Here is a 111,818-nt window from a genome sequence, read left to right as displayed (position 1 = left end):
TTCGCGCACCTGGAACAGTTCCGGCGACGTCTCGAGAATCTCGTCCACCGAGCCGGATACGAACTGGAACAGCTCGGAAATTTCGGAAAGGCGATCGCGTGCTTCTTCGTCGGCAACCGCGGTGATGCCCATGGCGACGTTGCCTTCGATCATGGCGTTCAGAACCCGCCCGAACAGACTGGCATCACGACCAAACATGTCCGCCGCCTGGACCGAATCCTGGTCACCGGAAAGCACCTTGTTCACCGAACCGAGGATACGCTCCGCCAGCAACGACTGACGCTGTGCTACCGATACCTGAGCCGCAGGCGCACCGCTCTCCAGCAGGATGTCGACGACTTCCTCGTATTCGACCTGAAGCTGGGGAATGGTTTCTGCCAGGGTGCTGGCAACCTGATGCAGCGAGAGAACGGTTTGTTCACTGGAGAGGATGGCGTCGGTGTCGCGACGCAGCGTGCTCCAGTCCTGCTCTACGGCATTGACTTCCGCGCGCAGCGACTCGGGCACGGCGGGCAGGCCAATGCTGTCGTTGCCCTGAGACAGATAGCCCCAGCGCTGGTTGAAGTCGTTACGAGCCTGCTTCAGGGAAGCGAACGCCTCCTGTGTTCCCGTTGCCGCTTCCACGGCGTCCTTGGCGATCTGCTGGGACAGTACGCGCAGCTCTCCAGCGTGAGCGATGTACTCGTTATCGTGATCCGCTTGCGTATTCACGTACGCGAAGTTCGCGAACAGCAATACGATCGAAACGATCAGCACGATAAACAAACCGGTGATCAGCGTATTGCTGCGCACCCCGCTCAACAAAGCATTAGCATTCATTTTGATCATTATCCGGCCCCCGCCTGGACCTCCGTGCGCTTCCATCCAAGAACCAAAAGGCCGACCTCGGTCGACCCCACCTACAACTCAATAAGCGACGTCTAGAAACGCCTGATGTGTTGCAAGAGCGTGCGGGCTGAAGACCAGCCAGGGCTGCTCGCGCTGGAACACACCATGAATGAACGGTTGAATCGATGCCTCGATCGGAGGCAGCTCCTCGGAAAAGGTCTCCACCGGGAAGTGCTGCATGCCGAAGACTTCGTCGACGGTCAATCCGGCAAACACTTCCTGATGATCAACGACCAGTACCCTGCGCTGCTTTCGCAATGGCGAGGGCTCAAGTCCGAAATACCCACAAAGGTCCATTACCGGCAGCAATCTGCCACGGACGTTCGCTACGCCCTTGACCCAGCTCTTGACGCCGGGCAGCAACGTATATCGAGGCTCATGCAGGATTTCACCGACCTCTCCCATCGGAGCGACGAACAGTCGCCCGCCCATCCGGAAACCGATCCCTCCCCAGGTTTGTACGGCTTCCTGCTGCGAAGGCAGACCGGCCGCATAGCTGCGGCATCGTTTATCTAGCTCCAGCAACTGCTGAAACGGCGTTTGCATGTCAGGCATGCTGGCCACGTCCCTTTGTCCGAGTGTTGGCTACCCCGGCATCAGCCTGCCAGAACGGCATTCAGGGTTTTCAGCAGTGTCGCTTCGTCCACCGGTTTGGTCAGGTAATCCTTGGCCCCCTGGCGCTTGCCCCAGACCTTATCGGTTTCCTGATCCTTGGTGGTAACGATGATCACTGGAATGTGACTGGTTTCAGAATCTTTGGTGAGCTGGCGCGTAGCCTGGAAGCCGTTCAAGCCGGGCATGACAATATCCATCAGCACGGCGTCCGGTTTTTCCTGGCGAGCCAACGCTACGCCGTCGGCTCCATTCTCGGCCTTGAGCACCACATGACCATGCTTCTCCAGCATGGCGGTGAGCTTGTACATTTCGGTCGGCGAATCATCAACAATCAGAACGCGAGCCATGATTTCTCCATTAGGAAGGCTTCAGCGGCAAACAATGCCGAACTTCAGGACGCTTGCTCCACCGGCGCGAAATCAGGGACATGAGCCTTGATTGCACCGAGCAGCTCTTCTTTGCTGAACGGTTTGGTGAGGTATTGATCGGAGCCGACAATGCGCCCCTTCGCCTTGTCGAACAGGCCGTCTTTGGAAGACAGCATGATCACTGGCGTCGACTTGAAGGAACTGTTGTTCTTGATCAACGCGCAGGTCTGATAACCGTCCAGCCTGGGCATCATAATATCGACAAAGATGATGCGGGGATGAGTATCCGCAATCTTGGCGAGGGCATCGAAACCGTCCACTGCGGTGATGACATCGCAACCTACTTTCTTCAGCAGGGTTTCAGCAGTGCGACGAATCGTTTTCGAATCGTCGATCACCATGACCTTCAAGCCCTCGGAGTGCTGTTCCATTTCGCCCTACCATCGCCTCGGTGAGTCGTAGTTTATCGTTATGTCAGTGCGCCGGAGGCCCTGCCACCGATGGGCTGCACCCAATCGCCGGACCTTTTTAGCACACTCCTCCTGGCCACGCTATCAACCGGAAAAGCATCCGGATTTTCCTTGACCCAGTGCACAACCACGGCCAATCTGCAGCGACCTTTTGCGCCACCGGCGGCACGTTGCCGCCCATAGCTGGAGAAACTCTCATGACCGTTCGCGTCGGGATCATCATGGACCCTATCGCGCAGATCGCCTTCAAGAAGGACAGCTCGCTTGCCATGCTGCTGGCCGCCCAGGCGCGAAGCTGGACACTCTTCTATATGGAGCAGCGAGACCTTTATCAGCTCGGCAACCAGGCCCGCGCACGCATGCGCTCGCTGCAGGTCTTCAACGACCCGCAGCACTGGTTCGAGACAGGCGAGGAGGTCGACATGGCCCTTGCCGACCTCGATGTGATCCTCATGCGCAAGGATCCGCCATTCAACAGCGAGTACGTCTACGCAACCTATCTGCTGGAACTGGCGGAAAAGGCGGGAACGCTGGTGGTCAACCGTCCGCAGAGCCTGCGCGACTGCAACGAGAAGTTCTTCGCCACTCAGTTCCCGCAGTGCACACCGCCGACCTTGGTCAGCCGACGCTCCGACATTCTCCGCGAGTTTGCCAACGAGCACCGTGACATCATTCTCAAACCCCTGGACGAAATGGGCGGCGCCTCGATCTTCCGTCATCGCGAGGGCGACCCCAATCTGTCCGTGATCCTCGAAGTGCTGACCGAACATGGAAGCCGGCAGATCATGGCGCAGCGCTACATTCCGGCGATCAAGGATGGCGACAAGCGCATCCTGATGATCGATGGCGAGCCGATCCCCTACTGCCTGGCGCGGATTCCCGCGGCTGGCGAGACACGCGGCAACCTGGCCGCCGGCGGCCGCGGCGTGGCGCAACCGCTATCCGATCGCGACCGCGAGATCGCGGCTATCGTTGGGCCGCAGCTGCGTGAACGTGGCCTGCTGTTCGTCGGCCTGGATGTCATCGGCGATTACCTCACCGAGATCAACATCACCAGCCCGACCTGCATCCGGGAAATCGACAATGCCTTCGATACCCGTATCGGCGAACGCCTCATGGACGCGATCGCGGCCAAGCTGCAAGCTTGAACCAGCTAACAGCTTTGAGTTCGGAGCTTGCGACGGCGAGCTCAAAGCCGGCAGACTGCGCGGCACTTCGAGCCGACCCGACACGCGATGAACGCCGCTATCCGCCATCCCGCGCCTGAAACGACCCGAGTCCGCCCCGCGGACCGGCTCGGCTTCACGCTTTTTCTGGCTGCCGCACTGCACCTGGCCCTGATCCTCGGCCTGGGCTTCACGCTGTCCGAACCGAAGCAGATCAGCAAGACGCTGGAAATCACCCTCTCGACGTTCAAGAGCGAGGAAAAGCCCAAGGACGCGGATTTCCTTGCTCAGGACAACCAGCAGGGCAGCGGCACGCTGGAGCACAAGGCATCGCCGAAGACCACCGAGCAGGCGCCCTTTCAGGACACCGAAGTCCGCAAAGTCACTCCGCCCGCCGCACCGCCGCCCAGCACCCGGCCTGAGCCGGCCAAGACGGTCGTCACCACGCGAAGCCCGCAGCAGCAGAAGGCAGAGGTCAAGCAGCAGACCCAACCACAGCCCGAGCCGCAGTCCGCCCCGGCATTCGACAGTTCGCAGCTGAGCGCCGAGATCGCCAGCCTGGAGGCCGAACTGGCGAAGGACGTCGAGCGCTACGCCAAACGACCGCGCGTCAGCCGACAGAACAGCGCGGCCACGATGCGTGACATCAGCGCCTGGTATCGCGACGAATGGCGCAAGAAAGTCGAGCGCATCGGCAACCTCAACTACCCCGACGAAGCCCGCCGCCAGCAGATCTACGGCAGCCTGCGCATGCTCGTCACCATCAACCGCGACGGCACCGTGCAGGAACTGCGCGTGATCGAGTCGTCCGGCCAGCCGGTACTCGATGATGCCGCGCTGCGCATCGTTCGCCTGGCCGCGCCGTTCGCCCCCTTCACCGGCGAACTGGCGCAGAAGTACGATCAGGTCGAGATCATCCGCACCTGGCGCTTCGAACGCGGCGACCGGCTGTCGAGCCGCTGAAACGCACGCGGGACCAACGGTCGCAGCTGTAGCCGGAATGCGGTGCAACGCTTAAGCTAACGCGCATGAAAAGCACCGCGCCCAGCTACCTCAAGCATCACTTTCTGATCGCCATGCCGCAGATGGCCGATCCGAACTTTGCCCAGACGCTGATCTACCTGATCGAGCACGGCCCGGAAGGCGCCATGGGGCTTATCGTCAACCGTCCAAGTGGCCTGAGCCTGGCCGATGTGCTCGAGCAGCTGCGCCCGGACGAACCGATTCCGGCATTTTGTCAGAGCCTGCCTATCTTCGCAGGCGGCCCGGTGCAGACCGACCGCGGCTTCGTCCTGCATTCGGCCGAGCAGCAGTTTCAGGCGACCTTGATGCTCGGCCCGCTCGGCATGAGCACGTCCCAGGATGTGCTGTTCGCCATTGCCGACGGTCAAGGCCCGCAGCGGCATTTCGTGGCGCTGGGCTACGCCGGCTGGGAAGCCGGCCAGCTGGAAGCGGAGCTGGCCGACAATACCTGGCTGAGCTGTCCGGCCGACCCACAGATCCTGTTTGACCTCCCCCACGATCAGCGCCTGCAGGCAGCCGCCGCCTCGCTGGGCGTCGACCTGCGCCTGCTCAGCACCCAGGTCGGCCACGCATGAGCACGCCGCGGCTGCTGCTCGGCTTCGACTATGGCACCAAGCAGATCGGCGTCGCCGTCGGCCAGGTCGTGACCGGCCAGGCCCGCGAGCTGTGCGTGCTCAAGGCGCAGAACGGCGTACCCGATTGGCAGCAGATCGAGGCGCTGTTGCGCGAATGGCAGCCCGACGCGCTGGTGGTCGGCCTGCCGCTGAACATGGACGGCAGTCCGAGCGAGATGAGCGCTCGCGCAGAGAAATTCGCCCGCCGCCTCAACGGCCGCTTCAACCTGCCGGTGCACACCCACGACGAACGCCTGACCACCTTCGAGGCCAAAGGCGAGCGGCTGCGCCAGGGCCAGCACGGAGGCTATCGCGAACGGCCGGTCGATGCCCTGGCCGCCGCCCTGTTACTGGAAGGCTGGCTGAACGATCACGCCGGCGCCTGATCCCGAAAGGAGACCCCATGATCCTGCCAAATCCCGAACAGCTGCTGCCCGAGATGACCGAGGCACTGGAGCGCTACCTGAACGAGCGCGACATCCGCGAGCCGCGCTTCATCGGCATTCGTACAGGCGGAGTCTGGGTCGCCCAGGCGCTGCTCGATGCACGCGGACAGAGCGAACCGCTCGGCGTGCTCGACGTGTCCTTCTATCGCGACGACTTCACCCAGAAGGGCTTGCATCCGCAGGTGCAGCCTTCGGAGCTGCCATTCGAGATCGAGGGCCAGCACCTGGTGCTGATCGACGACGTACTGATGACCGGCCGTACCATCCGCGCCGCGCTCAACGAGCTGTTCGACTACGGCCGGCCTGCCAGCGTGACCCTCGTCTGCCTGCTCGACCTCAACGCCCGCGAACTGCCGATCCGTCCTGACGTGGTCGGGGCGACGCTGTCGCTGGCGCCGGATCAGCGCATCAAGCTGCTTGGTCCGGCGCCGCTGGCGCTCGAGCCGCAGCGACTGGAAGCCAGCCAGTCCTGACGCCGGCACCCTCCATCTAACGCCCATCTCCCGCTGCCCACCGAGATCCTGCGATGACGCCCACTGACGCCAAGCGCCCGCTACAGCTGAACGACCAAGGCCAGCTGCGCCATTTTCTCTCCCTCGACGGCCTGCCCCGCGAGCTGCTCACCGAGATTCTGGACACCGCCGACTCCTTCCTCGAGGTTGGCGCGCGTGCGGTGAAGAAGGTTCCGCTGCTACGCGGCAAGACCGTCTGCAACGTCTTCTTCGAGAACTCCACCCGCACCCGTACCACCTTCGAACTGGCGGCCAAGCGCTTGTCGGCCGACGTCATCACGCTCAACGTCTCGACTTCCTCCACCAGCAAGGGCGAGACCCTCACCGACACCCTGCGCAACCTGGAAGCCATGGCGGCGGACATGTTCGTGGTGCGCCACGCGGATTCCGGAGCCGCGCATTTCATCGCCGAGCACGTCAGCCCCGACGTGGCAGTGATCAACGGTGGCGACGGTCGCCATGCGCACCCGACCCAGGGCATGCTCGACATGCTCACCATCCGCCGGCACAAGGGCAGCTTCGACAATCTTTCGGTGGCCATCGTCGGCGATATCCTGCACTCGCGGGTGGCGCGCTCGAACATGCTGGCCCTGCGTACCCTGGGCTGCCCTGACATCCGTGTGATTGCGCCGAAAACGCTGCTGCCGGAGGGCATCGAACAGTACGGCGTGCGCGTATTCACCGACATGAACGAAGGCCTGCGCGACGTCGACGTGGTGATCATGTTGCGCCTGCAGCGCGAACGCATGCAGGGCGGTCTGCTGCCCAGCGAAGGCGAGTTCTACAAGCTCTACGGCCTGACCACCCAGCGCCTGGCGCTGGCCAGGCCGGACGCCATCGTCATGCACCCGGGCCCGATCAACCGCGGCGTGGAGATCGAGTCCGCGGTGGCCGACGGCCCACAGTCGGTCATTCTCAACCAGGTCACCTACGGCATCGCCATCCGCATGGCCGTGCTGTCCATGGCGATGAGCGGCCAGACCGCGCAGCGCCAGATCGATTCCGAATCCGTATCCGAGGAGCAGCAGTGATGGTGGCAACAAGAATCCTCGGCGCGCGCGTTATCGACCCCAACAGCGGGCGCGACGAAGTCGCCGATATCTTCCTGCAGGATGGCAGGATCACGGCCATTGGCCAGGCTCCTGCCGGCTTCGAGGCTCAGCAGACAATCGATGCGCAAGGCCTGATCGCCGCACCCGGGCTCGTCGATCTCTCGGTCGCCCTGCGCGAGCCGGGCTACAGCCGCAAGGGCACGATCGCCAGTGAAACCCTGGCTGCGGCAGCCGGCGGCATCACCAGTCTGTGCTGCCCACCGCAGACGCGCCCGGTGCTGGACACCGCCGCGGTGGCCGAGCTGATCCTCGACCGCGCCCGCGAATCCGGCCATGCCAAGGTCTTCCCGATCGGTGCGCTGACCCGCAACCTGGCCGGAGAACAGCTGTCCGAGCTGGTCGCCTTGCGCGAGGCCGGCTGCGTCGCTTTCGGCAACGGGCTCACCGAGTTCGCCAGCAACCGCAACCTGCGCCGCGCCCTGGAATACGCCGCCACCTTCGACCTGACGGTGATCTTTCATTCCCAGGACAGCGACCTGGCCGAAGGCGGCCTCGCCCATGAGGGTGCCGCCGCCAGCTTCCTGGGCCTGTCAGGCATTCCGGATACCGCGGAAACTGTGGCCCTGGCGCGCAACCTCCTGCTGGTGGAGCGCTCCGGCGTGCGCGCGCACTTCGCTCAGCTGACCAGCGCCCGCGGTGTGGAGATGATCGCCCAGGCACAGGCGCGCGGCTTGCCGGTAACCGCCGACGTGGCCATGTATCAGCTGATCCTCACCGACGAGGCGCTGCACGGCTTCTCCAGCCTCTATCACGTGCAGCCGCCACTGCGCGGCACGGCCGATCGCGACGGCTTGCGCGAGGCGGTCAAGGCGGGCGTGATCTCGGCGATTTCGAGCCACCATCAACCGCACGAAGCCGACGCCAAGCTGGCGCCGTTCGGTGAAACCGAGCCGGGGATCAGCAGCGCGGAGATTCTTCTGCCACTGGCGATGACGCTGGTAGACGACGGCTTGCTCGACCTGCCGACCCTGCTGGCGCGCCTCACCAGCGGCCCGGCCGCCGCGCTGCAACTGTCCGCCGGCAGACTGCAGGCCGGCCAGCCCGCCGACCTAGTGCTGTTCGACCCGCACAGCTCGACCCTGGTTGGCGAAAGCTGGTACTCGAAAGGGCGCAACTGTCCGTTCATGGGCCATTGCCTGCCGGGTTCGGTGCGCTACACGCTCGTCGACGGCCACATCAGCTACCAGGCCTGAGCGCAGACGGCCGGGGCGGCTGCTCGCCCGCTCCGGCCCAAGGCTTCTCGGCCGAACTCAGACCCGCGCGCGATTGCGCTCGGATATCTGTGAGTTCAGTGTCCAGAAGTCGTAGAGCACGCCGATGAAGAACAGCCCGCCGGTGAACAGGTAGAGGATGCCGGTGATCCACTTGCCCTGATACATGCGGTGCACGCCGAAGACGCCGAGAAAGGTCAGCAGAATCCAGCCCACCGTGTAATCGATAGGCCCCGGCTGGAAGCGCAGGTCCGCTTCGCGATCCATCGAGGGGATCAGGAACAGGTCGATGATCCAGCCGATGAAGAACAGGCCGAGGGTGAAGAACCAGATGGTGCCGGTGATCGGCTTGCCGTAATAGAAGCGGTGGGAGCCGAGAAAGCCGAATATCCACAGGAGATAACCGATCAGCGTGCTGTGAGTGTTCTGCCGCATCCGAACCTCGATAGGCGGTTGAGTGAATGACGACCAGCTTATCCGATAATTCGCTCAGCCAGCGCCGCCAGACGGCCACCGAAGCCGTCGCCTGCCGTGATACTGTATATGCAAACAGTACTCATGGTTCCCGTCATGCAACTGATCGACAAACTCAGCGTGCTCGCCGACGCTGCCAAGTACGACGTTTCGTGTGCCAGCAGTGGCGCGCCGAAGCGCTCGTCCAAAGGCAAGAGCGGGCTCGGCGCCACCGATGGCATGGGCATCTGCCACAGCTTTACCCCGGATGGTCGCTGCGTGGCGCTGTTGAAGATCCTGCTCACCAATTTCTGCCTGTACGACTGCCAGTACTGCGTCAATCGGCGCTCCAGCGACGTACCCCGCGCGCGCTTCACGCCGGAGGAGGTAGTCGAGCTGACGCTGGACTTCTATCGCCGCAATTGCATCAGCGGGCTCTTCCTCAGTTCCGGCATCATCCGCTCGGCCGACTACACCATGGAGCAGCTGGTGCGGGTCGCCAGGCTGCTGCGCGAAGAGCATGAATTTCGCGGCTACATCCACCTCAAGACGATTCCCGATGCCGACCCGCTGCTGATCGCCGAAGCCGGGCGCCATGCCGACCGGCTCAGCGTGAACATCGAGCTGCCGACCGAGAGCAGCCTGATTCGCCTGGCCCCGGAAAAACAGGTGCTGACCATCAAGCAGGCCATGCACACCATCCACCAGGGCGAGGCCGAGGCCAGCGCGGAGAAGCGTGCACCGCGTTTCGCTCCTGCCGGGCAGAGCACGCAGATGATCGTTGGCGCCGATGACACCGACGACCGCACCATCCTGCATACCGCGCAGTCCCTTTACGGCGACTATCGCCTGCGGCGGGTCTACTACTCCGCGTTCAGCCCCATCCCGCACAGTCCGAAAAGCGTGCCGTTCGCCGCACCGCCACTGTTGCGCGAGCATCGGCTGTACCAGGCGGATTTTCTCATGCGCGGCTATGGTTTCTCGGCCGGCGAACTGCTCAGCGGCCCCGGTAACCTTGCCCTGGACGTAGACCCGAAACTGGCCTGGGCGCTGGCCAACCGGGAACATTTCCCGATCGACCTCAACCGTGCCGAACCGACCATGATTGCCCGCGTTCCCGGTATCGGCGTGCTCAGCGCCAAGCGACTGGTGGACCTGCGACGGCACAAGCGCATCCGCTTCGAGGACCTGACCCGCCTGCGCTGCTCGCTGGAAAAGGCCAAGCCGTTCATCGTCACCCATGACTACCGCCCCAGCCTCGCCGGGCAGGAATCGACGGTGTTGCGGCAGCACCTGCGCGACGGTTCGCCTACGCAGATGGCGCTCTGGTGATGTGCACGGTGCGCTTCGACGGAAGCTTCCAGGGCTGGCGAGACGCGGCGCGGGTGCTGCTGCAGGAGCAGATCGCACCGCATGAGGTGAACTGGGCAAGCGGCGGGGACGTCGGCTTGTTCGATGAGCCGATGCCCGCGCCAGCAGCCACCGACGGGCCGCGCATCCGCGTACCTCGGCAGCTCCTCGATGAGTTGGAGATGGCCGCACGCTTTCGCACCGAGCATCGCTGGAGCCTGCTGTATCGCGTGCTCTGGCGGGTCATACAGGGCGACGCCAGCGCCAGAATGGCGGGCGATGTCGATGGCAGCGAGCTGCATGCCCGAATCAAGGCGGTTCGCCGCGAGGCGCACCATCTGCATGCCTTCCTGCGCTTCAGCCCGCTGGAAGATGGCGACGGCCCGCGGCATGTAGCCTGGTTCGAACCGGCGCACGACGTGCTGCCATGGGCCGCACACCATTTCGCCGAGCGCATGGGCGAGAACAGCTGGCTGATCGCGACACCGGACGATGGTGTCTGCTGGAACGGTCAGACCCTTCATCACGTCCGCCCCTGCCCGCCACAATGGCAGCGCCTGGCGCAGAGCGCTGCCGACCCCGGCGGCGAACTATGGAAGGCCTATTACGAGAGCACCTTCAATCCGGCCCGATTGAACCGCAGCGTGCTGCAAAGCAACCTGCCGGTACGGTTCTGGAAGAACCTGCCCGAAGGCATGCTGATTCCGCAACTGATGAGTCGCGCACGCGCCGGTGCGCAGCGTGATGGCCAGGCCGAGCGCGTTGCCGCCCGGCAGGGCAAGCGCATCGGCCGGCAACCGGACGCGGACGCTTAACGGAAGCGCCGGCCCGGGTCCTCGTCGCTGACCTCCAGGCTCAGGCCCTGGGATACGCTGGTCAGGTGCTCACCGTCGGTTTCCGAACCCAGCTTGATCAGCAGTCGCAGGTCGTTGGCCGAGTCAGCATGCAGCAGGGCATCTTCGTAGGTGATCTCCCCCTGCACATAGAGGTTGTACAGCGCCTGGTCGAAGGTCTGCATACCCAGCTCGGTGGAGCGCTTCATCAGCGATTTCAGCTCGTGCACCTCGCCCTTGCGGATCAGGTCGGCCGCCAGCGGCGTATTGATCAGCACCTCGATCACCGCACGACGACCCTTGCCGTCCGGGGTCGGAACCAGCTGCTGGGCGACGATGGCCTTGAGGTTGAGCGACAGGTCCATCCAGACCTGGTTGTGCCGGTCCGGCGGGAAGAAGTTGATGATGCGGTCCAGCGCCTGGTTGGCGTTGTTGGCGTGCAGCGTGGCCAGGCACAGGTGGCCGGTTTCGGCGAAGGCGACCGCGTAATCCATGGTTTCGCGGGTACGGATCTCGCCGATGAGGATCACGTCAGGCGCCTGGCGCAGGGTGTTCTTCAGGGCCACCTCGAAGGAGCTGGTGTCGATGCCCACTTCGCGCTGGGTGACGATGCAATTCTGGTGCTGGTGGATGAATTCGATCGGGTCTTCAATGGAGATGATGTGCCCGCTGGAGTTCTTGTTGCGGTAGCCGATCATCGAGGCCAGCGATGTCGACTTGCCGGTACCGGTGGCACCGACGAACAGCACCAGACCACGTTTGGTCATCGACAGCTTCTTCAGGACGTCCGGCAGCTTGAGCTCTTCGATGGTCGGGATGTTGGTCTCGATGCGACGCAGCACCATGCCGGCCAGGTTTCGCTGATAGAACGCGCTGACACGGAAGCGGCCGATGCCGCGGGCGCTGATGGCGAAGTTGCATTCGTGGTTCTCGGTGAACTCGCGGCGCTGCTGCTCGTTCATCACGCCGTGCACGGTTTCCCGGGTCATCTCCGGCGACATGGGCGTCTTGCTCACCGGCATGATCTTGCCGTTGACCTTCATCGACGGCGGCACGCCAGCCGTGATGAACAGATCGGAGCCGCCTTTTTCGACCATCAGGCGCAGAAGTTTCTCGAATTCCATCGTCGTACTCGCAATCGTGGCAAGCGCCGCACCGGGCGGCGTCCGGGGTTGTCAGGCGTTTAGAAATTCTCGGGCTGCTTGGCCTTTTCCCGCGCGCTGTCGCGGCTGATCAGGCCCTTGGCCAGCAGCCCCTTGAGGCACATGTCCAGGGTCTGCATGCCGAGCGAACCGCCGGTCTGGATCGCCGAGTACATCTGCGCCACCTTGTCCTCGCGGATCAGGTTACGGATCGCCGGGGTGCCGATCATGATCTCGTGGGCCGCGACGCGGCCGCCGCCGATCTTCTTCAGCAGGGTCTGCGAGATCACCGCCTGCAGCGATTCGGAGAGCATCGAGCGGACCATGGACTTTTCTTCGGCCGGGAACACGTCGACCACGCGGTCGATGGTCTTGGCGGCGGAGGTGGTGTGCAGCGTGCCGAACACGAGGTGGCCGGTTTCCGCGGCGGTCAGTGCCAGGCGAATGGTTTCCAGGTCGCGCATCTCGCCCACCAGGATGATGTCCGGGTCTTCACGCAAGGCCGAGCGCAGCGCCTCGGAGAAGCCCAGGGTGTCGCGGTGCACCTCACGCTGGTTGACCAGGCACTTCTTCGACTCGTGGACGAATTCGATGGGGTCTTCGATGGTGAGGATGTGGTGGTATTTGGTGTTGTTCAGGTAATCGAGCATCGCCGCCAGGGTGGTCGACTTACCCGAGCCGGTCGGCCCGGTGACCAGCACCAGCCCGCGCGGCACGTCGGTGATCTTGCGGAAGACCTCACCCATGTTGAGGTCCTCCATGGTCAGCACCTTGGAGGGAATGGTCCGGAACACGGCGCCGGCGCCGCGGTTCTGGTTGAAGGCGTTGACGCGGAAGCGCGCCACTCCCGGCACCTCGAACGAGAAGTCGGTTTCGAGGAATTCCTCGTAATCCTTGCGCTGCTTGTCGTTCATGATGTCGTAGATCAGCGCATGCACCTGCTTGTGGTCCATGGCCGGCAGATTGATGCGCCGCACGTCACCATCGACGCGGATCATCGGCGGCAGGCCGGCGGAAAGGTGCAAATCCGACGCACCCTGCTTGGCGCTGAAGGCCAGCAGTTCAGTGATATCCATGGGACTCCCCAATTACAAGCGAGCAGGTAGAATGCCGCGCAGACCCCAAGGCGGCGGGCGCAAGTAATGTCCACGATAGAGAAGAATATTGCAAAGGTCGGAGCACGCATCCGTGAGGCGGCGCAAGCTGTGGGTCGTGAGCCCGCCACGGTGGGCCTGCTGGCCGTCAGCAAGACCCAGCCAGCCGCTGCCATTCGCGACGCATTCGCCGCCGGCCTGCGCGATTTCGGCGAGAACTATCTGCAGGAGGCGCTGGACAAGCAGGCCGAGCTGGACGACCTGCCGCTGACCTGGCATTTCATCGGCCCCATCCAGTCGAACAAGACCAAGGCCATCGCCGAACACTTCGACTGGGTGCACTCGGTGGACCGCCTGAAGATCGCCCAGCGCCTCTCCGATCAGCGCCCCGCGGCGCTGCCGCCGCTGAACATCTGCCTGCAGGTGAATGTCAGTGGCGAGGCCAGCAAGTCCGGCTGTGCACCGCAGGAGGTGCAGCAGCTGGCGCGGGCGATCACCGCGCTGCCACGACTGCGCCTGCGCGGTCTGATGTGCATCCCGGCCCCCAGCGAGGATCCGGCCGAGCAACGCGCCGCCTTCGCCCGTCTGCGGCAGCTGCGCGACGAGCTGGCACTTGATCTGGATACGCTGTCCATGGGCATGAGTCAGGATCTGGAAGCTGCCATTGCCGAAGGTGCGACCTGGGTTCGCATCGGCACTGCTCTCTTCGGCGCCCGTGACTACGGCCGCCCTCAATAAAGGAATCGCTATGACCTCTCCCCGCATCGCCTTCATCGGCGCCGGCAACATGGCCGCCAGCCTGATCGGCGGGCTGCGTGCCCAGGGCATCGCCGCTGATGCCATCCGCGCCAGCGACCCGGGTGCCGAACAGCGCGCGAAAATCAGCGCTGAACACGGCATCCAGACCTTCGCGCAGAATGCCGAAGCACTGGCTGACGCCGATGTGGTGGTGCTGTCGGTTAAGCCGCAGGTGATGCAGGCCGTCTGCCGCGACCTGGCCGCCCACCTCGAACATGGGCCGCTGATCGTGTCCATCGCCGCCGGCATCAGCTGCGACAGCCTGCAGCGCTGGCTCGGCCCGCGGCCGCAGGCGATCGTGCGCTGCATGCCCAACACACCGGCGCTGCTGCGCCAGGGCGTCAGCGGCTTGTTCGCCAACGCCCAGGTCAGTGCCGAGCAGAAGGCCCAGGCCGAACAGCTACTGTCAGCCGTCGGCATGGCGCTGTGGCTCGACGAGGAGCACCTGATCGATGCGGTGACTGCCGTTTCCGGCAGTGGTCCGGCCTATTTCTTCCTGCTCATCGAGGCGATGACCGCTGCCGGCCAGCAGCTCGGCCTGCCTCGCGAAACCGCCGCCCAGCTGACCCTGCAGACCGCGCTGGGCGCAGCCCGCATGGCCTGCGAGAGCGATGTCGAGGCGGCCGAACTGAGACGCCGCGTCACCTCGCCGAACGGAACCACCGAAGCGGCGATCAAAGCCTTCCAGGCTGGCGGCTTCGAGCAGCTGGTGCAGCAGGCATTGAACGCCGCTGCACAACGCTCGGCCGAACTGGCCGAACAACTGGGCCAATAAGGAGCATTCATGTCCCAACTCTCGCAAGCCCTGATCCTCGTCATCCAGACCCTGGGCAGCCTTTACCTGCTGATCGTGCTGCTGCGCTTCATCCTCCAGCTGGTACGTGCCGACTTCTACAACCCGCTCAGCCAGTTCATCGTCAAGGCCACCCACCCGCTGCTACGCCCGATGCGCCGCGTCATCCCGAGCATGGGCTCGCTGGACCTGTCCTCGCTGGTACTCGCGATCATCGTGCAGATGGTGCTGATGGCGCTGATCCTGCTGATCGCCTACGGCACCACCGGCAATCCGCTGCTGCTCCTTGTCTGGGCGCTGGTCGGCATCACCGGTCTGTTCCTCAACATCTTCTTCTGGGCGCTGATCATCAGCGTGATCCTCTCCTGGGTCGCGCCGGGCAGCCACAACCCGGGCGCTCAGCTGGTCAGCCAGATCTGCGAGCCGGTGCTGATGCCCTTCCGCCGCCTGCTGCCGAACCTCGGCGGGCTGGATATCTCGCCGATCTTCGCCTTCCTCGCGATCAAGCTGCTGGACATGCTGGTGGTGAACAACCTGGCCACCATGACCCACATGCCGAACATCCTGCGCATGCTCATCTGAGACGCCGTTCATGCTTTGCAGTCAAAGCGGCGGGCCGACGCGAAAAGCGCCTCGGCTTGCCGCCTGGCAGCACGTAGACTGCATTTTCTCGGCTGTTTCCATCCTGCCTCGCGGCATGACCGCGGGGATGTGAACGAGGACATCGCCTCGACCCGAGCCGGCGATGACCGTCCATGCCACCGGCAGGCCCGTTCGGTCGCGTCAGGCCTGGACTGAATTGACCGCGCATCGGCGGGTCCGATAATTCGCCGAATCACACCGGGAGCTGGATGAGCATGGAACGACTCGATCGACACGTGGACGCCTACGTCACCTGGAAGCGCGATCTGATTCGTGAGATCACCCGCTATCGCAGCTGGCTGGCGCACAACCGATTGAGCAGCGAGGCCGTCGACGCGCGCCTGGAACGTGCGCTACGGGTGCTGCGCACCGATCACATCACCCTGGCGTTCGTCGGCGAATACTCCCGCGGCAAGACCGAGCTGATCAACAGCCTGTTCTTCTCCAGCTATGGCCAGCGCATCCTGCCGTCCCGCGCCGGTCGCACCACCATGTGCCCCACCGAGCTGCTCTTCGACCCGCGTTCGGAACGATCCTATATTCGCCTGCTGCCCATCGAGTCGCGCCTGGAAGACACCAGCATCGCCCAGCTCAAGCGCACCTCGCGACTGTGGCTGAACCTGCCGCTGGACCCACGTGACCCGCAGAGCATGGCCGAGGCCTTCGCCCAGGTGGCGCAAACCAAGACCGTGCCGGTGGAACAGGCGATCGCCCTCGGCTTCGATCCCGCCACGCTGGAGAGCGTGGGCGGCGGCGCCGATGTACTGGTGCCCGCCTGGCGTCACGCCATGGTCAACTTCGACCATCCGCTGCTGCGGCAGGGTCTGCGCATCCTCGACACGCCCGGTCTGAACGCGCTGGGCAGCGAACCTGAACTGACCCTGTCGATGCTGCCCAACGCCCAGGCCATCGTCTTCCTGCTGTCCGCCGACACCGGCGTCACCGCCAGCGACATGCAGATCTGGCAGCAACACATCCGCCAGCTCGACGAAGACACCCAGAACAGCCTGTTCGCCGTGCTGAACAAGATCGACGTGCTCTGGGACGATGTCGCCGGCGAGGCCTTCGTGCACAACGCCATCGAGCAGATCCGCGAGACCACCGCGCAACAGCTGGGCATCGATGCGGCCGACGTCCTGCCGCTTTCGGCCAAACAGGCGCTGATGGCGAAGATCCGTGGCGACCAGGCGCTGCTTGAACGCAGTCAGCTGGCCGAGCTGGAGCAGCTGCTCAGCCAGCGCATCCTGGCGCAGAAGGAGCGCCTGCTCGAAGATCAGGTGGTGCTCCAGGTAATGGCGCTGATCCAGAACAGCCAGCACGCCCTGCGGTTGCGCCTGGAAAAGGTCATCGAGCAACGCGACCTGCTCGCCAGTCATCAGCAGGGCAGCGGCCAGATGCTGCTCGAGCTCACTGCGCGCACACGCCACGAGCACAACCGCCACCACAAGCGTCTGCTCGACCTGAAGACCAACCAGCGCCTGCTGCAGCGCCAAGGCGAGCTGCTGCGCGCGGCGATCCGCGCGGAGCGGCTGGAAGAACACCTGACCCGCCTGCGCCGCAGCCTGACCGGCAGCCTGACCACGCTGGGAATCAACCTGGCGATCCTGCATTTCTTCCGCTCGGTGGAGCAGGACCTGGGCATCCTCGAACAGGAAGCCGAACGGGCCAACAAGATGGTGTCGGCGATCTATCGCCGGCATAGCGAAGAGAACCCGCTGCACGGCATCGACCCGCCACTGTTCCAGCTGCAGCCCTACCAGCGCGAACTGCGTGCCCTGCAGGGCAAGGCCGACCAGTTCCGCCTGCAGCTCAAGACGCTGCTGACCGAGCAGCGCACGCTGACCCGGCGCTTCTTCGCCACCCTGGTGCAGGAGGTCATCGGCCTGCATCAGCGCCTGCGCCAGGAAGCCGAGCGCTGGTCCGGCGATGCCCTGACGCCGCTGCTGCAGTTTTCGCTGGAGCACAAGCAGCAGCTGGAAACCCACATGCTGCGCCTGAAGAGCCTGGCCAAGGAAAGCCAGCAGAACAGCCAGCGCGGCCAGCTGCTGACCCGCTACAGCGGCGAACTGGAACAGCAACTGACGCAGGCCGCGGAGATGCTGCGCGCGCTGCGCCGCCCTGCACCGCTTCGCCGCCAGAGCAAGGTGGTCAGCCTGAGCAGCGTCCAGATCAGCTAGCTTCGCTGCCATTTGCCGCCATCGTGGATGGCGAAATGGCAACGCGCCCGCCGCCGCTGTATTTCAGGATGAATTGCAGCGCGCTTACCTTTAGACTTTGCCGCCTTCTCCAAGCAAGAGCCAGGGTCGATGCCCACTGCAATTCCCGCCGATTCCGTTGGCCTGGTGAGTCCGCAGGTCGCGCATTTTGCCGAACCACTGACACTCGCCTGCGGCCGCACGCTGGCCGATTACCAGCTGATCTACGAAACCTACGGCGAACTCAACGCCGCGCGCAGCAATGCCGTGCTGATCTGCCATGCCCTGTCCGGCCATCACCACGCTGCCGGCTACCACAGCGAGGACGATCGCAAGCCCGGCTGGTGGGATTCCTGCATCGGCCCGGGCAAGGCCATCGATACCGATCGTTTCTTTGTCGTCAGCCTGAACAACCTCGGCGGCTGCAACGGCTCCACCGGCCCCAGCAGCACCAACCCGGCCACCGGCAAACCCTACGGCGCGGACTTCCCGGTCGTCACCGTGGAGGACTGGGTGCACAGCCAGGCACGCCTGGCCGATCGGCTCGGCATCAACCAGTGGGCCGCAGTGGTCGGCGGCAGCCTGGGCGGCATGCAGGCCCTGCAGTGGACCATCAGCTATCCCGAGCGGGTGCGTCACTGCCTGGCGATTGCCTCGGCGCCCAAGCTGTCGGCGCAGAACATCGCCTTCAACGAAGTGGCACGCCAGGCGATCCTCTCCGATCCCGAGTTTCACGGCGGGCATTTCCAGGAGATGGGGGTCATCCCCAAGCGCGGCCTGATGCTGGCACGCATGGTCGGCCACATCACCTACCTGTCCGATGATGCCATGGGCACCAAGTTCGGCCGCGGGTTGAAGAGCGAAAAGCTCAACTACGACTTCAACAGCGTCGAGTTCCAGGTCGAGAGCTACCTGCGCTACCAGGGCGAGGAATTCTCCGGGCGCTTCGACGCCAACACCTATCTGCTGATGACCAAGGCGCTGGATTACTTCGACCCGGCCGCGGCCAACGATGACGACCTGGCCCGGACCTTCGAGGTCGCTCAGGCGGACTTCTGCGTGATGTCCTTCACCACCGACTGGCGCTTCTCGCCGGAACGCTCGCGGGAAATCGTCGACGCCCTGCTCGCGGCACGCAAGAACGTCTGCTACCTGGAGATCGACGCGCCGCAGGGTCACGACGCCTTCCTGATTCCCAACCCCCGCTACCTGCAAGCCTTCCGCGGTTACATGAACCGCATAGCCGTATAAGGAACGAAGATGCGCGCCGATCTGGACATCATCCAAGACTGGATCCCGGCCGGCAGCCGAGTCCTCGACCTCGGCTGCGGCAATGGCGAGCTGCTCGCCTGGCTGCGCGACCACAAGCAGGTCAGCGGCTACGGCCTGGAGATCGACCCGGACAACATCGCCGCCTGCATCGACAAGGGCGTCAACGTCATCGAACAGAACCTCGACCTCGGCCTTGGCAACTTCGCCAGCGACAGCTTCGACATGGTGGTGATGACCCAGGCGCTGCAGGCGGTGCACTACCCCGACAAGCTGCTCAAGGAAATGCTGCGAGTCGGCCGCGAGTGCATCATCACCTTCCCCAACTTCGGCCACTGGCGCTGCCGCTGGTACCTGGCGAGCAAGGGCCGCATGCCGGTATCGGAGTTCCTCCCCTACACTTGGTACAACACGCCGAACATCCACTTCTGTACCTTCGAGGATTTCGAGCGACTGTGCCAGGAAAGCGGTGCCAGGGTGCGCGAGCGTCTGGCCGTGGACCGCGACCACAAGCACGGCTGGGCGAGCCGTCTCTGGCCCAATCTGCTGGGCGAAATCGGCATCTATCGTGTCACCGGGCCGTCCCGCTGACCCACCAACGCAGGAGGTAGACCCATGAAACGCATGCTGATCGGCCTGCTGGCCGCACTGCTCACCTTGCCGGCACTGGCCGAGCGCAAGCACAGCGTCGGCGAGTACGACATCCATTACATCGCCTTCAATTCCGGCTTCCTGCAGCCGGACATCGCCGCAGCCGCCGGCCTGGTGCGCAGCAAGACCCAGGGCGTGGTCAACGTGTCGGTGGTCAAGGATGGCAAGCCGGTCGCCGCCCAGGTCAGCGGCCAGGTGAAGAACCTGCTCGGCCAGGATCGCCAGCTCACCTTCAAGCAGCTCAAGGAAGGCGACGAGGCGATCTACTACCTGGCGCAGTTCCCCTTCGACTCCCAGGAAACCCTGCGCTTCCGCCTCACCGTGCAGCCGACCGGCGCGCAGCCGTTCAGTTTCGAGTTCAACCAGGAATTCTTCCCCGACCGATGATGCCTTTTTCCGAACTGGTGCTGGCCAGTCACAACGCCGGCAAACTCAAGGAACTCCAGGCCATGCTCGGCGACGCCGTGCGCGTCCGCTCGGTGGCCGAGTTCAGCACCGTGGAGCCGGAAGAAACCGGCCTGTCCTTCATCGAGAACGCCATTCTCAAGGCGCGCAATGCGGCACGGATCTCCGGCCTGCCGGCCTTGGCCGATGACTCGGGCCTGGCGGTCGACGCCCTGGGCGGCGCACCGGGCATCTACTCGGCGCGCTACGCCGATGGTCAGGGCGACGCAGCCAACAACGCCAAGCTGCTGCAGGTGCTGCGCGACGTGCCGGACGCCGAGCGCGGCGCGCAGTTCGTCTGTGCGCTGGCCCTGGTGCGGCACGCCGACGATCCGCTGCCGATCATCTGCGAAGGCCTCTGGCATGGGCGCATCCTGCATGCGCCGCGCGGCGAGCACGGCTTCGGCTACGACCCGCTGTTCTGGGTACCGGAGTGCGACTGCTCCAGCGCCGAGCTGCCCGCCGCGCAGAAGAACCAGCTCAGCCACCGCGCACGCGCCATGGCCCTGCTCAAGCAGCGGCTGGGGATATGATCGCCGCAAGCCCCGCGCCGGCAACCGGCCAGGGCCGCTTCGAACTGCCGCCTCTGGCGGCGTACGTCCATATCCCCTGGTGCGTGCGCAAGTGCCCGTACTGTGACTTCAACTCCCACACGGCCGGCCCTGAGCTGCCGGAAGAGGCCTATGTGGCCGCGCTGCTGGCGGATCTGCGGGCCGACCTCGAGCACGTCCAGGGCCGCCGGCTGAGCTCGATCTTCTTCGGTGGCGGCACGCCAAGCCTGTTCTCCGCCCGGGCACTGGCCGCCATCGTCGAGGGCCTGGAGCATCTGGTCGGGTTCGCCGACGGCATCGAGATCACTCTGGAAGCCAACCCCGGGACCTTCGAGCAGGCCAAGTTCCGCGATTACCGCCAGCTCGGCATCAATCGATTGTCCATCGGCGTGCAGAGTTTCCAGGCCGCCAAGCTCAAGGCGCTCGGGCGCATCCACGACGGCGACGAAGCCATCCGTGCAGCGGACATGGCCCGTGCCGCAGGCTTCGAAAACTTCAACCTCGACCTCATGCATGGCCTGCCGGACCAGAGCCTGGAGGATGCGCTGAGCGATCTGCGCACCGCCATCGCCCAGCAGCCGACGCACCTGTCCTGGTACCAGCTGACCCTGGAACCGAACACCCTGTTCTGGAGCCAGCCACCGCAGCTGCCGGAAGACGACATCCTATGGGACATCCAGGAAGCCGGCCAGGCACTGCTCGGCGAGCACGGCTATCGCCAGTACGAGACCTCCGCCTATGCCCAGTCGGGCCGACAGGCGAGGCACAACCTGAACTACTGGACCTTCGGCGACTTCCTCGGCATCGGTGCCGGCGCCCATGCCAAGCTCAGCCATGCCGACGGCCGCATCCTGCGCAGCTGGAAGACCCGCCTGCCGAAGGACTATCTCGATCCGGCCAAGGCCTTCCGCGCAGGCGAGAAACAGCTGACCGCGGACGAGCTGCCCTTCGAATTCCTGATGAATGTGCTGCGCCTCACCGACGGCGTGCCGGCCGTGCTGTTCACTCAACGCACAGGGCTGTCGCTGGATGCGATCGCCAAGCCACGGCGCGACGCCGAGGCTCGGGGTCTGCTGTCCAACGATCCCGCCCGGCTGGTGGCGACGCCCAAGGGCCAGCTGTTTCTCAACGACCTGCTACAGAGCTTCCTGCCTTAAGGACCCTGCATGGATTTGCTACTCGACCTGATCGTCACGCTGTCGCGCTGGAGCCGCAGTCACCTGTCCGATATATCCCTGGCGCTGATGGCAACGCTCTTCGTACTGTTCGGCCCGGCGTTGAACGCCTGGGTCAAGAACACGGTGAGCAGCCTCAACTTCTTCCTGCGTACGCTGATCTTCGTGCTCGTCTGCGCGGTGGGCTACGGCCTGGCCATCGTCTTTCTCACACCTTGGATGACCCAGGGCCTGGCGCACCTGAACAACTACAGCCTGGCGCCGGTGCTGCTGCTGATCTTCTTCCTCATCGGCGTGATCGCCGACCGCAACTGACGCCACTCAGCCTTCGCGCAGGAAGCGGTCGAGATCGACCGCCTCGCCGGGCTGCAGGTGCAACTGCTGCCGCAGATCCGCATACAACGGGTCATACAACGCGTGAAAGCCGAACAGGATGTCCTGCCTGACCTGCACGCCATGGTCACGCAGGCACCGGCGAATGCGCTGCAGGAAGTTGTAGGCGACATCCCGATGCATCCGGAACTGCTCGTCGATATGCACCTGAGGTGCCTCGACGCGCAGGTGAAAGCACGCCCACTCCGGCCTCGGTTCGGCACCTTCGACGTGATAGTCGAGGGTCAGGTGATAGCCGGGGCGCGCCTCGGTCGGCAGCCGGCTGATTTCCACATGTCCGGGTCTGAACACCGCTTCCCCCCTCGCTCGAAGCTGACTGCGCAATGGCTGTGCCGGTCCGGCTGCGTTCATCGCACCGCAACCGGCCAAAGGCATCCTTGCACCATCACTCCCACACTTTCTTGACGTCTGTCATGACCGCAACGCACTGGCAGGCATTCAATGGTCCCGCTACGCACGGTCTTGAAAGGAGACAGGGTAATGGCCACGACCTCGAAGCAACTGAAACTCAGCGCGCTGGTGGCGCTGGTGATGGGTTCGATGATAGGCGGCGGAATCTTTTCCCTGCCGCAGAACATGGCGGCCAGTGCCAGCGCCGGCGCCATCCTGATCGGCTGGGCAATCACTGCCGTGGGCATGCTGACTCTGGCCTTCGTGTTCCAGAGCCTGGCCAACCGCAAGCCGGAACTCGACGCCGGTGTCTACGCCTATGCCAAGGCCGGTTTCGGCGACTACATGGGCTTCTCCTCCGCCTGGGGCTACTGGATCAGCGCCTGGATCGGCAACGTCAGCTACTTCGTGCTGCTGTTCAGCACGCTGGGCTACTTCGTTCCGATGTTCGGCGAGGGCAATACCCTGCCGGCGGTGATCGGCGCCTCGCTGGTGCTCTGGGGCGTGCATTTCCTCGTCCTGCGCGGTATCCGCGAGGCGGCGTTCGTCAACCTGGTCACCACCATCGCCAAGATCGTGCCGTTGATCCTGTTCATCGTGATCACCGCGGTGGCCTTCCGCCTGGACGTGTTCACTGCCGACTTCTGGGGCCGTGGCAACCCGGAGCTGGGCAGCGTGATGCAGCAGGTACGCAACATGATGCTGGTGACGGTGTGGGTGTTCATCGGTATCGAGGGCGCCAACGTGTTCTCGGCGCGCGCCGAGCGCCGTAGCGACGTCGGGCGCGCCACGGTCATCGGCTTCTATAGCGTGCTCGCGCTGCTGGTGCTGGTGAACATCCTGTCGATGGGCATCATGAGCCAGGCCGAGCTGGCGGGTCTGAAGAACCCTTCCATGGCGGGCGTGCTGGAGCAGGTGGTCGGTCGCTGGGGCGCGGTGCTGATCAGCGTCGGCCTGGTGGTTTCGCTGGCCGGTGCCCTGCTGTCCTGGACCCTTCTGTGTGCCGAGATTCTCTTCGCCGCCGCCCGTGACCACACCATGCCGAGCTTCCTGCGCAAGGAAAATGCCCGCCACGTTCCGGTCAATGCGCTGTGGCTGTCCAACGGGCTGATCCAGCTGTTCCTGATCATCACCCTGTTCAACGCCTCCACCTATCTCAGCCTGCTCTACCTCGCCACCTCGATGATCCTGGTGCCGTACTTCTGGTCGGCGGCCTATGCATTGCTGCTCGGGGTTCGCGGCGAGGGATACGCGAACGCCGCGGGTGAACGGCGCAAGGACACGCTGATCGCCGCCGTCGCTACGCTGTATGCCGTGTGGCTGGTCTATGCCGGTGGCATCCAGTACCTGCTGTTGTCGGCGCTGCTCTATGCGCCGGGGGCACTGTTCTTCGCCAAGGCCAAGCGCGAACTGGGGCAGCCGGTATTCAGCGGCATCGAGAAGCTGATCTTCGCCGCCGTGCTCATCGGGGCGGCGATCGCGGCCTACGGCCTCTACGACGGTTTCCTGTCCCTCTGACCGGCGCCCCGGCGCCCTCTCTCGCCAAAGCCACAAGCGGCGGCGAGCCACTCTGCACCTACCGGTGCAATGACTGACGGAGGCAAATGCCATGACTCAGCAACCAACGAAACTGGGCGTCCATTCCGAGGCGGGCAAGCTGCGCAAGGTGATGGTCTGCTCGCCCGGCCTCGCCCACCAGCGCCTGACGCCGAGCAACTGCGACGAGCTGCTGTTCGACGACGTGCTCTGGGTCAACCAGGCCAAGCGTGATCATTTCGACTTCGTCACCAAGATGCGCGAGCGCGGCGTCGAGGTGCTGGAAATGCACAACCTGCTGACCGAGACGGTGAGCAATCCGGTGGCGCTGAAGTGGATTCTCGACCGCAAGATCACCGCCAACCAGGTCGGCATAGGCCTGCAGGACGAGGTACGTAGCTGGCTCGAAGAACAGCAACCCCGGCAACTTGCCGAATTCCTGATCGGAGGGGTGTCCGGCAGCGACATTCCGGGCACCCGCAGCGGCGAAATCGTCAGCCTGTTCCGCGACTATCTGGGCCACTCGAGCTTCATCCTGCCGCCGCTGCCCAACACCCTGTTCACCCGCGACACCAGCTGCTGGATCTACGGCGGTGTATCGCTCAACCCGATGCACTGGACCGCGCGCCGCCAGGAAACCCTGCTCGCGGCCGCGATCTACCGCTTCCATCCGCAGTTCGCCGGCCAGGACTTCAAGGTCTGGTACGGCGACCCCGAGCTCGACCACGGTCTGGCCACGCTCGAAGGCGGCGACGTGATGCCGATCGGCAAGGGCGTGGTGCTGGTCGGCATGGGCGAACGCAGCTCGCGGCAGGCCATCGGCCAGTTGGCGCAGTCGCTGTTCCGCCACGGCGCGGCCGAGCGCGTGATCGTCGCCGGCCTGCCGCGTTCCCGCTCGGCGATGCACCTGGATACGGTGTTCAGCTTCTGCGATCGCGACCTGGTGACCATCTACCCCGACGTGGTGCACGGCATCGTCGCGTTCAGCCTGCGCCCCGACGAAAGCAAACCCGGCGGCATCGAGCTGCGCCGGGAAAAGGCCAGCTTCCTCCAGGTGGTCGCCGAAGCCCTCGGCCTGCCCGCCCTGCGGGTGGTGGAAACCGGCGGCGACAGCTACGAGGTGGAGCGCGAGCAGTGGGACGACGGCAACAACGTGGTCGCCCTTGAACCCGGGGTGGTCATCGGCTACGACCGCAACACCTTCACCAACACACAGCTGCGCAAGGCCGGGGTGGAAGTCATCACCATCAGCGCCAGCGAACTGGGCCGTGGTCGCGGCGGCGGCCACTGCATGACCTGCCCGATCGCGCGCGACGCGCTCGACTACTGATCACCGCGCCGGGCCCACCCCGGCAAACCGACATTGCGGAGGACTCACCCCATGGCCTTCAACATTCACAACCGCAGCCTGCTCAGCCTGATGCACCACAGCGAGCGCGAACTGCAGTACCTGCTCGATCTCTCCCGCGACCTCAAGCGCGCCAAGTACAGCGGTACCGAGCGCCAGCATCTCAAGGGCAAGAACATCGCGCTGATCTTCGAGAAGACCTCCACGCGGACCCGCTGCGCCTTCGAGGTGGCCGCCTACGATCAGGGCGCCAACGTCACCTACATCGACCCCAACTCCTCGCAGATCGGCCACAAGGAAAGCATGAAGGACACCGCGCGGGTGCTCGGACGGCTGTACGACGCCATCGAATACCGTGGCTTCAAGCAGGAGATCGTCGAGGAGCTGGCGCGCTACGCCGGCGTGCCGGTCTACAATGGCCTGACCGACGAATATCATCCGACGCAGATGATCGCCGACGTCATGACCATGCGCGAGCACAGCGACAAGCCGCTGCACCAGATCAGCTACGCCTATCTGGGCGATGCGCGCAACAACATGGGCAATTCCCTGCTGCTGATCGGCGCCAAGCTGGGCATGGATGTACGCATCGCCGCGCCACGTGCCCTTTGGCCCAGCGAGCAACACGTCAAGGCCTGCGAGGAATTCGCCGCGCAGAGCGGTGCGCGCCTGCTGCTCACCGAGGATACGCAGGCGGCGGTGCAAGGCGTCGACTTCATCCACACCGACGTCTGGGTCTCGATGGGCGAGCCGATGGACGCCTGGGCCGAGCGCATCCAGCAGCTGCTGCCCTACCAGGTGAACGCGGCGCTGATGCAGGCGAGCAACAATCCGCGGGTGAAGTTCATGCATTGCCTGCCGGCGTTCCACAACAGCGAGACCAAGGTCGGCAAGGAGATCGCCACGCGCTATCCGCACCTGGCCAACGGTATCGAGGTCACCGAGGAGGTGTTCGAATCCCCGGCCTGCATTGCCTTCGAGCAGGCGGAGAACCGCATGCACACCATCAAGGCGATCCTGGTCTCCACCCTCGCCGACATCTGACGTGACCGGCGCCCGTGATGGGCGCCCTGGAGAAACCGACATGCGCATCGTCATTGCGCTGGGCGGCAATGCCCTGCTTCGCCGAGGGGAGCCGCTGAGCGCCGAGAATCAGCGAGAGAACATCCGCCGGGCCTGCGCACAGATCGCGCGGATCGCACCGGGCAACGAACTGGTGGTGGCCCACGGCAACGGCCCGCAGGTCGGGCTACTGGCCCTGCAGGGGGCCGCCTACAAGGACGTACCCAGCTATCCGCTGGACGTCTTGGGGGCCGAAACCGAGGGCATGATCGGCTACATCATCGAGCAGGAGCTGGGCAATGTGCTGCCATTCGAGGTGCCCTTCGCCACCCTGCTGACACAGGTCGAAGTGGATCCACAGGATCCGGCCTTCCAGGCGCCAAGCAAACCGATCGGCCCGGTCTACGGACGCGAAGAGGCACAGCGTCTGGCCGAACAACGGGGCTGGAGCATTGCGCCGGACGGCGACCATTTCCGCCGCGTGGTGCCCAGCCCGCGGCCGAAGCGGATCTTCGAGATCAGGCCGATCAGCTGGCTGCTGGAGAAGGGCAGCGTGGTGATCTGTGCCGGCGGCGGTGGCATTCCGACCGTCTACGACCAGCACGGACGGCTGCAAGGGGTCGAGGCGGTGATCGACAAGGACCTGTGTTCAGCGCTGCTGGCCGAGCAGCTCGCCGCCGACCTGCTGGTGATCGCGACCGATGTCGACGGCGCCTACCTGGACTGGGGCACCCCGCAGCAGCGGCGGATCGCCGAAGCCCACCCAGACCGACTGCAAGGCCTGGGTTTCGCTGCCGGCTCCATGGGACCGAAGATCGAAGCGGCCTGCCAGTTCGCACGCAATACCGGCAAGGTCGCGGTGATCGGCTCGCTCGAACAGATCGAGGCCATTGTCCGCGGCGCAGCCGGTACCCGCGTCAGCCTGGCGGCCGCAGGCCTGTGCCAGGCGTGAAAAAACAAAGGGCGCCCGTGGCGCCCTTCTTTTACCCCGGTGATCCTCAGTTGCCGCGACGCAGCGCCTGCGGCGAGAAATCGCGTGGGCCGAGCTTCACGTTGAAATCGTACATCGGCTCGTTGTTGTCCAGGCCGTCGACGAAGTAGTTGCCATCCTTGAGGTGGTAGAGCGTCTCCAGCGTGCTGTTGAACATCGGCACGTCGTAATAGCTGATCGGATGGCTTTCCTGCAGGCCGATCAGCTGCCCCTTCTCGTCATACAGATCGACTGCCAGGATCGCCCAGCTGTCCTCGTCGATATAGAAGCGGCGCTTGTCGTAGAGATGGCTGAAGCCCTTGCGCAGCGTGGCTTCGACCACCCAGACGCGGTGCAGCTCGTAGCGCAGCAGGTCGGGGTTGAGCGTGCGCGGCTGGACGATGGTGTCGTAGGAAATGCCCTTCTGGTGCACGGCGTAGCTGTTGTAGGGCATGAGCATTTCGCGCTTGCCGAGCAGTTCCCAGTCGTAGCGATCCGGGGCGCCGTTGAACGAGTCCACCACATCGGCCGTGGCCAGGCCACTGGTGTCAGGCTGCAGGGAGTCGTAGGCCAGCGAAGGCAGGCGGCGCACGCGACGATCGTCCGGGCTGTAGCGCCACGCCTTCCGGGTGGTCAGTACCTGGTCGATCGGGTCCTGCACGACCAGCGCGGTGCCGGAGAGCTTGGCTGGCGCGGTGACGCGGTACTTGTAGTACAGCACGGTGTTGTCCAGATCGGCGTAGGTCATCCCCTCGCGGTTGTAGACGTAGTACACGTGCCGGTCGCGCTTGATGTAGTTGGCCCGGCCACCGATCACCACCGCCTGGTTGTTGATCATGTGGCTCTGGTCACCCTTGTAATGCAGGATGTGGTTCCAGATGACCTCAATGCCGCTCTGCGGGATCGGGAAGGGAATCCCGGCCGCCGCACCCTGGATGCCGTTGCCGTTGGCGATCAGCTCGGCACTGACGGCATTGAAACGAGTGGCATCGTAGATCCGCTGCGGTACCGCAGCGCTGCGGCGGGTCGGGAATACGCGCAGGTGGTAGTCCGGATAGCGCTCCAGCAGCGCCTTCATGCCTTCGGGAAGCTGGTTTTCATGTTCCTTCAGATTGTTGCGATCGACCCGGTACAGCAGCGAATCTCCGGCAAACGGGTCGGGATGATGCATGCCCGGCTCGTAGCCGGCCGGTGCCTGGACGCCACCGGTCCAGGCCGGAATGGTGCCGGCGGCATTGCCCGCCCGCTCCGCCCCCAGCGGCGTCAGGTCCTGTCCCAACCGCGCGGCCTGGGTGCTGTCCACCTTGGCCTGTGCCTGCACAGCGGCACAGGCCGCCAACAACAGAATTCCAATCTTTCCGTACATCGTCTACTCCCCCAATTATGCGCGACGCAGGGCATGGCCATGCCCGGCTGACGGCATTGCATTTGTTGTCTGGTATGGGCAGGCATGCCGTCCTGGCAGGCACTCTTCCCTGGCCGCTGTTGCGGCTCTTCGATTGGATCCGGCGAGCGATCGCGTAGGCTGGCAGGCAGGCCAGGCGGCGGCGCGGCGTCTCGGGTGTCGCTTGTCTGGCCTCGCTCAGTCGATGCGCTGGAACTTCAGGTCCCAGACGCCATGGCCGAGCCGCTCGCCGCGGCGTTCGAACTTGGTCACCGGGCGCTCCGTCGGGCGTGGCACGCAGCGTCCGTCTTGCGCCAGGTTGCGGTAGCCCGGGGCGACATTCATCACCTCGAGCATGTGTTCGGCATAGGGTTCCCAGTCGGTGGCCATGTGCAGCACGCCGCCGACCTTCAGCTTGCGCCGCACCAGCTCGGCGAAGGCCGGCTGCACGATGCGGCGCTTGTGGTGACGGCTCTTGTGCCAGGGGTCCGGGAAGAACAGCAGCACGCGGTCCAGGCTGGCGTCGGCCACGCAGTCACGCAGCACCTCCAGGGCGTCGCAACTGTAGACCCGGACGTTAGTCAGTTTCTGTGACACAAGTCCGCTCAGCAACGCGCCGACGCCCGGTTTATGCACTTCCACGCCGATGAAATCCTGCTCCGGCGCCGCGGCGGCCATTTCCAGCGTCGAGTGGCCCATGCCGAAGCCGATCTCGAAGGTCCGCGGCGCGCTGCGGCCGAACACCTCATCGAAATCGCGCAGGCCATCGGCAAGCTCCAGGCCATACTTCGGCCAGCCCTGCTCCAGGCCGCGCTGCTGGCCTTCGGTCATGCGCCCGGCGCGCATCACGAAACTCTTGATGGTGCGGCGGTGCTCGGTTTGCTGCTCTTCGGCCGCGGGGTTCTGCTCAGTCATGGTCTGCCTGCAAGGTATAAAAAAGCCGGCCCCGACGAAGCGTCGAGGCCGGCCACGAAAGGTGTCAGCGAATCAGCCCTTCCAGCGGCGAGGAGGCACTGGCATAGAGCTTCTTCGGCATGCGACCGGCCAGGTAGGCCAGGCGGCCGGCCTCGATGGCGTACTTCATGGCTTCGGCCATCAGCACCGGATTCTGCGCATGGGCGATGGCGCTGTTCATCAGCACCGCCTCGCAGCCGAGCTCCATGGCGATGGTGGCGTCGGAAGCGGTGCCGACACCGGCGTCGACCAGCACGGGAACGGTCGCCTCCTCGAGGATGATGCGCAGGTTGTATGGGTTGCAGATGCCCAGACCGGTGCCGATCAGGCCGGCCAGCGGCATCACCGCGATGCAGCCCATCTCGGCCAGCTGGCGCGCGATGATCGGGTCGTCGCTGGTGTAGACCATCACGTCGAAGCCGTCCTTGACCAGCACGTCGGCGGCCTTGAGGGTCTCGATCACGTTGGGGAACAGGGTCTTCTGGTCGGCCAGCACTTCCAGCTTGACCAGCTTGTGGCCGTCGAGCAGCTCCCTGGCCAGGCGGCAGGTGCGTACCGCATCCTCGGCGGTGAAGCAGCCGGCGGTGTTCGGCAGGATGGTGTAACGCTCCGGGCTGATCACGTCGAGCAGGTTCGGCTCACCCGGGTTCTGGCCGATGTTGGTGCGGCGTACCGCAACGGTGACGATCTCGGCACCCGAGGCCTCGATGGCCGCGCGCGTCTCTTCAAGGTCCTTGTACTTGCCGGTGCCGACCAGCAGGCGCGATTGATAGGTGCGACCGGCCAGGGTGAAAGGCTTGTCGTTCGGAACTGGGCGCATGGGAAATCCTCGTTCGGACGTGTTGCTGCGGGCTGTGGGCGCCGCAGAGGCGGCGTCATTCGGATGAGCGGGTGCGGTTAACCGCCGCCGATGGCGTGCACCACTTCGACCTGGTCACCTTCGCTGAGCGCGGTGCTGGCGTGCGCGCTGCGCGGCACGATATCGCGATTGAGCTCGACGGCCAGGCGGCGACCGGTCAGTTCCAGGCGCGCCAGCAGGTCGGCCACCGTCTGGCCGGCTGGCAGCTCGTAGGGTTCGCCGTTCAGTTGAATCTGCATGCTGTTCGCTGCCATTGCGAAAGGGGACGGCATTCTAGCCCGAACCACCCGGTGCACCAAGGCGCACCCCGCGGCCGTTCGTCCCGCTCAGCCGCGGATGCGCCAGCCCGCCAGCGCCAGACACAGCCAGCCCGCGAGAAAGGCGGTGCCGCCTATGGGCGTGATCATGCCGAGCTTGCCGACCCCGGTCAGCGTGAGCAGATAGAGGCTGCCGGAGAACAGCAGGATGCCGACCAAGAACAGGCCGCCCGCCGCGCTCAGCAGGCGGCCGGGGCGTTGCAGCGCGAGCAGCGCGACGCCGAGCAGCGCCAGGGCATGGATCAGCTGGTACTGCACGCCGGTCTGGAATACCGCGAGATGGGCGGCACTCAGTTGGCTGCGCAAGCCGTGGGAGGCGAAGGCGCCGAGGGCGACGCCGGTCAAACCGAACAGGGCGGCAAGCACGAGATAGCTACGAATCATTGCTTTTCCGGTCGATGGCCTGAGCGGCCGCTATAATGCCCGCTCTTTTCGCCCACGACCACGTGCCATGTTGCGAAACCTGCTGCTGCGCCTGTCCAAACTGCTGCTCTGGCTGATCGCCCTTTCGGTGCTGCTGGTCCTGCTGCTGCGCTGGGTGCCGCCGCCCTTCACCGCGTTGATGATCGAGCGCAAGATCGAATCCTGGCGCACCGGCGAGGCGATCGACCTGACCCGCGAGTGGCGGCCATGGCGCGAGCTGCCCGACGACCTGAAAATGGCCGTGATTGCCGCCGAGGACCAGAAATTCGCCGACCACTGGGGCTTTGACGTCGCTGCAATCCGCGCTGCCCTCAGCCACAATGAGCGAGGCGGATCACTGCGCGGCGCCAGCACGCTGAGCCAGCAGGTGGCCAAGAACCTGTTTCTCTGGTCCGGGCGCAGCTGGCCGCGCAAGGGACTGGAGGCCTGGTTCACCGCGCTGATCGAATTGCTGTGGCCCAAGCAACGCATTCTCGAGGTCTACCTCAACAGCGTCGAATGGGGCGACGGCATCTTCGGTGCGCAGGCGGCGGCGCAGCATCACTTCGGTACCGGCGCGCCCTATCTGTCGGCCCACCAGGCCAGCCTGCTGGCCGCGGTGCTGCCCAACCCGCGACAATGGAGCGCTGGTAAACCGAGCCGCTATGTGAACAATCGCGCGGCCTGGATTCGACAGCAGATGCGCCAGCTCGGTGGCAGCCATTACTTGCAGCGAATCAAACCGAACCACCCGGAATGGTGGCCGAGCTGGCTGTGAGCCGGCATGCAGCACGACCGGCGCAGCAGGACGCAGCACTACCGGTGCCTGATGACCTAGCGCCCGCTCGCCATGGTGCGATGGGGTTTGACTGTGCAGTATTCGATCGGACCCAAGAGCAACGATGAACACCTCTCTCGTCCGGCTGAGCCTGGGCTACTTCTGCCTGGCGATGCTGTGGATCCTTCTCGGCGACACCCTGCTCGGCCAACTGGTGAGCGGTGACGGCCAGGCCTGGCAGATGGGCAAGGGCGCCCTGTTCGTGACGCTCACCAGCGCCCTGCTGTTCGTGCTCGGTCGCCGGCACGTCCGTCGCTTCGATGAGCAGCAGCGCGCCCAGCATCTGCAGGAAACCAGCCTGAAGCAGGCCGCCGCGGTTTTCGACAGCACCCAGGAAGGCGTGCTGGTCACCGACCCGCAACAGCACATCGTGCACGTCAACCCGGCGTTCTCGCGGATCACCGGATACAGCACCGAGGAAGTGCTCGGCCAGACACCGAAGCTCTTCGCCTCCGGCAAGCATGACGCCACCTTCTACCGGCAGATGTGGCAGGCGCTGCAGGACGATGGCGTCTGGAGCGGAGAGATCTGGAACCGGCGCAAGAACGGCGAGGTGTACCCGCAATGGCAGAATCTGCGCTGCATCTACGACAACGAGGGACAGCTCAGCCACTACGTGGCGGTTTTCTCCGATCTGTCGGCCCTCAAGCGCTCCCGCGAGGAGCTCGACCAGCTCGCGCATTTCGATCCGCTGGTCAACCTGCCGAACCGTCTGCTGTTCACCGAGCGCGCCAAGCAGGACCTTGAACGCGCCCGGTCGAACAAGCGCAGCGGCGCGCTGCTGCTGATCGACCTCGACCACTTCAAGGACATCAACGAAAGCCTCGGTCACAACCTCGGCGACACCCTGCTGCAGGCCGTCAGCGCGCGCCTGAGCGAGCAGCTGGAGAGCGGCATGACCCTCGGCCGCCTGGGCGGCGACGAGTTCGCCCTGCTCTGCGAGGACTACGGCGCGGAAAAGGCAACCGCCCTGGCGCTACGCATCCTCGATCGCCTGAACGAGCCTTTCCGGCTCGGCGAGCGGGAGCTGTTCAGCAGCGCCAGCATCGGCATCGTGCTCTACCCCTACCCCACCGACGTGCAGAACGTCGAGCAGCTGATGCGCAATGCCGACTCGGCGCTGTTCAAGGCCAAGAGCAGCGGCCGCTCCACCTACGCTTTCTACTCTCAGGAGCTGACCAGCCAGGCGCGCCAGCGCGTGGAGCTGGTCACCGCATTGCGCCAGGCATTGGAGCAGGGGCAACTGCGCCTGCACTACCAGCCGATCTACGACCTGCGCCAGGGCAGCATCAGCGGGTTCGAGGCGCTGGTGCGCTGGCAGCACCCGGAGAAGGGCCTGATCTCGCCCGCCGTGTTCATCCCCATCGCCGAGGAGACCGGGCTGATCAGCGCCATCGACCACTGGGTTCTCCAGCAGGCCTGCCACCAGGCCCGGGAATGGCTCGGCCAGGGTCGCCCACTCGGCTTCATCGCGGTGAACATTTCCAGTCGGCTGTTCGGCAACGGCGACCTCGACCTGCAGATAGCCACTGTCCTGGCCAGCAGCGGGCTGGCAGCACGCCATCTGGAGCTGGAAATCACCGAAAGCGCCGTCATGCAGGACCCGGACGGTGCACTGGAACTGCTGCAACGGCTGCGCGCCCTCGGCGTTCAGCTGGCGATCGACGACTTCGGCACCGGTTATTCCTCGCTACAGCGTCTCAAGCGCATGAACGTGCACAAGCTCAAGATCGACCAGGGCTTCGTCCGCGGCTTGCCGGCGGACCGCGAAGACGCCGCCATCACCCGCTCGGTGATCGGCCTGGCACATAACCTCGGCCTGAAAGTGGTTGCCGAGGGGATCGAGATTGCGGACCAGGCGGCGTTCCTTCTGGAGCAGAACTGCGACTATGGCCAGGGCTACGGTTTCGCCCGACCGAGACCGGCCGACGAGATCGACTGGCAGCCCACCGCGCTCGACTACGGACAGCGCTGCCGCTCGTCGAGACCCTGACGAAGCGCTTATATCAATAGGCCATCACCGGGGGTAAGCTGACAGAACGGTCAAGGACCGCATTCCGAAAGCCCAGGTCGAAACCGGCAGGCGTTGCGCCGCCCGGCCCGATCGACCAGCGACCCGCCCGTCGGCCGAAGGTCGGCAGATCGGGTAAACACGCGTACCACAGCGAAGATGATGAGCGACCCATCGATTCACCACAGTCCCCCTGGCGGCTTGCGCCAGTTCTTCACCCGGCGAAACGGTATCGCCTGGGGCATGCTGGTGTTCACGCTGCTGGTGCAGCTGGTCGTCTGGCAGAGCCTGCGCGCCAATGAGGACCGGGCCGCCCAGGAGCAGTTCCAGATGCTGGGCGAGAAGGTCACCGAGGCGATCCGCAAGCGCCTGCGCGACCATGAACAGATCCTGCTCGGCGGCGCCGGCCTGTTCGACGCGGTGGAGCAGGTCAGCCGCGAACAATGGCGGCTGTACGTCGAACGACTGGCCCTGGCCGAGCGTTATCCGGGCATCCAGGGCGTCGGCTTCACCCAGGCCATCCGTCCAGCTGAGCGAGCCGCCCATGTGGCGCGCATCCGCTCCCAGGGCTTTGCCGATTACGACATCCACCCAGCTGGCGAGCGCGAGCTGTACACCTCGATCATCTTTCTGGAACCGTTCAGCGGGCGCAACCTGGCGGCCTTCGGCTACGACATGTACGCCGAACCGATACGTCAGCAGGCCATGCAGCGCGCGGCGCAGCTCGGCGAGACCAGCATCACCGGCAAGGTGACGCTGGTACAGGAGACCCATGGCACGGTCCAGGCCGGGGTGCTGCTCTATGTGCCCGTGTATCGCCCGCACCTGCCGACAAGCACGCCGGACGAGCGCATGCAGGCGCTGCTCGGCTTCGTCTACAGCCCCTATCGGGTCGACGACCTGATGCGCGGTATCCTGCGCGCCGCCGACCTGCCGCTGGCGCTGCACATCTACGCCAGCGCCGACGAGGCACCCGAGCATCTGCTGCACGCCTCGCGCGAGGCACCTGCTCCCGGCAGCGCGCGCTACAGCGCGCTGCAGCGACTCGAACTGTACGGCCAGACCTGGACGCTGCGCATGGACAGTCGCCCCGAGTTCGAGGATCGCTTCCATGCCAACGAGGCGCTGGTATTCGGCCTCGGCCTCGGCCTCAGCCTGCTGGTGTTCTTTCTCACCTCGTCACTGGCGCTGCGTCACGGCCGCGCCCAGGCCCTGGCCGAGGAAATGACGCGGCATATCCGGCAGAGCCGGCACGACCTGCGGCTGAGCGAGGAACGTCTGTCGCTGGCGCTCAAGGGCAGCAACGACGGGCTCTGGGACCTGGACCTGGAAGCCGGCAGCATGTACGCCTCGCCCCGCGCGTGGGAAATGCTCGGCTATCGCCCCAACGAGCTGCCCTGCGACCTCAAGCTGTGGGAGCGGGTGACCGTCGCCGAGGATCTTGCCCAGCAGAAAGCCAGACTGGCGCAGACGATGCTCGCCAACGTCGACCACTTCACCACCGAGTTGCGCCTGCAGCACAAGCACGGCCATGTCGTGCCGGTGCTGCTGCGCGGCTACATCCAGCGCGACCCGCAGGGCATGGCCCAGCGCATCAGCGGCACGCTGATGGACCTGACCGAACGCAAGCGCATCGAGCAGATGAAGAACGACTTCGTCTCCACCGTCAGCCACGAGCTACGCACACCGCTGACCTCGATCAGCGGGGCGCTGGGGCTGATCGTCGGTGGCGCGCTCGGCAAGGCGCCGCCGTCCATGCAGCAGATGCTGGAAATCGCCTACAGCAACAGCCTGCGCCTGGGCCATCTGATCAACGACCTGCTGGACATGGAGAAGATCGCCGCCGGCAAGATGAGCTTCGAACTGCGCGAACACTCGCTCGGCGAGCTGCTCAAGGAATCCCTGGCGAGCAATCAGGCGCTATGCGATCAGCACGGCGTGCGCTGCAGCCTGGAGCACGCCACTGACGTGCGGGTCTGGGTGGATGGCATGCGCCTGCAGCAGGTGCTCGGCAATTTCCTGTCCAACGCCTTCAAATTCACTCCGGCGGGTGGTCACATCCGCGTCCACAGCAGCCTGCGCGGCCAGCGCGTGCGCATCAGCGTCACCGATCAGGGACCGGGTATTCCCGAAGCGTTCCGCTCGCGGGTGTTCGAGAAATTCGCCCAGGCCGATGCCTCCGACAGCCGGCAGAAATCCGGCACCGGCCTGGGTCTGGCCATTACCAAGGAGCTGATCGAGCGCATGGGCGGCACGGTGGGCTTCGATTGCGAGCCGGGCCAGGGCACGACCTTCTGGTGCGAGCTGCCGATCCAGCTGCCCTCGGCCGAGACCGACGGCGGCGAAGATCTGCCACGCATCCTGGTGGTCGAGGACGAGCCGGACACCGGCCGCCTGTTGCACCTGATGCTGCGCGAAGGCGGTTACGCCGCGGACCGCGTGCAGAGCCTGCACCAGGCTAGGGAAAAGCTCGCCAGCGAGCATTACGAAGCCATGACCCTCGACCTGCACCTGCCTGATGGCAGCGGCATGCAGTTGATCGCCGAACTGCGAGACAAGCCCGTGCTGCAGGATCTGCCCATCGTGGTCATCTCCGCCGCCCACCAGTTCGACCGCGCGCAGTTCCCGGAAGAGATCGTCTGGCTGCACAAACCGATCACCAATGCGCAATTGCTGGCCGCGGTCGAGAAAGCGCGTGGGCACCGCCGTCCCGGCAGCCCGTGATCACAGTCTGAAGATGACAGGCAAAAAAAAATCGCGGGAGCCGTCGGCATCCCGCGATCTATTTCTGCTGAAGGGCATCAGGCCTGGATCGAGCCCTTGAGCTTGTTCATCGCGTTCTTTTCCAGCTGACGAATGCGCTCGGCCGACACGTTGTACTTGGCCGCCAGGTCGTGCAGGGTCGCCTTGTCCTCGTTCAGCCAGCGCTGCTGCAGGATGTCGCGGCTACGCTCGTCCAGCCCCTCGAGGGCGGCGTGCAGGCTGGAGGTGGAGCTGTCACTCCAGTCGGCATCTTCCAGCTGACGCGCCGGATCGTAGCGATGGTCTTCCAGGTAGTGAGCCGGCGACTGATAGGCGCTGTCGTCATCGGCATCGGCTGCCGGATCGAAGGCCATGTCATGGCCGGTCAGGCGGCTTTCCATCTCGCGCACTTCATGCGGCTCGACGCCAAGGCTGTCGGCCACCGCAGTCACCTCATCGTTGTTCAGCCAGGCCAGACGCTTCTTCTGGCTGCGCAGGTTGAAGAACAGCTTGCGCTGCGCCTTGGTGGTGGCGACCTTGACGATGCGCCAGTTGCGCAGGATGAACTCGTGGATTTCGGCGCGAATCCAGTGCACGGCGAAGGACACCAGCCGTACACCCATCTCCGGGTTGAAGCGCTTGACCGCCTTCATCAGACCGACGTTGCCTTCCTGGATCAGGTCGGCCTGGGCCAGCCCGTAGCCGGAATAGCTGCGAGCGATGTGAACGACGAAACGCAGGTGCGCCAGCACCATCTGCCGAGCCGCTTCGAGATCCTGATGATAGAAAAGGCGCTCGGCCAGCTCGCGCTCCTGCTCGACGGTGAGCAGCGGGAGGCTGTTCACGGTCTGCACGTAGGCCTCGAGATTCGCTCCCGGGACTAGCGCTTGAACAGGTTGCAGAGTAGTTGTCATGCAGTACCTCCAATGACGAAGCTGCAGCAGTTTAGCATTGCCGCATGAGACTGCAAGCCTGTGGAAAAGTTCCCCTACACACCCGCTAAGGGATTGTATTAAAAGGACTTTTTACCTTGGCGCAAGCTCGCTGAGGTGCCGTGCGACAGCCAGCCAGGCGCCGATGTAACCAAGGAGCACCGCACCGATCACCAGCGACAGCGCATCGCCGGCCGGCACGCCCTCCAGGCCGAAATCGCTGCCGTACAGGCCGGCCAGATTGACCACCGCCTCGTTCAGCCAGCCGAGGCCGTATGCCAGCAGCAGCCAGGCGATCAGTCCCGCACCGAGGCCGTAGATGGCCCCCATGTAGAGGAATGGGCGGCGCACGTAGCCGTCGGTACCGCCGACCAGCTTGACCACCTCGATCTCGGTGCGGCGGTTCTCGATGTGCAGGCGAATGGTGTTGCCGATCACCAGCAGCAGCGTGGCCACCAGCAACAGTGTGAGGCCGAAGACGAAGCGGTCACCGAGCTTGAGGATCGCCGTCAGCCGCTCGACCCAGAGCAGGTCCAGCTGCGCCTGCTGCACGCCGGGCAACTCGGCCAGCTGCTGGCGCAGCGCCTCGAGCTTGTCCTTGTCCACCTCGTCCGGGGTTACCAGGATGACGCCGGGCAGCGGGTTCTCCGGCAGTTCCTTGAGCGCCTCGCCGAGGCCGGATAGCTGCTGGAACTCGTCCAGCGCCTGCTCGCGACTGATCCAGTCGGCTTCGGCCACGTCCGGCATTCCGGCCACCTGGTCGCGCAGCCGCTCGCCGGTGGCGGCGTCGACGTCCAGCTGCATGAACAGCGAGATCTGCGCAGCGCGCTGCCAGGAACCGCCGAGCCGCTCGACATTGTCTAGCAGCAGCGCCAGCCCCATGGGCAGGCTCAGCGCCACGGCCATCACCAGACAGGTGAAGAAGCTGCCGATGGGCTGCTTGAGTAGGCGCCCGACGCTGTCCACCAGGCTCGCCCGATGGCTCTCGAGCCAGGCGTGGAACAGCGTCTTGAAATCGGGCTCGTCGCCACGCGGCTGCTCCGGCTTCTTCACCGAACCACCGACGCGCTCGGCCGTGCTTGGATTGGTTTTGGCGTTGCGTTCGTTGCTCATCAGCTGGCCTCTCCGTCACCGATCAGGCGACCACGCTGCAGGGTCAGCATGCGATGGCGCATTCGTGCGATCAGCGCCAGGTCGTGGCTGGCGATCAGCACGGTTGTACCCAGACGGTTGATGTCTTCGAACACGCCCATGATCTCCGCGGCCAGGCGCGGATCGAGGTTGCCGGTGGGCTCGTCCGCCAGCAGCAAGGCCGGACGGTGCACCACGGCACGGGCGATGCCGACACGCTGCTGCTGACCGGTGGAAAGGTCCGCCGGATACTGCAGCGCCTTGTCCTTGAGGCTGACGCGCTCCAGCGCCGTCATCACCCGTTGGCCGATCTCGCGCTTGTTCAGCCCGAGGATCTGCAACGGCAGGGCGACGTTGTCGAATACGGTGCGATCGAACAGCAACTGGTGGTTCTGGAACACCACGCCGATCTGTCGGCGCAGAAAGGGAATCTGCGCATTGGTGATGCGCGACAGGTCCTGCCCGGCCAGCAGCAGCTTGCCGCTGGTGGGCCGCTCCATCGCCAGCAACAGGCGCAGCAGTGTGCTTTTGCCAGCGCCGGAATGGCCGGTGACGAAGAGGAACTCGCCACGCCTGACCTGGAAGGACAGCTCGTGCAGCCCGACGTGACCGTTGGGGTAGCGTTTGCCGACCTGTTCGAAACGGATCATGCGTCTTCCCGCTGAGCGAACAGCGCCTTGACGAAGGCATCGGCCTCGAAGGTGCGCAGATCGTCGATACCTTCGCCTACGCCGATGTAGCGGATCGGCGTGCCGAACTGCTTGGCCAAGGCGAAGATCACGCCGCCCTTGGCGGTGCCGTCGAGCTTGGTCAGCGCAAGCCCGGTCAGCTCGACCGCCTGGTTGAACTGGCGGGTCTGGTTGATGGCGTTCTGTCCGGTACCGGCATCGAGCACCAGCAGCACCTCATGTGGCGCCGACTCGTCGAGCTTGCCCATCACCCGGCGGACCTTCTTCAACTCTTCCATCAGGTTGTCCTTGGTGTGCAGGCGGCCGGCGGTGTCGGCGATCAGCACGTCGATGCCGCGTGCCTTGGCGGCCTGCACGGCATCGAAGATCACCGAGGCGGAATCCGCGCCGGTGTGCTGGGCGATCACCGGGATGCCGTTGCGCTCGCCCCAGACCTGCAGCTGCTCCACCGCTGCGGCGCGGAAGGTGTCACCGGCGGCGAGCATGACCTTCTTGCCGTCGAGTTGCAGTTTCTTGGCCAGCTTGCCGATGGTGGTGGTCTTGCCGACGCCGTTCACGCCGACCACCAGGATCACGTAGGGACGCTTGCTGGCATCGATCGCCAGCGGCTGCTCGACCGGCTTGAGCAGGCCGACGAGCTCCTCCTGCAGCGCGGTGTAGAGCGCGCCGCTGTCGGCCAGCTCCTTGCGCGAGACGCGCCGGGTGAGGTTCTGCATGATCGCGGTGGTCGCCTCGACGCCGACGTCGGCGGTCAGCAGGCGGGTTTCCAGTTCATCGAGCAGATCGTCGTCGATGGCCTTCTTGCCGAGGAACAGGCTGGCCATGCCTTCGCCGATGCTGGCGCTGGTCTTCGACAGACCCTGGCGCAGGCGAGCGAAGAAGCCGAGCTTGGCCGGCGCTTCCGACGTGGCCGCAACGACCGGGGCAGATACCGGCTCGGGTTCGGGTTCGGGTTCGGGTACAGGGTCTAGCAGCGGCGACTCGATCACCTCGGTCGGCTGCAGATCGGCCTCGACGGCGTGAGGCTCCTCGTGCTGCGGCGTGGCGGCAGGCGTTTCGACATTCGCCACGGTCTGCTCGACCGGTTCGCTGTCCGCTTGAGGCTCGGTGGCGGGCTGCTCTGCCGAAGCGGGCTGGGGCTTCTTGCGCAGCCAGCCGAACAGGCCTTTCTTCTCGCCGGGCTCGGCCGGCGTCTTCTTGTCGTCGTTGGAACCAAACATGGAGAAGGTATTCTCAAGGATGCGAAACGCCGGCAGCCAGGCTGCCGGCCTCAAAATGGGTCCTATCCTAGCACCTCGCCAAGCAGGTGCGCTAAGCGCGGCACTGCGACCGAGCCGGCTGTACGGATACCCCGGCTTTGCCTGACCCGCGCCGGCCATTACCATGGCTGCCGTGTCGCCGCCCTGCCATCCACCGTGGCGGGCACCAACCTGGACGAGTCCCGACTATGCCTCTGACGTTACGCCGCGCCGCCGCCCTGCTGCTCGGAGCGCTCTATCTGCCGCTAGTGGCTGCAGCAGACAACCAGCCGACCCACGAGTTCTTCCTCGACAATGGCCTGAAGGTGATCGTTCGCGAGGATCACCGCGCCCCGGTGGTGGTTTCCCAGCTCTGGTACAAGGTCGGCTCCAGCTACGAGACGGCGGGCCAGACCGGCCTGTCCCACGCCCTCGAACACATGATGTTCAAGGGCAGCCGCAAGCTCGACGCCGGCGAAGCCTCGCGCATCCTGCGTGAACTGGGCGCCGAGGAAAACGCCTTCACCAGCGACGACTACACCGCCTACTACCAGGTGCTGGCCCGCGACCGTCTGGCCGTGGCCTTCGAACTCGAAGCCGATCGCCTGGCCAGCCTCAAGCTGCCACCAGAAGAGTTCGCCCGCGAAATCGAAGTGATCAAGGAAGAACGCCGCTTGCGCACCGACGACAAGCCCAGCTCGCTGGCCTATGAGCGCTTCAAGACCATCGCCTATCCGGCCAGCGGCTACCGCAACCCGACCATCGGCTGGATGGACGACCTCAATCGCATGCAGGCCGACGAGCTGCGTGCCTGGTACGAGCAATGGTACGCGCCGAACAATGCCACCCTGGTGGTGGTCGGTGACGTGACGGCCGACGAGGTACGCGGGCTGGCCGAGCGTTTCTTCGGCGGCATCGAACGGCGCAAGGTGCCGACGGCCAAGCGGCCGCTGGAACTGGATGAGCCGGGCGAGCGCCGCCTCAGGCTGCACGTGAGGACGCAGTTGCCGACATTGCTGATGGCGTTCAACGCCCCCAGTCTCGCGACCGAGGAGAACGCCCGCCAGGTGCACGCGCTGCGATTGATCTCCGCCCTGCTCGACGGTGGCTACAGCGCGCGTCTGCCGGAGCGGCTGGAACGCGGCGAGGAGCTGGTGACCAGCGCCTCGGCCTGGTACGACGCCTACGCCCGCGGCGACAGCCTGTTTGTCCTGAGCGCCGCGCCGAACATGCAGAAAGGCCGCACCCTGGAAGAAGTCGAATCCGGTCTCTGGCGGGAACTGGACGCGCTCAAGGAGGCGCCACCCTCGGCGGACGAACTCGAGCGGGTTCGCGCCCAGGTCATCGCCGGGCTGGTGTACGAGCGCGATTCCATCACCCAGCAGGCCACCACCATCGGCAAGCTGGAAACCGTCGGCCTGTCCTGGCGGCTGATGGACGAGGAGCTGGCGGCGCTCGAGGCCGTCACGCCCGAAGACATCCAGCAGGCTGCGCGCAGCTATTTCACCCGCTCGCGCCTGAGCGTCGCCCATGTTCTGCCCGAGGAAGCCCGAGATGAGTGATTGCAAAGCCCTGCGCAACGGCCTGCTCGGCCTGCTGCTGGCGGCCAGCTTCGGCCTGGCGGGCTGCGATGAAGGCTCCACCGCCCTGCCGCGCCCCGGCGAACCAGTGAAACAGGACGTGGCCCGCGAGGCCGCCCAACCCGCCGTAGCGAGCGAAACGGCCACGGCAGCGGAGAAACCGCGCCTCGAGTCCCTCAGCGAACTGAGCGACCAGCCGCTGGCCCGACGCAAACTGGACATCCAGAGCTGGCAGACCGCCGAAGGTGCCAAGGTGCTGTTCGTCGAGGCTCGCGAGCTGCCGATGTTCGACCTGCGCCTGACCTTCTCCGCCGGCAGCAGCCAGGACGGTGACGTACCCGGCCTGGCGCTGCTGACCAATGCCATGCTCAACGAGGGCGTCGAAGGCAAGGACGTCAGCGCCATCGCCCGTGGTTTCGAAGGCCTCGGCGCAGACTTCGGCAACGGCTCCTACCGCGACATGGCGGTGGTCAGCCTGCGCAGCCTGAGCGCGCCGGACAAGCGCGAGCCGGCACTGGCGCTGTTCAATCAGGTCATCGGCCAGCCGACCTTCCCCGAGGACTCGCTGCAGCGGATCAAGAACCAGCTGCTGGCCGGCTTCGAATTCCAGAAGCAGAACCCCGGCAAGCTGGCCAGCCTTGAGCTGTTCGCCCAGCTGTATGGCGATCACCCGTACGCCCACCCCAGCGAAGGCACGCCCGAGTCGATTCCGGCGATCGGCGTCGAGCAGCTGCGCGACTTCCATGCCCGTGCCTACGCGGCTGGAAATGCGGTGATCGCGCTGGTCGGCGACCTTTCCCGCGAGGAAGCCGAAGCACTCGCCGCCCAGGTTTCCGCCGCGCTGCCACAAGGCCCGGCACTGCCGACGACGCCCTCGCCCCAACCACCCGCGGCCGGCAAGCACCACATCGACTTCCCCTCCAACCAGAGCCACCTGATGCTGGCCCAGCTCGGCATCCCTCGTGGCCATCCGGACTATGCGGCGCTTTATCTGGGCAATCAGATCCTCGGCGGTGGCGGTTTCGGTACGCGACTGATGGAAGAAGTACGGGAGAAGCGCGGCCTGACCTACGGCATCTATTCCGGCTTCAGCCCGATGCGCGCCGAAGGGCCGTTCATGATCAGCATGCAGACCCGCGCCGAACTCACCGATGGCGCATTGGAACTGGTGCAGCAGCTGGTACGCGATTACCTCGCCGAAGGCCCGACCGAGGCCGAGCTGGAGCGCAGCAAGCGTGAGATCGCCGGCAGTTTCCCGCTGTCCACCGCCAGTAACGCCGATATCGTCGGCCAGCTCGGCAGCATCGGCTTCTACGGCCTGCCGCTGACCTACCTGGAAGACTTCATGGGCGAAATCCAGGCGCTGACGGTCGAACAGGTCAAGAACGCGATGAACAAGCACCTGCAGGAAGATGCCTTCGTCATCGTTACCGCCGGGCCCAGCGTCGAGCAGCAACCGCTGCCGCCGCCCAGCGAAAAACCAATCGAACAGCCCAGCGGCGTTCCGGAGCATTGATGGCCAATCCACCCATTCGCCCCAGCGCCCATGGCGGCCAGGGCCAGTTGCGCATCATCGGCGGCGAATGGCGCTCGCGCCGCTTCAGCTTCCCCGATGCCGAAGGCCTGCGGCCGACGCCGGACCGGGTCCGCGAAACCCTGTTCAACTGGCTGGCGCCCTACCTTTCGGGCGCGCGGGTACTCGACCCGTTCACCGGCAGCGGCGCGCTCTATCTGGAGGCGCTGTCGCGTGGCGCCAGCATGGCCCTGGCGCTGGACGTGAACGCCAACGCCATCGCCAGCCTGCGCAAGCACCTGGACACCCTCAACTGCGGCCACGGCCAGCTGCTGCAGAGCGATGCTCTGCGCTATCTGGACAGCCAGACGCCAGCGCCCTTCGACCTGGTCTTTCTCGACCCGCCGTTCAACAGGAACCTGCTGCAGCCGGCCTGCGAGCTGCTCGAAGGCAAGGGTTGGCTGGCCGCGCACGCCTGGGTCTACACCGAAAGCGAAGCGCCGCCCTCCAGCCTCGGCCTGCCCGGCAACTGGCGACTGCATCGGGAGAAGAAGGCCGGCAAGGTGTTCTACGCCCTGTGGGAACGCCAGGCCCCCAGCGAGCCAACCGCCACTCAGTAGAAGTCGACGGTCTGCCCGTGGCGATCGAAGGCGAGAAAGCGCCCGATATTGCCGGTCTCGATCGAGCCGACCATCATCTCCAACGGCTGCTCGGCCTCGTCGGAGCTGGGTGTGATGCCGGCATGGCCGGGCAGCGCAGCGGCGAACAGCAGGTCCCAGGCCACGCCGGTACGTGCGGACTCCTCGCGCAGGGCAGCGAAATCGCGCAGTTCCTCGGGCAGCTTGTCGACGCAGAGCACCGGCTTTAGCGAGCCGCCGCCGTTTTCCTCGAAGCGCTGCCGCTCGGCCTCGGTGGCATCGGCAGGCAGTTCGGCGCTGACGAAGACGAACAGCAGGCGCTGCGGTTCACGCTCTTGGCGCGCAGCCGCCAGCAGTTGGTCGAAGGGGGTCAGGGTCATGGCTTGGTCCAGATGGGTATACCGGCGCCCACTGTCCACCGCTCGCGTGGCGCTGACCATATCTCCAAAGGCATACGCCGCCGCCCGGCCAGCAACATTCAGCCCCTGCATGGCGCTTTTCTTCCGCCGGGCAGCGCTCTAACGTCGCGCTTAAACAGAGGAATCCGAGCGAACGTGTCCGACCCTTTCCAACCGGCGTGGTGGCTGCCAGGCCCGCACCTGCAGACCCTGTGGAACCCGTTCTTTCGCCGCGCGCCGCGCCTGGCCCGCCAGCGCGAACGGCTGTGGCTGGTCGACGGCGATTTTATCGATCTGGACTGGCACGGCCCGCACGAGGCTTCGGCGCCGCTGGTGCTGGTGTTGCATGGGCTAACCGGCTCGTCCAGCTCGCTCTATGTGCTCGGCCTGCAGCAGCAACTGGCCGCGCGCGGCTGGGCCAGCGTCGCCATCAACTGGCGCGGCTGCTCGGGCGAGCCGAACCTGTTGCCGCGCGCCTACCACTCCGGCGCCAGCGACGACCTTGCCGAAGTCATCGGCCATCTGCAGGCCAAGCGCCCGCTGGCACCGCTGTATGCGGTCGGCTACTCGCTGGGTGGCAACGTGCTGCTCAAGTACCTGGGCGAAAGCGGCATCGGCAGCCCGCTGCGCAAGGCGGTCGCGGTGTCGGTGCCGTTTCGCCTGGACCAGTGCGCCGATCGCATCGGCCTGGGTTTCTCCCGCGTCTACCAGGCGCACTTCATGAAGGCCATGGTCGCCTATGTGAAGGACAAGCAGCAGCGTTTCCAGCATGAAGGCCTGAGCGAGCATCTGGGCGCCCTGCAGCGCCTGGGTCCGCTGCAGGGCATGCGCACCTTCTGGGACTTCGACGGCCGCTTCACCGCACCGCTGCACGGCTACAGCGACGCCCACGACTACTATCGCCGCGCCTCCAGCCGCTACTACCTGCCGACGATCACCACGCCGACCCTGCTGATCCAGGCCGAGGACGACCCTTTCGTGTTCCGCCACAGCGTGCCGGAACCGGCCGAACTGTCCGCGAGCACCTCCCTGGAGTTGCACCGCCGCGGCGGCCACGTCGGCTTTGTCGAAGGCACGCCACGCCGCCCTCGCTACTACCTGGAGCGGCGCATTCCGCAATGGCTGGGCGAGCCTGGGCCCGGTCAGGCGTCCGTCGTCGGCAGCAACGCATCCAGCGCGACGAAGTACTGACGTTGCAAGGCAGCCACCGCCTCGCGGGCGCCGGTCGCGACGAAGCCGCTTTCCAGCGCCAGCACCTGATAGATGCCCCGCCGCATCTGTACCGGATCGAGCTGACCCGCGCCGGCACCGGCCGTGGCAAGGAAGCGGATCCAGGAGGTGAGCACGATCCAGGCGTTGAGGGCCAGCGCCTCGGTCTGCTCGCCATCCATTTCGAGGATGCCCGCCTCGACGAACCCCTGGTAGATCGCCCGGGCGTGCTGCAGGCAACGTGCGGCAAAGCCTGCGTAGCGTTGCGCCAACTCGGCATCGGCGTCGAGCAAGCCCTCCAGGTCCCGATGCAAAAAACGGTAATCCCACATCGCGCCGAGCAGCGCCTCAAGGTAAAGCGCCTTGTCCTCGACCTGCATTGGCCGTGCTGGCGGCAGGCGCAGGAACTGGTCGACCCGCGCCTCATAACGGCCGAACAGCTCGGCGACGATCGCCTGCTTGTTGGCGAAATGGTAGTAGAGGTTGCCCGGCGAGATACCCAGGTGCGCGGCGATGTGGTTGGTGGTGACGGTGCGTTCGCCCTGGGCGTTGAACAGCGCCAGGCTGGCTTCGATGATGCGATCGCGGGTCTTGGCTCGGGGTGCCATGGGCGGCGGGGTCTCGGCGATGGAGCGAAGGGGCAACGGTACACGCCAGCGGTCGGGCAAGCACGTCTCGTTGACAGATTAGAGCAATTACTCTAGAAATCTCCCAGCCATCTTTCTTGAGGAGCCTCCATGTCCGCCGACATCCCGCAGGCCCTTGCCGCCATGGAGGCTCTGTTCCAGCGTCAACGCTCGGCCTTTCTCGCTGCGCCCATGCCTTCGGAGGAAGACCGCGTGCGCTGGCTGGACGCGCTGCGCGATGTGCTGGCAACCCACCAGCCGGCACTGATCGAGGCCATCAGCACGGATTTCGGCCATCGCTCGGCCGACGAAACCCTGCTGGCGGAAATCATGCCCAGCCTGCATGGCATCCGTTACGCCTGCCGACATCTGCGGCGCTGGATGAAACCGTCGCGGCGTCGGGTCGGCCTGGCTTTCCAGCCGGCCAGCGCGCGGGTGGTCTACCAACCGCTAGGGGTGGTGGGGATCATCGTGCCGTGGAACTACCCGCTCTATCTGGCCATCGGCCCGCTGATCGGCGCGCTCGCGGCCGGCAACCGCGTGATGCTGAAGATGAGCGAGTCGACACCGGCCACCGGTCAGCTGCTGAAGATGCTGCTCGCGCAGGTGTTCCCCGAGGATCAGGTGGCGGTGGTGCTCGGCAACGTGGAGGTCGGCCGAGCCTTTGCCCGCCTGCCTTTCGACCATCTGCTGTTCACCGGCGCGACATCTGTCGGCCGTGACGTGATGCGTGCCGCTGCCGACAACCTCACCCCGGTCACCCTCGAGCTGGGCGGCAAGTCGCCCGCCATCGTCTCGGCCACGGTGCCGCTGGCCGATGCCGCCGAGCGCATCGCCTTCGGCAAGTGCATGAACGCCGGGCAGACCTGCGTTGCGCCGGATTACGTGCTGGTGCCGCGCGCGCGCCTCGAGGGCTTCGTCAGCGCCTACCGTGAAGCCGTGCTGCGCCTGTATCCGCGCCTGGCCGACAACCCCGACTACAGCGCAATCATCAATGCCCGCCAGCTGAAGCGGCTGCAGGAGTACCTGGACGACGCCCGGGCCAAGGGCGCACGGGTCATGCCGCTGTTCGACGCGCCACAGCAGCGGCGCATGCCGCACTGCCTGCTGCTGGAGGTCAACGAGCAGATGCGGGTGATGCAGGAGGAGATCTTCGGCCCGCTGCTGCCGATCGTGCCCTACGGCGAGCTGGACGAGGCGCTGGCCTATGTCAACGCCCGGCCACGACCGCTGGCGCTGTACTACTTCGGCTACGATCGCGGCGAGCAGCAGCGCGTCCTCGAGGGCACGCATTCCGGCGGCGTATGCCTGAACGACACCCTGCTGCATGTCGCGCAGGACGATTTGCCCTTTGGCGGCATCGGCCCTTCCGGCATGGGCCATTACCACGGGCACGAAGGCTTCCTGACCTTCAGCAAGGCCAGGGCGGTATTCGCCAAGCAGCGCTTCAACGCCGCACGGCTGATCTATCCGCCCTACGGCAAGTGGTGGCAGAAGCTGATCTACGCTCTGTTCATCCGCTGAAGCGCGACGAGCCCATGCACGACCTCGCCATGAACCGCCGCACCCTGCTCAAGGTCGGGCTGCTCGGCGGCGCCATCCTGGCCGCTGGCGGGCTGCTCGGCCGCTGCGCGGGGGCGACCGCCGCCGGCCCCGCCAGCGGCTTCGCCGTGCTGCGTGAGGCCGACCTGCCGCTGCTGCACCGGCTGGTCCCGCTGCTGCTGGACGGCGCGGTAGCTGCCGAGCACATGCCGCAGGCCGTGCAGGCCACGCTGAGCAGCCTCGATCAGGGCCTGGACCACCTCTCGCCTGCCCTGGCGGTCCAGGTGCGCCAGCTGTTCGACGTGCTCGGCCAGCCGCTGACCCGCGGCCCGCTCACCGGCATCTGGGGCGACTGGAGCCAGGCCTCGGACGACCAGCTGCGCACGTTCCTTCTGCGCTGGCAGAACAGCTCGCTGGCGCTGCTGCGCCAGGGGCACGCCTCGCTGCTGCAGATGATCCTCATGGCCTGGTACGCCTGCCCCGCTTCCTGGGCGCACTGCGGCTATCCCGGGCCACCGGCCATCTGACCAAGGAGGGCGCCGTGCCCGTTCCCGATCTCTTCGCCGAAGGCCTCGCCCGTGGCTGGACCACCCATGACGGCTCGCGCCTGCAGCAGGACCTGACGCTGGAAGCCGATATCGCCATCGTCGGCAGCGGCGCGGGCGGCGCCACCAGCGCGGAAATCCTCAGCGCCGCCGGTTTCAAGGTGCTGCTGATCGAGGAAGGCCCACTGCGCACCAGCCGCGACTTCGACATGCAGGAAGCCCGGGCCTACCGCTCGCTCTATCAGGAAGCAATCGGCCGCACCAGCAAGGACGGCGCCATCACGATCCTGCAAGGCCGTGCGGTGGGCGGTACCACGCTGGTGAACTGGACCTCGAGTTTCCGCACCCCAGCGCAGACCCTGCAGCACTGGGCCCGCGAGCACGGCGTCAGCGGGCTTTCGGCCGAAGCGCTGCAACCCTGGTTCGAACGCATGGAGCAGCGCCTGGGCGTGGCACCCTGGGCAGTGCCGCCGAACGCCAACAATCAGGTGCTCAGGCGCGGCTGCGAACGGCTCGACTATCACTGGGCGGTGATCCCGCGCAACGTGCGTGGCTGCTGGAACCTGGGCTACTGCGGCATGGGCTGCCCGACCAATGCCAAGCAGTCGATGCTGGTCACCAGCATTCCGGCGCTGCTGGACAAGGGCGGCGAACTGCTCTATTTCGCACGGGCCGAGCGCCTGCAGGTGCGTGGCGAGCAGGTGATCGGGCTCGACTGCCTGGGCATGGACGAGCGCTGTGTGGCGCCCAACGGCCAACGCATCCGGGTCATCGCCCGGCACTACATCCTCGCCGGCGGCGGCATCAACACGCCGGGATTGCTGCTGCGCTCGGAGGTACCCGACCCACACCAGCGCGTCGGCAAGCGCACCTTCCTGCACCTGACCAACTTCTGCGCGGCGCAATTCGATGAGCGCATCGACGCCTTCAGCGGCGCACCGCAATCGATCTATTCGGATCACTTCCAGTGGCGCGACGGGGCTGCCGGGCCGGCGGGCTACAAGCTCGAAGTGCCGCCCATCCATCCCGCGCTCGCGTCCACCCTGCTCGGCGATTTCGGCTCGGAGAACGCGCAGCGCATGGCCGCGCTGCCGCATACCCACGCCATGATCGCCCTGCAGCGCGACGGCTTTCATCCGGACAGTGCCGAGGGCAGCGTCGAGCTGCGCGACGATGGCAGCCCTGTACTCGACTACCGCATGACCGCCTACGCCTGGGACGGCATCCGCCGCGCCTTTCTCAGCATGGCCGAGATCCAGTTCGCCGCCGGTGCCCGCGCGGTGCTGCCGCTGCATGCCGATGCCCGTTACGTGAAGACGGCCCGCGCGGCACGCGAACTGATCGAGCGCCTCGACCTGGCGCCGTACCGCACCCGCCTCGGCAGCGCGCACGTCATGGGCGGCTGCGCCATGGGCGAAGACCCGCGCCAGGCGGTGACCGACAGCCTCGGCCGGCACCATCAGCTGGGCAATCTGTCCATTCACGACGGCTCGCTGTTTCCCACCAGCGTCGGCGCCAACCCGCAGCTGTCGATCTACGCCCTGTGCGCGAAGCTGGCCACGCAGTTGGGTGATCGCCTGCACAAGTCCTGAGATTGCCTCGCATTCGCGGCAGATCGCCGCATGGCCATTCAGACTTTACGCTGCCGATACCGAGCCGCTACCATCCACACCCCCACGCATGCGTCAGGACGCCGCGATGAATCGAGTGTTGTATCCGGGAACCTTCGATCCCATCACCATGGGCCACGCCGATCTGGTGGAACGTGCCTCGCGGCTGTTCGATGAGGTCATCATCGCCGTGGCGGCCAACCCGAAGAAGAACCCGCTGTTCCCGCTGGAGCAACGCGTGGAGCTGGCCCGTGAAGTGACCAAGCACCTGCCGAACGTGAAGGTCATCGGCTTCTCGACCCTGCTCGCCCACTTCGTCAAGGAACAGCAGGCCAACATCCTGCTGCGCGGCCTGCGCGCGGTGTCCGACTTCGAATACGAATTCCAGCTGGCCAACATGAACCGGCAGCTGGCTCCGGACGTCGAAAGCCTGTTCCTCACGCCGTCGGAAAAGTACTCCTACATTTCCTCGACCCTGGTGCGCGAGATCGCCTCGCTCCAGGGCGACGTTTCGAAGTTCGTGCATCCGGCCGTGATGCAGGCGCTCAAGACGCGCTTCGGCCAGAACTGAGGGCCGCCGTCGGCCCTGCGTCGAGTGCACGCCGAGCGTCGATGCGGCACAATTGGCCGTCGTAATTTAGCTGTGCCGTGGTTCGAGCCACGGCAGGAGTTCGCTGGATGTCCCTGAAAATCACCGATGACTGCATCAACTGCGATGTCTGCGAGCCGGAGTGCCCGAACAGCGCCATCTCCCAGGGCGAGGAGATCTACGTCATCGACCCCAACCTCTGCACCGAGTGCGTCGGCCACTATGACGAGCCGCAGTGCCAGCAGGTCTGCCCGGTAGACTGCATCCCGCTCGACGAGAACAACGTCGAGAGCAAGGACGAACTGATGCAGAAATACCTGATCATCACCGGCAAGGCGTGATGCGCTGGCGGCGACCGACCCGGCGGAGGCTCCTGTTCAGGGTGCTCCACGGCTGGTTCGCCGCCCTGCTGTTACTGGCCTGCAGCGTCCAGGCCAACCCGCTCGACAATGGTGCCGTCGCCACTGCCCACCCCCTGGCCAGCGAAGTCGGCCGCCAGATCCTTGAAGCAGGCGGCAACGCCTTCGACGCCACCGTCGCGGTGAGCGCCGCACTGGCCGTGGTCGAGCCCTATGGCTCGGGGCTCGGCGGTGGTGGCTTCTTTCTGCTGCGCGAGGCCGCCGAACCGGCCCGTCACGTATTTCTCGACGCCCGCGAGCGGGCGCCGCGCGCCGCCACGCCGGACATGTATCTGCGCGACGGGCAGTTCCGGCGCGACCTGTCGCTGAACGGCCCGCTGGCGGCGGCGATTCCCGGCACGCCAGCGGCGCTGGTCGAGCTCGCCGAACAACGTGGTCGCCTGCCACTCGAGGCAACCCTGGCGCCGGCCATCGCCCTGGCCCGCGACGGCTTCGAGGTGGATGCGGTGTACCGCCAGCGCGCCAGCTGGCGCCTGGCCGCACTGCGTGACGATCCCGAGAGTGCGCGGCTGTTTCTCGACGAAGGCGATCTTCCGGCCGAAGGTCATCTGCTGCGCCAGCCGGAACTGGCGCAAACCCTGGAGCGACTCGCCAGCAACGGCCGTGACGGCTTCTATCGCGGCGAACTGGCACAGAAGCTGGTCCAGGGCGTACGTGCGGGCGGCGGCATCTGGTCGCTGGAGGACCTGGCCGACTACCGCACCGTGGAGCGCGAGCCCCTGCGTTTCGCCCTGGCCGATGGCCGCGAGCTGATCGGTGCGCCGCCGCCCTCGGCCGGCGGGGTGATCCTCGCGCAGAGCCTGGGCATCCTCGAACGCCTCGCCTGGCGTGAGGCCGAACCGCTGCAGCGCAGCCACCTGGTGGTCGAGGCATTGCGTCGCGCCTACCGTGACCGCGGGCTGCTGGGCGATCCCGATTTCGTCGCCGCACCGATCGAGCGGCTGTTGTCCACGCGCTACCTGGACCAGCTGGCGGCCGCCATCGACCGCGAGCGCGCCACTCCGAGCAGCGACCTGCCACCGGCACCACGCTGGCGCGAGGGCGAGCACACCACGCATTTCGCCGTGATCGATGCCGAAGGCAATGCGGTGGCGGCGACGCTGTCGCTGAACATGATGTTTGGCGCCGCCTTCACCGTGCCCGGCACCGGGGTACTGCTCAACGACGAGATGGACGATTTCGCCGCCGACATCGACGGCAGCAACGCCTACGGTCTGGAAGGCAGCAGCGCCAACGCCATCGCCGGGGGCAAGCGGCCGTTGTCGAGCATGAGCCCGACCTTTATCGAGAGCCGCGAGGAATTCACCGCTTTCGGCACCCCCGGCGGCAGTCGCATTCCCAGCATGGTGCTGCTCTCGGCCCTGTCCTATCTGGACGGCGAGCCGGTGCAGGCCTGGCCGGCAGCGCCGCGCTACCACCATCAGTACCTGCCGGACGTGCTGCAGTACGAGGCCGATGCCTTCAGCGCAGCCCAGCTGGACGCGCTACGTGCCCGCGGCCACCAGCCCAGGCTGATCGAGCGGGACTACGGCAACCAGCAGGTGCTCTACTGGCACAAACCGAGCGGCAAGGTCGAAGCGGCCAGCGACCCGCGCGGCATCGGCCGCGCGCTGAAGGTACCCGCACGGCGCCAGCCGATCACGGCTGCACAATGACCGGGCCGTCGTCCGCCGCCAGCTGCCGCAGCTGACGCGTCAGCTCGTGGCCCTCACCCAGCAGCAGGGCGTTGCGCAGGCTCTGGATGATGCGGCTGGCATAGCCCAGGTCGTTCATCAGCGAGCTGGTCTGCAGGCCGTCCAGCTTGTGATTGCGGATCGACTCGAACAGCCGCCGGCGAAACTCGGCGTCGAAGTGTGCGGCACGTTCGTCCAGCCAGTTCAGCCGCTCGCGCCAGAGCTCATCGGGCAGCTCGGAGTGATTCAGCGCGCGAATTTCCCGTAGCGATTCCAGCAGCTGCCGGCGCAGTTCGACATAGGCCTGGCGCGCGGCGGAATCGTCCTGGCGCAGGTACAGGCCAAGGTTCTTCTGCAGGTGCTTGGCATCCTTGACCGCATCCACCAGCTGCAGCGCGGCGACCTGGCAGTTCACCCAGAATGCCTGATGGCTCTCGTCCAGCGGCAGCTCCAGGCGGCCCATGAACGTCAGCAGATCGGAATACACGCCCTTGATATGGCGCTGGTACAGATGTTCGGCGTCCAGCGCCTGGGCTTCGGGACGGGCATGCAGCAGCGCTTCGTCGACCCGGCCCTGCTGACGCAGCTGCTCGACCGGCAGGTAGAGGGCATGACAGATCACCTCCAGGCTCAGGCGTGCCAGGTGCTGCAGCTCCTGAGCCACCGCGCTGGCCGCGGCATCGGCCGAATCCAGTGCCCGCTCATTGAGATAGCGCGCATGGGTCACGCCATCCGCCGGCGTTGGCGTCAGCTCGGTGATCAGCACCGTCGGCTCGGCCCGCTCCGGCAGCACGCGCAGCAGGACGTTTGCCAGCTGCGTCTGCCAGGGCCAGAAGAGCAGCACGCCCATGCCGTTGAACAGGCTGTGGAACAGCGCCAGCTGAATCAGCCGGTTCTCGCCCAACCCCAGCGGCGCGACCAGCCACTGCACCAGCCAGGCCAGGGGCACCAGCAGTGCGATCGCCAGGATGGCGGTCGTGACATTGAACAGCACATGCGCCAGGGCCAGGCGCTGGCCGCTGCGGTTACCGCCCAGCGAGCCGACAAAGGCGGTGGTGACGCTGGTGCCGACGTTCGCACCGATGGCGGTGGCCAGCGCCTGAGTCAGATCCAGCTGACCGGCGGCCAACGCGGTCAGGGTCAGCATCAGCGTTGCGTGGCTCGATTGCAGGACCACGGTGGCGAGCAGGCCGATGCCGACGAACAGCAGCTGGCCGGTCAGCCCGCCGGCGTGATACTGCGACAGGTCCATGCCGCCGAAGCTGGAAAAACCGGTCTTGATCTGATCGATACCGAGAAAGATGAAGGCGATACCGAGCACGATGCGCCCGGCCGCCTTGCCCTTGTCTCCGCTGAAGCTGGCCAGCACCCCGAAGACCAGCAGCGGCAAGGCCAGCGGACTCAGGCTGACGTTCTGGCCGGCCAGCGCCAGCAGCCAGATGCCGGTGGTGGACCCCAGGTTGGCGCCGAACAGGATGGCGATACCGCCGGCGAGCTTGATCAGCCCGGTACTGATGAAGGCGATGGTGAGCAGCGATACCAGCGTGCTGGACTGCAGCAGCATGGTGCCGCTGACGCCGAACATCAGCCCCTTGAACGGGGTCGCGGTACTGCGGGCGAGCAGTTGCTCGAGCGTGCTGCCGGCCAGCTGACGCAGGCCCTCCTCGAGGCACTGCATGCCGAACAGGAACAGCGCCAGCCCCGCGCAGAGTTCGAGCCAGCCGCTGCTGGCCCAGAACGACCAGGACAGCAGCAATACGCCCGCGAGGGGCAGGAGGATCTTGAAGAAGGAAGGTTTCAAGATGGCTTCGCGCGGATAGATGAACTGGGGAGGCGAAGCCTACTGCAGCGGCACCGCGATCGGAAGGCTCAGCGCCTGCCAGTCGCGGTGCGGATGATGCCGGTCAATTCTGTGCGTTGTAGCCGCTGGTGGTGCAGCCCAGGCAGCGTACGAAGGCTGCCTTGCCCGGCTCGACCACCAGCGCCTTGCCCGCCTCACCGACATTGCCGCCCAGCGCGGTGAACGGCAGGCTGACGACGAAAGCGGCGGCGCCCAGCACGGTCGCGCCGATCAGCAGCGGGCGGGCGATGACCAGGTCACCGATCATGGAGTAGGCCTTCGGAGCCTCGACGGTGTACATCGGATCGCCGCTGGCGTTCTGCGGGACCGATTCCGCGTGCGCCGGCATTGCCAGCAGGCCAGTGGTCAGAGCCAAGACAGCAGCGGTGGAGCGGAACAGATTCATGGTGTGGTCCTTCAGCTGTGCGAAACGCGGCAATTTTAGTTGTGGCGGCCACTATAGCAGCGGCCAGGGCCCGCGGGGCGTGAACGCCGTCAACGCGCGCGCAGTTGCGCCGCCTCAGCGTTGGCAGCGACCGCAGTAGACACTGGCGCGCTGACCGAGGCGAATCTCGCGCAATGTGCCACCGCAGTTCCTGCAGAACTCTCCGCCACGGCCATAGACGAACAGCTCCTGCTGGAAGTAACCGGGCTTGCCATCGCCACCGACGAAATCGCGCAGCGTGGTGCCACCGCGCTCGATGGCCATGGCCAGGATGCGGCGGATCTCCTCGCCGAGCTTCAGATAGCGCGCCCGCGAGATGCTGCCGGCCGGCCGCCGCGGATCGATCCCGGCGGCGAACAGCGCCTCGCTCGCATAGATGTTGCCGACGCCCACCACCACAGCGTTGTCCATGATGAACGGCTTGACCGCCATGCTGCGCCCGCGCGACAGCCGATACAGCCGGTCGCCATCGAAGTCCTCGCCCAGCGGCTCGGGCCCGAGGCTGGCCAGCAGTACATGCGCCAGCGGCTCGTCGCTCCAGAGCATCGCGCCGAAGCGCCGCGGATCGGTGTAGCGCAGGGCCTGACCGGACTCCAGCAGGATGTCGACGTGCTCATGCTTGGCCGCGGGCGATGCCGCGTCCACCAGACGCAGGCTGCCGGACATGCCGAGATGGACGATCAGCGTGCCGCTCTCGGCGCGGATCAGCAGGTACTTGGCGCGCCGCTCGACGGCCTCGATGCGCTGCCCGGACAGACGCACGTCGAGATCCTCCGGAATCGGCCAGCGCAGGCGACGATCACGCACCAGCACGCGGCTGACGCGCTGGCCGACCAGATGCGGCTCGATGCCACGGCGGGTGGTTTCGACTTCGGGAAGTTCGGGCATGGCGAGATACGGTTACAGCGAAGGGATGCCGACCTTAGCAGGCCGGCGCCGGAGCGTCAGCCCACGCCCAGTTCGCGAATGCTTTCCTTCAGGCAGACAAAGTCGTAATCCGACAGGCCGACATAGTCGAGCACCAGGCGCGAGACGCTGTCCCACTCGTGGTCCTCGGGCTGACCGCCCAGCACGCGATGACAGGCACAGATGTGTTCGGCCATCTTGAGGATCGCCAACAGCGTCTTGATCGGCGCGTCACGCCCGGAGTCGTCGGAGAACAAGGACAACGCGTTGTGGTGATTGGCGATGGCATCGCACAGGTACAGCGGCAGGTTCCACGACTTGGCGGTGAAGTAACCGACCACCGCGTGGTTGGTGCTGAGCACGCGGTTCTCGATGTCGACGATGCGCTGGCCCTCGCCGGTACTGGCGTAGGCTTCCTCCAGCACCGCCATGTAACCGGGGAAGCGCTTGAGCATCAGCGGAATGCCGCAGTTGTGGAACAGCCCCAGTGCGTAGGCCTCGTCCGGCGCCTGGTAGCCGATGCGCTTGGCCAGGGTCAGGCAGGCCATGGCCACGTCCTGCGCGCTGTCCCAGAAGCGATTGAGGGTGACGATGGTCTCGTCGCTCATCTCGCCCTTGATCGACTGGGCGTTGATCAGGTTGATCACCGAGTCGCAGCCGAGCAGGTTGACCGCCTGCTGGATGGAGGCGATGCGGTTGGTCAGGCCGAAGTACGGCGAATTGACGATCTTCAGCAGCGCGCCGGAGAGCCCCGGGTCTTGGCTGATCAACCGGGCGATGGCCTTGAGGTCGGGCACCGGCATGACCTGCTCCATCTGCAGATCGACCATGATCTGCGGCTGCGGCGGCACGCTGATGCCTTGCAGCACCCGGCGGATTTGATCGGCGGACAGTTCAACGGCCATGGCGGGACGCTCGGACAGGTAAGGCAAAGTGCTATCGGCAGGAAAGGGCGAACTTTGGCTGAGATGTGGGTCCCATTTCAAGTGACTCGCATTCGGCGAGTGTTACCGACAGACAGACGGAGGTAAGCCCATGTCCCAATCCCTCAACGGCAAACGCGTGGCCATTCTGGTGACAGACGGTTTCGAGCAGGTCGAGCTGACCGGGCCCAAGGAGGCGCTGGAAAAGGCCGGCGCAACCGCCGAGATCATCTCCGCCAAGAACGGCGAGGTGACCGGCTGGAACCACACCACCCCGGCCTCCAAGTTCCATGTCGACAACACCTTCGACAGCATACGCATGGAGGACTACGACGCCGTGCTGCTGCCCGGCGGCGTGGTCAATTCCGACACCATCCGCACCGACAAAACCGCGCAGAAGCTGGTCCGGGCGGCGGCCGATGCGAACAAGCCCATCGCGGTGATCTGCCATGGCGGCTGGCTGCTGATCTCCGCCGACCTGGTCAAGGGCAAGCGCATGACCAGCTGGCCCTCGCTCACCGACGACCTGAAGAACGCCGGTGCCGAGTGGGTCGACGAGCAGGTGGTGGTGGACGGCCAGCTCATCAGCAGCCGCAAACCCGATGACATCCCGGCATTCAGCCAGGCGCTGATCGACGCCCTGTCCGCCTGAGCGAGACAGTGGCAGCAAGCGGCGAGCGTTTTTCCGCCGACCCGGCGCGCGCCGCCTGCCGCTCGTTTAGAATGCCCGTCTTTTTTCCGGAGCCCTGCCGATGACCCTGCCCAGCCTGCGCCTCAAAGCCAACGCCGACCGCCGCCTGCGCGCGGGCCATCTGTGGGTCTACAGCAACGAGGTCGACACCGCGGCCACGCCCCTGGCCGGCTTCGCCGCAGGGGACCAGGCCGTGCTCGAAGCGGCCGGTGGCAAGCCGCTGGGCATCGTCGGGGTTTCGCCGAACAACCTGATCTGCGCGCGGCTGCTGTCGCGCGATCTCAAGCACAGCCTGGACAAGTCGCTGCTGGTGCATCGCATCCAGGTCGCGCTGTCGCTGCGTGATCGCCTGTTCGATCAGCCGTGCTACCGCCTGATCTACGGTGATTCCGACCTGCTGCCGGGCCTGGTGGTGGACCGCTTCCACGACCACCTGGTGGTGCAGCTGGCTTCGGCCACCATGGAGCGCAACAAGGATGCCGTGCTGGAAGCGCTGGTGCAGGTGCTCAAGCCGCGCGGCGTGCTGTGGAAGAACGACTCCAGCGCCCGCGATGCCGAAGGCCTTGAACGCTACGTCGATACCGCCTTCGGCGTGGTACCGGAGTGGGTCGCGCTGGAAGAGAACGGCGTGAAGTTCGAGGCGCCGGTGCTGCAGGGCCAGAAGACCGGCTGGTTCTACGATCACCGCATGAACCGTGCGCGCCTGGCGCCCTACGTCAAGGGCAAGCGCGTGCTCGACCTGTTCAGCTATATCGGTGGCTGGGGCGTGCAGGCCGCCGCCTTCGGCGCCAGCGAAGTGTTCTGTGTCGACGCCTCGGCCTTTGCCTTGGATGGTGTGGAGCGCAACGCTGCGCTCAATGGTGTGGCCGAGAAGATGACCTGCGTCGAAGGCGATGCCTTCGAGGCGATGAAGGAACTGAAGAATGCCGAAGAGCGCTTCGACGTGGTGATCACCGATCCGCCGGCGTTCATCAAGCGCAAGAAGGATCTGAAGAACGGCGAGGCCGCCTACCGCCGCCTCAACGAAACCGCCATGCGGCTACTGAACAAGGACGGCATCCTGGTCAGCGCCAGCTGTTCGATGCACCTGCCCGAGGACGACCTGCAGAACATCCTGCTCGGCAGCGCGCGCCATCTGGATCGCAACATCCAGCTGCTCGAGCGCGGCGCCCAGGGTCCGGATCACCCGGTGCATCCGGCGATCCCGGAGACCCGCTACATCAAGAGCCTGACCTGCCGCATCCTGCCCAACAGCTGATCGGCCATCCGGTTGCGCAGGGCGGCGAACCGCCCTGCGCTTCCCCTCCCTTACTCGATACCCTTGCGCTCCACACTCCACAGCAGGCTGGTACAGAGCCGGCAGAGCCGCCCATAGAAGGTGCTGCGCGCCGACTGGTCGTCCATCAGCTGGTAGCGGAACCAGGCCGTGCTCGGGCCGCGATACTCGCCGCCATTGCCAACCGGCTCGAAATGGCTGACATAGCGCCGCTCGCCCCAGAAGATCGGCACGTTGGCCCGGCTGTAGACCGGCTGCGCATTGAGGTAGGGCACGGCGATGGTGTCCGCCCCGCCGGACATGAGGAACATCGGCCCGCGCTGGTTGCGCTGCGAGGACGAGTCATGGCCGAGGCCGATGGTGTACGGCTGGATCGGCGCGGTGGCCCGGACGCGGTCGTCCCGGCCGGCCATGATCGAACCGCCGCCGCCCTGGGAGTGCCCCGAGGTCCCGACCCGCCCGGTATTGAGCACGCCGACATAGGTGCCATAGGTGCGGTTGCTCTCCTGCACCAGGTAATCCAGACAGGCGAGCATCTCCCGTCCGGTGCCGGCGTTGGAAGTTTCCGCCGCGGCGACGACGAACCCATGGCTGGCCCAGTGGGTCAGCAGTCCGGAATAGGTCGTCGGCCCGGTACCGGTGCCGTTACCCCAGAGGATGATCGGGTGCCGGACCCCGCCCTGGCCGAGCGTGCGTGGCCGATAGACACGGCAACTGGGCCCCTCGCTCTGGCTGGTGACCGCGTACGGACCGGAATTGTCGAAGCTCGAAACCGCCGGGAACGGCGCGCCGGGCGTATCGGGCAGCGGAGCGGCGATGGCGGAAACGGACAGGGCGACCAGCGCCGTGGCACTCAGGCATCCAAGTGTGAACTTGTGCATCTGCATTCCTCGTTCTTGTCATTGGTATAAGGATTCATCGCCGGTCGAACGCTGCCCTACCGCCGCGAAACGGACACCTACCGGCGACCGACCACCCGCGGGCAGCGCGCATCTGCAGAGGCGCGACAGCCAGCGAAACGGTCGGGAATGGACTGTAGCGAGCGATAATCGACCCGCCAGTCGCACGCAGGCAGAAGCGGACCAGCGGTCAAAGCGGCGAATTTCGGCGGATGCGCACCCCGGACGGCCGTTCAGGCGGCCCCGCGCGGCTAGCTCGCGGCATGCCGGCGTACCGGCAATCGTCCCGCCTGGCCCGGCTGCCGGAACGTGCGTAGAATCGGTGATATCTCGCCATTCACCACACGGCGGACCCAGAGCCCAGGCCCCACGAGCGATTACCCCGCCTCGACCCGGCCCCTTCCGAACGCGCGGTCACCCTCCGTTGCATCCGGCACAGGCGTTGCTCACCATACGCATACCTCCGATTACCTGATTAGCCGCAGGAACCGTCATGCCTGATTACCGTTCGAAAACCTCCACGCACGGCCGCAACATGGCCGGTGCCCGGGCGCTGTGGCGCGCCACCGGCATGAAGGACGAAGACTTCAAGAAGCCGATCATCGCCATCGCCAACTCCTTCACCCAGTTCGTCCCCGGCCACGTGCACCTCAAAGACATGGGCCAGCTGGTCGCCCGCGAGATCGAGAAGCACGGCGGCGTGGCCAAGGAATTCAACACCATCGCGGTCGACGACGGCATCGCCATGGGTCACGACGGCATGCTCTATTCGCTGCCGTCGCGCGAGATCATCGCCGACTCCGTGGAGTACATGGTCAATGCGCATTGCGCCGACGCCATCGTCTGCATCAGCAACTGCGACAAGATCACCCCCGGCATGCTGATGGCCGCCTTGCGCCTGAACATCCCGGTGGTGTTCGTCTCCGGCGGCCCGATGGAAGCCGGCAAGACCAAGCTGGCCAACCACGGCCTGGACCTGGTCGACGCCATGGTGGTGGCCGCCGACGATTCCTGCTCCGACGAGAAGGTCGCCGAATACGAGCGCAGCGCCTGCCCCACCTGCGGCAGCTGCTCGGGCATGTTCACCGCCAACTCGATGAACTGCCTGACCGAAGCCCTCGGCCTGTCCCTGCCGGGCAACGGCACCACACTGGCCACCCACGCCGACCGCGAGCAGCTGTTCCTGCGCGCCGGGCGTATAGCCGTCGAGCTGTGCAAGCGTTACTACCAGGACGGCGACGAGTCCGTACTGCCGCGCAACGTGGCCAGCCGCAAGGCCTTCGAGAATGCCATGACCCTGGACATCGCCATGGGCGGTTCGACCAACACCATCCTGCACCTCCTGGCCGCCGCCCAGGAAGCCGAGGTCGACTTCGACCTGCGCGACATCGACGCGCTGTCGCGCAAGGTGCCGCAGCTGTGCAAGGTGGCACCGAACATCCAGAAGTACCACATGGAAGACGTGCACCGCGCCGGCGGCATCTTTTCCATCCTCGGCGAGCTGGCCCGCGGCGGCCTGCTGCACACCGATGTTTCCACCGTGCACAGCCCGAGCATGGCCGATGCCATCGCCGAATGGGACATCACCCAGACCCAGGACGAAGCGGTACATACCTTCTTCAAGGCCGGCCCGGCGGGCATCCCGACCCAGGTCGCCTTCAGCCAGGCCACCCGCTGGCCGAGCCTGGACCTGGACCGTGCCGAAGGCTGCATCCGCAGCGTCGAGCACGCCTATTCCCAGGAAGGCGGCCTCGCCGTGCTCTACGGCAACATCGCCCTGGACGGCTGCGTGGTGAAGACTGCCGGCGTGGACGAGTCCATTCACGTGTTCGAAGGCACGGCGAAGATCTACGAAAGCCAGGACAGCGCCGTGAAAGGCATCCTCGCCGACGAGGTGAAGCCAGGCGACATCGTCATCATCCGCTACGAAGGTCCGAAGGGCGGCCCGGGCATGCAGGAAATGCTCTACCCGACCTCGTACCTGAAGTCCAAGGGCCTGGGCAAGGACTGCGCCCTGCTCACCGACGGCCGCTTCTCCGGCGGCACCTCGGGCCTGTCCATCGGCCATGCCTCGCCGGAAGCGGCCGCGGGCGGTGCCATCGGCCTGGTGCAGGACGGCGACAAGGTGCTGATCGACATCCCCAACCGCAGCATCCAGCTGCAGGTCAGCGATGAAGAACTGTCCCACCGCCGCATCGAGCAGGACAAGAAAGGCTGGAAACCCGCCCAGCCACGCGCGCGCAAGGTGACCACGGCACTCAAGGCCTACGCCCTGCTCGCCACCAGTGCCGACAAGGGCGCGGTGCGCAACAAGGCGATGCTGGACGGCTGATCACCTGTCGCAGCCGCAACAGAAAAGCCCGACCTTGTGTCGGGCTTTTTCATGCGCGCTATTCGGTAATCGCCGGCTCCAGCCGTATGCCCTCGATCTCCAACGCATTGAAACGCGGCGCCACCACCCGCCAGGCACCGCGCTCGACCTGCTCCTTGAGCGTCTCGCCGTCGAGGGTCTGCTCGTCGGCGCTGCGCAGGTGGCCGATCCAGCGCCAGCTGCCGTTCGCCTCACGCCCCAGCACCGTCACGATTCGCGGCCGCGCACCGCGTAGCAGCAGTACCTCGGGCTGGCCGTCGTCATCCAGATCGACGGCAAACAGGGCGCAGTCCCCGTCACAGCCCTGGGTCGCGATCGCCTGGGCCAAGGCGCCGTCGGCATCTTCGAGAGGCGCGCCGATCCATGGCACGGGAGCGGTGTTGGCCATGTCGTGCGCGTGTCGCCAGTTCCAGTAGTTGTCCGCGCCGTCCAGTCGCTGCAGGTCCGCCTGCAGTTGCTCCCGACGCGCGTCGGCGATGCCCGGTTGGCTCAGGCGCTGGCGCAGTTTTTCGAGATGGTCGCGACCGGGCTGTCCCAGCTGAAAGCGCAGCGCGCCGAGATCGGTGCGCTCTGCCGGCACCTGCTCGTCGAGCAGGCGCTGGTACTGATTGGCTGCGCTGAGCTGCAACGGGCTCAACGGTGGCAGATGCATGAGCAGCAACAGCGCCACCGAAACCAGCGCCAGCAGCGGGTTGCTCCGGCGCAAGCCCGCCAACCAGCCATCCCGCCGTTGCAGCACCGCCGCCATCAGCGCCAGCGCGTGCAGCAGCGCCACCAGGGTCGCCCCGAGCGCCACCACCCGATCAGGCGTGAGCCCGTACTGACCGATCCGCAGCCACAGTGCGTAAACCGCAAGACCCGCCAGAAGCGGCAGGCACAGCGAGCTGGCGTCGACCAGCACGCGCAGCGCACGCGGGTAATGCACCGCTTGCCGGCCATCCTGAACGACGCCGTTGAGCAACGCGACATGGGCGAACACCATGGCCAGCAGGATCGGCGTCGCATGGCGGGTTTCCCACAACGGCTGCAGACCGGTGAACGGCAGGCAGACCACGAAAATCAGCAGGATCAGCACCGTCAGCGGCAGCAGGAAGCGACACATCGCCTGCAGCACGTTGCGCAGCGCATCGACCACCTGGCCACGCTCGAGACCGATCCACAGCCCGATGGCGACGACCGTCGCGCTGGCCACCCAGATAAAGCCGGACGACTCGAACAGCGTTGCGAAAATCCTGATGCCGACCAGCTTGAACAGGCCGGCCCAGAGCCAGATCAGCAGCCAGAACGCCGCCAGCATCAGCAGCGCCATGAACAGCAGCAGGCCGTTGTTGATGGCGTGCCGGTACAGCGCGGCGTAGTCGACCCGCCAGCGATGATCGGCATCCCGCGCCTGGATGAAGGGCGTCAGCACATAGGCCAGGATCAGGTTGCTCCAGAGCAGCAGGGTGCCGACGGATTCACCCAGGTAATACCAGCGAGGCTGCTCGAACTGCAGCGCGAGACCGCCCGCCAGCACGGCCGGCAGCGCGGCAGCGGCAAGCACCAGGCGCCAGCGCCCGGCCTCGCACAGCCCGCCCCAGAGCAACTGCACCTGCCAGCCGCCAATCACCGTGAAGGCCAGCAGTGCCGAACACAGAATCCGCCAGCCAGCAGCGTGCGGCCAGGCCTCGCTGGCCGCCCAGAGCGCCAAACCCTGCAGCAATCCGACCGCCAGATAGACTTTCAGCGGGCGGGCTTCGCCTGTCAGTTCCATGCACGTTCCTTTTGCCGGTGATGCGCCGTCCGATCGCGGCGGGTTGCAGTGTGCGGCCCGTCCGCACGGGCCGCAATGCGAGCGCGACCGCGCGTGATCAGGTCGCCAATGCCGTGGGCTCGAGCAACCCAAGGACGTGTTCGGCAATCGCCAGACAGGCAGTCAGGCCCGGCGATTCGATGCCGAACAGGTTCACCAGCCCGGCGATGCCGTGCTGCGCCGGGCCGTCGATGCGAAAGTCCGCGGCCGCCTCGGCGGGGCCGCTGATCTTCGGGCGGATGCCGGTGTAGGCCGGTTGCAACGAAGCGTCCGGCAGCGCCGGCCAATAACGGCGAATTGCGGCGTAGAAGCCCTCGGCCCGTTCCGGCTCGATGTGATAGTCGAGTGCCTCGACCCACTGCACGTCCGGGCCGAAACGCGCCTGCCCGGCCAGATCCAGGGTCAGGTGCACGCCGAGGCCGCCGGGCTCGGGCAGCGGATAGACCAGATGGCGAAACGGCGTGCGCCCGCTCAGGCTGAAGTAGCTGCCCTTGGCGAAGAACTGCCGCGGCCGCGCCGCCGGGCCCAACCCGGCGGTGCGCGCGGCGAGGATGGGCGCGCCATGTCCGGCGCAATTCACCACGGTGCGGGCCAGCAACTGCAGCGGGTCGGCACCGCCCACCTCGACCTGCAAGCCCGCGCTGCCGACGGTGATCGCCGTTACCGGCGCGTTCAGTGCCAGCACCGCGCCGTGGCGCTCGGCATCGCCCAGCAGTGCCAGCATCAGCGCGTGGCTGTCGATGATGCCGGTGCTTGGCGAAAGCAGCCCTGCCACCGCCTGTACTTCCGGCTCCAGCGCCAGCACCTCGCGCCCATCGAGGTACTGCAGGTCGTCGACCCCATTGGCCAGCGCGTGCCGCCGCAGTTGTTCCAGCGCAGCGATCTGGGCCTCGTCGGTGGCGACGATCAGCTTGCCGCAACGTCGATGGGCCACGCCGTGGCTGTTACAGAAATCGTAGAGCTGGCGACGCCCGGCCACGCACAACCGGCCCTTGAGCGAGCCCTGCGGGTAGTAGATGCCGGCGTGGATGACTTCGCTGTTGCGCGCGCTGGTGGCGGTGCCAAAGGCCGCCTCGGCTTCCAGTATCAGCACCTCGCGACCGGCCAGCGCCAGCGCACGCGCCACCGCCAGCCCGACCACTCCCGCACCCACCACCACGCAATCCACCCGATCCATGCCAGACTCCTCGACCCGAACAGCCCAAGCCTGCCGCAACCACAGCGGTCGGCCAAGGGTCGGATGACCTGACAAAGCAGTTAAAGGGAACACCGACATGCGCATCGGCCTGATCTCCGACACCCACGGTCTGCTCCGCCCCGAGGCAGTGGCGGCGCTGCAGGGCTGCGCACAGATCATTCACGCCGGCGATATCGGCAAACCGCAGGTGCTCGACGGGCTGCGCGTCATCGCGCCGCTGGAGGCGATCCGCGGCAATATCGATACGGCCGACTGGGCGCAGGTGCTGCCCGAACGCCTCGACCTGCGCATCGGGGGTCTCACCCTGCACGTGCTGCACGACCTCAAGCAGCTGGATATCGACCCGCTTGCCGCCGGCGTCGACGTGGTGATCGCCGGCCACTCGCACAAACCGAAGGTCGAGCGGCGCGATGGCGTGCTCTACGTGAACCCGGGCAGCGCCGGTCCGCGACGCTTCAGCCTGCCGATCAGCCTGGCACTGCTGGAGCTGAACGACGGCCAGGCGCAGGTGGAGCTGATCAGCCTCAGCTGACGCCCATGTAGCGATCGGCGCGGTGATTGATCGCCAGCACCAGATTCAGCGCCACGGCGCCGAGCACCGACAGCAGCACCTTGTCCACCGGTACGACGAACACCGCGGCCATGACGATCAGCGCGTCGATGCCCATCTGGAAGGTACCGGCGCGCAGGCCGAAACGCTCCTGCAGGAACAACGCGAGGATGTTCACCCCGCCAAGACTGGCGCGATGGCGGAACAGGATCAGCAGGCCGATGCCGATGGCGAAACCACCGAACACTGCGGCGTAAACCACGTTCAGCTCGGCGAAGCGCACCCACTGTGGGGTCAGCTCGGCGAACAGCGAGACCAGCCCCACTGCGCAGACGGTGCGCAGGGTGAACTTCCAGCCCATGCGCCAGATCGCCAGTGCATAGAACGGCAAGTTGAGCAGGAAGAACACCGGGCCGAACGACCAGCCGGCCAGGTACTTGAGCAGAAAGGCCAGCCCAACGGTGCCGCCGGTGAGCAGCCCGGCGTGGCTGTAGAAGGCGATGCCAAGGGCGACCAGCGCGGTGCCGGTGAGCAGCGCCAGAGCGTCCTCCCACAGCGGGTGACGAACGAAGATCGCCGATACGCGCTCGGCTTGCGGCACGTCGGATTCGCGGGTTTGCATCGGCTGGGTCTCGAAAACGGTTGTTGCGAAGGATAGAAGCTGGGCAGGCGGAAGGACTTGGCGCCGATCAAGCGAAGACGGCGCCGATCAGCGCCGTTGCCAGGTCTCGAACCGATACGCAGGCGCCTCGCCCTCGGCCGGATGCGGCTGGCTGTCGATGCACTGCCATTCGTGCTCGTCGAATACCGGGAAGAAGGCATCGCCCTCGGGCTGCGCGTCGATCCGTGTCAGGTAAAGCCGCTGCGCCTGCCCCAACGCCTGAGCGTACAGCTGCGCACCGCCGATCAGCATCAGCTCGGCGACGCCCTGCTCGCGCGCCCACTGCTCGGCACGCACCAGCGCGGCATCCAGATCGGTGAAGGTTTCCGCGCCGTCGAGCTGCAGATCGGCCTGGCGACTGACCACCAGGTTGAGCCGCCCCGGCAGCGGGCGGCCGAGCGAGTCCCAGGTCTTGCGACCCATGATGATCGGCTTGCCAAGGGTCATGGCCTTGAAATGCCTGAGATCGGCGGGCAGATGCCAGGGCATGCGGTTGTCGAGGCCGATCACGCGGTTCTGCGCGAGGGCGGCGATCATGGCGAGGGGAAGGCGGGTCTGATTCATGGCGGCGAGAATACCAGAGCGGCCCCGATTCCCGCAGCGCCAGCCGTTCGTCGGCTTAACCGTTTTGCAACGCAAGGGGCAACGCAGCGTCAACGTCCGGTCATGCAAGTGGCGCAGGCTGGGACATCCAAACCGAGGAGATGCCGAAATGGCCCGCAAGACCACCGCTTCCCTTCGCCGCTGGCTCACCGCCTGCACCCTGTTGCTACCGCTCGCCGGCTTCGCTACGCCGGATGAACACGCCGCGAAACACCAGGCTGCGCGGGGCGAGCCGACCCCGCTGGTGATCGCCCATCGCGGCGCCAGCGGCTATGTACCGGAGCACACCCTGGCCGCCTATGCCCTGGCCGTTTTCCAGGGCGCCGACTACATCGAGCCGGACCTGGTGATGACCCGTGACGGCCATATCGTCGCCCGCCACGACAACGAGCTGGGCCTGACCACCGATGTCGCCCAGCGCCCCGAGTTTGCCGATCGCAAGCGCACCCAGCAGGTCGACGGCGTCACCCTCACCGGCTGGTTCAGCGAAGACTTCACCCTCGCCGAGCTGAAGACCCTGCGCGCCATCGAGCGCATCCCGGATATCCGCCCGGGCAATGCCCGCATGGACGGCAGCCTGGAAATCCCGACCCTGCAGGAGATCATCGACCTGGTGAAAACACTGCAGCTCAGCCAGGGCCGGCGCATCGGTCTGTACCCGGAAACCAAGCATCCGACGCATTTCCAGCAGCTCGGCCTGGCCATGGAGAAGCCGCTGGTGCGCATCCTCACCCGCAACGGCTACGTCGGGCGCCACGCGCCGGTGTCTATCCAGTCGTTCGAGGTGGACAACCTCAAGACCCTCAGCCGCCTGACCCAGCTGCGCCTGGTGCAGCTGTTCAGCTCCGGCCAGCCGTATGACCAGCAGGTGCGCGGGACCAAGCTGACCTACGCGCAGATGGCCACCCCCGCCGGGCTCAAGGCCATCTCCCGCTACGCCGCCGGCGTCGGCCCGGAGAAGAGCTACATCATTCCGCGTGACGGCAACGGCAATCTGGGCACGCCGACCGGCTTCGTCGCCGCCGCCCATGCGGTCGGGCTCAAGGTCCACCCGTACACCTTCCGCGCAGAAAACGCCTTCCTCCCGGCCAACCTGCGCAGCAGCGACAAGCGCCACGAGCGCGGCGACAGCGAAGCGGAGATCCGCGCCTTCCTCGATGCCGGCATCGATGGCCTGTTCATCGACCAGCCGGATATCGCCGTGCGCCTGCGCAACGCCGACTGACGACCACAGCGGGGAGCCGCAACGGCTCCCCGTTTCCCCGTTCCGCGCGGCAGCGGTTATCCTCAGGGCTCGACCCGCCAGCGAGAAGCCGCGTGACCGTCCGCCCCTCTCCCGATCTCACTCCGCTCGACCGAATCTGGCTGACCGAAGCCGTGCGCCTGCGCGAAGAGCATGCCGGGCCGCTGGACGACGACGAGGCCAACCGCCAGGCCCGTACCCAGGGCGGCGATCTGCCGACGCTGATCGAGCGCCGCGCGCTCTGGCTGGCGCACCGTGACGGGCTCATCGAGGCGCTCCGGCACTGGCGTCAGGGCGCCCGCCTGGGCGCGCTCGCGCTGATCCTGCTGGCGCTCTTCACCGGTGCCGGGCTGGCCTTCGCCGCGCTCGGCGACGGGCAGCGACCGGTCAACGTGTTCTGGGCGCTGGGCAGCCTGCTCGGGCTGAACCTGCTGACCCTGCTCGGCTGGCTGCTCGGCCTGCTGCTGACCGGTGACAGCAGCGGCGCGCTGGGGCGGCTGTGGCTCTGGCTGAGCGAAAAGCTCGCCCGTGATGCCCGCGCCGCGCAGTTGGCCCCAGCCCTGCTGAGCGTGCTGCATCAGCGCCGACTCGGCCGCTGGTTGCTGGGAACAGGCGTGCACGCCCTATGGCTGCTGGCGATGGCCAGCGCCCTGCTCACCCTCCTCGCCCTGCTGGCGACCCGCCGCTACGGCTTCGTCTGGGAAACCACCATCCTTGGTGAGAACGCCTTCGTCGGCCTGACTCAGGCCCTCGGCGCGTTGCCGGCCCTGCTCGGCTTCAGCGTGCCGGATGTCGAGCAGATCCGCGCCAGCGGCGCACTCGCCGGCGATCTGGACGGCGCCCGGCAACGCTGGGCCGGCTGGCTGGTCGGCGTGCTGCTGGTCTACGGCCTGCTGCCGCGACTGCTGCTGGCGAGCCTCTGTCTGTGGCGCTGGCGGCGTGGGCGGGCTGCGCTGACCCTCGATCTGAACCTGCCGGCCTACCGCCTGCTGCGCGAACGCCTGCAGCCACCCAGCGAGCGCCTCGGCATCCGTGATGCGGCGCCCGCCCAACTACACGCACCGACTGCCGGCGCTCAGCTCGATGGCAGCGCTGGCGCCGTGCTGGTGGCCATCGAACTGGACGGCAGCCGCCCGTGGCCGCCGGCTCTGTCCAAGGGTATCGCCGATGCCGGCATCCTCGACGACCGCGAGGGGCGCCGACGGCTGCTCGATCAACTGACCCGCTTTCCGCCGGCACGCCTGGCCGTCGCCTGTGATCCGCGACGCTCACCCGACCGCGGCACCCTGGCGCTGATCGGCGAGCTGTCGCGCTGCGCGGCGGCGACTCGCGTCTGGCTGCTGCAGGCACCCCCGGGCGAGGCGCTGGACAGCGCGCGCCTGGAAGACTGGCACCAGGCGCTGGATACCCTGGGGCTGGCGCATTCGAGCTGCGCCCCGCTGCGCTGGCTGGAGACAGGCCATGACTGAAGCGCTGAAACTGGCCGTGGTCGGCCATACCAATGTCGGCAAGACCTCGCTGCTGCGCACCCTGACCCGCGACATCGGCTTCGGTGAGGTCTCGCACCGGCCGAGCACCACCCGCCACGTCGAGGGTGCGCGGCTGTCGGTGGACGGCGAGCCGCTGCTGGAGCTTTACGACACCCCCGGCCTGGAAGATGCCATCGCCCTGCTCGACTACCTCGAACGGCTGGAGCGCCCCGGTGAGCGCCTCGACGGCCCGGCACGCACCGCGCGCTTTCTCGACGGCAGCGAGGCACGCCAGCGCTTCGAGCAGGAAGCCAAGGTGCTGCGTCAGCTGCTGGCCAGCGACGCCGGGCTCTACGTGATCGACGCCCGTGAGCCGGTGCTGGCCAAGTACAAGGACGAGCTGGCGGTGCTCGCCGGCTGCGGCAAGCCGCTGTTGCCGGTGCTCAACTTCGTCGCCCAGCCGGGGCACCGCGACGAGGAATGGCGTCAGGCCCTGGCCCGCCTCGGCCTGCATGCGCTGGTGCGCTTCGACAGCGTGGCGCCACCGGTGGATGGTGAGCGCCGGCTGTACGAAAGCCTGGCGCTGCTGCTGGAACAGGCGCGGCCCAAACTGCAGCGGCTGATCGAGGACCACGAGGCCCAGGCTGCTGCACGTCTGGCCAGCGGCCAGCGGTTGATCGCCGAGCTGCTGGTGGATGTCGCCGCCTGCCGACGCAGCGTGGCCGCACAGCCGGAACTGGAGCGCGGCGCCATTCGTGAATTGCACGATGCCGTGCGCCGCCGCGAGCAGCGCTGCGTCGAGGCGCTGCTGCGCCTGTATGCCTTTCGCCAGGACGATGCGGCGGCCAGTGATCTGCCGCTGCTCGACGGGCGCTGGGGCGACGACCTGTTCAACCCCGAGACCCTCAAGCAGCTGGGCGTGAAGATCGGCGGCGGCATGGCCGCAGGTGCCGCGGCCGGTGCCGGCGTCGACCTGATGGTCGGCGGCATCACCCTCGGCGCAGCGGCGCTGCTCGGCGCCATCGCCGGCGGCGGCGCGCAGACCGCGCGGCACTATGGCAATCGCCTGCTCGGCAAGCTCAAGGGGCAGCGCGAGCTGAGCGTCGACGACGCCGTACTGCGCCTGCTCGCCCTGCGCCAGCGTCAACTGCTGGCCGTGCTCGCGACTCGGGGGCACGCCGCCACCGAGGCGATCCGCCTGGCCACGCCACAGGATCAGGGCTGGCGCGAGGGAAAGCTGCCCGAAGCCCTGCAACGCTGTCGCGCGCATCCCGAGTGGTCCTCGCTCAACCCCGGCGCCCGCCTGCAGGACGGCGAGCGCCAGACGGCGCTTGACGAGCTGCAGACCGAACTGCGGCGGGGCTGACCAGCCTGCCGCTTCACCATGCCTGCACGCTAGGCACGGGCCGGCGCACCATCGCCGGCCGTGCTCGGCGCCGGCTGGCGGCCGATGCCCAGGGTGCACAGCGTTGCCAGCATGATCAGCAACCCACCCGCCCAGCCCATCGGCCCCAGCCGCTCACCCAGCCAGAGACCTGCGATGATCGCGCCGAACAGCGGTTCGGAGCCCATCAGCAGCGACACCCGCGTTGCGCTGCTGCGCCCCAGCGCGCGGTTCTGCGCAAACATGGCGAACAGCGTGGCGAACAGCACCAGATACAGCGTGCCGAACCAGAAACCCGGCTCCACCGGCAGCGCCGGCAGTCCGCCCGGCAGCGACACGGCGAGCAGGATGCAGCCCGCCGCAACGACTCCACTCTGCACCGCAGTCAACGCCAGTGCCGGGATTTCCCGGCCGGCCGTCAATCGCCGAGTCAGGCAGACCAGCACCGCGCGCAGCAACGCGGCGGCCAGCATCAGCGCATCGCCGAGATTGAGCGACAGCTGCGGCCCGCCGGTCAGCAGCCAGACGCCCGCCAGCGACAGCGCGCAGGCGAGGAACAGCGTGTTGTGCGGCCGCTGGCGCAGCAGCAGCCATTCCATGAACGGTGTGATCACCACGCACAGGCTGATCAGAAACGCCGCATTGCTGGCGCTGGTCAGCATCACGCCCCAGGTCTCGCAGAGAAAGATCGCCAGCATCACCAGCCCCAGCGGCAGGCCGGGGCGCAGCGCCCGGCGACCGGCGCCGCGCAGTTGCGGCAGCAGCAGGACAAAGGTCAGGCCGAAGCGGATCGCCAGAAAACCCAGCACCGGGTAGAACAGCAGCGCCTGCTTGGCCACCGCATAGCTGCTGCCCCAGATCAGCGCCACCGTCAGCAGCATGCCATCGGCCAGCCACAGCCCCTGTCTCAACGTGCCTTTCATGTTCGAATCCCCGCACCAATCAGGCGCTGATTGTCGGGCCTGTCGCGGCAGTCGATAATCCAGCGAAACAGCACAGGACCTGTTCCGCATGGGAACGAATGACAGCGCAGCCCTGCTGCCCTCCATGGCCGTGTTCGTGCGGGTGGTCGAGGCCGGCAGCTTCTCCGGCGCCGCGCGCCTGCTGGGCAGCACACCGTCGGCGGTGAGCCGCCAGGTAGCACGGCTGGAGCAGGCCCTGGCGCTGCGCCTGCTGGAACGCACCACACGCCAGCTGCGGCTGAACGAGGCCGGGGCGGAGTTCTACCAGCATTGCCGGGACATGCTCGATGCGGCCGATGCTGCCGTCGCCATCGGCGAGCGGCTGATGCGCAGCCCGCGCGGGCTGGTGCGCCTGAGCGTGCCGAAGGCCTATGGCAAGTTCGTCGTCGGACCGGCGATGCCGGCCTTTCTCCAGCGCTACCCCGAGGTCGATGTGCAGCTGCGGATCAGCGACCAGAGCCCGGACCTGATCGAGGACGGTTTCGACCTGCTGGTGCAGGTCACCGACAATCCACCCGAAGGCCTGGCCGGCAAGCCGCTCGGGACGGTGCGCCAACTGCTCTGCGCCAGCCCCGACTACCTGCAGCGCCACGGCGAGCCGCAACATCCGCAGGACCTGCTGCGCCACAGCTGCCTGTATCTGGGGGAAACGGCGGGAGACAATCGCTGGCACCTGCGCCGCGGCGAGCAACAGGAAACGGTGACGGTGCGCGGTCGCTACATCAGCAACCACAGCGAGGCCCGGTTACTGGTGGCGCTGGCAGGCCTGGGCATCACCTGCCTGCCGCATTTCACCGCTGCCCAGGCGCTGGCCGACGGGCAGCTGCGCGAAGTGCTGCCGCAGTGGCGCTACACCGGCTCCTACCAGGGCGCGGCCTGGCTGCTATGGCGACAGAATCACCACCTGCCGCCGAAGACACGTGCGCTGATCGACTATCTGAGCGAGGCATTGATAGCCAGCTGAGCGCAACGCGCATCCGCAGACAGTGGGCTGGCGCCCACCGCTACCGGCGCGCCTGTCAGCGCTCCTTGGTGCCTTCCACTTCCTCGGCCATGCGTGCCAGGCCGAGGTGGCGCACGTCGGTGCCGCGCACCAGGTAGATCACCAGTTCGGCGATGTTGCGTGCGTGGTCGCCGATGCGCTCCAGCGAGCGCAACGCCCAGATCACGCTGAGCACGCGGGAGATCGAGCGCGGGTCTTCCATCATGTAGGTGACCAGCTCGCGCAGGGCGGTCTTGTACTCGCGGTCGACGGTCTTGTCGTACTGCGCCACCGACAGCGCGAGGTCCGCATCGAAGCGGGCGAAGGCGTCCAGCGACTCCTGCACCATCTTGCGCACCTGGTCGCCGATATGGCGCACCTCGACGTAGCCCTTGGGCGACTCGCCTTCCTCGCACAGCTGGATGGCACGGCGGGCGATCTTGGTCGCCTCGTCACCGATGCGCTCGAGGTCGATCACCGACTTGGAAATGCTGATGATCAAACGCAGGTCGGAGGCCGCTGGCTGACGGCGGGCGAGAATGCGCACGCACTCCTCGTCGATGTTGCGCTCCATCTGGTTGATCTGGTCGTCCACCTCGCGCACCTGCTGGGCGAGGCCCGAATCGGCCTGAATCAGCGCGGTGACCGCGTCGTTGACCTGCTTCTCCACCAGCCCGCCCATGGCCAGCAGGTGGCTGCGCACCTCCTCCAGCTCGGCGTTGAACTGCTGGGAAATGTGTTGGGTGTGGCTGTCTTTGCTGATCATCATCGAGCCCTTGCGAAACTGTGGTTCTCTCGCCGGACGAGCCGGCCCTTGGCAAAGCGTGCTGCGCTAGGAGGCGGCGCGCAAAACGAGTACGGCAAGCGCCGCCGACAACGCGCAGCGCGGTTTGCCATGGCCGGCTAGCCGTAGCGGCCGGTGATGTAGTCTTCGGTCTGCTTCTTGGCCGGGTTGGTGAACAGCGTATCGGTGTCGCCGTACTCGATCAGTTTGCCCATGTACATGAACGCGGTGTAGTCGGAAACCCGCGCGGCCTGCTGCATGTTGTGGGTGACGATGACGATGGTGTACTTGGACTTGAGCTCGTAGATCAGCTCCTCGACCTTCAGCGAAGAAATCGGGTCGAGGGCCGAGCTCGGTTCGTCGAGCAGCAGCACTTCCGGCTGCACGGCGATGGTACGGGCGATCACCAGACGCTGCTGCTGGCCACCGGAGAGGCCGAGTGCCGACTCGTGCAGACGATCCTTCACTTCCTCCCACAGCGCCGCGCCCTTGAGCGCCCATTCGACGGTTTCGTCGAGCACGCGCTTCTGCTTGATGCCCTGGATGCGCAGGCCGTAGACCACGTTCTCGTAGATGCTCTTGGGGAACGGGTTGGGCTTCTGGAACACCATGCCGACGCGGCGGCGCAGGTCGGCCACATCCACACCCTTCTGGTAGATGTTCTGCCCGTCGAGGTTGATGGCACCTTCGATGCGGCAGCCGTCGACCAGGTCGTTCATGCGGTTGAAGCAGCGCAGCAGGGTCGACTTGCCGCAGCCGGACGGGCCGATGAAGGCGGTCACGCGCTGGCGCGGAATGTTCATGCTGACGTTGTGCAACGCCTGCTTCTGGCCGTAGAACAGGCTGAGGTCGGGCACCTCGATGGCGACCTGCTCGTTGGCCAGGCTCAGGCTGCGCTTGTCGCGGCCCAGGGCCGAGATGTCGATCGAATGGGTGGTGGTTTGCATGTGCTCGCTCCGTTTGCAGCCTCGGGCTGCAAGCTACAGGCCGCCATCCGCGACGGGTGCTTCCCTCGGAAGCCCACGATGCGGCTGGCGGCGCCAATCAATGATCCAGCGCCTTGTATTTTTCGCGCAGGTGGTTGCGGATGTAGATCGCGCTGAAGTTGAGCGTGGCGATCACCAGTACCAGCAGCAGCGCGGTGGCGTAGACCAGCGGCCGCGCCGCCTCGACGTTGGGGCTCTGGAAGCCGACGTCGTAAATGTGGAAGCCCAGGTGCATGATCTTCTGATCCAGATGCAGATAGGGGTAGTTGCCGTTGAGCGGCAGGTTCGGCGCCAGCTTGACCACGCCGACCAGCATCAGCGGCGCCACTTCGCCGGCGGCACGCGCCACAGCGAGGATCAGGCCGGTCATCATCGCCGGGCTGGCCATCGGCAGCACCACCTTCCACAACGTCTCGGACTTGGTCGCGCCGAGAGCCAGAGAGCCTTCACGGATCATCCGGGGGATGCGCGCCAGGCCTTCCTCGGTGGCGACGATTACCACCGGCAGGGTGAGGATGGCCAGGGTCAGCGAGGCCCACATCAGGCCCGGCGTGCCGAACACCGGCGCCGGTGCGGCTTCGGGATAGAACAGCCGATCCAGCGATCCGCCCAGCACGTAGACGAAGAAGCCCAGACCGAACACGCCATAGACGATCGACGGCACGCCAGCGAGGTTGTTCACCGCGATGCGGATGATCCGGGTGAGCAGGCCCTGCTTGGCATATTCGCGCAGGTAGACCGCGGCGATCACACCGAAGGGGGTGACGATCACCGCCATGATCAGGGTCATCAGCACGGTGCCGAAGATCGCCGGGAACACGCCGCCTTCGGTGTTCGCCTCACGCGGCTCGTCGCTGACGAACTCCCACAGCTTGGCGAAGTAGAACATCAGCTTCTGCGGCGTCGACATGGCATTGGGCTGGAACGCCCGCACCACCTTGCCGAGGGTGATCTCCTGCTCGCGGCCGTCGGCGGTGCGCACGGTGATGCTGTCGCGGTTGAACTGCTGCTGCAGCGCCACCAGCTTGTCTTCCAGCACCCGGTACTCGGCATCCCACTGGGCGCGCTCGGCGTCCAGATCGGCCTGGGCGGCCGCATCCAGACGGTCGTCCAGCTCCAGCTTGCGGGTCTTCAGACGCAGGCGTTCGAGGCCATGGTTGATGCGGCCGATCTCCACCTTCTCGATGCGCGAGATCTGCGCATGCAGCTGGTCGACCCGATCGATCCGACGCTGCAGCTCGCCCCAGGCGGCATCGCCTTCGGCGACCAGCTGGCCGGCTTCCTTGACGTTGAGCAGATAGCCGTAGAAGTTGCCCCACTCGCGACGCTCCAGCACCACCAGCTCGGCCGGCTTGCGCTGGTTGCTCAGCCATTCGCCGATCACCCAGGAGAAGTCCGCGCCGTACACCTCGCGGTTACCGACCTTGAGCAGCTCGCGGGTCATGAACTCGCCGCCCTCGACATTCACCGGCAGCCCGCTGGCAGCCAGGCGCGCCCGTGGCACTTCCTCGGCCTGCACCACCTCGCCGGCCAGCACGCGCATTTCCGCGCCGGGCATGCTGTAGTCGGCGACGATCACGTCGGCCGGCCAGAAGTGCGCCAGACCGCGCACGGCGATGATCGCCAGCAGCCCCAGGGTCATGATCACGGCGATGGACACCGCGCCGGCGTTCATCCAGATCCAGGGCGTGCCGCTCTTGACCCAGCTGTTCAACGAATCCTTTTTCACGGATCGATACCTTTTGGCGAAATCGGGTTACAGGCTGGCGTACTTGCCGCGCAGGCGCTGGCGAATCAGCTCGGCCAGGGTGTTCATCACGAAGGTGAACATCAGCAGGACGAGCGCGGCGAGGAACAGCACGCGGTAATGGGTGCCACCCACCTCGGATTCGGGCATTTCCACCGCGACGTTGGCGGCCAGGGTGCGCATGCCTTCGAAGATGTTGGCTTCCATGATCGGCGTGTTGCCGGTGGCCATCAGCACGATCATGGTCTCGCCCACGGCACGGCCCATGCCGATCATCAGCGCCGAGAAGATGCCGGGGCTGGCGGTCAGCAGCACCACGCGGGTCAGCGTCTGCCAGGGCGTTGCACCGAGGGCCAGGGAGCCCAGGGTGAGGCTGCGCGGCACACTGAACACGGCGTCCTCGGCGATCGAGTAGATGGTCGGGATCACCGCGAAGCCCATCGCCAGGCCGATCACCAGGGCGTTGCGCTGGTCGAACGGGATACCCATGTCGTTGGACAGCCACAGGCGCATGTCACCGCCGAAGAACCAGTTCTCCAGGTGCCCGCTGATCTCCAGCGAGCCGAAGCCCACCAGCAGGATCACCGGGATCAGCAGCACCGCTTCCCAGCCTTCCGGGATCGCCAGGCGCACGCTTTGCGGCAGGCGGCTCCAGGTCCAGGCGGCGAAGAGGATGCCCACCGGCATCAGCAGCAGCAGGGCGAAGATGCCCGGCAGGTGGTTCTCCAGGAACGGCGCGAGAAACAGGCCGGCGAAGAAGCCGAGAATCACCGTCGGCAGCGCCTCCATCAGCTCGATCACCGGCTTGACCTTGCGGCGCAGCGACGGCGCCATGAAGTAGGCGGTATAGAACGCCGCGCAGATGGCCAGCGGGGCCGCCAGCAGCATGGCGTAGAAGGCTGCCTTGAGCGTGCCGAAGGCCAGCGGCGCGAGGCTCAGCTTGGGTTCGAAATCGCTGTTGGCGGAGGTGGACTGCCAGACGTAATCGGGCTCCGGATAGCTCTCGTACCAGACCTTGCCCCACAGCGCGCTCCAGGAAATCTCCGGGTGCGGGTTGTCGATGACGAAGCGCTGCAGCCCCTGCGCCGACTCCAGCAGCAGACGTGTGGCGCGCGGCGACATGGCCGCCAGCGCGGCGCCATCGGCGACCTGCTCCTTGAGCAGCGTGCGGTGTGCGGTGCTGTGGAAGATGCCGACACTGCCGCTGTCGTCCAGGGCGAGGAAGCCCTTGCGGCGCTCCTCCGGGAGGATCTGGCGGACCGGGCTGCTGCCCAGCTTGAAGTTGCGCACGTTCTTCAGTTCGGCCTGGCCATCGGCCGCACGCACCATGAACCACTGGCCGATGCTGCCCCTGGAGTCGCCCACCATCAGCGAGATGCCGCCCAGCAGCGGGCTGACGCTGGTGATCTCGCTGCCGTCGCCGACCAGCTTGTAACGACCGTTGAGCTGCTTGCGGCGCAGGTCGAAGACATCCGCGCTGGCCTTGCCGCTGATCGCGTAAAGCCACATGTGCCGCGGGTCGATCAGCAGCTGACGGATCGGCTCGGCCAGCTGCGGCAGGTTCAGGCGCTCCTGCTCAAGCGTGACCTCGCCGGTCAGCAGGTTCTCGCTGCTGGCGATGCGCTGGGCATGCAGCGCGCTGCCGGTGGCGCCGGCGACCAGCAGGGTCTTGCCGTTCAGGCTGATGGCGGCACGCTCGATGGGGCGGCCTTCCGGATCGAGCTCAAGCGGCGCCTCGCCGAAGGGATAGGCGAGCTCGGGGGTGATGGTCTTCTGGTTGTTCGGGTAGGTGACCTTGTAGTTGTGCTCCAGCACCAGGGCCTGGCCATTGTCCAGACCGAGCACCAGCCGGCGGGTGCCGGGGGTGTCCTGGCCCACCGAGACGATGCGGCTGCCTTCCGGCAGCGGCAGGGGCTTGCTCGTCAGCAGCGCACCGTCGCGCAGGCTGAAGAAACGCGCCTGGCCGTCCTCGCCCAGACGCAGGGCGACCTGGTTCTGCTCTTCGATGGCCAGCAGCAGCGGCTTGCCGGCATCGGCCAGCCAGGCCGGCTGCTGAGCCTTGCGGGCCTCCAGCTCGGCGCCCTGGAACATCGGCAGCACGACCTGCGCCAGATAGAAGAAGATCAGGGTGATGGCGCCCAGCACGGCCAGGCCGCCGATGGACACGTACCAGCGCGCCAGGTGGTCTTTCAGCGCGCGTATGCGCCGCTTGCGCTGCAGTGCCGGCGTGTTGAAGTCCAGCCGTTGCACATCGGAATTCGCGGTCATGTTGTCCATGTCGTTCATGCCAGGCTCCTGGGCCGAGCGGCCCTTCGGGGCGCCTAATCTAATAAAGCCGTGTGACAGAAAAGTTACAGCCAGGTGACGCGACGATGCCCGCCAGCGCGTTCAGCGTGGCGGGCATCTGCGCAAGGTCGGCGCAGTGGGCGCCGGCCGTTACGCGGGTCTTACAGACCCAGCTCCTGCATGGTCTTGTCGACCACCTTCTTCGGCAGCGGGATGTAGCCGTCCTTGACCACGACGTCCTGGCCCTGCTTGGAAAGCACCAGCTTGAGGAACTCGGCGTCGATCGGGCTCAGCGGCTTGTTCGGCGCCTTGTTGACGTAGACGTAGAAGAAGCGAGCCAGCGGGAATTTCCCGGCCAGGGCGTTCTCTTCGCTCGCCTCGAAGGCTTCGCCGCCCTTGGACAGCGGTACGGCGCGCACGCTGGAGGTCTTGTAGCCGATGCCCGAGTAACCGATGGCGTTCAGGGTGCTGGAGATGGACTGCACCACCGAGGCCGAACCCGGCTGCTCGTTGACGTTGGACTTGAAGTCGCCTTTACACAGGGCTTCTTCCTTGAAGTAGCCGTAGGTACCGGATACCGAGTTGCGGCCGAACAGCTGGATCGGCTTGGCAGCCCACTCGCCGGTCATGCCCAGGTCGCCCCAGGTCTTGATGTCCTTCTCGCCACCGCACAGGCGGGTGCTGGAGAAGATGGCGTCGACCTGCTCGATGTCCAGGGACTTGATCGGGTTGTCCTTGTGCACGAACACCGCCAGGGCGTCGATGGCCACCGGTACGGCGGTCGGCTTGTAGCCGTACTTCTCTTCGAAGGCCTGGATCTCGTTGTCCTTCATGGGGCGGCTCATCGGGCCCATGTTGGCGGTGCCTTCGGTCAGCGCGGGCGGCGCGGTGGAGGAACCGGCGGCCTGGATCTGAATGTTGACGTTCGGGTAGCTGCGCTTGAACTCTTCGGCCCAGAGCGTCATCAGGTTGGCCAGCGAGTCGGAACCGACGCTGGACAGGTTGCCGGAAACGCCAGAGGTCTTCTGGTAGCTCGGCAGTGCCGGGTCTACTGCAGCGACTGCGCTTGCGGCGCCCACGCCAGCGGCTACGAAGGTGAGGGCCGCCATCAAACGATTCAGTTTCATACCTTGCTCCTAGCAGGTGTGTGCTCGAGTGTGTTGGAACGGGGGCCAGTATCTGCAGGCCGTGTGAACACTCTATGAAGCAAGTGTGACAATCTGATTACGAACCGGCCCATTGACCCAGCGCGGTCGCTGTACGTCTGCACTGCCGCTATACTCGGCGCCGTCGCCCGCGCTAGCGCGGGCATTTCGCGCCAGAACAACAAACGCGCCGCGAGTCCGACCGATGAAAGAATACGAACAGGAAGATCCGATTCCCCAGGGCGACCTGGCCCTGCAGCTCACCGCATTGCCGCGCGAAACCAACGGGTTCGGCGATATCTACGGCGGCTGGCTGGTGTCGCAGATGGACCTGGCCGGTACCGCGATGGCCAGCCGCGTGGCGGCCGGCCGCGTGGCCACGGTGTCCATCGATCGGATGGCCTTCATGGTGCCGGTGGCCGTCGGCGCGCAGCTGTCCTTCTATACCCAGACGCTGGAAGTCGGGCGCAGCTCGATCCGCATGCTGGTGGAAGTCTGGAGCGACGACCCGCTGTCCAGCGAATGGCGCAAGGTCACCGAGGCGGTGTTCGTCTTCGTCGCCATCGACGGCAGCGGCCGCACCCGTTCGGTCCCGCCGCGCCGCTGAGGTTGGCCAGCTAGTCGCGGCGCGCCTGCCCGGGGGCGACCGCGAAGCGGTTCTTGCCGGTCGTCTTGGCCTGGTACAGCGCCATGTCGGCGTTGTGATAGAGCTGCTCGGCCTGCTGACCATCCTGCAGCGTGGCCACGCCGATGCTGACCCCCACGCGCGACGCCGGATCGCGCGGATGCCTGACCTCCAGCGCCGCCAGCGCGGCCACCAGCTGCCGCGCGATGCGTTGCGCCGCCGCGTTGTCGCAGTTGTACAGCAGCAGCGCGAACTCCTCGCCACCGACCCGCGCAGCCTGATCCAACGGCCGTCGGGCGAACTTTGCCACCAGCTCGCCGAATGAACGGATCAGCGCATCGCCGGCCGGATGGCCGAAGGTATCGTTGTAGGCCTTGAAATCATCCAGATCGAGCAACAGCAGGCTCAGCGGCTGGCGGTCCCGGCGCGCCTGGGCGATCCGCTGACGCAACGCCAGGTCGTGACTGCGCCGATTGGCCAGGCCGCTCAGGGCATCATGCTCGGCCACCCAGCCCAGCAGCTTGCGCATCAGGAACTGGTCGCGCTGCGAATACTCGTGAACGTAGCGGCTGATGGCACCGATGATCAGCAGCAGCAGGTAGTAGCTGACCGCAATCCAGTGCTCGGGCATCTGTTCGGGCGTGAGAATCAGACCGGCGATGAGCACATCGGCCACCACGATCAGCACCGCGCAGAGCAGTGCCCACCAGAAGGTCACGCCGAGGAAGAAGAACGAGCTGACGATCAGCAATCCGGCGCCGTAGCGGAAGTTCAGCTCGGTTCCCAGGGCCTCGAAGCGAATGTCGATCAGCGCGGCGATGATCCCGATGAGCACCAGCAGCACCGGAAAGATACGGTTGGCCTGGGCGCGAAAGGTGCGGCTGTAGAACGTCAGCACCAGCACGACGACACCGGGCAGGATCTGCAGGATGCGCAGCAGCGTCAGCGTCGCCAGCCAGCCGGTGTCGGCGAGGCTGAACAGCCGGTGCTCGACATAGAGGTAGCCGGAGACGGCAATGATCAGCAGCAGCGCGGCGAGCCGCTGCGACGTGCGCGCATGCCGATCCAGGTACTGGCGAAACTCGCGTTCCAGCTCGGACTTGAAGCGCAGGAGACGAAACCCGCTGTGCAGCTGCCGGCCGTAGGGGGTATCGCGAAAATCCTCGGCAGAGGGATGGTCGATCATGGGTGACATCGGCAGCTCGCGGTTCAGGGCATGAATGATATCACCGAGCCATTACTGATGGTTCCTGGCCCGACCAGCGTAGCGACAGCGGCGAATGGCTGGTTGGACACAAGACTTGCACTGGACGTTTCCAGCATCGAAGATCGACCCACATGCATTGCTGGATGTATCCGTGACCACCCTTCTGCTGGCCCTCTGGCCTCTGTTCGCGCTGATCGTTGCTGGTTATTTCCTGCGTCTGCGGGCCTTTCCCAGCGAGGAGTTCTGGCCCGGCGCCGAGCGCATCAACTACTTCGTCCTGTTTCCTGCCCTGTTGTTCAGCAGCCTGGCCACCGCGCCGCTGGACAACCCCGCCCTGCCGCAACTGGCCGGCGCGGTGATGCTCGGCCTCGGTCTGGCCTGGGTCGGACTGCTGATCGCCAAGCGACTGCGCGGCTGGTCCGCTGGCCGCTTCGGTGCCATCACCCAGGGCGTGCTGCGTTTCAACACCTACCTCGGGCTGGCGGCGGTCGGCAGCCTGTTCGGCAAGGAAGGCCTGGCCCTGGCAGCACTGATGCTGGCGCTCATGGTACCGACGGTGAACGTGATGTCGGTCTGGGCGCTGACCGCCGAGCGCGGCGTCAGCGTACGCGGGCTGCTGCTGCCGATCGCGAAGAACCCGCTGATCCTGGCCTGCCTGACCGGCGCGCTGGTGAATCTGTCAGGGCTGGGATTGCCGGGCGGCACCGACCGGCTGCTCGGCCTGCTGGCCGCAGCCAGCCTGCCACTGGGCCTGCTCTGTGTCGGCGCGGCGCTCAAGCCGCAGGAACTGGGCGGGGAAATCCCGGCGCTGGGCTGGAACTGCGCGGTACGTCTGCTCGCCGTGCCCCTGCTGGCCTACGGCGTCGCGGTCGTGCTCGGCCTGCCGGCGATGGAAACGACCATCCTGGTGCTGTTCTTCGCCCTGCCCACCGCGCCGACGGCCTACGTGCTGACCCGCCAGCTCGGCGGCGACAGCCACCTGATGGCCGGCATCATCACCCTGCAGACGCTGCTGGCTGCGGCCAGCCTGCCGTTGGTGCTCACCCTGCTGAACGGCTGATCAGCGCGCCACCTGCCCACGCAACAGACGCAGCAGCATCAGCGCCAGGCCGATGCCCACGGCACACAGCACCAGCAGCGGCCCGAGGTAACCGAGGGCGTCCTGCAACCAGCCGAGCAGCAGGTGCAGCCACTCGGTATGCAGCGAGGCTTCGACCGCGACGTAGCCGCCCTGCTGCCATATCTCATAGGCGGCATGCAGGGGAATCAGCGTCAGCGGCAGCAGGATCAGGCACAGCCAATAGCCGGCACGCCGGTAGGCACCCAGCAGCCCCCACGGCAGATAGGCAGCACGGATGAGCTGGAAGAAGCAGACGATGTAGTAGACGACCAGCAGCAGCGCGAAACCGCTGGCCAGCGACGGCTCGAGCCAGAGGGCACGCAGCGCCGCAGTACTGATTGTCAGGCTGAGCGCGCCCCAGAGCAGAAGAAAGAAGGTTTTCATCGCGAGTCCTGGTATCGGCTTTCGGCGAACGCGCATCGGAACAGAATTGCGCCAGCCAAACCCACAACCGCTTCACGAAACGGAGGCGATGAGCCGCGATCGTGCCGGCTTCGAGCAGCCGCGCACGCTTTTAGAACAGGCTGAGCTGATCGCCCTCGGTTGGCGCCGCACCGATCGGGGCTTCTGGCACCGCATCGGCATCGGCCGCGGCACCCGCCGGAACCAGCCGCTCGGCCAGCCCGGCGGCGCGCTCGGCGCGGGTGCTGACCGCTTCGGCCAGACGTGCCGGCAGCGCCCAGATCTCCACCCGGCGCTTGGCGCGGGTGATGCCGGTGTAGAACAGCGCGCGGGTCAGCAGCGGGCTCGGCTGATCCGGCAATGCCAGCAGCACCTCGGCGAATTCCGAGCCCTGGCTCTTGTGCACGGTCATGGCGAAGGCGCTGTCGTGGCTCGGCAGCCGTGCCGGCGCGAAGCCGCGGTAACCGTCGTCACCCTCGAAGAACACCCGCAGGCCCTGCTCGGTTTTCAGGCACAGGCCGACATCGCCGTTGAACAGCCCCAGCGCGTAGTCGTTCTGCCGGACCATCACCGCACGGCCGGGATACCAGCGTTCGCGGGCCGGCACGCCGAGGCGACGCCTGAAGCGCGTTTCCAGCGCCTCGTTGATACCGGTCACGCCGAACGGGCCCTCGCGTTGCGCAGTCAGCGCCCGGAAACCGTTGAAGGCCTCGAACGCCGCGCCTGGATCGCCCTGCCGCGCAGCCTGCAGGTAGCCGCCGTAACCCTGCTCCAGCCGCTCGATCAAGGCGGTCGGGCTGGGCGCCGCGTTCCAGGCGAGATCCGCACGACCTTCCTGCAGCAGCGCGACGGTGCCTTTCGCATCGCCGGCGTTGATACGCCGCGCCAGCTCGCCGATGCCGCTGTCGCCGGCGAAGCGGTGGCTGTGGGTGAGCAGCACCACCGCATCGCCGAGGCGCGAGCGCGGCGTCTCGACCGGCACGGGCTGGCCGGTGATGCGCTCCAGCTCGCTTGCCGCCCGGGCATCGAAGCCACGGCCCTCGCAGAGTTCGGCGAACACCGCGCCGGCCTCGACGGCGGCCAGCTGATCCTTGTCGCCGAGCAGGATCAGCCGCGCCTTCGGCGGCAGCGCGGCGACCAGCTTGGCCATCAGCGCCAGGTCGACCATCGACGCCTCGTCCACCACCAGTACGTCCAGCGCCAGCGGATTGGCCGCATCGTGGCGCACGCGGGGGCTGTCGCCGCGGCTGCCGAGCAGGCGGTGCAGGGTCCGCGCCTCGTCCGGCAGGGCCGCTTTCACCGCATCGCTGACCGGCAGCTCGGCCTTGGCGTTGCGGATCGCCTCGGCCATGCGCGCCGCGGCCTTGCCGGTGGGTGCGGCGAGGCCGATGGCCAGGCGCTCGCCGCCAGGCTGCTCGAGCAACGCCGCCAGCAGGCGCACCACGGTGGTGGTCTTGCCGGTGCCGGGACCGCCGGAGATCACCGCCAGGCGCCGGCGTACCGCCTGCGCGGCGGCCAGGCACTGCCAGTCGGGGCGCTGCTGATTGAAGGCGAACAAGCGCGCCAGGCTCTCGGCGAGCCGTGCTTCGTCCACCTCGGGCGCATCGCCGGTGCGGGCCAGCAGCTGTTTGGCCAGCTGCTGTTCGTAGGCCTGGTAGCGGGTCAGGTAGAGCCGGTTGCCGACCAAGGTCAGCGGCGCGTAGTCGTCCGGTGTCCCGATCAGCGTGGAAGCTTCGAGCTGTGCGCGCCAGACGGGCAGCGCCGGCATGCTGAGATCGACATCGGGCCAGGGGCGCCTTCCGGCCAGGCGTTCCAGTGGTAGACAGACATCGCCGGCCGCCAGCGCCTCACAGCACAGCGTGGCGGCGAGTAGCACCGCTTCGGGCGCCTGCGGTTCCAGGCGTTGCAGGCTGGCGACAAAGGCGCGCTCCAGCGGGCCGAGGGGCAGATCGGCAAGGGTCATATATCGCTCCTGGTCGGCAGGAAAGCGCTGCCACGCCCATTCTCGCGGTCAAGACCGCCAAAGCGCACCATCACCGTCCCTCCTCGAACAGTCGATCCAGCGCATCGAGCAGCGCATCGTCCGGCCGCGCGAAGTAGACGCCGGCCTCGGGCATGCCGCGCAGGAACAGGTAGAAGGCGCCGCCCAGCTGCTCGTCGCGAAAATCCGCCAGGCGCTGGCGCAGGAAGCGGCGCAGCGCCACCAGATAGATCAGGTATTGCAGGTAGTAATGCTCGCCGGCCAGCGCCTGCAGCAGCCGCTCGCCGCCGTAGTAGCTGGCGTCCGGGCCGAGCCAGTTGGACTTGTAGTCGGCGATGTACCAGCGGCCGCCGTGCTCGAAGGTCAGGTCGATAAAGCCTTTGAGAAAGCCCTTGAGGCTGTCGAATTCCAGCCGCGCTGCGGCCTCGCGCAGCGGTGCGGCCAGTCCGTTGGCCGGGTCGGTCAGCAAGGCGCGCAGGCGCGCCACGTCCAGATCCCGCACCGGGAAGGTAAAGCCCAGTTCCGGCAGGCGTCTGGCCGATTTCAGCGCGGCGAGGGTGAGGCCGGCGCCATCCATATCGGTTTCCAGCACCTTCTGCAGGTGGCTGATGGCTATCTCCTTCCATTCCAGCGGCAGGCCGTAGGCCTTGAGCGCCGGCTCGACCAGCGCATCCAGCTCGCCCTTGCCCCGCGCCCAGTTCTCGAGGATGGCATGCAGACAGGTACCGGCCCGCGCGCCGCGTGGGAAGGCGAAGAAGCCGCTGCCCGGCTCGCCGGCATCGGGCATCGCCAGGGCGTCGCGGTCCGGCGCTTCCATGTGCATGCCGGCGGCCAGCCCGGAGAAGCTGCCGATGCGCCAGGCGCTGTAGAGGTTGCGGTTGAGCTGCGCCAGCTGCTCGGGCGGCGCTGCGCGGCCGCTGCCCTGGGTGCTGGCCTCACGCGACTCGAGCGGCAGGCAGGCCATGCGCCCGTCGCTCGTGGCGACCAGGCGCTCGATGGCCAGGCGCAGGCTTCCGCCGTTGAGGCCAGCCAGGTGGTTGCCCAGCTCCGTCAGTGGCTGCTCGCCCGGCAGTTCGCGGCCGTGCAGCAGCCAGGCCAGGGCGCTGCTGTGCAAGCCTTCCTCGGGCAGATTGCCATCCTTCTTCGCCTTGGGCAGGCTCACCGGCCCCCAATGCAGCCAGAGCCGGTCACGCGCGCGGGTCAGGGCGACGTAGGCCAGCCGCAGCTGTTCGGCGAACACCTCCTGACGGGCGCGTTCGAGGTTGTCCTCCAATTCGCCGCTGCCCAGGTCCAGCAGCGGCTGGCCATCGGCATCGTGACAACGGGCACTGTCCTGGTTTTTGCCGAGCAGCTTGCCGTCCCAGAGAAACGGGCAGAACACCAAGGGGTATTCCAGACCCTTGCTGGTGTGGATGGTGACGATCTGCACCCGTTCGGCATCGCTTTCCAGGCGCAGCAGCGCTTCTTCACCGGCGCCTTCGCTGCCGCGCTGGGCATTGAACCAGGCGAGCAGCGGCTCGAGCCCGGGCCGCAGCAGGCTCTCGGCCTGCAGCAACTCACCGAGGTGCAAGAGGTTGGTCAGCCGCCGTTCGCCATCCACTCGCGCCAACAGACGTTCGGCCACCGCCTGCTCGTCGAGCCAGGCGCGGAACACGCGCATGAAGCCCTGCTGTTGCCAGAGCTGGTGGTAGCGCTCGGCGGCTTCGCGCTCGGCGTCCCATTCATGCTGGTCATCCTGGCAGCGGGCAAGATCGGCGGCGCTGCGGCCCAGCAGGCGCGTCGCCAGGGCATGCCGCAGCAAACCCTCGCGTCCCGGCTCGGCATAGGCGGCAAGCACCGCGGCCAGTTCGGCGGCCTCCTCGCTGCGCCAGACGCTGTCGCGCCCGCGGCGCACGCTGGGCACGCCACGCGCGGCCAGCTCATCGGCGATCATCCCGGCCTGGCGGTGATTGGCCACCAGCACGGCGATATCGCCGCCCTTGAGTGGGGTGAACCGGTCGCCCTGCGCGAAGCCGGCGCGGCCCTCGGCGGCGGCGGCCAGCTGCACGGCGATGCGTCGCGCCGTGTCGGCCGCGGCCAGTTGCGCGGCCTCGGCCTTGCCCAGCGGATCGTCGCCGAGCCAGACCAGCGACAGCGGCGCCGCCTCGCCCTCCTCTGCCAGACGCAGGCTCGCACGCGGCTTGTCGGCGGCACCTACCGCTGGATAACGCAGGTCGGGTTGGGCGAACGGCTGCGGATGGTCGAACAGCTGGTTGAGCGCGGCGATCAGCTCGGGCGTCGAGCGGTAGTTGGTCGGCAGATTGAAGGGCTCGCGATCGGCCTGTTGCTTGGCCGTCATGTAAGTGGCCAGGTCCGCGCCGCGGAAAGCGTAGATCGCCTGCTTGGGATCGCCGACGAAGCACAGCGAGGCATCACGGCCCTTGGCATAGATGCGGTCGAAGATGGCGTACTGAATCGGGTCGGTGTCCTGGAACTCGTCGATCAGCGCCAGCGGATAGGTCGCACGCAGCGATGCCGCCAGGTCCTCGCCGACCGGGCCCTGCAGTGCCTGATCCAGACGATTCAGAAGGTCGTCGAAGGCCAGCAGCCGCTGCGCCGCCTTGCGTTCAGGCAACTCTCGGTTGAGCCGCTCGAGCAGCGCCACCTGCAGGGCGATCAGCCGCTGCTTGCCGGCCGGCAATGCGTCGGCCACCTGATCGACCAGCTCGTCCAGGGCCTGGGCCAGCTCGCACACCGGCGCGTCGAAGCCCTTCTTGCAGGCCTTGCTCAGCGCCCGCACGCCGAACTTCGCCGCGCCCTCGGGCAGGTCGAACATCACCGCCGGATCAGCGAAATAGGCGTCCAGTTCCGCCTGCCATGGCGCAAACTTGACGTTCTTGTGCGTGCTCTGGCTGAGCCCGCCATGCGCCAGCAATTCGGCGACCCAGGCGCTGCCCGCCTGCTTCCACAACTCGGCAGCCCGCTGCCAGGCCGCCTCGACCGGGCGCAGATCGGCCGCGACCGGCACGCCCTGCGGCTCGACCCGCAGATAGGGCTTGCCCAGATGACTGCGCAGACGCTGGCGCAACCACTGCGGAGTGATCCGGCTCTTGGCCAGGAAGCGTGCCCAGGCCGGGTCGGCATCGGCCAGCTCGCTGCGCCAGGCGTCGGCGAGCAGCGCGTCGATGATCTCGCGGTCGTCGGCAGTCAGCTCGCTGTCGAAGTCGCCGCCGGCCTCGAAGGCGGCATCCTGCAGGGCGCGCTGGCAGAAGCCGTGGATGGTGAAGATCGCCGCCTCGTCGAAGCCGTGCACCGCCAGCAACAGGCGCCGCCGCGAGGCGTCGTCCGGATAGCGGGCGTGCAGGCGATTGAGGAAGTCATCGCTGCTCGGCGTGCCGTCATAAACCGCCAGCAGATCGGCCAGCCTCGCGCGGATGCGCTCGCGCAGCTCGGCGGTGGCGGCGGTGGTGTAGGTGACCACCAGAATCTGCCCCACCGAGAGCTGGCGCTCCAGCAGCAGACGCGCATAGAGCGCGGTGAGCGTCCAGGTCTTGCCGGTGCCGGCGCTGGCTTCGATCAGCGAGCGGCCGTCGAAGGGCGAGTCGAGGAGGTCGAGTTTCATGGCTTGATCCTCCGAGCCAAAGCCGACTTTGCAGTGCTGGCCGCACCCTCGGGTTGCGCCCCGCCGGGCGCCTTACTTCTTCTTGCTTGCCCAAGAAGAAGTAAGCAAGAAGAAGGGCACCCCAACATCCGGGTCTGGCCGCTGCGCGGCCAGACTTCCCTCGCTCCGGCGCTGCTCCGGGGGCACGCCGCGAAGGGACGTCCCTGTCCCTTCGCGCCTCGCTCGGCATCCATGCCTCGCGTCCCCCTACACAACGCCTGCGCTCGGCCTCCTGAAGGGGATTCATGAGTCGCCTGACAGCGCCTGCGCCTGAAAAACAAGAAGCCGATGCCACCGCGAAAAGCACGTATACCGACATGAGCTGGCGCCGCGAACCGGGGCCCCTCAGGAGGCCGAGTGGAGTCGATGCGCAAGGGGTCGAGCGGCATGGACGCCGCGAGAGCTCCGAAGGGACAGGGACGTCCCTTCTGAGCGTGCCCCTGGAGCAGCGATGGAACGAGGGAACCCCGGCGCAGCCGGGGCCGGATGCGGGGTGTGCTTTCTCTTTGGTTACTTTCTCTTTGCACAAGCAAAGAGAAAGTGACTCGCCCGTCAGGGGCGAAACCCTGACCGTCGAACAGGCACGGCAGCAAGTGGAGACACAATGCTTCAGACGTCATCACTCTGCTCCTCTCCATCCGCCAACGCATCCAACGCCGGGCCGATCAGCTGTTCGGCCAGGGTTTCGAAACGCTCGTCCAGCGGATCGCTGTCGCGGAAGGCCAAGGCGTTCCAGGGGTCTTCGGCTTCGGCGGCAATGGGGCTGAATTCGGCGCCGAACCAGGCTTCGCGGGCGCGCTTGCGGGCGCAGTCCAGCGGCTCGCTGCCGCGGCTCGGCTTGCGGTAGCCGCGGGCGAACGCCTGGCTGCTGCGCGGCAACAGCGGCAGTGGCTCGCGGATCGCGCTGCGGTAGGCCACCAGCCAGGGCTCCAGCAGCTCGGCGGCATTGGCCAGCGGCCCCAGCTGCCAGTCACCGGCCGGCGAAAGCATCAGGCTGTGGCGTTCGATGCCGGGCGTGGCGCACAGGTTGAGCAGCAGGTGGCGCAGCCAGAACGGCGGCAGATCCCATTCGCCGAGGCGGCCGAGCTTCCAGCCGAACAGCCCGCCCGGCGTCACGCCATCAATCCAGCCATGCACGCGCACGCCGGCCAGGTTGATGTCCACCGGCAGCGGCTCGGGCACGGCGTCCGGGCGCAGTTCGAACAGCCGCGGTGCAAATGCACGCACCGGTCCGCGCAGTTTGCCCCACAGCGCCTGGCCCAGCTCACCGGTGGGCAGCCAGCCCGCCGCGCAGGCCATGCGCCGCTCCTCCTCGTCGCTCCAGCGCTGCTCCATCGCTTGCAGCGACAGGCGGCGCAGGCCGTTCCAGGCCGGCATTTCCAGGTCGAACGGTTCGTCGCTGGCAAGCGATTCCTGATCATCGGCCAGGCGCAGACCGAGGCGCTGTTCGAGCAGGAAGCGCGCCGGGTGGCGGAAGCACTGCAGCAGCTGCGACGGCTCGATGGTCAGCCAGGCCTCATCGGGTTCGGCGAGCAGGCTGGCGAAGGGTTGCGCCTGCGCCTGTGGTGGCTCGGCCAGGCGCTGGGCGGCGCGGAACCAGGGCAGCGAATAGCCGGCACAGGGCGCTTCGCCGAAATTACGCGGCGAGAACGGCTGCAGCGGATGCGCGATGAGGATCTTCTGGCTGACCGGCCGCGCCCCGTCGGCCAGCACGGCGGTCATGTCCACCGCCTCCAGCACCTCGCTGAGCAACACCGAGGGCGGCAGCACGGCGTTGTCGCGCGGGTCGCGGCCGACATAGGACAGGTACAGCGCCTGACGCGCCGAGAGCAGCGTCTCCAGCAGCAGGTAGCGGTCGTCGAGGCGCCGCGCCCGGTCGCCACGGCGCGGATGTCGGCCGATCAGGTCGAAGCCCGACGGCGGCGTGCGCCGCGGGAAGGCGCCATCGTCCAGGCCGAGCAGGCAGACCACGCGGAACGGCAGGCTGCGCATCGGCACCATGGTGCAGAAGGTCACCGCACCGGTGAGAAAGCCGGAGGCGCCGCCGCCCTGCTGCAACGCGGCACTGAGCTGCTGGTGCACCAGTTCCAGCTCGATGGGCCGGGTGAGGTCGGCGGCCTGGGCCTGATCGCGCAGGGCGGCGCAGGCCTGGGAGAGCAGCAGCAGCGTCTCGCCGGCCTCGCGCTCGTCGAACAGCGTATCGATCAGCACTTGCAGGTCATCCGCCCACTCGGCCAGCGGGCGCGGCCGAGCCAGTTGATCGGCTAGGCTGCCGAGCCGCTCGACGAAGCCCACCAATCGCCCGAGCAACTGCCCGCGCGCGCCCTCCAGCGCGTCCAGCGGCCAGTGCTCGCCAAGCAAGGGCGCGCGGTCGCCGGCCAGCTGCGGCGGTGCAGCGAAGCCCAGCAGCAGGCGGTCCAGCCCCTGGCGCCAGGTAAAGGCCGGTTCGGCCGGCAGGCCCAGCCGTGCGCGCTGCTCGCCATCGCGGCCCCAGCGCACGCCGGCCTCGCGCAGCCAGTCACGCAGCAGCGGCAGGTCTTCGCTCTCGATGCCGGCGCGGCGGGCGATGGCCGGCTGTTCCAGCCAGGCGAGGATTTCCTCGGCGGAGAAACGGCTCTGCGCCAGCAACAGCAGTTCGAGAAAGGCCTCGATCAACGGTACCTCGGCGCGCAGGCTGCGGTCGGCGAGGCTGTAGGGAATCCGCGGGCTGCCCTCGCGCGGGGCGAACACCGCCTCGATGAAGGGCGCATAACGTTCGATGTCGGGGGTCAGCACCACCACCTGATCCGGCGTCAGCGCCGGGTCGGCGGCGAAGCGCGCCAGCAGCTGGTCGTGGAGGATTTCCACCTCGCGCAGCGGCGAGTGGGCGATATGCACCTCCAGCGAACGGTCGTTCTCGGCCAGAGTGATCCGCTCATCGGGCAGGCGGGTGCGCAGGCGCAGGATGTCGTTCTGCAAGGCATGCAGCAGGCTGTCGTCGTGCAGGTCCTCGTCTTCGGAATACAGGCCGAATTCCTGACTGCCTTCGCTGGCGGTCAGGCTGAACAGCGAGTCGAAAAAGTCGCGGCCCTGCTTGCCGAGACTCGCCAGCAGCGGATGGCCGACGTCCAGATACCAGTCATCGACACCGCTCTCCGGTTGCCTGGCCAGCTCGCGGATATCGCGAATCTCGCCCCAGGCTTCGCGGCTTGGGTTGAGCGCGCAGACCACCACGTCGATATGCCGCGCCAGGCCGTCGAGCACACGAAGATGGTGCGGCGGCAGGCTGCTGATGCCGAACACCAGCAGGCGCTCGGGGAGGTCCGGCAACGGCTCGTCGCGGTACAGGCGCTGCAGCAGGTCGCCGAGCAGGCGCGCGCGGTGCGGGTGGCCGTCCTTGGTCAGTTCGCGCCAGAGCAGCGCCTGCCAGGCTTCGTCGGGACCGAGGTCGAGGGTTTCGCCGCGCTCCCAGGCCGCCAGCCAGTCGTCGCGATAGAGCAGGTACTGGTCGAAGACGTCGGCGATCTTGGCCGCCAATGACAGCCGCCGGCGCTCATCGCCGCCACCGAGGTACTGCGCCAAACGCGGCGCCAGCTCGAGATTGGCCGGCTCGCACAGCCAGCCGTAGAGGCGCCAGGTCAGGGTGGTCGGGGAGAACGCCGACTGCTCGGGCAGGCTGCCCAGCACCGTGCGGCTCAGGTCCCAGACGAAGGCCGCCGGCAGCTGCAGCTCGAGCTGCATGGCGATGCCCTGCCGGCGCGCCAGCTCCAGGGTCAGCCAGCGGCCCATGCCCTGGCTCGGCACCACCACCCGCGCCGGCGCGAAGGGGTCGGCCAGCGGCTGGGCGAGCAGCGTGGTGGCCAGTTCGCCGAGGGTTTCGAGATCAGGGGCGTGGTAGAGGCTGAGCATGGGCGCACCGCGTGAACAGAAGTCGCTAGGTTACAGGCCGCTCCGCAGGGGAGCGAGCCGTGCGCTTGAGTCTGCATCCCGGATGCGACAGGCCGTGTCGCGGTATTTCTCCTCCTTTCGCCCTGCCCTTTTGCTTCTCTCGACCAATATCAATTGCGCCGCGGCTGCCTAGCATGGGCTTGAGGGGCGGCTGCTTGGTCGCCCGCCATCCGCTCGGGAGTCGTTCATGAACCGCAAGACGCTGCTCGTCCTTTCCCTTTCCGCCACCCTGGGCGCCACGCCGCTGCTGCATGCCCAGGAGCAGGCCCCGCAACGCACCCTTGGCTCGGTGGAGCGCAGCCACGCCAGCCAGGCTCGCGCCCTGCTCGACCAGGCCGTGCTGACCTTCCAGGCCAAGGGCCCGGAACAGGCGCTGGCCGCCTTCAACGACCGCAACGGTGAGTTCGTCCGCGGCCAGTACTACATCTTCGTGCTCGGCGAGGACGGCACCATGCAGGCCAGCAGCGGACCGTCGGCCAGCCTGGTGGGGCTGAACGTCGGCGAGCTGAAGGACGCCTCCGGCAAGCCGTTCATGCGCGAGCTGCTGGACAAGTCGGCCAGGCAGGAAAGCGGCGAAGTCGAGTACAAGTGGCTCAACCCCGCCGACAACAAGGTCGAGAACAAGATCAGCCAGTTCCGCAAGGTCGGCGACCATGTGCTCTGCGTCGGCTATTACATCCCCCGCGCCACGGCCGAACATGCCAAGGCGCTGCTCGACCGCGCCGTTCGGCAGGTCAAGGACAAGGGCGCCGAGGCAGCCTTCCGCAGCTTCAACGACCCGCGCGGCGGCTTCGTCTTCCAGGACGAATACGTCTTCGCCATCGGCCTCGACGACGGCCGTTACCGCGCCAGCGGCAGCTCGCCGAACCTGGTGGGCGTCGATGTGCGCAGCGTCACCGACGCCGCCGGCAAGCCGTTGTTCAAAGACATGATCGAACTGGCACGCAAGCAGGGTTCGGGCACGGTGGATTACGTCTGGCGCAACCCGGCGACCAATGCGGTCGAGCAGAAGCACACGCTGATCCAGCGGGTCGACGACGTGCTGCTGGGCGTGGGCTACTACACCCGCCCCTGAGGCGCTCGCGGGGTTTGTGACGGTTCGGTGAACGGGGCCGGCGGGCCAGGGTCAATCGATTATCCCCGGTGCAGATCTGCGTCTTCATGACGCGGCCTTCGTCGTTGCCGCTCGCCGGGGCAGGAGCCCGAACCATGCTGACCCTGCTGCACCTGCTGTCGTCCATTGCCCTGCTGGTCTGGGGTACGCATATCGTGCGCACCGGGATCATGCGGGTGTATGGCTCGCACCTGCGGCGCATGCTCGGCCAGAGCATGGGCAACGCGCCGCTGGCCTTCGGCGCCGGCATCGGCGTCACCGCGCTGGTGCAGAGCAGCAATGCCACCGCACTGCTGGCCATTTCCTTCGTCGCTCAGGGCCTGATGGGGCTGCCCACGGCACTGGCGATCATGCTCGGCGCGGACGTCGGTACCGCGCTGATGGCCCGGGTGCTGACCCTCGACCTTTCCTGGCTGTCGCCGCTGCTGACGCTGGTCGGCGTCTGCCTGTTCCTCTCGCGCAAGCAGAGCCGCACCGGCCAGATCGGCCGCGTGCTGATCGGCCTCGGCCTGATCATCCTCGCCCTGCAGCTGATCGTGCACGCCGCCGAGCCGATCACCGAGGCGCGCGGCATGCAGGTGCTGTTCTCCTCCCTGGCCGGCGACACCCTGCTGGCGGTGCTGGTGGGTGCGCTGTTCGCCGTCCTGTCGTATTCCAGCCTGGCGGCGGTGCTGCTGACCTCGACGCTGGCCGGCGCGGGCCTGATCAGCCTGCCGGTGGCGCTCGGCCTGGTGATCGGCGCCAACATCGGCAGCGGCCTGCTCGCCTGGTTCAACGCCAGCCTGCAGCCGGCCTCGGCGCGGCGGGTGGCGCTGGGCAACCTGCTGTACAAGCTCGCCGGCCTCATCGTGCTGCCTTTCCTGGTGCCGCTGGTGGCCTGGATGGACACCCTCGGCTACAGCGCGCAGACCCAGGTGATCGGCTTCCACCTGGTCTACAACAGCCTGCGCTGCCTGCTCCTGCTGCCCACCGTGCACCCCATGAGCCGGTTGTGCGAGCGCCTGCTGCCCGAGCGCCAGCTGGACAACGGCGTGGCGCAGCCGCGGCACCTCGACCCGACGGCGCTGGACACACCGAGCCTGGCACTGGCCAATGCAGTGCGCGAGACCCTGCGCATCGGCGACATGGTGGAGCTGATGCTGGCGCGCCTGCTGGAAGTGCTGCGCGAGGACCGTGCCGAACCGGGCGAGGAGATCCGCCGCCTGGACGACGACGTCGATGCGCTCTACAGCGGGGTCAAGCTCTACCTGGCGCAGATGCCCCGCGAGGACCTGGCCGAGCAGGAGGGCCGGCGCTGGGCGGAGATCATCGAACTGGCGATCAATCTGGAGCAGGCCGGCGACATCATCGAGCACATGGCGAGCAAGGTGCAGAACCTCAAGACCGCCAAGCGCCGTTCCTTCTCCGACAGCGGGCTGGAGGAACTCGGCCAGCTGCATGCCCAGCTCAGCGCCAACCTGCGGCTGGGCCTGTCGGTGTTCATCTCCGGCGACTCCCACGGTGCGCGCCAGCTTCTGCAGCAGAAGCGCCAGTTCCGCAAACTGGAGCGCGAGCTGGCCCATTCCCATGTGCATCGGCTGCACCGGCAGGTGGTGGAAAGCATCGAGACCAGCGCGGCGCATCTGGAGCTGATTGCCGACATGAAACGGCTCAATTCGCTGTTCTGCAGCGCCGCCTATCCGGCTCTGGAAGGCCCGGGCAAGCCGCGCACTGCGGGCGACACCAACCGTGAGGTGCTGCCCAGCGAGCCGCACTTGCCGGGGCGTCCCGCCTAGCCTGCGCGGCGCTGCCAGAGGCGGAACAACGGCTCGGCGAGAAACATCACCAGAAACAGCCTGAGCACCTGCACCGCGGTAACCAGCGCCACCGACAGCTGCAAGGCTTCGGCGGTCAGGCACAGCTCGGTGATGCCGCCGGGCATCATGCCGAGCATCAGCGACACCTCGTCCAGCGCCGTCAGCCAGCCCAGGGCACCGCCCAGCGCGGCGGCGACCAGCATGGCCAGCAGGGTGAACAGCAGGATGCGCAACAGGAAGGCTGGCGCACTGCGGAAGAATGGCCGATCGAAATGACAGGCCAGCGAGCAGCCGATCAGCCACTGGCCGAGCGCGCCGGCCCAGCCCGGCAGGCCGATGTGCAGGTCGAACGCCACGCTGGCCAGCGCGCAGGCGGTCAGCGGGCCGAGCATCCAGGGGTTGGGCTGGCCAAGGCGCTTCCAGAGCAGCGCCAGCAGACCACCGGCTGGCAGCAGCACGGCGAGCCAGGGCCAGCTCACCGGGGCCGCGGGCGGCGCCGCGACGGTCGGCAACCCCCAGGTGAACAGCGCTGGCACGATCAGCACCACCAGCAGCAGGCGCAGGCTGTGCGCCGCCGCCACGCTGGCCGCCTCGGCCTGGTGCCGGTTGGCCAGCACCACCATCTCGCTGGCGCCACCCGGCATGCTGGCGAAGAATGCAGTGGCACGGTCGCTGCCGCTGCGCAGCAGGATGAAGATGCCGATCAGCCCCAGCAGCAGGGTGCCGACGGCGCCGGCGAGGATCACGCCGAAGTGCGCCAGCACCTCGCGCATCACTTCACCGGTGAAATGCAGGCCGATGGCGCTGGCGACGATCCACTGCCCCACCTGCCGGCCGCGCGGCACTTCGCTCACCAGCCAGCCGCTGCAGCGCACGGCGATCACCGCCAGCAGCGAGCCGACCATCCACGGCAGCGGCCAGTTGGCCAGGCTCGCCAGCCAGCCGCCGAACGCACCGATCAGCGGCGTTGCCCACCAGGCCGGCAGCCGCTGGTGCATATCAGGCCTGTGCCTCGACCGCGTTGCCGCGACGACGCTTGAGGTACCAGCGCAGCCCCGGCATGGCCAGCATCGCCACGGTCAGCCCCCACAGTGCCAGGGTGATCGGGCTGCCGTAGAGAATGCCCAGCTCACCGTTGGAGATCGACAGTGCGCGGCGCAGGTTGTCTTCCATCATCTCGCCGAGGACGAAACCGAGGATCAGTGCCGACAGCGGGAAGTCCAGCTTGCGCAGCAGGTAGCCGAACACGCCGAGGCCGACCATCAGCACCAGGTCGAACACGGTGCTGTGCACCGAATACACGCCGACCATGCTGATCACCGTGATCGTCGGTACCAGCACCCAGTTCGGCACGCTGAGCATGCGCGAGAACAGGCCGACCAGGGGGATGTTCATGATCAAGAGGATCACGTTGCCGATGAACAGCGAGGCGATCAGGCCCCAGACCACGTCCGGCTGCTGTTCGAACAACAGCGGGCCCGGGGTGATGTTGTACAGCGTCAGTGCGCCGATCATCACCGCGGTGGTGCCCGAACCCGGCACGCCGAGGGTCAGCATGGGGATCAGCGAACCGCAGGCCGAGGCGTTGTTGGCGGCTTCCGGTGCCGCCAGGCCGCGCAGGTCGCCATCGCCGAAGCGGCCCTTGTCGCCGGCCATGCGCTTCTCGCTCATGTAGGTCATGGCGCTGGCGATGGTCGCCCCGGCGCCCGGCAGGGTGCCGATGACGAAGCCGGCCACGGCACTGCGCACCATGGTCCAGAAGGTCAGGCAGAACTCCTTGAAGTTGAACAGCAGCCGGCCACTGGCCTTGACCGCCTTCTGCCCGCTGTGGGTCTTTTCCAGCATCAGCAGGATCTCGCTGACGCTGAAGAAGCCGATCACCACGATGACGAACTGGATGCCGTCGGACAGGCTGACGCTGCCGAAGGTGAAGCGGTAGACGCCGGTGGTCGAGTCGACACCGACGGTGGCCAGCGCCAGGCCCATCAGCGCGGCCATGAGGGTCTTCACCGGCTTGTCGCCGACCATGCCGCCGAGACAGGCGATGGCGAAGATCATCAGCACGAAGTATTCCGCCGGGCCGAAGGCCACCGCCCACTTGGCCAGCAGCGGAGCGAACAGCACCACGCCGCAGGTGGCGATGATGCTGCCGATGAACGAGCTCACCGCCGACAGCGACAGGGCGATGCCAGCCTTGCCCTGACGCGCCAGCGGGTAGCCGTCGAGGGTGGTCATCACCGCCGCGGCGTCACCGGGCACGTTGAGCAGGATCGCCGAGATACGGCCGCCGTATTCGCAGCCCAGGTACACCGCGGCGAGCAGGATCAGTGCGGTCTCCGGCGGCAGGCCGAGGGCAAAGGCCAACGGCAGCAGCAGCGCCACGCCGTTGATCGGGCCGAGGCCGGGCAGCAGGCCGACGACGGTGCCGACGAAGGCACCGAACAGCGCCACCAGCAGGTTGGTCGGCCGGGTGGCGACATCGAAGCCCTGCATCAAGAAATTCAAAGTTTCCATATCAGCTCTCCAGCAGACGCAGCAGGCCGAGCGGCAGCGGTACGTCCAGCAGGTAATCGAACAGCCCGTAGAGCAGCACGCCGAGCAGCACGCCGCTGATCACGCTGGGCCACAGGCGACCGTTGAACAGCAGGCCGAGGGCGAAACCGGCCAGGGCAGTGCTGATGACGAAGCCGAGGATTTCGAACAGCAGGGCATAGGCCAGCAGCGCCAGCACGCAGAGCACGGCCCGCTGCGCCTTGGCACGATCGAACGCTGGCGTCGGCTCGCCGTGCGGCTTGAACAGCAGCCACGCCGCGCCGCAGGCCATCAGGAACAGCAGCAGCAGCGGATAGGCGCGCGGCCCGACCGGGTCGTAGGCGAAGGGCGCCTCGAAGCCCCAGGCGAGCAGGGCGAGGCCGGCGCAGGCGAGCAGCCACGCCGCGGCGAAGACACGTACGTACATGACGGGATACCTCAGGGTTCGGCGACCCGGCAGTTGCCGGGCCCGCCGTGCGGCCCGCGGGCGCGGGCCGGTTCGCGTTACTTGACCAGGCCGAACTCGCCGGCCAGCGCCTTGTAGTCCTGCACCTGCTTCTCGACGAAGGCCTTGAGCTCGTCGCCGGTCATCGACAGCGGGAACAGGTCGCGCTGCTCGCGCAGCTTGGCGAAGTCCTCGTCGGCCAGCAGGCTGTCGAACTGGCTCTTCCACCAGTTGAAGTCCTCGTCGGAGACTTCCGGGCCCATGTAGAAGCCGCGGATCACCGGCCAGCTGATGTCGTAGCCCTGCTCCTTGGCGGTGGGGATGTCGGCCAGCTTGCCCGGCAGGCGCTCGTCGGAGAGCACGGCGAGGATGCGGATCTTGCCGGCGTCGAGTTGCGGGGTGACTTCGCCGAGGCCGCTGGAGGTGACCTGCACATGGCCGCCGAGCATGGCGGTGAGCGTCTCGCCGCCGCCTTCGAAGGCGACATAGCGCAGCTTCTGCGGATCGACGCCGGCGGCGCGGGCGATCAGTGCGGTCTGCATCCAGTCCTGCCCACCGATGGTGGCGCCGGCGCCGAACACCACGCTGCCCGGGTCCTTCTTCACCGCGGCGATGAGGTCGTCGAGGTCCTGGTAGGGCGCATCGGCACGCACCGAGATGGCGCCGTAGTCGGTGCCGACCGCGGCCAGCCAGCGCACCGCGGTTTCGTCATAGCGACCGAACTTGCCCTGCGCGAGGTTGAGCAGCGAGCCGCTGGAGAAGGCGGTGATGGTCCCCGCCTCCGCGGCGCGCTGGGCGACCACGGCGTTGTAGGCCACCGCGCCGACGCCGCCGGGCATGTAGGTGACGCGCATCGGCGCCTTGAGCAGGCCGGCGTCCTTCAGGCCGCTCTGGGCCAGCTTGCAGGTCAGGTCGAAACCGCCGCCGGGCTTGGCCGGGGCGATGCACTCGGGGCGCTTGGGCTCGGCCAGCAGCTGGCTGGAGAGCAGCAGGCAGGACGACAGCAGGGCGATACGGCTGAGTCTGGTTTTCATCGGGTGTTCCTCGCGTTCTTGTTCTGTTTACCAGATCGGCAGGCTGTAGCTGACGATCAGACGGTTCTCGTCGGCGTCACGGGCGAAGTCCGAGCGGAACATCGCGTTGCGCAAGCGCACCGCGACGTTCTTCAGCGGGCCGCTCTGCACCACGTACTTCAGCTCGATGTCGCGTTCCCACTCGCTGCCGTTGCTGCCGCCCGCGTATTCGGCGTTGTCGCCGGAGATGTAACGGGTCAGGAAGGTCAGCCCGGGGATGCCCATGGCGGCGAAGTTGTAGTCGTAACGGGCCTGCCAGGAGCGCTCGTCGGCGTTGGCGAAGTCGTTGATCTGCACGAAGTTGACCAGGAACGGATCGCTGCCATCGATATAGGCATAGCCGGTATCGCCGCGCATCTGCTGGTAGCCGAGGCTGACCTTGTGCCCGCCGAGGCTGTAACCCAGCATGCCGTTCCAGGCCTGGTTGTCGATCTTGCCGGCGTTGGCCGCGCCGGTGTCGTCGCTGAACATCACGCGCAGATCGGCGCTCAGCGCGGAGTTGTCGGTCAGCGGCTTGACCGCCAGCAGGCCGAAGAAATGCTGGCGGTACACGTCATCCAGCTCGCCGTAGTAGTAGCGGCCGGTGAGGTTCTTGTTGAAGGCATATTCGGCCCCGGCGAAGGTCAGGTGATCGGCCTCGGCGGCACTGGCGAAACGGCTGTTCTTGTTGTTCAGCTGCAGGTCCTGGGAGTTGGTCGAAGCGCGGTCGATGACCTTGTCCAGGCGCCCGCCGATCAGCGTCAGCCCTTCGATATCCTTGGAAGTGGCGGTGCCGCCTTCGAACACCTGCGGCAGCGTGCGGCTGTCGCTGGCCTTGACCACCGGCATCTCCGGGATGTGCGAGCCATAGCGCAGCTCGGTCTCGGCGATCTTCGCCTTGGCGGTCAGGCCCAGGCGGCTGAACTCGTCCGGGGTGCCGCCATCGTCCTGCACCGGCAAGAGGTCGGTGCCGGCGCGACCACCGCCGGAGTCCAGCTTGACGCCGAGCATGCCCAGCGCATCCAGACCGACGCCGACGGTGCCTTCGGTGAAGCCGGACTGCACGTCGAGGATGAAACCCTGGGTCCACTCTTCGCGCTTGGACTGGGCGGTGCCTTCGCGGAAATCGCGGTTCAGGTAGATGTTGTGGGTCTGCAGGGTTGCACTGCTGTCTTCGATGAACGCGGCCTGGGCGAGCGGCGCCAGCGAGGCGGCGGCAACGGCGAGAGCGAGACGAGCAGGAGCGGGTGAGCGTCTGACGGCAGTCAGCATCGGGGTATCTCCACTATTGTTTTTGTTGTGACGGCGCATGCGCCGCGCGAGGTGGATCGAGCCACCTGTAAGCGATCCTATGGGGTCAAGCTTTCGCCAGCCTTTCAGCGTCGAAAGCCTGCGGCGACTCTTGCCGTCTGCCGCTACACTGGCGCCCCGTCGCAATGGCAGAGGACAGGCAATGCGGATTCTTCTGGTCGAGGATCACCCCCAGCTGGCCGAGAGCGTGGCGCAGGCGCTGCGCGGCGCCGGCTGGACCGTGGACCTGCTGCACGACGGCATCGCCGCCGACCTGGCGCTGGCCAGCGAGGACTATGCGCTGGCGATTCTCGACGTCGGGCTGCCGCGGCTGGATGGCTTTCAGGTGCTGGCGCGCCTGCGCCAGCGCGGCAAGACGCTGCCGGTGCTGATGCTCACCGCGCGCGGTGAGGTCAGCGATCGCGTGCACGGCCTCAACCTAGGTGCCGACGACTACCTGGCCAAGCCGTTCGAGCTGTCCGAGCTGGAAGCGCGGGTCAAGGCGCTGCTGCGACGCAGCGTCGGCGGCGGCGAGCGCCAGCAGCGCTGCGGTGTACTGGTCTACGACCTGGATGCGCGGCGCTTCAGCCTGGCCGACGAGCCGCTGACGCTGACCTCCCGGGAACAGAGCGTGCTCGAGGCACTGATCGCCCGTCCCGGCCGGGTGATGAGCAAGGATCAGCTGGCCGCCCAGGTGTTCGGCCTGGACGAGGACGCCAGCGCCGACGCCATCGAGATCTATGTCTACCGGCTGCGCAAGAAGCTCGAGGGCCAACCGGTGCGCATCGTCACCTTCCGCGGCCTGGGCTACATGCTCGAGGCGCTCGATGGCTGAGCCGGAGGTCGCCGGCAGCCTGCGTGCCCGGCTGCTGCGCCGGCTGGCGATCCTGCTCGCGCTGCTGCTGCTGTTCAGCGGCTGGAGTGCCTACTGGAACGGCCGTGCCGCTGCCGATACCGCCTACGACCGTACCCTGCTCGCCTCGGCCCGAGCCATCGCCGACGGCCTGGTCACTCACGAGGGTGTGCTGCGCGCCAACGTGCCCTACGTGGCGCTCGACACCTTCGCCTATGACAGCGCCGGACGCATCTACTACGGGGTGCTGGACATCCAGGGGCGCCTGGTCAGCGGCTACGAGAACCTGCCCGCCCCTGCCGCCGATACCCCGCGCACCGACGATTACCCGGCCCTGGCGCGTTTCTACGATGGCGAATTCCAGGGCCAGGGCGTGCGCCTGGTAAGCCTGCTGCAGCCGGTCAGCGAGCCGGAGCTCAACGGCATCGCCGAGATCCGCGTGGCCGAGACCCTCGGCGCCCGGGAGCGCATGGCGCGCAGCCTGCTCACCGACACCCTGTGGCGGGTCGGGCTGATGGCCGTCGCCGCGCTGCTGCTGGTATGGCTGGCGGTAAGTGCCGCGCTGCGACCGCTGGGCCGGCTCAGCGAGGCGGTGCAGGAACGCGCACCGGACGATCTGCGGCCGCTGCCGCTGGTCAGCGTGCAGCGCGAGCTGCGCCCGCTGGTGGTCGCGCTCAACGGCTTCACCGAACGCCTGCGCGGCCAGTTCGAACGCCAGGCACGCTTTATCGCCGACGCCTCCCACGAGCTGCGCACGCCGCTGGCGGCACTCAAGGCGCGCATCGAGCTGGGCCTGCGCGACGCCGATCCCGCCGCCTGGCGCAGCACCCTGGAGGACGCCGGACAGAGCACCGACAAGGTCATCCACCTGGCCAATCAGCTGCTCTCCCTGGCGCGCATCGAAAGCGGCGCACAGTCCATCGCCGAGGGTGGCGCGCAGCGCCTGGACCTCTCGCAGCTGGCCCGCGAGCTGGGCCTGGCGATGGCGGCACTGGCGCACAAGCGCGGCGTCGCCCTGGCCCTGGAAGCCGAGGCGCCGGTATGGATCGACGGCGAGCCGACGCTGATCAGCGAACTGCTGAGCAACCTGCTGGACAACGCCCTGGCGCATACCCTCGGTGGCGGCAACGTGGTGCTGCGGGTGCTCGACGGCGCCGTGCTGGAGGTGGAGGACGACGGCCCTGGCATTCCGGTCGCCGAGCGCGATCGCGTCTTTGCCCGCTTCTATCGCCGCGACACCAGCGGCCCTGGCGCCGGCCTGGGTCTGGCCATCGTCGGCGAGATCGTCCGCGCCCACCGCGCCGAGATCAGCCTCGATCAGGGTGCGCTGGGCGGGCTGCTGGTGCGGGTGCGCTTCATACCGGCTGAGGGCTGACGCCGGGGCCGGTTTCGCCGATCGCCGCCTCGGGCGCACAGACCACCCGGTTGCGACCGGCGTGCTTGGCGGCATACAGCGCCGCATCCGCAGCGGCCAGCAGTGCCTCTGCCGAGACACAGGTCGACCCCAGGGTGGCGACGCCAAGGCTGATGGTCAACGCCACCGGCAGGTCGCCGTGGCGCAGCTGCAGGCGCTCGATGTCCTGGCGGATCCGCTCCGCCAGCACAACCGCCTGGCGCTGATCGGATGCCGGCAGCAGCACGACGAACTCCTCGCCGCCATAGCGTGCCGCCAGGTCACCGGCACGCTGGCAATGCGCCATGAGCACCGCCGCCACCTGGCGCAGGCACTCGTCACCGAACGGATGGCCATAGCTGTCGTTGATGCGCTTGAAGTGATCGATGTCGGCCAGCAGCACTGCCAGCGGGCTGCCGCTGCGGCGGGCACGGCGAATCTCCTCGTCCAGCACGCTGTCGAAGCGCCGGCGGTTGGCCAGCTGGGTCAGCGCGTCGGTGGCGCTCAGGCGCAGCAGTTCGGCATTGGCGGTCTCCAGTCCCTGCCTGGCTTCTTCCAGCGCGCGGGTGCGCTCGTAGACCCGCGCCTCCAGCACCTCGTTGGCCTGCAGCTGCAGGTCCAGCGCCTCCTGCTTGGCCTGCAGGTGCAGGGCGCGCTCGGCGGCGAGCGACTCGGAGGTCTCCAGGGCCAGCTGTTGCGCCGCGATACGCCGGTTGCGCTCGATGTTGATGCGCTCGGCCAGCGCCATGGAGAGCAGCACGAACTCGGTGAACATGCCGATCAGCTGGCCGTTCAAGGTCCAGGCGTTGAGCGGCAGCACGCCATTGAGCGCCAGCAGGTTGACCACGGTGAAGATCAGCAGCGCGCTCCAGGCGATGCTGAACAGCCGCGCCGACGGATTGCCACGTGCCCAGAGGTTGAGCGTTACCGCCATGGTCAGCCCGCAATGCAGCAGCGCGACGCTTTCCATGAACAGGTAGCGCCCCAGCGTCGGCACCAGCAGCAGAACCAGCACCGCCGCGCCCCAGTACAGCGTCAGCGTGATGGACACCCACCACACCCAGCCGCCGTAGCGGCGCACGCCGAGAAAGCGCAGGGCGAACAGCATCGGTGTGAAGAAGCACAGCGCGGCGGACAGTCCGTAGAAGCGCGCCGACAGCTCGGGTATTTCCGGCCAGAGATAGAGCTGGCCGAAGCCGGTGATGCTCAGCACGTAGAACACCGCACTGAGCAGATAGAGCACGTAGAAGAAGTAGCTGCCGTCACGGGTGAAGACCAGCAGGCTCAGGTTGTACAGCACGATCACCAGGATGCCGCCGAAGAACAGGCTGACCAGGGTGACGTCCCGCAGGCGGCCCTCGACGAACTGCTTCTCGTCGATCAGCTCCAGCGGCAACGCCAGGGTTTCGCGGGCCTGCACCTGCAGATAGACCACCGCCCGCTCGCCCGGCGGCAGCTCGAGTGGGTAGACGAAATGATGGTCGGCCAGCGGCCGAGCGCTCAGCGCCAGGGCGTCGCCTGCCAGCATCGGGGCACCCCAGCGACCGCTGTCCGGGTAGTGCAGGCGCACCGCGACCCGGTCGAGCACCGGCCACTTCAGCAACAGGTACCAGAGCCGCGCATCCGTCCCGCCGTTGCGCAAGGACAGGCGCAGCCAGGCACCGTCGGGCTGCTTGCCCAGCGTCGGACGCGCCAGCGGTTGCCATGGCCAGGCGTCGCTGGCCGCTGCGTCGAAGTCCGCCGCGGGCATGCCGAGCACGTACTCCAGGGCGCCGAGCTGCAGGGTCGAGGCGCCGCGTGTCTGGACCGCCGCCGAGCCGGCCGCGGTGGCGGCCACCGTAGGCGACAGCAGCAGGCAGGCCAACAGCAGCAGGAGCAGACGTGTCATGGGATTGCCTCGGGGTGCAACGGGCTGGCGTACTGCCAGCTAACCGGCGCCATTTATCCAACGACGCGCTCGTCGCCATGATGCCACTGTGATGGCACGTTGTCCCGCTCCGGGCGACAGGCTGCCGTCAGGCCCGTCGTCGCGCCCAGAACTGCTGCACCAGTTCGAGCATGCCGTCGGCCAGCTGCGCCACGCCGGACGCGCTGCGCTGGCTGTGCAGGCCGTTGGTGACGTGCTCATCGGAGCTGCCACGGATGCTGACGATGCTCTGGCTGATCTCCTCGCTGGCCGAGCTCTGCTGATCGACCGCCGCGGCGATCTGGTTGCTCATGGCGCTGATCTCGGTGACCCGGCTGTTGATGCCGCTCAGCGAATGCTCGGCCTGGTCCGCATGGCTGACGCTATGCTGCGCCTGCTCGCGACTGCGCTGCATGACCTCCACCGCCTGGCGCGCGCCGGCCTGCAACGAGCCGATCATGCGCTGGATGTCGGTGGTCGCCAGGGAGGTGCGCGAGGCCAGCTGGCGCACCTCGTCGGCAACCACGGCGAAGCCGCGGCCCTGATCGCCGGCGCGCGCGGCTTCGATGGCGGCGTTCAGCGCCAGCAGGTTGGTCTGCTCGGCGATGCCATGGATCACCTCGAGCACGCGGCTGATTTCCTGGCTGTGGCTCTCGAGCTGATGAATCACCTCGGCGGCCTGCTGGATGTCACCGGCCAGCCGGGTGATGCTGTCGCCGGTGCGCCCGACGATCTGCCGTCCGCTGGCCGCCTCGCTGTCGGCCCGTGCCGCCACCTCGGCGGTGCGCTGGGCATTGAACGCGACATCCTGCACGCTGGCGGTCATCTGCTGGATGGCGGTGGCGATGAGGTCGGTCTCGCGCTGCTGCCGCGAAGCGCTTTCGGTGCTGCCCTGCATCGCACCGAGCAGGTTGCGGGCATGCTCGCTGAGCTGGCGGCTGCAGTCGGCGATGCGCCCGACCATGGCGCCGGCTTCGGTTTCCAGCATCTTCATGGCGAAGGCGATCTCGCCGATTTCATCCTTGCGCCCGGTGTAGATCAGCTGGCTGACCGGGTTGTGCCCCACTCGCCGCGCCTGCCGGGCCAGGCGCGACAGCGGCGCCAGGGTGAACGCCGCAAGCGCGGCGGCGGCCGCACCCATCGCCAGCCCGGCCACTGTGGCAATGCCAGGAGCAGAACCCAACAGGCTACCGAGGGCCACACCGAACGCACCGGCACCGGCGGCCAGCAGCGCCACTCGCTCGCGCAGGCCCATGGTGCAACGCAGTGCCCGCGCGCCACGGCCATCGCGCAGCGCGGCATACAGCGCCTCGGCAGCACGGATCTGCTCGGGTTGGGCGCGGGTTCGCACGGACTGGTATTCCACCACCTTGCCGTCGCGGCTGACCGGTGTAGCGAAGGCGCTGACCCAGTAGTGGTCGCCGTTCTTGCAGCGATTCTTGACGATGCCCATCCACGAGCGGCTCGTCTGCAGCGTCTGCCAGAGATCGGCGAAGGCTTCGACCGGCATGTCCGGGTGACGCACCAGGTTATGCGGCGCGCCGAGCAGTTCGGCTTCGTCAAAGCCGGAAATCGCGACGAAGTCCGGGTTGGCGTAGGTGATGGTGCCTTTGAGATCGGTGGTGGACAGGATGTTCGCCGTTTCACCGACCATGACTTCACGGCCGCTGACGGGCAGGTTGAGGCGCATAAACAGATCTTCCTTGGAAAAATGGTCTGAGTACGCGAGGCAGGTTCGGCGCCGCTTCTGGTGGCGGCGCTCGGATCGGTGCGAAGCACCTTCTTGTTTACATGCTGCTTGCTGCGTTGCTGTTTACCTTGCTGTCGTGACGACTGTGCAGTCAGCCCTCCTCTTTCTCGCCGGTATCGGTTTCCAGTTGTTCGAGCAGATCGATCAGGCGCCGGCGCAACTGGCCGAGCTCGCGGGACTTGAACGAGCGGCGGGTGCGTTCGAGCACCTGGATGGTGTCTTCCAGCGCGGTACGCAGGGCTTCTTCGGTCAGCATCGGTTCGTCTTCGTGTGCCACATGCAGATTGGGTGCCGGCTTGGCCCCGGTGGTCGGCCGGCTGGTTTCAGAGCAATAAAAAAGGCGCCAGTCGAGGTTCATCCCGGAGGGATGTCACGGCTGGCGCCTTAGCTATCAGGTCCGATTGTCCTGAGCGGTAAAGCAGCTTTCGCAGCATGCGAAACTAGTGGCATTCTGCCTGCACGCATGCGCCGTAACAAGCCCAACGATGCCGGCGCAGGCGGCGGCGTTCGGCGTCTGCGCCCTGCACCAACCTGGGTTACCGGCTGTACGTCAGCCGCGTCGTCGTGTCCAGAATTGCTGCACCAGCATCTCCATGCTGCCGGCCAGCTCGGCGACGCCCGAGGCGCTTTGCCGACTGCGCAGACCGCTCTCCACGTGACGATCGGAACCGCCGCGAATGCTGACGATGTTCTGGTTGATGTTCTCGCTGACCGCGCTCTGCTGCTCCACCGCCGCGGCGATCTGCATGCTCATCGCACTGATCTCGTTGACCCGGCTGTTGATGCCCTGCAGCGAGCGCGCCGCCTGTTCGGCCTGTTCGACGCTCTGCATGGCCTGCTCGCGGCTGCGCTGCATGACTTCCACCGCCTGACGCGCACCGCCCTGCAGCGCGCCGATCATGTCGTTGATCTCCCGGGTCGACTGCTGAGTGCGCGAGGCCAGGCTGCGCACCTCGTCGGCGACCACGGCGAAGCCCCGGCCCTGCTCGCCGGCACGCGCCGCCTCGATGGCTGCGTTGAGCGCCAGCAGATTGGTCTGCTCGGCGATGCCGCGGATGACATCGAGCACCTTGGTGATGTCGTTGCTGTGCGCTTCCAGCTGGTGGATCACGTCGCCGGCATGCTGGATGTCCTGCGCCAGCTGGCCGATGGCGGCGCCGGTGCGATTGACCACCTCGGTGCCGGTGGCCGCCTCGTTGTCGGCGCGGCTGGCCGCTTCCGCGGTGCGCTGGGCGTTGTTCGCCACGTCCTGCACGCTGACCGCCATCTGGTTGATCGCGGTGGCGACCTGATCGGTTTCGCTCTGCTGGCGCGCCGCGCTCTCGGTGCTGCTGTCCATCGCGCCGAGCAGTTCCTGGGCGTGCTGGCTGAGCTGGCGCGAGGCGTCGCCGATGCGGCCGACCATGGCGCCGGCTTCGGTTTCCAGCATCTTCATGGCAAAAGCGATTTGCCCGTATTCGTCACGCCGGCCGGCGTAGATCAGCTGCCCCACCGGATTGTCGCCGACCCGGCGCGCCTGTTCGGCGAGTCGCTGCAGGGGCGCCAGCGCCAGGTAGGTTAGAGCGCTGGCCGCCGCGGCCGCCACCGTCGCGGTAAGCAGCGCCACACCCAGGCCAACACCACCGAGCAGGGCTCCGCCGATCACGCACGGGGCCGCACCCAACGCGGCGCACAGCGCCACGCGACTGCGCGCGCTGAGCGGCGCACGCCGCAGCGCCGCCGGCGGCCGCTGGTCACGCAGCTGGGCGTACAACCCTTCGGCGGCGGCGATCTGCGCCGGCTGCGGCTTGGTGCGCACCGACTGGTACTCGACCACCCGGCCATTGCGGCTGATCGGGGTGACGAACGCGCTGACCCAGTAGTGATCGCCGTTCTTGCAGCGGTTCTTGACCATGCCCATCCAAGAATTGCCGCCGCGCACGCTGGACCAGAGGTCGGCGAACGCCTCGCGGGGCATGTCCGGATGGCGCACGATGTTGTGGTGCTGGCCGAGCAGCTCGTCCTCGTCGAAGCCGCTGATCTTGATGAAATCCGGATTCACATAGGTGATGTCACCGTTGAGATCCGTGGTGGAAAGGATATTGGCGGTATCGCTGATGGAAACATCGCGGCCGGTGACCGGCAGATTCATGCGCATGGTGGCTCTCGTGAGCAAGGCAGTTGTCGTTCTGTTCCGCCATGCACGTCTCGGTCGACGCACCTCGGGTGCATCGGGCGCTCCTGCCAATCGCTCACCCTGCGGTGATGGTCCCTGCCTCGGACGGCCCAACGGGTCGTTTGTATCGTTTTTGTCGCGCGGAAAACGGGCATGAAAAAAGCGCCAGCATCGAACCGTCCCTGCGGGTGATCCTTGATGGCGCTTCAGTCGACAGGCCCGTCGGTCCTGTCCGGTCAGCATGTCTCCTCGCCTGGAGACTGATGCCATAATGATGGCATCTGCTTTCCGCGTGCAATGCGACTGAAGTCCTACTCCGCTGGTCGGCTTTTATTCCGAACATGCCAAAGTGATATCAATATTGTACAATTATGTTTTCTCTGTACAGCTTTATAGCAAGAAATTTCGCGCGCCCCTCCGCAACCCTTGGTCGGCAAGTCGGTCGTAGCAAAGGGTGCGCGGATTAGCGGATCGGCATGGCGGGGTCCGTGGGCTGTTCCAGGCGCAGCCGCCTGCTAGACTCAAGTTCCGCGCAGACTCACAAGGGATGCCCGGGATTCCGAAAACAACCAAAAAGGAGTGCATCCATGAAAGGCAAATCCTTGGCATGGATCTTTACCGCTGCTCTGGCGGGAACCGGCCTGAGCACAGTGGCACAGGCGCAAGAGAAGTTCGTCACCATCGGCACGGGCGGGCAGACCGGCGTTTACTACGTAGCCGGGCAATCGATCTGCCGCTTCGTCAACCGCAATGCGGAAAACATCAAGTGCAACGCCCCGGCCAGCGGCGGCGGCGTGGCCAACGTCAACGGTCTGCGCAGTGGCGAATTCAACTTCGGCATCATGCAGTCCGACCACCAGTACAAGGCAATGGAAGGCGTTGCACCCTTCGAGAAAGAAGGGAAGATGGACGACATCCGCGCGGTGTTCTCCCTGCAGAGCGAAGTCTTCACCGTACTGGCCCGTCGCAGCGCCAACATCAAGGGGCTCGATGACCTCAAGGGCAAGCGCGTCAACATCGGCAACCCCGGTTCCGGTCAGCGCGACACCCTCGAAGAGATCATGAAGGTCAAGGGCTGGGACAAGTCGGTGTTCTCCCTGGCCGCCGAGCTGAAGCCGGCTGAGCAGGCCAGCGCACTGGGCGACAACAACATCGATGCCATGACCTACTTCGTCGGTCACCCCAACGGCGCGATCCAGGAAGCCACCACCACCACCGACGCGGTGCTGGTGCCGATCACCGGCCCGGAGATCGACAAGCTGCTCGAAGAGCGCAGCTACTACACCAAGGCCGAGATTCCCGGCGGCCTGTACAAGGGCAACGATCAGGCGACCCAGTCCATCGGTGGCAAGGCCGTGCTGTCCACCACCTCCAAGGTCGATGCCGAAGTGGTCTACCAGCTGGTCAAGTCGGTGTTCGAGAACATCGAGCGCTTCCAGCGCCTGCATCCGGCCTTCAAGGACCTGAAGCCGGAAGAGATGATCGAAGTCGGCCTGAGCGCGCCGCTGCATGAAGGCGCCGAGCGTTACTACAAGGAACGCGGCTGGCTGTAAGGTTGGACAGGCCGCGTCGTCCGCCGGCCTGATTGCCATGCCTCAGCTGAGAACCCGTGCGCCGTATGGCCACGGGTTTTCGCGGTTCCGTTACCTGAAAAAAACAGGCCTCATTTCATGCAAGACAAACAACTGTCCACCGAGGAACTGATCGCCCAGGACGTCGGTGCACGTTCGCCCGCCGGGCCGATGGCCGCGGTCATCGCCGGGCTCGCACTGCTCTGGTCGCTGTTCCAGCTGTGGATCGCCTCGCCGCTGCCGTTCATCCTCGGCTTCGGCGTGCTGAACGACACCGAAACCCGCTCGATTCACCTGGCCTTCGCCCTGCTGCTGGCTTTTCTCGCCTACCCGGCCTTCAAGCGCTCGCCGCGTGACCGCGTGCCGCTAATGGACATCGCCCTCGGGCTGGTAGCCGCCGCCTGCGCCGCCTATCTGTTTCTCGCCTATTCGCAACTGGCACAGCGCCCCGGCAACCTGACCACCCTGGACCTGGTCACGGCCTGCGTCGGCATACCGCTGCTGCTGGAAGCCACCCGCCGCGCCCTCGGCCCGCCGCTGGCGATCATCGCCCTGGTGTTCCT

General features: G+C 66.6%; 100 protein-coding genes (2 of these 100 cut by a window edge). 52 read left to right on the top strand and 48 right to left on the bottom strand.

From position 1 onward, the window contains the following. The 4 genes from ACVRRC_RS04715 to pilG all read right to left on the bottom strand — a co-directional run. Positions 1 to 828: the start of a methyl-accepting chemotaxis protein gene (locus ACVRRC_RS04715; RefSeq protein WP_020305670.1), read on the bottom strand. 1,221 nt of this gene lie to the left of the window's left edge; the window shows 828 of its 2,049 coding nt (coding positions 1-828); it begins with the start codon at positions 826 to 828; its stop codon lies off the left edge, out of view. Positions 829 to 906: 78 nt separating this feature from the next. After that, on the bottom strand, positions 907 to 1,443 hold the full coding sequence (locus tag ACVRRC_RS04710) for a chemotaxis protein CheW (RefSeq protein WP_472996673.1): 537 nt from the start codon (positions 1,441 to 1,443) through the stop codon (positions 907 to 909). Between the two features lie 41 nt (positions 1,444 to 1,484). Continuing rightward, positions 1,485 to 1,850 carry a twitching motility response regulator PilH gene (pilH, locus tag ACVRRC_RS04705; RefSeq protein WP_003297216.1) on the bottom strand — a complete coding sequence of 122 codons (366 nt, stop codon included), beginning with the start codon at positions 1,848 to 1,850 and terminating at the stop codon, positions 1,485 to 1,487. A gap of 44 nt (positions 1,851 to 1,894) precedes the next feature. Next, complete coding sequence (gene pilG, locus ACVRRC_RS04700) at positions 1,895 to 2,302, bottom strand: twitching motility response regulator PilG (protein WP_003282729.1); 408 nt, start codon at positions 2,300 to 2,302, stop codon at positions 1,895 to 1,897. A 236-nt stretch (positions 2,303 to 2,538) separates the two neighbouring features. On the opposite strand from pilG, the gene gshB reads away from it, so the two are divergent. From gshB to ACVRRC_RS04665, 7 genes are all read left to right on the top strand, one after another. Next, a complete protein-coding gene (gshB, locus tag ACVRRC_RS04695; RefSeq protein WP_014597995.1) occupies positions 2,539 to 3,489 on the top strand; it encodes a glutathione synthase in 951 nt (316 codons plus the stop codon). 87 nt (positions 3,490 to 3,576) lie between these two features. Then, on the top strand, positions 3,577 to 4,470 hold the full coding sequence (locus ACVRRC_RS04690) for an energy transducer TonB (protein ID WP_019405529.1): 894 nt from the start codon (positions 3,577 to 3,579) through the stop codon (positions 4,468 to 4,470). 65 nt (positions 4,471 to 4,535) lie between these two features. Next, entirely contained in the window at positions 4,536 to 5,105 is a 570-nt protein-coding gene (locus tag ACVRRC_RS04685) for a YqgE/AlgH family protein (RefSeq protein ID WP_053528280.1), read from the top strand. Further along, positions 5,102 to 5,530 carry a Holliday junction resolvase RuvX gene (gene ruvX, locus ACVRRC_RS04680; protein WP_011914962.1) on the top strand — a complete coding sequence of 143 codons (429 nt, stop codon included), beginning with the start codon at positions 5,102 to 5,104 and terminating at the stop codon, positions 5,528 to 5,530. The genes ACVRRC_RS04685 and ruvX overlap by 4 nt, the downstream gene beginning before the upstream one ends. A 17-nt stretch (positions 5,531 to 5,547) precedes the next feature. After that, on the top strand, positions 5,548 to 6,063 hold the full coding sequence (pyrR, locus tag ACVRRC_RS04675) for a bifunctional pyr operon transcriptional regulator/uracil phosphoribosyltransferase PyrR (RefSeq protein ID WP_014597998.1): 516 nt from the start codon (positions 5,548 to 5,550) through the stop codon (positions 6,061 to 6,063). Between the two features lie 53 nt (positions 6,064 to 6,116). Continuing rightward, the gene (locus ACVRRC_RS04670) at positions 6,117 to 7,133 is read left to right on the top strand and encodes an aspartate carbamoyltransferase catalytic subunit (RefSeq protein WP_011914964.1); all 1,017 of its coding nucleotides are present in this window, start codon (positions 6,117 to 6,119) and stop codon (positions 7,131 to 7,133) included. Continuing rightward, on the top strand, positions 7,133 to 8,407 hold the full coding sequence (locus ACVRRC_RS04665) for a dihydroorotase (RefSeq protein ID WP_125849504.1): 1,275 nt from the start codon (positions 7,133 to 7,135) through the stop codon (positions 8,405 to 8,407). Before ACVRRC_RS04670 ends, ACVRRC_RS04665 begins: the two co-directional genes overlap by 1 nt. A 57-nt stretch (positions 8,408 to 8,464) precedes the next feature. Here the strand turns inward: ACVRRC_RS04665 and ACVRRC_RS04660 are convergent, their stop codons facing one another. Continuing rightward, positions 8,465 to 8,860: an NINE protein gene (locus tag ACVRRC_RS04660; RefSeq protein WP_048330154.1), complete on the bottom strand. Its 396-nt coding sequence runs from the start codon at positions 8,858 to 8,860 to the stop codon at positions 8,465 to 8,467. Positions 8,861 to 8,995: 135 nt separating this feature from the next. Between ACVRRC_RS04660 and ACVRRC_RS04655 the strand changes: the two genes are divergently transcribed. Continuing rightward, on the top strand, positions 8,996 to 10,210 hold the full coding sequence (locus tag ACVRRC_RS04655; RefSeq protein ID WP_014598001.1) for a putative DNA modification/repair radical SAM protein: 1,215 nt from the start codon (positions 8,996 to 8,998) through the stop codon (positions 10,208 to 10,210). Beyond that, on the top strand, positions 10,210 to 11,043 hold the full coding sequence (locus ACVRRC_RS04650) for a TIGR03915 family putative DNA repair protein (protein ID WP_472996672.1): 834 nt from the start codon (positions 10,210 to 10,212) through the stop codon (positions 11,041 to 11,043). The genes ACVRRC_RS04655 and ACVRRC_RS04650 overlap by 1 nt, the downstream gene beginning before the upstream one ends. Here ACVRRC_RS04650 and ACVRRC_RS04645 read toward each other — a convergent pair. After that, the gene (locus ACVRRC_RS04645) at positions 11,040 to 12,185 is read right to left on the bottom strand and encodes a PilT/PilU family type 4a pilus ATPase (RefSeq protein ID WP_019405534.1); all 1,146 of its coding nucleotides are present in this window, start codon (positions 12,183 to 12,185) and stop codon (positions 11,040 to 11,042) included. The two genes, ACVRRC_RS04650 and ACVRRC_RS04645, sit on opposite strands and share 4 nt — an antisense overlap. A gap of 59 nt (positions 12,186 to 12,244) precedes the next feature. Then, positions 12,245 to 13,279, bottom strand: a complete 1,035-nt coding sequence (gene pilT, locus ACVRRC_RS04640) for a type IV pilus twitching motility protein PilT (RefSeq protein ID WP_011914970.1) — start codon at positions 13,277 to 13,279, stop codon at positions 12,245 to 12,247. Positions 13,280 to 13,345: 66 nt separating this feature from the next. Between pilT and ACVRRC_RS04635 the strand changes: the two genes are divergently transcribed. The 10 genes from ACVRRC_RS04635 (at position 13,346) to ACVRRC_RS04590 (ending at position 22,130) form a co-directional block, all read left to right on the top strand. Beyond that, on the top strand, positions 13,346 to 14,035 hold the full coding sequence (locus tag ACVRRC_RS04635) for a YggS family pyridoxal phosphate-dependent enzyme (protein WP_043942282.1): 690 nt from the start codon (positions 13,346 to 13,348) through the stop codon (positions 14,033 to 14,035). 10 nt (positions 14,036 to 14,045) lie between these two features. Then, positions 14,046 to 14,870 (top strand): pyrroline-5-carboxylate reductase, encoded by an 825-nt coding sequence (gene proC / locus ACVRRC_RS04630; RefSeq protein ID WP_049340282.1) that lies wholly within the window; start codon positions 14,046 to 14,048, stop codon positions 14,868 to 14,870. A 9-nt stretch (positions 14,871 to 14,879) separates the two neighbouring features. After that, positions 14,880 to 15,470: a YggT family protein gene (locus ACVRRC_RS04625; protein ID WP_014598006.1), complete on the top strand. Its 591-nt coding sequence runs from the start codon at positions 14,880 to 14,882 to the stop codon at positions 15,468 to 15,470. Between the two features lie 269 nt (positions 15,471 to 15,739). Continuing rightward, entirely contained in the window at positions 15,740 to 17,707 is a 1,968-nt protein-coding gene (locus tag ACVRRC_RS04620; protein ID WP_045159854.1) for a dynamin-like GTPase family protein, read from the top strand. 129 nt (positions 17,708 to 17,836) lie between these two features. Further along, positions 17,837 to 18,976, top strand: a complete 1,140-nt coding sequence (metX, locus tag ACVRRC_RS04615) for a homoserine O-succinyltransferase MetX (protein ID WP_013984329.1) — start codon at positions 17,837 to 17,839, stop codon at positions 18,974 to 18,976. Positions 18,977 to 18,985: 9 nt separating this feature from the next. Then, complete coding sequence (gene metW / locus ACVRRC_RS04610; protein WP_011914976.1) at positions 18,986 to 19,585, top strand: methionine biosynthesis protein MetW; 600 nt, start codon at positions 18,986 to 18,988, stop codon at positions 19,583 to 19,585. A 24-nt stretch (positions 19,586 to 19,609) separates the two neighbouring features. Then, entirely contained in the window at positions 19,610 to 20,032 is a 423-nt protein-coding gene (locus tag ACVRRC_RS04605; RefSeq protein WP_013984330.1) for a DUF4426 domain-containing protein, read from the top strand. After that, on the top strand, positions 20,029 to 20,622 hold the full coding sequence (gene rdgB, locus ACVRRC_RS04600) for an RdgB/HAM1 family non-canonical purine NTP pyrophosphatase (RefSeq protein ID WP_011914978.1): 594 nt from the start codon (positions 20,029 to 20,031) through the stop codon (positions 20,620 to 20,622). Before ACVRRC_RS04605 ends, rdgB begins: the two co-directional genes overlap by 4 nt. Continuing rightward, entirely contained in the window at positions 20,619 to 21,797 is a 1,179-nt protein-coding gene (hemW, locus tag ACVRRC_RS04595) for a radical SAM family heme chaperone HemW (RefSeq protein ID WP_080965172.1), read from the top strand. Before rdgB ends, hemW begins: the two co-directional genes overlap by 4 nt. Positions 21,798 to 21,806: 9 nt before the next feature. After that, complete coding sequence (locus tag ACVRRC_RS04590) at positions 21,807 to 22,130, top strand: DUF3392 domain-containing protein (RefSeq protein WP_011914980.1); 324 nt, start codon at positions 21,807 to 21,809, stop codon at positions 22,128 to 22,130. A gap of 6 nt (positions 22,131 to 22,136) precedes the next feature. Here the strand turns inward: ACVRRC_RS04590 and ACVRRC_RS04585 are convergent, their stop codons facing one another. Continuing rightward, the gene (locus ACVRRC_RS04585; RefSeq protein ID WP_255222867.1) at positions 22,137 to 22,499 is read right to left on the bottom strand and encodes a DUF5064 family protein; all 363 of its coding nucleotides are present in this window, start codon (positions 22,497 to 22,499) and stop codon (positions 22,137 to 22,139) included. 189 nt (positions 22,500 to 22,688) lie between these two features. Here ACVRRC_RS04585 and arcD point away from each other — a divergent pair, with 189 nt between their 5' ends. The 4 genes from arcD (at position 22,689) to arcC (ending at position 27,496) form a co-directional block, all read left to right on the top strand. Beyond that, positions 22,689 to 24,116 carry an arginine-ornithine antiporter gene (arcD, locus tag ACVRRC_RS04580; protein ID WP_020305654.1) on the top strand — a complete coding sequence of 476 codons (1,428 nt, stop codon included), beginning with the start codon at positions 22,689 to 22,691 and terminating at the stop codon, positions 24,114 to 24,116. A 91-nt stretch (positions 24,117 to 24,207) separates the two neighbouring features. Further along, positions 24,208 to 25,464 carry an arginine deiminase gene (arcA, locus tag ACVRRC_RS04575; RefSeq protein WP_061372870.1) on the top strand — a complete coding sequence of 419 codons (1,257 nt, stop codon included), beginning with the start codon at positions 24,208 to 24,210 and terminating at the stop codon, positions 25,462 to 25,464. A gap of 51 nt (positions 25,465 to 25,515) precedes the next feature. Next, on the top strand, positions 25,516 to 26,526 hold the full coding sequence (locus ACVRRC_RS04570) for an ornithine carbamoyltransferase (protein ID WP_011914984.1): 1,011 nt from the start codon (positions 25,516 to 25,518) through the stop codon (positions 26,524 to 26,526). A gap of 40 nt (positions 26,527 to 26,566) precedes the next feature. After that, on the top strand, positions 26,567 to 27,496 hold the full coding sequence (gene arcC / locus ACVRRC_RS04565; protein ID WP_011914985.1) for a carbamate kinase: 930 nt from the start codon (positions 26,567 to 26,569) through the stop codon (positions 27,494 to 27,496). 46 nt (positions 27,497 to 27,542) lie between these two features. Here arcC and ACVRRC_RS04560 read toward each other — a convergent pair whose 3' ends face one another. The 5 genes from ACVRRC_RS04560 to ACVRRC_RS04540 all read right to left on the bottom strand — a co-directional run bounded on the left by ACVRRC_RS04560 (position 27,543) and on the right by ACVRRC_RS04540 (position 31,412). Next, positions 27,543 to 28,880, bottom strand: coding sequence for a DUF1329 domain-containing protein (locus ACVRRC_RS04560; protein WP_011914986.1), 1,338 nt, complete (start codon positions 28,878 to 28,880; stop codon positions 27,543 to 27,545). A gap of 216 nt (positions 28,881 to 29,096) precedes the next feature. After that, the gene (gene trmB, locus ACVRRC_RS04555; RefSeq protein WP_003282761.1) at positions 29,097 to 29,813 is read right to left on the bottom strand and encodes a tRNA (guanosine(46)-N7)-methyltransferase TrmB; all 717 of its coding nucleotides are present in this window, start codon (positions 29,811 to 29,813) and stop codon (positions 29,097 to 29,099) included. Positions 29,814 to 29,877: 64 nt separating this feature from the next. Then, complete coding sequence (locus tag ACVRRC_RS04550; RefSeq protein ID WP_013984334.1) at positions 29,878 to 30,672, bottom strand: thiazole synthase; 795 nt, start codon at positions 30,670 to 30,672, stop codon at positions 29,878 to 29,880. Positions 30,673 to 30,749: 77 nt separating this feature from the next. Then, complete coding sequence (gene thiS / locus ACVRRC_RS04545; RefSeq protein WP_003282763.1) at positions 30,750 to 30,950, bottom strand: sulfur carrier protein ThiS; 201 nt, start codon at positions 30,948 to 30,950, stop codon at positions 30,750 to 30,752. An 87-nt stretch (positions 30,951 to 31,037) separates the two neighbouring features. Next, the gene (locus ACVRRC_RS04540; protein ID WP_472996671.1) at positions 31,038 to 31,412 is read right to left on the bottom strand and encodes a DUF423 domain-containing protein; all 375 of its coding nucleotides are present in this window, start codon (positions 31,410 to 31,412) and stop codon (positions 31,038 to 31,040) included. Positions 31,413 to 31,479: 67 nt separating this feature from the next. Between ACVRRC_RS04540 and mtgA the strand changes: the two genes are divergently transcribed. The 3 genes from mtgA (at position 31,480) to ACVRRC_RS04525 (ending at position 37,003) form a co-directional block, all read left to right on the top strand. Further along, positions 31,480 to 32,208 (top strand): monofunctional biosynthetic peptidoglycan transglycosylase, encoded by a 729-nt coding sequence (gene mtgA / locus ACVRRC_RS04535; RefSeq protein ID WP_019405540.1) that lies wholly within the window; start codon positions 31,480 to 31,482, stop codon positions 32,206 to 32,208. A gap of 124 nt (positions 32,209 to 32,332) precedes the next feature. Further along, on the top strand, positions 32,333 to 34,261 hold the full coding sequence (gene dibA, locus ACVRRC_RS04530; RefSeq protein WP_181121028.1) for a phosphodiesterase DibA: 1,929 nt from the start codon (positions 32,333 to 32,335) through the stop codon (positions 34,259 to 34,261). A gap of 180 nt (positions 34,262 to 34,441) precedes the next feature. Beyond that, the gene (locus tag ACVRRC_RS04525; RefSeq protein WP_061372866.1) at positions 34,442 to 37,003 is read left to right on the top strand and encodes a hybrid sensor histidine kinase/response regulator; all 2,562 of its coding nucleotides are present in this window, start codon (positions 34,442 to 34,444) and stop codon (positions 37,001 to 37,003) included. Between the two features lie 77 nt (positions 37,004 to 37,080). Here ACVRRC_RS04525 and rpoH read toward each other — a convergent pair whose 3' ends face one another. From rpoH to ftsY, 4 genes are all read right to left on the bottom strand, one after another. Next, the gene (gene rpoH / locus ACVRRC_RS04520; protein WP_011914994.1) at positions 37,081 to 37,935 is read right to left on the bottom strand and encodes an RNA polymerase sigma factor RpoH; all 855 of its coding nucleotides are present in this window, start codon (positions 37,933 to 37,935) and stop codon (positions 37,081 to 37,083) included. A gap of 111 nt (positions 37,936 to 38,046) precedes the next feature. After that, positions 38,047 to 39,066: a permease-like cell division protein FtsX gene (gene ftsX / locus ACVRRC_RS04515; protein ID WP_472996670.1), complete on the bottom strand. Its 1,020-nt coding sequence runs from the start codon at positions 39,064 to 39,066 to the stop codon at positions 38,047 to 38,049. Continuing rightward, positions 39,066 to 39,734: a cell division ATP-binding protein FtsE gene (ftsE, locus tag ACVRRC_RS04510; RefSeq protein WP_011914996.1), complete on the bottom strand. Its 669-nt coding sequence runs from the start codon at positions 39,732 to 39,734 to the stop codon at positions 39,066 to 39,068. The genes ftsX and ftsE overlap by 1 nt, the downstream gene beginning before the upstream one ends. Next, positions 39,731 to 40,993 (bottom strand): signal recognition particle-docking protein FtsY, encoded by a 1,263-nt coding sequence (gene ftsY / locus ACVRRC_RS04505; protein WP_125870616.1) that lies wholly within the window; start codon positions 40,991 to 40,993, stop codon positions 39,731 to 39,733. The genes ftsE and ftsY overlap by 4 nt, the downstream gene beginning before the upstream one ends. Before the next feature lie 227 nt (positions 40,994 to 41,220). Between ftsY and ACVRRC_RS04500 the strand changes: the two genes are divergently transcribed. Genes ACVRRC_RS04500 through rsmD form a run of 3 tightly spaced genes read left to right on the top strand, consistent with a single transcriptional unit; the run spans position 41,221 to position 44,724 of the window. Next, on the top strand, positions 41,221 to 42,573 hold the full coding sequence (locus ACVRRC_RS04500) for a M16 family metallopeptidase (protein WP_472996669.1): 1,353 nt from the start codon (positions 41,221 to 41,223) through the stop codon (positions 42,571 to 42,573). Further along, complete coding sequence (locus ACVRRC_RS04495) at positions 42,566 to 44,107, top strand: M16 family metallopeptidase (protein WP_472996668.1); 1,542 nt, start codon at positions 42,566 to 42,568, stop codon at positions 44,105 to 44,107. Before ACVRRC_RS04500 ends, ACVRRC_RS04495 begins: the two co-directional genes overlap by 8 nt. After that, positions 44,107 to 44,724 (top strand): 16S rRNA (guanine(966)-N(2))-methyltransferase RsmD, encoded by a 618-nt coding sequence (rsmD, locus tag ACVRRC_RS04490; RefSeq protein WP_017244112.1) that lies wholly within the window; start codon positions 44,107 to 44,109, stop codon positions 44,722 to 44,724. The genes ACVRRC_RS04495 and rsmD overlap by 1 nt, the downstream gene beginning before the upstream one ends. Here rsmD and ACVRRC_RS04485 read toward each other — a convergent pair. Continuing rightward, positions 44,718 to 45,122: a hypothetical protein gene (locus ACVRRC_RS04485; RefSeq protein ID WP_053527618.1), complete on the bottom strand. Its 405-nt coding sequence runs from the start codon at positions 45,120 to 45,122 to the stop codon at positions 44,718 to 44,720. The two genes, rsmD and ACVRRC_RS04485, sit on opposite strands and share 7 nt — an antisense overlap. Positions 45,123 to 45,296: 174 nt before the next feature. On the opposite strand from ACVRRC_RS04485, the gene ACVRRC_RS04480 reads away from it, so the two are divergent. Continuing rightward, positions 45,297 to 46,331 (top strand): hydrolase, encoded by a 1,035-nt coding sequence (locus tag ACVRRC_RS04480; protein ID WP_472996667.1) that lies wholly within the window; start codon positions 45,297 to 45,299, stop codon positions 46,329 to 46,331. Here the strand turns inward: ACVRRC_RS04480 and ACVRRC_RS04475 are convergent. After that, positions 46,283 to 46,957 (bottom strand): TetR/AcrR family transcriptional regulator, encoded by a 675-nt coding sequence (locus tag ACVRRC_RS04475; RefSeq protein ID WP_026012438.1) that lies wholly within the window; start codon positions 46,955 to 46,957, stop codon positions 46,283 to 46,285. The two genes, ACVRRC_RS04480 and ACVRRC_RS04475, sit on opposite strands and share 49 nt — an antisense overlap. A 129-nt stretch (positions 46,958 to 47,086) precedes the next feature. Between ACVRRC_RS04475 and ACVRRC_RS04470 the strand changes: the two genes are divergently transcribed. The 6 genes from ACVRRC_RS04470 (at position 47,087) to ggt (ending at position 53,335) form a co-directional block, all read left to right on the top strand. After that, entirely contained in the window at positions 47,087 to 48,499 is a 1,413-nt protein-coding gene (locus tag ACVRRC_RS04470) for a coniferyl aldehyde dehydrogenase (protein WP_472996666.1), read from the top strand. A gap of 14 nt (positions 48,500 to 48,513) precedes the next feature. Next, positions 48,514 to 49,044, top strand: a complete 531-nt coding sequence (locus ACVRRC_RS04465) for a hypothetical protein (protein WP_014598022.1) — start codon at positions 48,514 to 48,516, stop codon at positions 49,042 to 49,044. Between the two features lie 14 nt (positions 49,045 to 49,058). Then, a complete protein-coding gene (locus tag ACVRRC_RS04460; protein ID WP_472996665.1) occupies positions 49,059 to 50,654 on the top strand; it encodes a GMC family oxidoreductase in 1,596 nt (531 codons plus the stop codon). 106 nt (positions 50,655 to 50,760) lie between these two features. Next, positions 50,761 to 51,243, top strand: coding sequence for a pantetheine-phosphate adenylyltransferase (gene coaD / locus ACVRRC_RS04455; RefSeq protein WP_013984354.1), 483 nt, complete (start codon positions 50,761 to 50,763; stop codon positions 51,241 to 51,243). A gap of 107 nt (positions 51,244 to 51,350) precedes the next feature. After that, positions 51,351 to 51,602 carry a YfhL family 4Fe-4S dicluster ferredoxin gene (locus tag ACVRRC_RS04450; protein WP_003303200.1) on the top strand — a complete coding sequence of 84 codons (252 nt, stop codon included), beginning with the start codon at positions 51,351 to 51,353 and terminating at the stop codon, positions 51,600 to 51,602. Further along, on the top strand, positions 51,602 to 53,335 hold the full coding sequence (ggt, locus tag ACVRRC_RS04445) for a gamma-glutamyltransferase (protein ID WP_196111679.1): 1,734 nt from the start codon (positions 51,602 to 51,604) through the stop codon (positions 53,333 to 53,335). The genes ACVRRC_RS04450 and ggt overlap by 1 nt, the downstream gene beginning before the upstream one ends. Here the strand turns inward: ggt and ACVRRC_RS04440 are convergent. The 4 genes from ACVRRC_RS04440 to ACVRRC_RS04425 form a co-directional block, all read right to left on the bottom strand. After that, positions 53,319 to 55,154, bottom strand: a complete 1,836-nt coding sequence (locus tag ACVRRC_RS04440; protein ID WP_014598025.1) for a Na/Pi cotransporter family protein — start codon at positions 55,152 to 55,154, stop codon at positions 53,319 to 53,321. The genes ggt and ACVRRC_RS04440 overlap by 17 nt on opposite strands. Positions 55,155 to 55,257: 103 nt before the next feature. Continuing rightward, positions 55,258 to 55,599 (bottom strand): hypothetical protein, encoded by a 342-nt coding sequence (locus ACVRRC_RS04435; RefSeq protein ID WP_013984357.1) that lies wholly within the window; start codon positions 55,597 to 55,599, stop codon positions 55,258 to 55,260. A 114-nt stretch (positions 55,600 to 55,713) separates the two neighbouring features. Continuing rightward, complete coding sequence (mutM, locus tag ACVRRC_RS04430; protein WP_017244120.1) at positions 55,714 to 56,526, bottom strand: bifunctional DNA-formamidopyrimidine glycosylase/DNA-(apurinic or apyrimidinic site) lyase; 813 nt, start codon at positions 56,524 to 56,526, stop codon at positions 55,714 to 55,716. Between the two features lie 56 nt (positions 56,527 to 56,582). Then, positions 56,583 to 57,449 (bottom strand): HDOD domain-containing protein, encoded by an 867-nt coding sequence (locus ACVRRC_RS04425; protein ID WP_041755836.1) that lies wholly within the window; start codon positions 57,447 to 57,449, stop codon positions 56,583 to 56,585. A gap of 130 nt (positions 57,450 to 57,579) precedes the next feature. Here ACVRRC_RS04425 and ACVRRC_RS04420 point away from each other — a divergent pair, with 130 nt between their 5' ends. Both ACVRRC_RS04420 and ACVRRC_RS04415 read left to right on the top strand, forming a co-directional pair. Next, positions 57,580 to 58,119 (top strand): type 1 glutamine amidotransferase domain-containing protein, encoded by a 540-nt coding sequence (locus ACVRRC_RS04420; protein WP_020305632.1) that lies wholly within the window; start codon positions 57,580 to 57,582, stop codon positions 58,117 to 58,119. A gap of 100 nt (positions 58,120 to 58,219) precedes the next feature. Further along, entirely contained in the window at positions 58,220 to 59,416 is a 1,197-nt protein-coding gene (locus tag ACVRRC_RS04415; RefSeq protein WP_108242430.1) for a class I SAM-dependent rRNA methyltransferase, read from the top strand. A 50-nt stretch (positions 59,417 to 59,466) separates the two neighbouring features. Here ACVRRC_RS04415 and ACVRRC_RS04410 read toward each other — a convergent pair whose 3' ends face one another. Beyond that, positions 59,467 to 60,315: a poly(ethylene terephthalate) hydrolase family protein gene (locus tag ACVRRC_RS04410; protein WP_013984362.1), complete on the bottom strand. Its 849-nt coding sequence runs from the start codon at positions 60,313 to 60,315 to the stop codon at positions 59,467 to 59,469. A gap of 511 nt (positions 60,316 to 60,826) precedes the next feature. Here ACVRRC_RS04410 and ilvD point away from each other — a divergent pair. After that, positions 60,827 to 62,665 carry a dihydroxy-acid dehydratase gene (gene ilvD / locus ACVRRC_RS04405; protein ID WP_196111680.1) on the top strand — a complete coding sequence of 613 codons (1,839 nt, stop codon included), beginning with the start codon at positions 60,827 to 60,829 and terminating at the stop codon, positions 62,663 to 62,665. A gap of 58 nt (positions 62,666 to 62,723) precedes the next feature. Here ilvD and ACVRRC_RS04400 read toward each other — a convergent pair whose 3' ends face one another. Continuing rightward, positions 62,724 to 64,457, bottom strand: a complete 1,734-nt coding sequence (locus ACVRRC_RS04400; RefSeq protein ID WP_472996664.1) for a DUF4153 domain-containing protein — start codon at positions 64,455 to 64,457, stop codon at positions 62,724 to 62,726. A gap of 97 nt (positions 64,458 to 64,554) precedes the next feature. Further along, positions 64,555 to 65,673, bottom strand: coding sequence for an NAD(P)/FAD-dependent oxidoreductase (locus tag ACVRRC_RS04395; RefSeq protein ID WP_472996663.1), 1,119 nt, complete (start codon positions 65,671 to 65,673; stop codon positions 64,555 to 64,557). A 97-nt stretch (positions 65,674 to 65,770) separates the two neighbouring features. Here ACVRRC_RS04395 and ACVRRC_RS04390 point away from each other — a divergent pair, with 97 nt between their 5' ends. After that, the gene (locus ACVRRC_RS04390) at positions 65,771 to 66,226 is read left to right on the top strand and encodes a metallophosphoesterase family protein (protein ID WP_053527611.1); all 456 of its coding nucleotides are present in this window, start codon (positions 65,771 to 65,773) and stop codon (positions 66,224 to 66,226) included. Here ACVRRC_RS04390 and ACVRRC_RS04385 read toward each other — a convergent pair. Beyond that, a complete protein-coding gene (locus ACVRRC_RS04385; RefSeq protein WP_011915019.1) occupies positions 66,219 to 66,866 on the bottom strand; it encodes a YitT family protein in 648 nt (215 codons plus the stop codon). The genes ACVRRC_RS04390 and ACVRRC_RS04385 overlap by 8 nt on opposite strands. Positions 66,867 to 66,953: 87 nt before the next feature. Further along, a complete protein-coding gene (locus ACVRRC_RS04380; RefSeq protein ID WP_053527612.1) occupies positions 66,954 to 67,469 on the bottom strand; it encodes a dihydrofolate reductase in 516 nt (171 codons plus the stop codon). Positions 67,470 to 67,617: 148 nt separating this feature from the next. On the opposite strand from ACVRRC_RS04380, the gene ACVRRC_RS04375 reads away from it, so the two are divergent. The 3 genes from ACVRRC_RS04375 to ACVRRC_RS04365 all read left to right on the top strand — a co-directional run bounded on the left by ACVRRC_RS04375 (position 67,618) and on the right by ACVRRC_RS04365 (position 71,586). After that, the gene (locus ACVRRC_RS04375; RefSeq protein WP_472996662.1) at positions 67,618 to 68,733 is read left to right on the top strand and encodes a glycerophosphodiester phosphodiesterase; all 1,116 of its coding nucleotides are present in this window, start codon (positions 67,618 to 67,620) and stop codon (positions 68,731 to 68,733) included. Positions 68,734 to 68,825: 92 nt separating this feature from the next. Continuing rightward, positions 68,826 to 70,220, top strand: a complete 1,395-nt coding sequence (locus ACVRRC_RS04370; protein ID WP_472996661.1) for a DUF2868 domain-containing protein — start codon at positions 68,826 to 68,828, stop codon at positions 70,218 to 70,220. Then, the gene (locus ACVRRC_RS04365; protein WP_472996660.1) at positions 70,213 to 71,586 is read left to right on the top strand and encodes a DUF3482 domain-containing protein; all 1,374 of its coding nucleotides are present in this window, start codon (positions 70,213 to 70,215) and stop codon (positions 71,584 to 71,586) included. The genes ACVRRC_RS04370 and ACVRRC_RS04365 overlap by 8 nt, the downstream gene beginning before the upstream one ends. A gap of 29 nt (positions 71,587 to 71,615) precedes the next feature. Here the strand turns inward: ACVRRC_RS04365 and ACVRRC_RS04360 are convergent, their stop codons facing one another. Further along, complete coding sequence (locus ACVRRC_RS04360) at positions 71,616 to 72,527, bottom strand: DMT family transporter (protein WP_014598034.1); 912 nt, start codon at positions 72,525 to 72,527, stop codon at positions 71,616 to 71,618. An 88-nt stretch (positions 72,528 to 72,615) separates the two neighbouring features. Here ACVRRC_RS04360 and ACVRRC_RS04355 point away from each other — a divergent pair, with 88 nt between their 5' ends. After that, positions 72,616 to 73,530, top strand: a complete 915-nt coding sequence (locus ACVRRC_RS04355; protein WP_106442505.1) for a LysR family transcriptional regulator — start codon at positions 72,616 to 72,618, stop codon at positions 73,528 to 73,530. A gap of 55 nt (positions 73,531 to 73,585) precedes the next feature. On the opposite strand, the gene phoU is transcribed toward ACVRRC_RS04355, so the two are convergent. The 5 genes from phoU to ACVRRC_RS04330 all read right to left on the bottom strand — a co-directional run bounded on the left by phoU (position 73,586) and on the right by ACVRRC_RS04330 (position 80,478). Then, positions 73,586 to 74,314, bottom strand: a complete 729-nt coding sequence (phoU, locus tag ACVRRC_RS04350; protein ID WP_026006469.1) for a phosphate signaling complex protein PhoU — start codon at positions 74,312 to 74,314, stop codon at positions 73,586 to 73,588. A 137-nt stretch (positions 74,315 to 74,451) separates the two neighbouring features. Continuing rightward, positions 74,452 to 75,279: a phosphate ABC transporter ATP-binding protein PstB gene (gene pstB / locus ACVRRC_RS04345; protein ID WP_014598037.1), complete on the bottom strand. Its 828-nt coding sequence runs from the start codon at positions 75,277 to 75,279 to the stop codon at positions 74,452 to 74,454. A gap of 97 nt (positions 75,280 to 75,376) precedes the next feature. Beyond that, entirely contained in the window at positions 75,377 to 77,047 is a 1,671-nt protein-coding gene (gene pstA / locus ACVRRC_RS04340) for a phosphate ABC transporter permease PstA (protein ID WP_279648108.1), read from the bottom strand. Between the two features lie 27 nt (positions 77,048 to 77,074). Next, entirely contained in the window at positions 77,075 to 79,351 is a 2,277-nt protein-coding gene (locus tag ACVRRC_RS04335; protein WP_017244134.1) for an ABC transporter permease subunit, read from the bottom strand. Positions 79,352 to 79,512: 161 nt separating this feature from the next. Then, positions 79,513 to 80,478, bottom strand: coding sequence for a PstS family phosphate ABC transporter substrate-binding protein (locus ACVRRC_RS04330; protein ID WP_013984376.1), 966 nt, complete (start codon positions 80,476 to 80,478; stop codon positions 79,513 to 79,515). A 223-nt stretch (positions 80,479 to 80,701) separates the two neighbouring features. Here ACVRRC_RS04330 and ACVRRC_RS04325 point away from each other — a divergent pair, with 223 nt between their 5' ends. Beyond that, positions 80,702 to 81,103 (top strand): acyl-CoA thioesterase, encoded by a 402-nt coding sequence (locus ACVRRC_RS04325; protein WP_003303235.1) that lies wholly within the window; start codon positions 80,702 to 80,704, stop codon positions 81,101 to 81,103. Between the two features lie 10 nt (positions 81,104 to 81,113). Here the strand turns inward: ACVRRC_RS04325 and ACVRRC_RS04320 are convergent, their stop codons facing one another. Further along, positions 81,114 to 82,307 carry a GGDEF domain-containing protein gene (locus ACVRRC_RS04320; RefSeq protein WP_014598040.1) on the bottom strand — a complete coding sequence of 398 codons (1,194 nt, stop codon included), beginning with the start codon at positions 82,305 to 82,307 and terminating at the stop codon, positions 81,114 to 81,116. 172 nt (positions 82,308 to 82,479) lie between these two features. Between ACVRRC_RS04320 and ACVRRC_RS04315 the strand changes: the two genes are divergently transcribed. Continuing rightward, the gene (locus tag ACVRRC_RS04315) at positions 82,480 to 83,388 is read left to right on the top strand and encodes an AEC family transporter (protein ID WP_020305612.1); all 909 of its coding nucleotides are present in this window, start codon (positions 82,480 to 82,482) and stop codon (positions 83,386 to 83,388) included. Here the strand turns inward: ACVRRC_RS04315 and ACVRRC_RS04310 are convergent, their stop codons facing one another. From ACVRRC_RS04310 to recC, 4 genes are all read right to left on the bottom strand, one after another. Continuing rightward, complete coding sequence (locus tag ACVRRC_RS04310) at positions 83,389 to 83,832, bottom strand: hypothetical protein (RefSeq protein ID WP_014598042.1); 444 nt, start codon at positions 83,830 to 83,832, stop codon at positions 83,389 to 83,391. A gap of 130 nt (positions 83,833 to 83,962) precedes the next feature. After that, a complete protein-coding gene (gene recD, locus ACVRRC_RS04305; RefSeq protein ID WP_423565763.1) occupies positions 83,963 to 85,813 on the bottom strand; it encodes an exodeoxyribonuclease V subunit alpha in 1,851 nt (616 codons plus the stop codon). A 70-nt stretch (positions 85,814 to 85,883) separates the two neighbouring features. Beyond that, entirely contained in the window at positions 85,884 to 89,432 is a 3,549-nt protein-coding gene (recB, locus tag ACVRRC_RS04300; protein ID WP_472996659.1) for an exodeoxyribonuclease V subunit beta, read from the bottom strand. A 648-nt stretch (positions 89,433 to 90,080) separates the two neighbouring features. Further along, the gene (gene recC, locus ACVRRC_RS04295) at positions 90,081 to 93,359 is read right to left on the bottom strand and encodes an exodeoxyribonuclease V subunit gamma (protein ID WP_236451230.1); all 3,279 of its coding nucleotides are present in this window, start codon (positions 93,357 to 93,359) and stop codon (positions 90,081 to 90,083) included. A 226-nt stretch (positions 93,360 to 93,585) separates the two neighbouring features. Here recC and ACVRRC_RS04290 point away from each other — a divergent pair, with 226 nt between their 5' ends. Then, positions 93,586 to 94,473, top strand: coding sequence for a cache domain-containing protein (locus ACVRRC_RS04290; protein WP_423565769.1), 888 nt, complete (start codon positions 93,586 to 93,588; stop codon positions 94,471 to 94,473). A gap of 134 nt (positions 94,474 to 94,607) precedes the next feature. Beyond that, positions 94,608 to 96,287 carry a Na/Pi cotransporter family protein gene (locus tag ACVRRC_RS04285; RefSeq protein ID WP_019406033.1) on the top strand — a complete coding sequence of 560 codons (1,680 nt, stop codon included), beginning with the start codon at positions 94,608 to 94,610 and terminating at the stop codon, positions 96,285 to 96,287. Here the strand turns inward: ACVRRC_RS04285 and ACVRRC_RS04280 are convergent. From ACVRRC_RS04280 to ACVRRC_RS04260, 5 genes are all read right to left on the bottom strand, one after another. Beyond that, the gene (locus ACVRRC_RS04280; protein ID WP_045157877.1) at positions 96,284 to 97,306 is read right to left on the bottom strand and encodes an AbrB family transcriptional regulator; all 1,023 of its coding nucleotides are present in this window, start codon (positions 97,304 to 97,306) and stop codon (positions 96,284 to 96,286) included. The two genes, ACVRRC_RS04285 and ACVRRC_RS04280, sit on opposite strands and share 4 nt — an antisense overlap. Position 97,307: 1 nt before the next feature. Continuing rightward, on the bottom strand, positions 97,308 to 98,822 hold the full coding sequence (locus ACVRRC_RS04275) for a tripartite tricarboxylate transporter permease (RefSeq protein WP_013984387.1): 1,515 nt from the start codon (positions 98,820 to 98,822) through the stop codon (positions 97,308 to 97,310). Between the two features lies 1 nt (position 98,823). Further along, entirely contained in the window at positions 98,824 to 99,267 is a 444-nt protein-coding gene (locus ACVRRC_RS04270) for a tripartite tricarboxylate transporter TctB family protein (RefSeq protein WP_011915042.1), read from the bottom strand. 77 nt (positions 99,268 to 99,344) lie between these two features. Beyond that, positions 99,345 to 100,319: a tripartite tricarboxylate transporter substrate binding protein gene (locus tag ACVRRC_RS04265; protein WP_013984388.1), complete on the bottom strand. Its 975-nt coding sequence runs from the start codon at positions 100,317 to 100,319 to the stop codon at positions 99,345 to 99,347. 27 nt (positions 100,320 to 100,346) lie between these two features. Beyond that, the gene (locus tag ACVRRC_RS04260) at positions 100,347 to 101,609 is read right to left on the bottom strand and encodes an OprD family porin (RefSeq protein ID WP_472996658.1); all 1,263 of its coding nucleotides are present in this window, start codon (positions 101,607 to 101,609) and stop codon (positions 100,347 to 100,349) included. 181 nt (positions 101,610 to 101,790) lie between these two features. Here ACVRRC_RS04260 and ACVRRC_RS04255 point away from each other — a divergent pair, with 181 nt between their 5' ends. Beyond that, positions 101,791 to 102,462 (top strand): response regulator, encoded by a 672-nt coding sequence (locus ACVRRC_RS04255; protein WP_017244143.1) that lies wholly within the window; start codon positions 101,791 to 101,793, stop codon positions 102,460 to 102,462. After that, a complete protein-coding gene (locus tag ACVRRC_RS04250) occupies positions 102,455 to 103,855 on the top strand; it encodes a sensor histidine kinase (RefSeq protein WP_125852729.1) in 1,401 nt (466 codons plus the stop codon). The genes ACVRRC_RS04255 and ACVRRC_RS04250 overlap by 8 nt, the downstream gene beginning before the upstream one ends. On the opposite strand, the gene ACVRRC_RS04245 is transcribed toward ACVRRC_RS04250, so the two are convergent. From ACVRRC_RS04245 to ACVRRC_RS04230, 4 genes are all read right to left on the bottom strand, one after another. Continuing rightward, positions 103,836 to 105,761 (bottom strand): sensor domain-containing diguanylate cyclase, encoded by a 1,926-nt coding sequence (locus ACVRRC_RS04245; protein WP_125852730.1) that lies wholly within the window; start codon positions 105,759 to 105,761, stop codon positions 103,836 to 103,838. The two genes, ACVRRC_RS04250 and ACVRRC_RS04245, sit on opposite strands and share 20 nt — an antisense overlap. 127 nt (positions 105,762 to 105,888) lie before the next feature. Beyond that, positions 105,889 to 107,469, bottom strand: coding sequence for a methyl-accepting chemotaxis protein (locus tag ACVRRC_RS04240; protein WP_472996657.1), 1,581 nt, complete (start codon positions 107,467 to 107,469; stop codon positions 105,889 to 105,891). Between the two features lie 151 nt (positions 107,470 to 107,620). Then, positions 107,621 to 107,785, bottom strand: a complete 165-nt coding sequence (locus tag ACVRRC_RS04235; RefSeq protein WP_013984394.1) for a hypothetical protein — start codon at positions 107,783 to 107,785, stop codon at positions 107,621 to 107,623. Positions 107,786 to 108,079: 294 nt separating this feature from the next. Continuing rightward, a complete protein-coding gene (locus ACVRRC_RS04230; RefSeq protein ID WP_045157882.1) occupies positions 108,080 to 109,666 on the bottom strand; it encodes a methyl-accepting chemotaxis protein in 1,587 nt (528 codons plus the stop codon). 605 nt (positions 109,667 to 110,271) lie between these two features. Between ACVRRC_RS04230 and ACVRRC_RS04225 the strand changes: the two genes are divergently transcribed. Then, positions 110,272 to 111,237 (top strand): TAXI family TRAP transporter solute-binding subunit, encoded by a 966-nt coding sequence (locus ACVRRC_RS04225; RefSeq protein WP_011915051.1) that lies wholly within the window; start codon positions 110,272 to 110,274, stop codon positions 111,235 to 111,237. A gap of 117 nt (positions 111,238 to 111,354) precedes the next feature. After that, a protein-coding gene (locus ACVRRC_RS04220; RefSeq protein ID WP_011915052.1) for a TRAP transporter permease crosses the window boundary here: on the top strand, positions 111,355 to 111,818 show its start. It continues 2,089 nt past the right edge of the window; 464 of the gene's 2,553 nt are visible here — the first part of the coding sequence; the start codon lies at positions 111,355 to 111,357; its stop codon lies beyond the right edge, outside the window.

The organism is Stutzerimonas sp. LR2 (assembly GCF_055755175.1).
Note: the sequence above shows the minus strand (reverse complement) of the source record. Positions and strands in the feature narration are given on the sequence as shown.

What these genes read in the sequence shown, in the direction of transcription:
- ACVRRC_RS04365 (WP_472996660.1), top strand. Translation starts at nt 70,213, where the DNA reads ATGACTGAAGCGCTGAAACTGGCCGTGGTCGGCCATACCAATGTCGGC.
- ACVRRC_RS04385 (WP_011915019.1), bottom strand. Translation starts at nt 66,866, where the DNA reads ATGCAAACCCGCGAATCCGACGTGCCGCAAGCCGAGCGCGTATCGGCG.
- ACVRRC_RS04435 (WP_013984357.1), bottom strand. Translation starts at nt 55,599, where the DNA reads ATGAATCTGTTCCGCTCCACCGCTGCTGTCTTGGCTCTGACCACTGGC.
- hemW (WP_080965172.1), top strand. Translation starts at nt 20,619, where the DNA reads ATGATCGCCGCAAGCCCCGCGCCGGCAACCGGCCAGGGCCGCTTCGAA.
- ACVRRC_RS04710 (WP_472996673.1), bottom strand. Translation starts at nt 1,443, where the DNA reads ATGCCTGACATGCAAACGCCGTTTCAGCAGTTGCTGGAGCTAGATAAA.
- ilvD (WP_196111680.1), top strand. Translation starts at nt 60,827, where the DNA reads ATGCCTGATTACCGTTCGAAAACCTCCACGCACGGCCGCAACATGGCC.
- ACVRRC_RS04250 (WP_125852729.1), top strand. Translation starts at nt 102,455, where the DNA reads ATGGCTGAGCCGGAGGTCGCCGGCAGCCTGCGTGCCCGGCTGCTGCGC.
- ACVRRC_RS04355 (WP_106442505.1), top strand. Translation starts at nt 72,616, where the DNA reads ATGGGAACGAATGACAGCGCAGCCCTGCTGCCCTCCATGGCCGTGTTC.
- ACVRRC_RS04290 (WP_423565769.1), top strand. Translation starts at nt 93,586, where the DNA reads ATGAACCGCAAGACGCTGCTCGTCCTTTCCCTTTCCGCCACCCTGGGC.
- ACVRRC_RS04325 (WP_003303235.1), top strand. Translation starts at nt 80,702, where the DNA reads ATGAAAGAATACGAACAGGAAGATCCGATTCCCCAGGGCGACCTGGCC.
- ACVRRC_RS04320 (WP_014598040.1), bottom strand. Translation starts at nt 82,307, where the DNA reads ATGATCGACCATCCCTCTGCCGAGGATTTTCGCGATACCCCCTACGGC.
- ACVRRC_RS04665 (WP_125849504.1), top strand. Translation starts at nt 7,133, where the DNA reads ATGGTGGCAACAAGAATCCTCGGCGCGCGCGTTATCGACCCCAACAGC.
- proC (WP_049340282.1), top strand. Translation starts at nt 14,046, where the DNA reads ATGACCTCTCCCCGCATCGCCTTCATCGGCGCCGGCAACATGGCCGCC.
- ACVRRC_RS04560 (WP_011914986.1), bottom strand. Translation starts at nt 28,880, where the DNA reads ATGTACGGAAAGATTGGAATTCTGTTGTTGGCGGCCTGTGCCGCTGTG.
- recB (WP_472996659.1), bottom strand. Translation starts at nt 89,432, where the DNA reads ATGAAACTCGACCTCCTCGACTCGCCCTTCGACGGCCGCTCGCTGATC.
- ACVRRC_RS04400 (WP_472996664.1), bottom strand. Translation starts at nt 64,457, where the DNA reads ATGGAACTGACAGGCGAAGCCCGCCCGCTGAAAGTCTATCTGGCGGTC.
- ACVRRC_RS04275 (WP_013984387.1), bottom strand. Translation starts at nt 98,822, where the DNA reads ATGGAAACTTTGAATTTCTTGATGCAGGGCTTCGATGTCGCCACCCGG.
- metW (WP_011914976.1), top strand. Translation starts at nt 18,986, where the DNA reads ATGCGCGCCGATCTGGACATCATCCAAGACTGGATCCCGGCCGGCAGC.
- ACVRRC_RS04265 (WP_013984388.1), bottom strand. Translation starts at nt 100,319, where the DNA reads ATGAAAACCAGACTCAGCCGTATCGCCCTGCTGTCGTCCTGCCTGCTG.
- ACVRRC_RS04570 (WP_011914984.1), top strand. Translation starts at nt 25,516, where the DNA reads ATGGCCTTCAACATTCACAACCGCAGCCTGCTCAGCCTGATGCACCAC.
- pyrR (WP_014597998.1), top strand. Translation starts at nt 5,548, where the DNA reads ATGATCCTGCCAAATCCCGAACAGCTGCTGCCCGAGATGACCGAGGCA.
- ACVRRC_RS04465 (WP_014598022.1), top strand. Translation starts at nt 48,514, where the DNA reads ATGCACGACCTCGCCATGAACCGCCGCACCCTGCTCAAGGTCGGGCTG.
- ACVRRC_RS04410 (WP_013984362.1), bottom strand. Translation starts at nt 60,315, where the DNA reads ATGCACAAGTTCACACTTGGATGCCTGAGTGCCACGGCGCTGGTCGCC.
- pilG (WP_003282729.1), bottom strand. Translation starts at nt 2,302, where the DNA reads ATGGAACAGCACTCCGAGGGCTTGAAGGTCATGGTGATCGACGATTCG.
- pilT (WP_011914970.1), bottom strand. Translation starts at nt 13,279, where the DNA reads ATGGATATCACTGAACTGCTGGCCTTCAGCGCCAAGCAGGGTGCGTCG.
- ACVRRC_RS04415 (WP_108242430.1), top strand. Translation starts at nt 58,220, where the DNA reads ATGACCCTGCCCAGCCTGCGCCTCAAAGCCAACGCCGACCGCCGCCTG.
- dibA (WP_181121028.1), top strand. Translation starts at nt 32,333, where the DNA reads ATGAACACCTCTCTCGTCCGGCTGAGCCTGGGCTACTTCTGCCTGGCG.
- ACVRRC_RS04685 (WP_053528280.1), top strand. Translation starts at nt 4,536, where the DNA reads ATGAAAAGCACCGCGCCCAGCTACCTCAAGCATCACTTTCTGATCGCC.
- ACVRRC_RS04475 (WP_026012438.1), bottom strand. Translation starts at nt 46,957, where the DNA reads ATGGCACCCCGAGCCAAGACCCGCGATCGCATCATCGAAGCCAGCCTG.
- ACVRRC_RS04375 (WP_472996662.1), top strand. Translation starts at nt 67,618, where the DNA reads ATGGCCCGCAAGACCACCGCTTCCCTTCGCCGCTGGCTCACCGCCTGC.
- ACVRRC_RS04395 (WP_472996663.1), bottom strand. Translation starts at nt 65,673, where the DNA reads ATGGATCGGGTGGATTGCGTGGTGGTGGGTGCGGGAGTGGTCGGGCTG.
- ACVRRC_RS04495 (WP_472996668.1), top strand. Translation starts at nt 42,566, where the DNA reads ATGAGTGATTGCAAAGCCCTGCGCAACGGCCTGCTCGGCCTGCTGCTG.
- ACVRRC_RS04450 (WP_003303200.1), top strand. Translation starts at nt 51,351, where the DNA reads ATGTCCCTGAAAATCACCGATGACTGCATCAACTGCGATGTCTGCGAG.
- mutM (WP_017244120.1), bottom strand. Translation starts at nt 56,526, where the DNA reads ATGCCCGAACTTCCCGAAGTCGAAACCACCCGCCGTGGCATCGAGCCG.
- phoU (WP_026006469.1), bottom strand. Translation starts at nt 74,314, where the DNA reads ATGATCAGCAAAGACAGCCACACCCAACACATTTCCCAGCAGTTCAAC.
- ACVRRC_RS04330 (WP_013984376.1), bottom strand. Translation starts at nt 80,478, where the DNA reads ATGAAACTGAATCGTTTGATGGCGGCCCTCACCTTCGTAGCCGCTGGC.
- ACVRRC_RS04270 (WP_011915042.1), bottom strand. Translation starts at nt 99,267, where the DNA reads ATGTACGTACGTGTCTTCGCCGCGGCGTGGCTGCTCGCCTGCGCCGGC.
- ACVRRC_RS04500 (WP_472996669.1), top strand. Translation starts at nt 41,221, where the DNA reads ATGCCTCTGACGTTACGCCGCGCCGCCGCCCTGCTGCTCGGAGCGCTC.
- ftsE (WP_011914996.1), bottom strand. Translation starts at nt 39,734, where the DNA reads ATGATCCGTTTCGAACAGGTCGGCAAACGCTACCCCAACGGTCACGTC.
- arcC (WP_011914985.1), top strand. Translation starts at nt 26,567, where the DNA reads ATGCGCATCGTCATTGCGCTGGGCGGCAATGCCCTGCTTCGCCGAGGG.
- ACVRRC_RS04605 (WP_013984330.1), top strand. Translation starts at nt 19,610, where the DNA reads ATGAAACGCATGCTGATCGGCCTGCTGGCCGCACTGCTCACCTTGCCG.
- ACVRRC_RS04540 (WP_472996671.1), bottom strand. Translation starts at nt 31,412, where the DNA reads ATGATTCGTAGCTATCTCGTGCTTGCCGCCCTGTTCGGTTTGACCGGC.
- ACVRRC_RS04310 (WP_014598042.1), bottom strand. Translation starts at nt 83,832, where the DNA reads ATGAAAACCTTCTTTCTTCTGCTCTGGGGCGCGCTCAGCCTGACAATC.
- ACVRRC_RS04635 (WP_043942282.1), top strand. Translation starts at nt 13,346, where the DNA reads ATGTCCACGATAGAGAAGAATATTGCAAAGGTCGGAGCACGCATCCGT.
- ACVRRC_RS04645 (WP_019405534.1), bottom strand. Translation starts at nt 12,185, where the DNA reads ATGGAATTCGAGAAACTTCTGCGCCTGATGGTCGAAAAAGGCGGCTCC.
- ACVRRC_RS04660 (WP_048330154.1), bottom strand. Translation starts at nt 8,860, where the DNA reads ATGCGGCAGAACACTCACAGCACGCTGATCGGTTATCTCCTGTGGATA.
- recD (WP_423565763.1), bottom strand. Translation starts at nt 85,813, where the DNA reads ATGACCCTTGCCGATCTGCCCCTCGGCCCGCTGGAGCGCGCCTTTGTC.
- arcD (WP_020305654.1), top strand. Translation starts at nt 22,689, where the DNA reads ATGGCCACGACCTCGAAGCAACTGAAACTCAGCGCGCTGGTGGCGCTG.
- ftsX (WP_472996670.1), bottom strand. Translation starts at nt 39,066, where the DNA reads ATGAGCAACGAACGCAACGCCAAAACCAATCCAAGCACGGCCGAGCGC.
- ggt (WP_196111679.1), top strand. Translation starts at nt 51,602, where the DNA reads ATGCGCTGGCGGCGACCGACCCGGCGGAGGCTCCTGTTCAGGGTGCTC.
- rpoH (WP_011914994.1), bottom strand. Translation starts at nt 37,935, where the DNA reads ATGACAACTACTCTGCAACCTGTTCAAGCGCTAGTCCCGGGAGCGAAT.
- ruvX (WP_011914962.1), top strand. Translation starts at nt 5,102, where the DNA reads ATGAGCACGCCGCGGCTGCTGCTCGGCTTCGACTATGGCACCAAGCAG.
- ACVRRC_RS04360 (WP_014598034.1), bottom strand. Translation starts at nt 72,527, where the DNA reads ATGAAAGGCACGTTGAGACAGGGGCTGTGGCTGGCCGATGGCATGCTG.
- ACVRRC_RS04235 (WP_013984394.1), bottom strand. Translation starts at nt 107,785, where the DNA reads ATGCTGACCGAAGAAGCCCTGCGTACCGCGCTGGAAGACACCATCCAG.
- ACVRRC_RS04245 (WP_125852730.1), bottom strand. Translation starts at nt 105,761, where the DNA reads ATGACACGTCTGCTCCTGCTGCTGTTGGCCTGCCTGCTGCTGTCGCCT.
- thiS (WP_003282763.1), bottom strand. Translation starts at nt 30,950, where the DNA reads ATGCAGATTCAACTGAACGGCGAACCCTACGAGCTGCCAGCCGGCCAG.
- recC (WP_236451230.1), bottom strand. Translation starts at nt 93,359, where the DNA reads ATGCTCAGCCTCTACCACGCCCCTGATCTCGAAACCCTCGGCGAACTG.
- ACVRRC_RS04670 (WP_011914964.1), top strand. Translation starts at nt 6,117, where the DNA reads ATGACGCCCACTGACGCCAAGCGCCCGCTACAGCTGAACGACCAAGGC.
- ACVRRC_RS04525 (WP_061372866.1), top strand. Translation starts at nt 34,442, where the DNA reads ATGAGCGACCCATCGATTCACCACAGTCCCCCTGGCGGCTTGCGCCAG.
- ACVRRC_RS04550 (WP_013984334.1), bottom strand. Translation starts at nt 30,672, where the DNA reads ATGCGCCCAGTTCCGAACGACAAGCCTTTCACCCTGGCCGGTCGCACC.
- ACVRRC_RS04420 (WP_020305632.1), top strand. Translation starts at nt 57,580, where the DNA reads ATGTCCCAATCCCTCAACGGCAAACGCGTGGCCATTCTGGTGACAGAC.
- trmB (WP_003282761.1), bottom strand. Translation starts at nt 29,813, where the DNA reads ATGACTGAGCAGAACCCCGCGGCCGAAGAGCAGCAAACCGAGCACCGC.
- ftsY (WP_125870616.1), bottom strand. Translation starts at nt 40,993, where the DNA reads ATGTTTGGTTCCAACGACGACAAGAAGACGCCGGCCGAGCCCGGCGAG.
- gshB (WP_014597995.1), top strand. Translation starts at nt 2,539, where the DNA reads ATGACCGTTCGCGTCGGGATCATCATGGACCCTATCGCGCAGATCGCC.
- ACVRRC_RS04280 (WP_045157877.1), bottom strand. Translation starts at nt 97,306, where the DNA reads ATGCACCAGCGGCTGCCGGCCTGGTGGGCAACGCCGCTGATCGGTGCG.
- metX (WP_013984329.1), top strand. Translation starts at nt 17,837, where the DNA reads ATGCCCACTGCAATTCCCGCCGATTCCGTTGGCCTGGTGAGTCCGCAG.
- ACVRRC_RS04260 (WP_472996658.1), bottom strand. Translation starts at nt 101,609, where the DNA reads ATGCTGACTGCCGTCAGACGCTCACCCGCTCCTGCTCGTCTCGCTCTC.
- ACVRRC_RS04470 (WP_472996666.1), top strand. Translation starts at nt 47,087, where the DNA reads ATGTCCGCCGACATCCCGCAGGCCCTTGCCGCCATGGAGGCTCTGTTC.
- pstB (WP_014598037.1), bottom strand. Translation starts at nt 75,279, where the DNA reads ATGCAAACCACCACCCATTCGATCGACATCTCGGCCCTGGGCCGCGAC.
- ACVRRC_RS04380 (WP_053527612.1), bottom strand. Translation starts at nt 67,469, where the DNA reads ATGAATCAGACCCGCCTTCCCCTCGCCATGATCGCCGCCCTCGCGCAG.
- arcA (WP_061372870.1), top strand. Translation starts at nt 24,208, where the DNA reads ATGACTCAGCAACCAACGAAACTGGGCGTCCATTCCGAGGCGGGCAAG.
- mtgA (WP_019405540.1), top strand. Translation starts at nt 31,480, where the DNA reads ATGTTGCGAAACCTGCTGCTGCGCCTGTCCAAACTGCTGCTCTGGCTG.
- ACVRRC_RS04650 (WP_472996672.1), top strand. Translation starts at nt 10,210, where the DNA reads ATGTGCACGGTGCGCTTCGACGGAAGCTTCCAGGGCTGGCGAGACGCG.
- ACVRRC_RS04240 (WP_472996657.1), bottom strand. Translation starts at nt 107,469, where the DNA reads ATGCGCCTCAACCTGCCCGTCAGCGGCCGTGAAGTCATGGTCGGTGAA.
- ACVRRC_RS04690 (WP_019405529.1), top strand. Translation starts at nt 3,577, where the DNA reads ATGAACGCCGCTATCCGCCATCCCGCGCCTGAAACGACCCGAGTCCGC.
- ACVRRC_RS04425 (WP_041755836.1), bottom strand. Translation starts at nt 57,449, where the DNA reads ATGGCCGTTGAACTGTCCGCCGATCAAATCCGCCGGGTGCTGCAAGGC.
- ACVRRC_RS04625 (WP_014598006.1), top strand. Translation starts at nt 14,880, where the DNA reads ATGTCCCAACTCTCGCAAGCCCTGATCCTCGTCATCCAGACCCTGGGC.
- ACVRRC_RS04255 (WP_017244143.1), top strand. Translation starts at nt 101,791, where the DNA reads ATGCGGATTCTTCTGGTCGAGGATCACCCCCAGCTGGCCGAGAGCGTG.
- ACVRRC_RS04225 (WP_011915051.1), top strand. Translation starts at nt 110,272, where the DNA reads ATGAAAGGCAAATCCTTGGCATGGATCTTTACCGCTGCTCTGGCGGGA.
- ACVRRC_RS04335 (WP_017244134.1), bottom strand. Translation starts at nt 79,351, where the DNA reads ATGAACGACATGGACAACATGACCGCGAATTCCGATGTGCAACGGCTG.
- ACVRRC_RS04655 (WP_014598001.1), top strand. Translation starts at nt 8,996, where the DNA reads ATGCAACTGATCGACAAACTCAGCGTGCTCGCCGACGCTGCCAAGTAC.
- ACVRRC_RS04485 (WP_053527618.1), bottom strand. Translation starts at nt 45,122, where the DNA reads ATGACCCTGACCCCCTTCGACCAACTGCTGGCGGCTGCGCGCCAAGAG.
- rdgB (WP_011914978.1), top strand. Translation starts at nt 20,029, where the DNA reads ATGATGCCTTTTTCCGAACTGGTGCTGGCCAGTCACAACGCCGGCAAA.
- ACVRRC_RS04230 (WP_045157882.1), bottom strand. Translation starts at nt 109,666, where the DNA reads ATGCGCATGAATCTGCCGGTCACCGGCCGCGATGTTTCCATCAGCGAT.
- ACVRRC_RS04390 (WP_053527611.1), top strand. Translation starts at nt 65,771, where the DNA reads ATGCGCATCGGCCTGATCTCCGACACCCACGGTCTGCTCCGCCCCGAG.
- pilH (WP_003297216.1), bottom strand. Translation starts at nt 1,850, where the DNA reads ATGGCTCGCGTTCTGATTGTTGATGATTCGCCGACCGAAATGTACAAG.
- ACVRRC_RS04620 (WP_045159854.1), top strand. Translation starts at nt 15,740, where the DNA reads ATGAGCATGGAACGACTCGATCGACACGTGGACGCCTACGTCACCTGG.
- coaD (WP_013984354.1), top strand. Translation starts at nt 50,761, where the DNA reads ATGAATCGAGTGTTGTATCCGGGAACCTTCGATCCCATCACCATGGGC.
- ACVRRC_RS04285 (WP_019406033.1), top strand. Translation starts at nt 94,608, where the DNA reads ATGCTGACCCTGCTGCACCTGCTGTCGTCCATTGCCCTGCTGGTCTGG.
- ACVRRC_RS04590 (WP_011914980.1), top strand. Translation starts at nt 21,807, where the DNA reads ATGGATTTGCTACTCGACCTGATCGTCACGCTGTCGCGCTGGAGCCGC.
- rsmD (WP_017244112.1), top strand. Translation starts at nt 44,107, where the DNA reads ATGGCCAATCCACCCATTCGCCCCAGCGCCCATGGCGGCCAGGGCCAG.